This window comes from Bifidobacterium thermophilum (assembly GCF_037482445.1).
Taxonomy (GTDB): Bacteria; Actinomycetota; Actinomycetes; order Actinomycetales; family Bifidobacteriaceae; genus Bifidobacterium; species Bifidobacterium thermophilum_B.
Genome location: NZ_JBBHLY010000004.1, coordinates 1 through 115,343, shown reverse-complemented (window position 1 = coordinate 115,343; position 115,343 = coordinate 1). Strand labels below are relative to the sequence as shown.

83 protein-coding genes and 3 tRNA genes (1 of these 86 running past the window's edge) are annotated in these 115,343 nt (G+C 63.2%); 23 read left to right on the top strand and 63 right to left on the bottom strand.

Annotated elements, in window-relative coordinates:
• Nucleotides 1-778: the beginning of an acetyl/propionyl/methylcrotonyl-CoA carboxylase subunit alpha gene (locus WD012_RS05105; protein WP_339562693.1), read on the bottom strand. 1,103 nt of this gene lie to the left of the window's left edge; 778 of the gene's 1,881 nt are visible here — the first part of the coding sequence; the start codon lies at nt 776-778; its stop codon lies off the left edge, out of view.
• Nucleotides 779-1,025: 247 nt separating this feature from the next.
• Here WD012_RS05105 and WD012_RS05100 point away from each other — a divergent pair, with 247 nt between their 5' ends.
• Entirely contained in the window at nt 1,026-1,640 is a 615-nt protein-coding gene (locus WD012_RS05100) for a biotin transporter BioY (protein WP_422614364.1), read from the top strand.
• 167 nt (nt 1,641-1,807) lie between these two features.
• On the opposite strand, the gene WD012_RS05095 is transcribed toward WD012_RS05100, so the two are convergent.
• Nucleotides 1,808-2,677, bottom strand: coding sequence for a biotin--[acetyl-CoA-carboxylase] ligase (locus WD012_RS05095; protein WP_339562692.1), 870 nt, complete (start codon nt 2,675-2,677; stop codon nt 1,808-1,810).
• 92 nt (nt 2,678-2,769) lie between these two features.
• On the opposite strand from WD012_RS05095, the gene WD012_RS05090 reads away from it, so the two are divergent.
• Together WD012_RS05090 and WD012_RS05085 are read left to right on the top strand one after the other, a co-directional pair.
• The gene (locus WD012_RS05090; protein ID WP_339562691.1) at nt 2,770-4,965 is read left to right on the top strand and encodes a DUF6020 family protein; all 2,196 of its coding nucleotides are present in this window, start codon (nt 2,770-2,772) and stop codon (nt 4,963-4,965) included.
• A gap of 10 nt (nt 4,966-4,975) precedes the next feature.
• Nucleotides 4,976-5,965: a PucR family transcriptional regulator gene (locus tag WD012_RS05085; RefSeq protein ID WP_339562690.1), complete on the top strand. Its 990-nt coding sequence runs from the start codon at nt 4,976-4,978 to the stop codon at nt 5,963-5,965.
• A gap of 152 nt (nt 5,966-6,117) precedes the next feature.
• Here the strand turns inward: WD012_RS05085 and rplA are convergent, their stop codons facing one another.
• From rplA to dapE, 12 genes are all read right to left on the bottom strand, one after another.
• Complete coding sequence (rplA, locus tag WD012_RS05080) at nt 6,118-6,813, bottom strand: 50S ribosomal protein L1 (RefSeq protein WP_026503161.1); 696 nt, start codon at nt 6,811-6,813, stop codon at nt 6,118-6,120.
• 14 nt (nt 6,814-6,827) lie between these two features.
• Nucleotides 6,828-7,259, bottom strand: a complete 432-nt coding sequence (gene rplK / locus WD012_RS05075) for a 50S ribosomal protein L11 (protein WP_026503162.1) — start codon at nt 7,257-7,259, stop codon at nt 6,828-6,830.
• A gap of 282 nt (nt 7,260-7,541) precedes the next feature.
• Complete coding sequence (gene nusG, locus WD012_RS05070) at nt 7,542-8,393, bottom strand: transcription termination/antitermination protein NusG (RefSeq protein ID WP_339562689.1); 852 nt, start codon at nt 8,391-8,393, stop codon at nt 7,542-7,544.
• 26 nt (nt 8,394-8,419) lie between these two features.
• The gene (secE, locus tag WD012_RS05065) at nt 8,420-8,644 is read right to left on the bottom strand and encodes a preprotein translocase subunit SecE (RefSeq protein WP_339562688.1); all 225 of its coding nucleotides are present in this window, start codon (nt 8,642-8,644) and stop codon (nt 8,420-8,422) included.
• Nucleotides 8,645-8,680: 36 nt separating this feature from the next.
• A tRNA-Trp gene (locus WD012_RS05060) sits at nt 8,681-8,756 on the bottom strand.
• 246 nt (nt 8,757-9,002) lie between these two features.
• Nucleotides 9,003-10,208 carry a pyridoxal phosphate-dependent aminotransferase gene (locus WD012_RS05055; RefSeq protein WP_339562723.1) on the bottom strand — a complete coding sequence of 402 codons (1,206 nt, stop codon included), beginning with the start codon at nt 10,206-10,208 and terminating at the stop codon, nt 9,003-9,005.
• Between the two features lie 88 nt (nt 10,209-10,296).
• Nucleotides 10,297-11,430, bottom strand: coding sequence for a glutamate 5-kinase (proB, locus tag WD012_RS05050; protein ID WP_339562722.1), 1,134 nt, complete (start codon nt 11,428-11,430; stop codon nt 10,297-10,299).
• Nucleotides 11,430-13,133: a GTPase ObgE gene (gene obgE / locus WD012_RS05045; RefSeq protein ID WP_339562687.1), complete on the bottom strand. Its 1,704-nt coding sequence runs from the start codon at nt 13,131-13,133 to the stop codon at nt 11,430-11,432. Before obgE ends, proB begins: the two co-directional genes overlap by 1 nt.
• Nucleotides 13,134-13,314: 181 nt before the next feature.
• On the bottom strand, nt 13,315-13,566 hold the full coding sequence (rpmA, locus tag WD012_RS05040) for a 50S ribosomal protein L27 (protein ID WP_339562686.1): 252 nt from the start codon (nt 13,564-13,566) through the stop codon (nt 13,315-13,317).
• Nucleotides 13,567-13,596: 30 nt separating this feature from the next.
• A complete protein-coding gene (gene rplU, locus WD012_RS05035) occupies nt 13,597-13,905 on the bottom strand; it encodes a 50S ribosomal protein L21 (RefSeq protein WP_015451052.1) in 309 nt (102 codons plus the stop codon).
• A gap of 162 nt (nt 13,906-14,067) precedes the next feature.
• Nucleotides 14,068-17,064 (bottom strand): Rne/Rng family ribonuclease, encoded by a 2,997-nt coding sequence (locus WD012_RS05030; protein WP_339562721.1) that lies wholly within the window; start codon nt 17,062-17,064, stop codon nt 14,068-14,070.
• 292 nt (nt 17,065-17,356) lie between these two features.
• Nucleotides 17,357-18,514, bottom strand: a complete 1,158-nt coding sequence (gene dapE / locus WD012_RS05025; RefSeq protein ID WP_339562720.1) for a succinyl-diaminopimelate desuccinylase — start codon at nt 18,512-18,514, stop codon at nt 17,357-17,359.
• Nucleotides 18,515-18,891: 377 nt separating this feature from the next.
• On the opposite strand from dapE, the gene WD012_RS05020 reads away from it, so the two are divergent.
• Nucleotides 18,892-19,836 (top strand): AEC family transporter, encoded by a 945-nt coding sequence (locus WD012_RS05020; RefSeq protein ID WP_339562685.1) that lies wholly within the window; start codon nt 18,892-18,894, stop codon nt 19,834-19,836.
• Between the two features lie 157 nt (nt 19,837-19,993).
• Here the strand turns inward: WD012_RS05020 and WD012_RS05015 are convergent, their stop codons facing one another.
• The 12 genes from WD012_RS05015 to WD012_RS04960 all read right to left on the bottom strand — a co-directional run bounded on the left by WD012_RS05015 (nt 19,994) and on the right by WD012_RS04960 (nt 38,390).
• On the bottom strand, nt 19,994-21,469 hold the full coding sequence (locus WD012_RS05015; RefSeq protein ID WP_339562684.1) for a Maf family protein: 1,476 nt from the start codon (nt 21,467-21,469) through the stop codon (nt 19,994-19,996).
• Nucleotides 21,470-21,619: 150 nt separating this feature from the next.
• Nucleotides 21,620-22,618, bottom strand: coding sequence for a homoserine kinase (gene thrB, locus WD012_RS05010; RefSeq protein WP_339562683.1), 999 nt, complete (start codon nt 22,616-22,618; stop codon nt 21,620-21,622).
• A gap of 145 nt (nt 22,619-22,763) precedes the next feature.
• Nucleotides 22,764-24,071, bottom strand: a complete 1,308-nt coding sequence (locus WD012_RS05005; RefSeq protein ID WP_339562682.1) for a homoserine dehydrogenase — start codon at nt 24,069-24,071, stop codon at nt 22,764-22,766.
• Nucleotides 24,072-24,311: 240 nt separating this feature from the next.
• Complete coding sequence (locus WD012_RS05000) at nt 24,312-25,925, bottom strand: diaminopimelate decarboxylase family protein (protein WP_339562719.1); 1,614 nt, start codon at nt 25,923-25,925, stop codon at nt 24,312-24,314.
• 16 nt (nt 25,926-25,941) lie between these two features.
• Nucleotides 25,942-27,738 (bottom strand): arginine--tRNA ligase, encoded by a 1,797-nt coding sequence (gene argS, locus WD012_RS04995; RefSeq protein WP_339562681.1) that lies wholly within the window; start codon nt 27,736-27,738, stop codon nt 25,942-25,944.
• Nucleotides 27,739-27,828: 90 nt separating this feature from the next.
• The gene (locus WD012_RS04990) at nt 27,829-29,205 is read right to left on the bottom strand and encodes an amino acid permease (protein WP_339562718.1); all 1,377 of its coding nucleotides are present in this window, start codon (nt 29,203-29,205) and stop codon (nt 27,829-27,831) included.
• Between the two features lie 284 nt (nt 29,206-29,489).
• Nucleotides 29,490-29,876 (bottom strand): RidA family protein, encoded by a 387-nt coding sequence (locus WD012_RS04985; protein WP_339562680.1) that lies wholly within the window; start codon nt 29,874-29,876, stop codon nt 29,490-29,492.
• Nucleotides 29,877-30,157: 281 nt separating this feature from the next.
• Nucleotides 30,158-34,291: an LPXTG cell wall anchor domain-containing protein gene (locus WD012_RS04980; RefSeq protein WP_339562679.1), complete on the bottom strand. Its 4,134-nt coding sequence runs from the start codon at nt 34,289-34,291 to the stop codon at nt 30,158-30,160.
• A 381-nt stretch (nt 34,292-34,672) separates the two neighbouring features.
• Nucleotides 34,673-34,748, bottom strand: a tRNA-Arg gene (locus WD012_RS04975).
• 116 nt (nt 34,749-34,864) lie between these two features.
• Nucleotides 34,865-35,821, bottom strand: coding sequence for a tetratricopeptide repeat protein (locus tag WD012_RS04970; RefSeq protein WP_339562678.1), 957 nt, complete (start codon nt 35,819-35,821; stop codon nt 34,865-34,867).
• 123 nt (nt 35,822-35,944) lie between these two features.
• Entirely contained in the window at nt 35,945-36,946 is a 1,002-nt protein-coding gene (locus WD012_RS04965) for a DUF8094 domain-containing protein (protein ID WP_422614363.1), read from the bottom strand.
• Nucleotide 36,947: 1 nt separating this feature from the next.
• Nucleotides 36,948-38,390, bottom strand: a complete 1,443-nt coding sequence (locus tag WD012_RS04960; protein WP_339562677.1) for a hypothetical protein — start codon at nt 38,388-38,390, stop codon at nt 36,948-36,950.
• Nucleotides 38,391-38,660: 270 nt separating this feature from the next.
• Between WD012_RS04960 and WD012_RS04955 the strand changes: the two genes are divergently transcribed.
• Nucleotides 38,661-39,632, top strand: a complete 972-nt coding sequence (locus tag WD012_RS04955) for an FKBP-type peptidyl-prolyl cis-trans isomerase (RefSeq protein ID WP_339562676.1) — start codon at nt 38,661-38,663, stop codon at nt 39,630-39,632.
• A gap of 106 nt (nt 39,633-39,738) precedes the next feature.
• Here the strand turns inward: WD012_RS04955 and nucS are convergent, their stop codons facing one another.
• From nucS to WD012_RS04905, 10 genes are all read right to left on the bottom strand, one after another.
• Nucleotides 39,739-40,443 carry an endonuclease NucS gene (gene nucS / locus WD012_RS04950; RefSeq protein WP_339562675.1) on the bottom strand — a complete coding sequence of 235 codons (705 nt, stop codon included), beginning with the start codon at nt 40,441-40,443 and terminating at the stop codon, nt 39,739-39,741.
• A gap of 151 nt (nt 40,444-40,594) precedes the next feature.
• On the bottom strand, nt 40,595-40,909 hold the full coding sequence (locus WD012_RS04945) for a F0F1 ATP synthase subunit epsilon (RefSeq protein WP_339562674.1): 315 nt from the start codon (nt 40,907-40,909) through the stop codon (nt 40,595-40,597).
• Nucleotides 40,909-42,393 (bottom strand): F0F1 ATP synthase subunit beta, encoded by a 1,485-nt coding sequence (gene atpD, locus WD012_RS04940; RefSeq protein ID WP_339562673.1) that lies wholly within the window; start codon nt 42,391-42,393, stop codon nt 40,909-40,911. The genes WD012_RS04945 and atpD overlap by 1 nt, the downstream gene beginning before the upstream one ends.
• A gap of 8 nt (nt 42,394-42,401) precedes the next feature.
• A complete protein-coding gene (locus tag WD012_RS04935) occupies nt 42,402-43,322 on the bottom strand; it encodes a F0F1 ATP synthase subunit gamma (RefSeq protein ID WP_339562672.1) in 921 nt (306 codons plus the stop codon).
• A 3-nt stretch (nt 43,323-43,325) separates the two neighbouring features.
• Nucleotides 43,326-44,954 carry a F0F1 ATP synthase subunit alpha gene (atpA, locus tag WD012_RS04930; protein ID WP_339562671.1) on the bottom strand — a complete coding sequence of 543 codons (1,629 nt, stop codon included), beginning with the start codon at nt 44,952-44,954 and terminating at the stop codon, nt 43,326-43,328.
• 78 nt (nt 44,955-45,032) lie between these two features.
• Nucleotides 45,033-45,860, bottom strand: a complete 828-nt coding sequence (locus WD012_RS04925; protein WP_339562670.1) for a F0F1 ATP synthase subunit delta — start codon at nt 45,858-45,860, stop codon at nt 45,033-45,035.
• Nucleotides 45,861-45,879: 19 nt separating this feature from the next.
• A complete protein-coding gene (locus WD012_RS04920) occupies nt 45,880-46,407 on the bottom strand; it encodes a F0F1 ATP synthase subunit B (protein ID WP_015451079.1) in 528 nt (175 codons plus the stop codon).
• 64 nt (nt 46,408-46,471) lie between these two features.
• Nucleotides 46,472-46,702, bottom strand: coding sequence for an ATP synthase F0 subunit C (atpE, locus tag WD012_RS04915; RefSeq protein ID WP_015451080.1), 231 nt, complete (start codon nt 46,700-46,702; stop codon nt 46,472-46,474).
• 221 nt (nt 46,703-46,923) lie between these two features.
• Nucleotides 46,924-47,736, bottom strand: a complete 813-nt coding sequence (gene atpB, locus WD012_RS04910) for a F0F1 ATP synthase subunit A (protein ID WP_304326532.1) — start codon at nt 47,734-47,736, stop codon at nt 46,924-46,926.
• 301 nt (nt 47,737-48,037) lie between these two features.
• Nucleotides 48,038-49,150 carry a homoserine O-succinyltransferase gene (locus tag WD012_RS04905; RefSeq protein ID WP_339562669.1) on the bottom strand — a complete coding sequence of 371 codons (1,113 nt, stop codon included), beginning with the start codon at nt 49,148-49,150 and terminating at the stop codon, nt 48,038-48,040.
• Nucleotides 49,151-50,066: 916 nt separating this feature from the next.
• Here WD012_RS04905 and WD012_RS04900 point away from each other — a divergent pair.
• From WD012_RS04900 to WD012_RS04880, 5 genes are all read left to right on the top strand, one after another.
• Nucleotides 50,067-50,140, top strand: a tRNA-Met gene (locus WD012_RS04900).
• Nucleotides 50,141-50,324: 184 nt separating this feature from the next.
• Nucleotides 50,325-50,600, top strand: a complete 276-nt coding sequence (locus WD012_RS04895; RefSeq protein ID WP_339562668.1) for a hypothetical protein — start codon at nt 50,325-50,327, stop codon at nt 50,598-50,600.
• A 685-nt stretch (nt 50,601-51,285) separates the two neighbouring features.
• Entirely contained in the window at nt 51,286-52,821 is a 1,536-nt protein-coding gene (locus tag WD012_RS04890) for an amino acid permease (protein WP_339562667.1), read from the top strand.
• Between the two features lie 87 nt (nt 52,822-52,908).
• Nucleotides 52,909-53,916 carry an asparaginase gene (locus tag WD012_RS04885; RefSeq protein ID WP_339562666.1) on the top strand — a complete coding sequence of 336 codons (1,008 nt, stop codon included), beginning with the start codon at nt 52,909-52,911 and terminating at the stop codon, nt 53,914-53,916.
• A gap of 184 nt (nt 53,917-54,100) precedes the next feature.
• Nucleotides 54,101-56,305: a maltotransferase domain-containing protein gene (locus tag WD012_RS04880; protein ID WP_339562665.1), complete on the top strand. Its 2,205-nt coding sequence runs from the start codon at nt 54,101-54,103 to the stop codon at nt 56,303-56,305.
• 90 nt (nt 56,306-56,395) lie between these two features.
• Here the strand turns inward: WD012_RS04880 and WD012_RS04875 are convergent, their stop codons facing one another.
• The 5 genes from WD012_RS04875 to WD012_RS04855 form a co-directional block, all read right to left on the bottom strand.
• Entirely contained in the window at nt 56,396-57,043 is a 648-nt protein-coding gene (locus WD012_RS04875) for an ABC transporter ATP-binding protein (protein WP_339562664.1), read from the bottom strand.
• A gap of 41 nt (nt 57,044-57,084) precedes the next feature.
• The gene (locus tag WD012_RS04870) at nt 57,085-57,750 is read right to left on the bottom strand and encodes a hypothetical protein (protein ID WP_339562663.1); all 666 of its coding nucleotides are present in this window, start codon (nt 57,748-57,750) and stop codon (nt 57,085-57,087) included.
• A 2-nt stretch (nt 57,751-57,752) separates the two neighbouring features.
• Nucleotides 57,753-58,451, bottom strand: coding sequence for a hypothetical protein (locus tag WD012_RS04865; protein WP_339562662.1), 699 nt, complete (start codon nt 58,449-58,451; stop codon nt 57,753-57,755).
• Nucleotides 58,441-59,292: a hypothetical protein gene (locus WD012_RS04860; RefSeq protein ID WP_339562661.1), complete on the bottom strand. Its 852-nt coding sequence runs from the start codon at nt 59,290-59,292 to the stop codon at nt 58,441-58,443. Before WD012_RS04860 ends, WD012_RS04865 begins: the two co-directional genes overlap by 11 nt.
• 76 nt (nt 59,293-59,368) lie before the next feature.
• The gene (locus tag WD012_RS04855; RefSeq protein WP_339562660.1) at nt 59,369-59,746 is read right to left on the bottom strand and encodes a hypothetical protein; all 378 of its coding nucleotides are present in this window, start codon (nt 59,744-59,746) and stop codon (nt 59,369-59,371) included.
• A gap of 417 nt (nt 59,747-60,163) precedes the next feature.
• Here WD012_RS04855 and WD012_RS04850 point away from each other — a divergent pair, with 417 nt between their 5' ends.
• From WD012_RS04850 to WD012_RS04835, 4 genes are all read left to right on the top strand, one after another.
• Nucleotides 60,164-60,811, top strand: coding sequence for a LuxR C-terminal-related transcriptional regulator (locus WD012_RS04850; RefSeq protein WP_339562659.1), 648 nt, complete (start codon nt 60,164-60,166; stop codon nt 60,809-60,811).
• 92 nt (nt 60,812-60,903) lie between these two features.
• A complete protein-coding gene (locus WD012_RS04845; protein ID WP_339562658.1) occupies nt 60,904-62,040 on the top strand; it encodes a sensor histidine kinase in 1,137 nt (378 codons plus the stop codon).
• A 54-nt stretch (nt 62,041-62,094) separates the two neighbouring features.
• Nucleotides 62,095-62,592, top strand: coding sequence for an inorganic diphosphatase (locus WD012_RS04840; RefSeq protein ID WP_015451087.1), 498 nt, complete (start codon nt 62,095-62,097; stop codon nt 62,590-62,592).
• Between the two features lie 444 nt (nt 62,593-63,036).
• Complete coding sequence (locus tag WD012_RS04835) at nt 63,037-63,621, top strand: manganese efflux pump MntP (RefSeq protein ID WP_339562657.1); 585 nt, start codon at nt 63,037-63,039, stop codon at nt 63,619-63,621.
• A 196-nt stretch (nt 63,622-63,817) separates the two neighbouring features.
• Here WD012_RS04835 and WD012_RS04830 read toward each other — a convergent pair whose 3' ends face one another.
• A complete protein-coding gene (locus tag WD012_RS04830; RefSeq protein ID WP_339562656.1) occupies nt 63,818-64,555 on the bottom strand; it encodes a hypothetical protein in 738 nt (245 codons plus the stop codon).
• A gap of 242 nt (nt 64,556-64,797) precedes the next feature.
• Here WD012_RS04830 and WD012_RS04825 point away from each other — a divergent pair, with 242 nt between their 5' ends.
• From WD012_RS04825 to valS, 4 genes are all read left to right on the top strand, one after another.
• Nucleotides 64,798-65,538: a winged helix-turn-helix transcriptional regulator gene (locus WD012_RS04825; protein WP_339562655.1), complete on the top strand. Its 741-nt coding sequence runs from the start codon at nt 64,798-64,800 to the stop codon at nt 65,536-65,538.
• Between the two features lie 918 nt (nt 65,539-66,456).
• A complete protein-coding gene (gene nth / locus WD012_RS04820; RefSeq protein ID WP_339562716.1) occupies nt 66,457-67,125 on the top strand; it encodes an endonuclease III in 669 nt (222 codons plus the stop codon).
• 76 nt (nt 67,126-67,201) lie between these two features.
• The gene (locus WD012_RS04815) at nt 67,202-68,752 is read left to right on the top strand and encodes an ABC transporter substrate-binding protein (RefSeq protein ID WP_339562654.1); all 1,551 of its coding nucleotides are present in this window, start codon (nt 67,202-67,204) and stop codon (nt 68,750-68,752) included.
• Nucleotides 68,753-68,890: 138 nt separating this feature from the next.
• Nucleotides 68,891-71,674: a valine--tRNA ligase gene (valS, locus tag WD012_RS04810; protein WP_339562653.1), complete on the top strand. Its 2,784-nt coding sequence runs from the start codon at nt 68,891-68,893 to the stop codon at nt 71,672-71,674.
• Nucleotides 71,675-71,812: 138 nt separating this feature from the next.
• Here valS and WD012_RS04805 read toward each other — a convergent pair whose 3' ends face one another.
• The 17 genes from WD012_RS04805 to WD012_RS04725 form a co-directional block, all read right to left on the bottom strand.
• A complete protein-coding gene (locus WD012_RS04805) occupies nt 71,813-73,831 on the bottom strand; it encodes a hypothetical protein (RefSeq protein ID WP_339562652.1) in 2,019 nt (672 codons plus the stop codon).
• Nucleotides 73,832-73,998: 167 nt separating this feature from the next.
• The gene (locus WD012_RS04800) at nt 73,999-74,391 is read right to left on the bottom strand and encodes a chorismate mutase (RefSeq protein ID WP_339562651.1); all 393 of its coding nucleotides are present in this window, start codon (nt 74,389-74,391) and stop codon (nt 73,999-74,001) included.
• Nucleotides 74,392-74,529: 138 nt separating this feature from the next.
• A complete protein-coding gene (gene rho, locus WD012_RS04795) occupies nt 74,530-76,497 on the bottom strand; it encodes a transcription termination factor Rho (protein WP_339562650.1) in 1,968 nt (655 codons plus the stop codon).
• 278 nt (nt 76,498-76,775) lie between these two features.
• On the bottom strand, nt 76,776-78,365 hold the full coding sequence (locus WD012_RS04790) for an NAD(P)/FAD-dependent oxidoreductase (RefSeq protein ID WP_339562649.1): 1,590 nt from the start codon (nt 78,363-78,365) through the stop codon (nt 76,776-76,778).
• Between the two features lie 149 nt (nt 78,366-78,514).
• Nucleotides 78,515-78,829, bottom strand: a complete 315-nt coding sequence (locus tag WD012_RS04785; RefSeq protein WP_026503203.1) for a DUF2469 domain-containing protein — start codon at nt 78,827-78,829, stop codon at nt 78,515-78,517.
• A complete protein-coding gene (locus WD012_RS04780) occupies nt 78,826-79,986 on the bottom strand; it encodes a GNAT family N-acetyltransferase (RefSeq protein WP_339562648.1) in 1,161 nt (386 codons plus the stop codon). Before WD012_RS04780 ends, WD012_RS04785 begins: the two co-directional genes overlap by 4 nt.
• A gap of 392 nt (nt 79,987-80,378) precedes the next feature.
• Nucleotides 80,379-81,875 (bottom strand): Asp-tRNA(Asn)/Glu-tRNA(Gln) amidotransferase subunit GatB, encoded by a 1,497-nt coding sequence (gatB, locus tag WD012_RS04775; protein ID WP_339562647.1) that lies wholly within the window; start codon nt 81,873-81,875, stop codon nt 80,379-80,381.
• A gap of 19 nt (nt 81,876-81,894) precedes the next feature.
• Nucleotides 81,895-83,427, bottom strand: a complete 1,533-nt coding sequence (gatA, locus tag WD012_RS04770) for an Asp-tRNA(Asn)/Glu-tRNA(Gln) amidotransferase subunit GatA (RefSeq protein WP_339562646.1) — start codon at nt 83,425-83,427, stop codon at nt 81,895-81,897.
• 3 nt (nt 83,428-83,430) lie between these two features.
• Nucleotides 83,431-83,724, bottom strand: a complete 294-nt coding sequence (gatC, locus tag WD012_RS04765) for an Asp-tRNA(Asn)/Glu-tRNA(Gln) amidotransferase subunit GatC (RefSeq protein WP_339562645.1) — start codon at nt 83,722-83,724, stop codon at nt 83,431-83,433.
• A gap of 496 nt (nt 83,725-84,220) precedes the next feature.
• On the bottom strand, nt 84,221-91,345 hold the full coding sequence (locus tag WD012_RS04760) for an Ig-like domain-containing protein (RefSeq protein WP_339562644.1): 7,125 nt from the start codon (nt 91,343-91,345) through the stop codon (nt 84,221-84,223).
• A gap of 309 nt (nt 91,346-91,654) precedes the next feature.
• Nucleotides 91,655-93,418 (bottom strand): SpaA isopeptide-forming pilin-related protein, encoded by a 1,764-nt coding sequence (locus tag WD012_RS04755; protein ID WP_339562643.1) that lies wholly within the window; start codon nt 93,416-93,418, stop codon nt 91,655-91,657.
• A gap of 14 nt (nt 93,419-93,432) precedes the next feature.
• A complete protein-coding gene (locus tag WD012_RS04750; protein ID WP_339562642.1) occupies nt 93,433-96,360 on the bottom strand; it encodes a Spy0128 family protein in 2,928 nt (975 codons plus the stop codon).
• Nucleotides 96,361-96,603: 243 nt separating this feature from the next.
• On the bottom strand, nt 96,604-97,656 hold the full coding sequence (locus WD012_RS04745) for a class C sortase (protein WP_339562641.1): 1,053 nt from the start codon (nt 97,654-97,656) through the stop codon (nt 96,604-96,606).
• 15 nt (nt 97,657-97,671) lie between these two features.
• Nucleotides 97,672-98,517, bottom strand: coding sequence for a TrmH family RNA methyltransferase (locus WD012_RS04740; protein WP_422614366.1), 846 nt, complete (start codon nt 98,515-98,517; stop codon nt 97,672-97,674).
• A 97-nt stretch (nt 98,518-98,614) separates the two neighbouring features.
• Entirely contained in the window at nt 98,615-99,205 is a 591-nt protein-coding gene (locus tag WD012_RS04735; RefSeq protein WP_422614365.1) for a type I phosphoribosyltransferase, read from the bottom strand.
• 150 nt (nt 99,206-99,355) lie between these two features.
• Nucleotides 99,356-100,702: a DNA recombination protein RmuC gene (locus WD012_RS04730; protein ID WP_339562638.1), complete on the bottom strand. Its 1,347-nt coding sequence runs from the start codon at nt 100,700-100,702 to the stop codon at nt 99,356-99,358.
• A 44-nt stretch (nt 100,703-100,746) separates the two neighbouring features.
• Nucleotides 100,747-101,025 (bottom strand): metal-sensitive transcriptional regulator, encoded by a 279-nt coding sequence (locus tag WD012_RS04725; RefSeq protein ID WP_339562637.1) that lies wholly within the window; start codon nt 101,023-101,025, stop codon nt 100,747-100,749.
• A gap of 179 nt (nt 101,026-101,204) precedes the next feature.
• On the opposite strand from WD012_RS04725, the gene WD012_RS04720 reads away from it, so the two are divergent.
• Nucleotides 101,205-103,790, top strand: a complete 2,586-nt coding sequence (locus WD012_RS04720; protein WP_339562636.1) for an HAD-IC family P-type ATPase — start codon at nt 101,205-101,207, stop codon at nt 103,788-103,790.
• A 160-nt stretch (nt 103,791-103,950) separates the two neighbouring features.
• Here the strand turns inward: WD012_RS04720 and clpB are convergent, their stop codons facing one another.
• Entirely contained in the window at nt 103,951-106,638 is a 2,688-nt protein-coding gene (gene clpB, locus WD012_RS04715; RefSeq protein WP_339562635.1) for an ATP-dependent chaperone ClpB, read from the bottom strand.
• 377 nt (nt 106,639-107,015) lie between these two features.
• Here clpB and WD012_RS04710 point away from each other — a divergent pair, with 377 nt between their 5' ends.
• From WD012_RS04710 to WD012_RS04695, 4 genes are all read left to right on the top strand, one after another.
• Nucleotides 107,016-107,831, top strand: coding sequence for an ABC transporter ATP-binding protein (locus WD012_RS04710; protein WP_339562634.1), 816 nt, complete (start codon nt 107,016-107,018; stop codon nt 107,829-107,831).
• Between the two features lie 2 nt (nt 107,832-107,833).
• Nucleotides 107,834-110,500, top strand: coding sequence for an ABC transporter permease (locus tag WD012_RS04705; protein WP_339562633.1), 2,667 nt, complete (start codon nt 107,834-107,836; stop codon nt 110,498-110,500).
• Between the two features lie 173 nt (nt 110,501-110,673).
• A complete protein-coding gene (gene rlmH, locus WD012_RS04700; protein ID WP_033492700.1) occupies nt 110,674-111,153 on the top strand; it encodes a 23S rRNA (pseudouridine(1915)-N(3))-methyltransferase RlmH in 480 nt (159 codons plus the stop codon).
• Between the two features lie 64 nt (nt 111,154-111,217).
• Nucleotides 111,218-111,616, top strand: coding sequence for a VOC family protein (locus WD012_RS04695; protein WP_339562632.1), 399 nt, complete (start codon nt 111,218-111,220; stop codon nt 111,614-111,616).
• Between the two features lie 171 nt (nt 111,617-111,787).
• Here the strand turns inward: WD012_RS04695 and WD012_RS04690 are convergent, their stop codons facing one another.
• From WD012_RS04690 to WD012_RS04680, 3 genes are all read right to left on the bottom strand, one after another.
• Nucleotides 111,788-112,606, bottom strand: a complete 819-nt coding sequence (locus WD012_RS04690) for a fumarylacetoacetate hydrolase family protein (protein WP_339562631.1) — start codon at nt 112,604-112,606, stop codon at nt 111,788-111,790.
• Nucleotides 112,607-112,682: 76 nt separating this feature from the next.
• Nucleotides 112,683-114,005 carry an MATE family efflux transporter gene (locus WD012_RS04685; RefSeq protein WP_339562715.1) on the bottom strand — a complete coding sequence of 441 codons (1,323 nt, stop codon included), beginning with the start codon at nt 114,003-114,005 and terminating at the stop codon, nt 112,683-112,685.
• A gap of 202 nt (nt 114,006-114,207) precedes the next feature.
• Entirely contained in the window at nt 114,208-114,855 is a 648-nt protein-coding gene (locus WD012_RS04680) for a 5' nucleotidase, NT5C type (protein ID WP_339562630.1), read from the bottom strand.
• Nucleotides 114,856-115,343: the final 488 nt, after the last annotated feature.

The window sequence follows — 115,343 nt, the reverse complement described above, 5'->3', positions numbered from 1 at the left end:
AGTAGCGTTCCAGCGCTTCGAGCGCTTTCGGTGGCATGAAGGGGGCCGGGGCCTCCTCGATGAGTTTCTGGTTGCGCCGCTGCACCGAGCAGTCGCGCGTCGAATACACGACGAAATCGCCGTGGCTGTCGCGCCCGCACTGGGTTTCCACATGCCGAGCCTTGTCGATGAACCGCTCGACGAAATATTCGTCCAGATCCCCGCCCTGCAGCGCGTCATGGCTCAAATAGAAGCCGCGCAGCTCGTCATCGTTGTGCACGATGGTGATGCCGCGGCCGCCACCGCCGTCCGTGCGCTTCATCATGATCGGATAGCCGTGCGTCTGTGCGAAATCAAGCAGCTCGCGCATATCCTTGACCGGCTCGGAAATACCGGGGACGGGCGGGACCTTCGCGCGGGCGGCGACCCTACGGGCGGTGATCTTGTCGCCCAGATCGACCAAGGCCTTGGGATCGGGCCCCACCCAGACGGCACCGGCCTCACGGACCTTGGTCGCGAACGACGGCACCTCGGAAAGGAACCCGTAGCCGGGGTGCACCGCGTCGGCACCGCTCCTGTGCAGGATGCCGATCAGCAGGTCCTCGTTGAGATACGTGTCGCGGTAGGTGTCGCCGGGCAGCAGATAGGCCTCGTCCGCCATCTGCACGTATTGTTCGTCACGATCCTGTTCGGCGTATACGGCGACCGTGCGGATGCCCATCTCACGTGCGGTGCGTACGACACGCAGCGCGATCTCGCCGCGATTCGCCACCAGAAGTTTGCTGACAGTATTGACCATACGTTCCAAGCTAGGCCGCATGGCTTGCGCCCGATGGGGGCATGGACGACAAAGAATCCGCGATCTTTTTGTACCCCTCCACAAACGTCACCGTAAGTTGGCTCCCGATTTTCGGCGGTATTGCGCCATTCGGCGTTTTTCCCGCAACCGGCCGGACACATCGGCGACACGAGCGGCCACAATCGGGTCCATAGAATGATGGCCAGCACGCCCCTGACGGGGTATTGCACGAAAGGAAGGGATTCCCATGTCACATCAGACACCATCCGCCGCGCTCACGTCCGCGGCCCCGACCATGGCCCGCCGCCTGCTGCGTTCGGCGGGCATGTCACTGCTGTTCGCGCTGCTGCTGTGGGCAGCTGCCGCCGCCGGGCGCATCCCGATTCCCGGCACGCCGGTCGCCATCACCTTGCAGACCTTCGTCCTGATGCTCGCCGCCCTGAGCCTTGATTGGCGCGAGGCGGGCGGCGCGGTCGTGCTGTATCTGCTCGCCGGTGCCGCCGGGCTGCCCGTGTTCTCGGGCGGCATGTCCACGCTGGCGCTGGTCGGCCCGAGCGCCGGCTTCCTGTTCGGTTTCCTGCCGGGCGTGATCGTCACGTCCCTGCTCAAGGGCAAGGCGCGCGGCACGGGTGCGCGCTCCTACTGGCTGACCGCCGCGAGGTATTTCGGCGCCTCGCTGGTCGGCTGTGTGGTGGTCGTATACGCCTTCGGTGTGAGTGTCCAGGCGATGCTCACGCATGTTCCGCTGAGCGCTGTGGCGCTCGCCTCGCTCGGGTTCGCCGGCGGCGACCTGCTCAAGGCGGTTGTCGCCTCGGCGGCCGTCAGCGGGCTGTCCTCGCGTATTGCCCGTGACGCCAAGTGACGTCAAAGAACGGCAAGTAACTGCAGGATGCGCAGTTGCACCAGTCGATAACGAAAGGCCGCCGTCCCGATTGCATGGGGCGGCGGCCTTTCGCGTATGTGTATGTTGTTGTCACCGTTACGGACAGCGGACCCTCGGCTGGCGGTCAGTGAGCCATCAGTCGCCCATCAGTCAAGAACGCCGACATCACCGGTCGTCACCGTATGCTCGACCCCCTCGTCGTCCACAATGGCCAGCGAGGCGTCCGGATTGATGCGGATAGCGCGCCCGACAATCGTCTCACCCCCGACGAGCCTGGCTTCCACCCTCCGTCCGAGCGTCCAGCTCACCTGCCGGGTTTCCTCAAGCAACCGGGCTGCGTAGGCCTTGCGGTCATGCACGAACCGGGCGATACGCTCACGCAGGCCAGCTGTGATCCCCGCCGCGATGAGGTCGCGCAGCACTTGCGCGTCCGGCAACGGGTCGACGTGCAACTGCAAGGATGTGGATTGTGGGGTCGGCAGGCTTTCCGCGCGCAGGGCGAGATTGATGCCGATACCGATGATCACGCCGGTGCGATGCTCGTCCAAGGGCACAAGCTGCACCAGAATCCCGCCGAGTTTCAGGCCATGGCAGAAGATGTCATTCGGCCATTTGATGGCCAGCGTGCAATCCTGCTGACGCGGACGGGCACCGCTGCCGAGCACAGCCGACCGGATCGCGTCGCGTGAGGCGAGACCGGCGAGCGTCGACAGCCACCCGTTGACCGTGTCGTCGGCCACGACATCGGCGGGCATCACCGTGACGAACGACACCGTGAACGACTCCCCCGGCCGGTTCACCCACGCGCGTCCAAGACGACCGTGACCGCCGGTCTGGTAGTCCGCGGCAATCACCGTGATCTTCCCGTCATCCGCCGGGTCGCCCCCGATCCGCCCATCGGCGAGCATCTCGCCGGCGAGCGTGTTCGTCGAATCCACCTCGGCCAGCGCAATCAGCCGGTCAGCCTCCCGTTCTGTCCGCGGCATGCGCGGAACCGTCCCCTGTTTCGTCATCATGGCACCAGCCTACCGCCAGGGCAGGCAAACCCTCGGATTTACGCGCCGGACCGCTCCAGGCGGTTCCTTGCGTCAGACTACAATGCTCAAGCATGACTGAAGCCACGCGAACCACGACAGACCAGACCACGGCGCACACGCAGCCCGACCGGTCGGTGTCGCCCGCCCTCGCGCAAGACCACAGCCACGACCATGCCATCGGCTCACCATCCCGCGTGCAGCGCCGACACCTTGAGCACGCCGGACGTGTCGTCCGATGGACGCTCGCCGCACTCGCCGTACTGTGGCTGAGTTTCTGCACGGCGATCGGCCCATGCTATTGGTTCGGCAACGGCATCGCCGACTGGAACGGTACCAACACCGTGTTTTTCCTTGTCGCCGCGATCATCTACACGCTGATCCTGCTGGCATTGGTGCGTGTGGGAGGCGGCTTGCCGCCGCTGCCGTCGGCCTTGGATGCCGTGCTGCACCGCGTCGCGGCCCGGTTCCACGCGCTCGGCTCACGCCACTGGTTCCAACGCCTGAACGCCCCGTTGCGGGCAATGGCGCGCGGCTGGCATCGTTTCGCATCCACCCGCTTCGCCAGGACCGTCACGCGAGGATGGCGCACCATGCGTACGGCCTGCCCACGCATCGTCATGCGATGCACCGGCAGCTGGCTTGGCCTCGCGCTCATCCTGTTCGTCGGATGGCTGTGGGTGCCGGTCACCCTGCTGTCCGCGTTCGGTGCGGATATCCGCTCGCAAACCCGCGAATTCAGTTGGGCGTGGAACCAGTGGACCGGCCTGCAACAGCCGTACACCGGGTTCTTCGCCTTCGTGCCGATGGATATCTACCCGACCGCGCATTACCTGTGGCCGCAGGACCCGACCTATCTGACGGACCAGCACAATATCGTGCTCACCGTGGTCTACGGGGCGGTCGCCGCGGCGTCACGCTATTTCACCGGGTCGAATGACGCCGGGTATGTGCTGCTGTCCGCACTGCAGTTCCTGTTCGCCGTGTTCTGCTGCGCGGCGACCATGCACCGTTTCTTCAACCTGCCGTGGATCGCGGCGAGTGATACGGCCGGCATCCCGCCAAGCGAGCCGGGCGGCACTGCGGAAGACTATCCGCATGCGGCAGCGCGCGCCGGCGTCTGGCCGCGCGTACTGACCATCCTGTTCTTCCTGGTGTGCCCGATCCCCGTCTTCGCCACCATCAGCCTGACCAAATCGCCGCTGTTCGCCTTCGCGTTCGTCTGGTGGTTCGGCATCGCCTACCAGCTGCATATGACGCGCGGCGGGCACGGCGGGCAGGCACGGCGGCTGCCACGCAACACGTTCATCGCAGGCATCGCCAGCGCGTGCGTCATGCTGGTCAGCGCGAAATACGCGTGGTACGTACTATTCGCGCAGGCCATCATCATGCTCATCGCGGACCGCAGACGCTGGAAGACCTATCTCGCCATCCTGCTGCTGCCGGCGGTCATCCTGCACGGCGGGCTGATGATGCTGGTCGCTTCCGGCAAGGTCATCAACGGCGACCCGATCGAAAGCCGGGGCATCCAGTTGCAGCAGATCGCGCGCGTCGCCCAACTCAACCCGTCGGGCATCCCCAAGGACGCCGCCGACAAGCTCGCCCCGATCTTCAATCTCGACCAGATGGGCGAATCCTACTTCCAGCAGGATGCCGACCCGGTGAAATCCTCCGGCATCCAATCCAAGAAGGTCAGCTACAAGTGGCGTTCGGTCACCAAGGAGGACATGGCCGATTTCAACAGCGCATGGTGGCAGATCGTCCGCGCGAACCCCGTCATCGCGTTGGACGCGTTCCTCGCGGAATGTTTCGGGTATTTCGATGTCGCCGACCTGCCCTACGTGTCCATGGACTATTACGTGACCAGCGACTACGTGGACAACACCGCGTGGATCGGGCAGTGGCAGCCGCAATGGCGGCATGATATCGCTCGATTCGCACGCGACTGGGGCAAGATCCCCGTACTCGGATGGGTCACGCACGGCAACTTCTATGTGATCCTCACCCTGCTTATCGGGGCGGCGGAAGTGGTTCGCAGACGGTGGCGCACGCTCGCCTGGCATATGCCGCTGCTGCTGCTCATGGGCGTGATGATCACGTCGCCGGCGAACAACTTCGAACGGCATATGCTGCCGGTCACCTTCGTGTTCTGCTTCCTGCTGCTGACCTATTGGCGCGAGTCGAGGCGACGCGTCACGACGGCGGACGACGGGCGGGAGCACGACGCCCATGGCGGCCGCGACCGTGACGTGGCGGACCCGCAGGACTAGGCTGGCTGGTATGGCCTCATCTTCCGGACATGCCGCAGCGGGCGGCGAACGCAGGGATCTGCTCGACCTGCTCATGGCACGGCTCGCCGCCATGCTCGGCGACGACGCGCTCGACCGCGACCGTGCCGCGGCAACCGGCAGACCTGCCGCATCCGATACGTCCGGCACGTCCGGCATTCCCGATTCCGAAGGGCATACGCTGCCGGCCGGCCCTACCGACGCGCGGACCCTGCTCGAATCCATCGTGTTCGCCTGCCTGGCCGAAGGCATTGACGACGAGCGGATCGTCTCCCTCATGCACATGCTCGGCTGGCCGGGCAGCTTCGTCTGCTGCACCATCGCCGGCACGCCCGGCCACCATGACATGTGGGCTTGCGCGGCATCGATCCGAGGGGCTCTTCCGCCCCACAAGGACGGCACACCACAGGACTGCCTGATCGGCGAACATGACGGGCACGTCGTGGCCCTGGTGCGCGTGGACGACGGGGCGAGCCCCGACCAGGTCGCCGCTATCGCAAAGGAATGCTTCGATCCTGCCGAGGCGATCTGCTTGGGGCCGACACGCCAGAACGCCCCCGGGGCCGCACGCGCCATCCGCGCCGTGGTGAACGCGCTGTTCGCGTTGCAGGCGTGCACGCGGGAGGTCCCGCAGCCGATGCGGACCGAGGATCTGCTGCCCGAACGGGCGCTCATGGGTGACGAGGATGCGCGCGAGGAGTTGATCGGCTCGATCTACGAGTCCCTCAAGGGCGATAATCCCAACGATCCCACTCTGCTCACCGTGAGCGTCTTCCTTGATTCGGGCGCTTCGCTGGACGCGACGGCGAGGGTCCTGAGCGTGCATCCCAATACCGTGCGGTACCGGCTCAAGCGGGCCACGGAGATCTGCGGCTGGGATGCGACCGATACGCGCGAGGCGTATGTGCTGTCGACCGCGATCACGCTCGGACGGCTGCGCGATGCCGGCATGTGGCGCGACAACGGCGACCGGCAGGCCTGACGTCTCACCTATGCCCGGCTGAGATTTCACGCGGATTGTCCGACCGTCCGCAGCGGTCACGTATGGAAAAGCCCCATGCACCGTACGCCGGTGCATGGGGCTTGTGCGTTCTTGTTCCGTCCTAGGCTCGAATTAACGGGCGGAACCAGAAATCAGGCGAGAGCGGCGGTATCCAGCGGGATGCCGGGGCCCATCGTGGAGGTGATGGTCGCCTTGGTGATGTAGCGGCCCTTCACGGTGGACGGCTTGAGACGCTTGATCTCGTCGGCCACTGCCTTGAAGTTCTCGTCAAGGGCCTTCTCGTCGAAGGACATCTTGCCGATGAGGAAGGACAGGTTGCCGTGCTTGTCCACACGGAACTCGATCTTGCCGCCCTTGATATCCTTGACGGCCTTGGTGACGTCCATGGTCACGGTGCCGGTCTTCGGGTTCGGCATGAGGCCACGCGGGCCGAGGATGCGGCCCAGACGGCCGACCTTGCCCATCATGTCCGGGGTGGCCACAACGGCGTCGAAATCGAGGAAGCCGTCCTGGACCTTCTGCACGAGATCGTCATCACCGACAATGTCGGCGCCGGCCTCGGTGGCCTCGGTGGCCTTCGGGCCGCGGGCGAACACGAGCACCTTGGCGGTCTTACCGGTGCCGTTCGGCAGGTTGACGACGCCACGCACCAGCTGGTCGGCCTTGCGCGGATCCACGTTCAGACGGTACACGGCTTCGATGGTCTCATCGAAACCACGCTTCGGCATGCTCTTGAGCAGAGCGATCGCCTCGGGAGCGGTGTACAGGTTGTTGCGATCGACCTTCTCGGCCGCCTCGCGGTACTTCTTGGAGTGCTTCTTAGCCATCTGTCCTTCTCCTCTCAGTCGGTGACCGTGATGCCCATGGAACGGGCGGTACCTGCGATGATCTTCATGCCGGCCTCGACGTCGCGAGCGGACAGATCAGGCATCTTGATCTCGGCGATTTCGCGGACCTGTGCCTTGGTGACGGAACCGACCTTGTGGGTCAGCGGGTTATCGGTGCCCTTGTCGATCCCGGCAGCCTTCTTCAGCAGGGCTGCGGCCGGCGGGGTCTTGAGGATGAAGGTGAAGGAACGATCTTCGTAAACGGTGATCTCGACAGGGACGACCTGGCCCATCTTGTCCTGCGTGGCCGCATTGTAGGCCTTGCAGAAGTCCATGATGTTGACGCCATGCGAGCCCAGGGCCGGACCCAGCGGCGGGGCGGGGTTCGCCTTGCCAGCCTGGATCTGAAGCTTGATCAGCGCTGTGACTTTCTTCTTAGGAGCCATTGTCTGGTTCTTCTTTCTGTGAAGCGGTATGCACGGTCGCCGCACACGAGGCGCGGTCTCCTCCCGCAACTTGCATTGCTGTGCTGTGCTAGCGGGTCTCCCCTCCAGACACAAACAGCACTATTATGCTCGTTCACCTCGACATCGTCAACGACGCCACGCCCATACGGCACACAGCCCGGTAGCGTCCACCGGGCAGGAGGCGTCAGCGGGCAGGCGCGCAGATACGACGATGGCGGCGACACCCGAAGGTATCGCCGCCATCGTGGACGAGATATGCGGTCAGTTGATCTTCTCGACCTGGCCGAACCCGAGTTCGACAGGCGTGTCGCGACCGAAGATGGACACGAGCACCGTGAGCTTCTGCGTGGTCGGCTCGATGTCGGAAACCACGGCCGGCATGGTCGCGAACGGGCCGTCGGTCACGGTGACCTGGTCGCCGATCGCGTAGGAGACCTCGAGCTTGCGCTTCTTGGCAGCAGCAGGCTTGTCGCCGGCGGCCTTGAGCGCCTCGGAGGCGATCATCGGGGCCATCATCTGCACGACTTCCTGGCGGGACAGCGGGGCCGGGTCCTTGGTCGGCCCGACGAAGCCGGTGACACCCTCGGTCTCGCGCACAATACGGCGGGCGTCCTCGTCCGGCCACATGCGGATGAGCACATAACCCGGCACACGCACGCGCGTAATGACCTTCTTGCCCTTTTCGGTGTGCTTCTCGACCTCTTCCATCGGCACTTCCACCTGGAAGATCTGGTCTTCGAGACCGAAGCTCTGCACGCGGGACTCGATATTCGTCTTGACGCGCTTCTCGTAGCCGGAGTACGTATGCAAGACGTACCACTTGCCGTCCAACGTGCGCAGGCTCTTGGAGAATTCCTCGACAGCCTTGGTACCGGCATCTTCGGCAGGTGCCTCATTGCCGGCTTCGGCGGCCCCATCCGCCTCGGCCTGACCGTCCGCCTGCTGCGCTTCGTCCGCAGGGGTCGCGGCGGACTCGTCAACCTCGTCCGCCTGATCCTCGGCCGCCGGCACGGGAGCCTGCTGTGCGGCAGGAATGTCACCGTTCGCGGCATCCTCGTCGGACACCACGTCGGGCAACGAATCCAGATTCTCGAGATTTACTTCATCATCCATGCTTACTTAACCTTCGTGTGTACGGATCAGCCGAAAACGAGCAACACGAGCTTGCCCAAGCCGAAGTCCATCGCGGTGACCAGCGCCATCAGAATCAGCACGAACACGAACACCGCGAACGACCAGGAAAGCAGTTCCTTGCCCGTCGGGGTTACGACCTTGCGAAGCTCATTGAACGTCTGCTTGATGTACAAGCCAATCCGCATGAAAATATTGGGCTTGCGCGGCTTGTCTTTACGTGCCTTGGCCATTTCCATCCTTCGCTCGGCTGTCGAACATCCAAAAACTGGCAGGGACGGCGGGACTCGAACCCACAACCTACGGTTTTGGAGACCGTTGCGCTACCAATTGCGCCACATCCCTAGGTGAACTCTGCTCATTCTATCGAAACGACGGGACTGAGCAAAACCGCCAAGAGGCCATCTTAGCGGGTATCCGCGATTTCGTCCAATCGGGTGGCGCCACACGCGTCATATCGCGGCAAATCAGAGTGTCGCATTGGCGTGCGGGACCCCGACCAACGGCAGGTGCCCGGCCGCAGCATCAGCCGCGACCGGGCACCATAACCCATTGCCAATCAGCACGCCAACCGATCAGCGTGTCAGCGCGTCAGCCGATCCACTCCTTGAAGTAGCGCATGCCCTTGGCAAGATCATCGTCGGACAGCGCGTAGGAGAAGCGCAGGTAGCCGGGAGCACCGAAGGCCTCGCCCGGCACTGCCGCGACATGGCCCTCATCGAGCAGCAGCGCGGCGAATTCCTGCGAAGTGTTGGCGATGGAGCCGTTCGCGCCCAGCGGCTTGCCGAGCAGCTCCTCGATGTTCGCAAACGCGTAGAACGCGCCGGTCGGCATCGGGCAGTGCACGCCCGGAATCTCGTTCAGCGCCGCGACAATGGCCTGGCGGCGCTTGTCGAACGCCTCGCGCATGGCTGCCACGGCGGACAGGTCGCCGCCCACGGCGGCGATGGCCGCACGCTGGGAGACGTTCGAGACATTGGAGGTCATATGGCTTTGCAGCTTGGTCTGCGCCTTGGCCACCTCGAGCGGGGCGACCGTCCAGCCGACACGCCAGCCGGTCATCGCATACGTCTTGGCGACACCGTTGAGCACGAGCAGCTGGTTGCGTACTTCGGGCACTTCGGCGCCGACGTACGCGGTCTTCACGCCGTCATAGTTGAGATGTTCGTAGATTTCGTCGGAAACCACCCACACGTGGTGTTCCACGGCCCATTCGCCGATCGCCCTGATGGTCTCGCGGCTCCACACGGCGCCGGTCGGGTTGGACGGCGAAGTGAGGATGATGGCCTTGGTGCGCTCGGTGCGGGCCGCCTCGATCTTGTCGATATCCGGCTCGAAGCCCTGTTCAGCGCCGGAGAACACCGGGACCGGCTTGCCGCCGGCGAGCTTGACAACCTCGGGGTAGCTGGTCCAGTACGGTGCGGGGATGATGACCTCGTCGCCCGGATTGAGCAGCAGCTGGAATACTTCGTATACGGACTGCTTGCCGCCGTTGGTGACGACCACCTGGTCGGGCGAGATCTCATACCCGGAATCGCGCAGCGTCTTGCGGGCGATTGCCTCGCGCAGCTCGGGCAGGCCGGCCGTCGGGGTGTAGCGGTGGTTCCTCGGGTCACGGCACGCGGCGGCCGCGGCGTCGACGATGTAATCAGGGGTGGGGAAATTCGGCTCGCCCGCGCCATAGGCCACGATGTCGATGCCCTGCGCCTTCATCGCCTTCGCCTTCGAATCGACAGCGAGGGTCGCGCTGGGGGCGACATTGTTGACACGGTCGCTCAGGTTCTGCCAGTCAGCCATAGTCATGGCCCCTACTGTAATCACCACGGGCGAAAACCACCCCGCGAGGCGACACGCAGTCGCGGCATGCCGCAGCCGCGGCACGGGGTCACACGAGGACGAGATTGTCGCGATGCACCAGCGGATGCGCGTACTCGTCGCCGAAGAACCGGCGCAGCTGCGCGCTGTTGCGCCCGAGCATACGCGGGATCTCCTCGGAATCGTAGCCGGACAGCCCCTTGGCGATATGCCTGCCGGATTCATCGTCCACCCACACGGGGTCGCCGGCGGAGAATTCGCCGCGCACCTCGACCACGCCGGCGCTGAGCAGGCTGGCCTGGCCAGCACGAATCGCCTTGGCCGCCCCCGCATCCGCGACCAGCACGCCACGCGGGTGGGATGCAAACTTGATCCACAGGCGGCGTGACGAGCCGCGCCGCTTGACCGGGGCGAAGGCGGTACCCACCGGGTCGCCCATCAAGGCGGGGCCGGCGTTCGACGCGCAGGTCAGCACCGAGGGGATACCTGAAACCGCCGCCATGTGCGCCGCCTCAAGCTTGGTGACCATGCCGCCGGTGCCGACGCCCGACGTGCTATCGGCGACCTTCACCTCGTCCAGGGCGCGTTCGACATCGGGCACGAAATCGATCTTCCGGGAACCGGGCTGGCTTGGTGGCGCCGTATACAGGGCGTCCACATCGGTGAGCAGGACGAGGGCGTCCGCGCGCACGATATTCGCCACGAGCGCAGACAGGCGGTCGTTGTCTCCGAAGCGGATCTCGTTGTTCGCCAAGGCGTCGTTCTCGTTGACGACCGGCACGACACCCAAATCAAGCAAGCGGTCCAACGTGCGCTGCGCGTTGTGGTATTGCGTCGCGCGGATCGTGTCCTCAGCGGTGATGAGGATCTGGCCCACCCGGATGCCGAACCGGCTGAACGACACCTCATAGCGGGCCATGAGCAGCCCCTGGCCGACCGAGGCGCACGCCTGCTGCGTGGGGATATCCGACGGGCGCCGCTCGAAGCCGAGCGGCCCGAATCCGGCGGCGATGGCGCCCGACGACACGAGGACGATGCGCGCACCCTGCAGGCGGGCGCACGCCAAGGCGGCGACAAGCGCGTCAAGCTTGGCCGGGTCAAGATGCCCTGACGGCATGGTCAATGAGCTTGACCCGACCTTGACCACCACGGTCTGCGCCTGCGCGATAGCCCGCCTGACCTTCTCGTGCGTGGGCTGCGCCATCATTCGCCCGCTTCCTGCTCGCCCTGGCCGTCATCCCCGGCCGGCGTGTCCTCGCCGCGACCGAACAGGCTCGTACGGTCATGACGGTCGTCGTCCACGCTCGGGTCGGCCCAGTGGCCGGCCTTGCGTTCCGCCATCATGGCGTCACGGACCGCGGCACGCGCATCCATCATCTCGTGGTATGCACGGCGACGCTCGGCGTTCGTGCGACGCTGCGCACGCGGATCGTTCGCCTCAAGACGCAGATCCTTGCCACGCGAGCCCAGCTGCGAACCGTCAAGCATCTCGGCGCCCGCCGCGATGGTCGGATCCCAGTCGAAGGCGACCGCGCGCTCGCCGCGGCCGATACGCACCTCGTCGCCCGCATGCGCGCCCTGGCGCCGCAGCTCGTCCTCGACGCCCAGCTTGGCCAGACGGTCCGCCAGATAGCCGACGGCCTCATCATTGTCGAAATTCGTCTGCATGACCCAGCGTTCCGGCTTGGTGCCGGTCACCGTGAACCACACGTCGCCGTTGCGGTTCGTCTCACGCTCGACCTTGAACCCGGGTTCCGCCACAGCCGGGGTGCGGCGGCGGCCCTTACGCTCCAGCGGCTTGATGACGACGCGCTCCTCCTGCTGCTCCTGCTCGCGGCGCGCCACCTCCTGGCGCATCCGGGCGACTTCCTCGCCGAGCGCATACCCGAGCTCCTTGAGCCCGGCATGCGAGGCGGTGGACACCTCGAAGACGCGAAGCCCCATCTTCTCGAACTCCGGGCGGACGAAATCCGCGAGCTCCTTGGCTTCCGGCACATCGACCTTGTTGAGCACAATGATGCGCGGGCGTTCGGGAATCGGGATCGCGCCGACCGGGAGCTCCAGCTTGTCCGCATACTGCGCGAGCTCGTGCTCGAGCGCATGGTAGTCGGAAACAGGGTCGCGGTCCGGTTCGAGGGTCGCGCAGTCGATGACATGCACGATGATCTCCGTACGCTCGACATGGCGCAGGAACTCGAGGCCGAGGCCCTTGCCCTCCGAAGCCCCCGGGATCAGGCCCGGCACGTCGGCGATCGTATACCGGTAGTCGCCGGCCATGACCACACCGAGGTTCGGTACGAGCGTGGTGAACGGATAGTCCGCGATCTTCGGCTTGGCGGCGCTCATCGCCGCGACCAGACTGGATTTGCCCGCCGAGGGGAAGCCCACCAGGGCGACGTCGGCGATGGATTTGAGTTCGAGCACGACATCGCGTTCCTCCCCCGGTTCGCCGAGCAGCGCGAAGCCTGGGGCGCGACGTGTACGGTTCGCCAGCGCGGCATTGCCAAGGCCGCCCGCACCGCCCGAAGCGGCGACATACCGGTCGCCGGCGTGCCGCAGATCGGCCAGCAGCTCGCCGGGGCGCTTCGTTTCGCCCTTGGAGCCTTTGGCGGTGAAGATCATCGTGCCGACCGGCACGGGCAAGATCAGGTCCTGCCCCTTGGACCCGTCCTTGGTGTCCCCCAAGCCCATGGTGCCGTTGCCCGCCGTGCGATGCGGGATGAACCGGTAGTCCAGCAGGCTGTTCGCATTGACGTCGGCCACGAACACCACCGAGCCGCCGTCCCCGCCGTTGCCGCCGTTCGGGCCGGCAAGCGGCTTGTATTTCTCGCGCCGGATGCCGGCGGAACCGTTGCCTCCGTCGCCGCCCTTGACGTGGACGGTCACCCGATCAACAAAATCTGTCATAATCTCACCTTACGTCGTCCGACCGCCGATGAACGCATAAGACGGACGGGAAATTCATGGGATAGTCAACGATACCGCCACAGGGCGATAACCACGGGCGCACGCCGGGCGATACGCCACGGGCTGATGCGGGCAACAAAAAAGCCGCGTCCTTCACGGGCGCGGCTTGATGGTGATGTCGTCAGGCGGTGACGATATCGACAACCTTGCGGTCACGACGGACACCGAACTTCACGTTGCCGTCCTTGAGCGCGAACAGGGTGTGATCCTTGCCCATGCCGACGTTCTCGCCGGGATGGAACTTGGTGCCGCGCTGGCGGACCAGGATGTTGCCGGCGAGCACGGACTCGCCGCCGAACTTCTTCACACCGAGGTATTGGGGCTGCGAATCGCGCCCGTTGCGTGAGCTGGAAGCACCCTTCTTATGTGCCATGATCTAATTCCTTTCGGTCCTCAAGAACGCTCAGGCGATCTCAGTGATCTTGACGAGGCTGAGCTTCTGGCGATGGCCCTTGCGACGGGTCACGCCGGTCTTGTTCTTGTACTTCATGATGTTGATCTTCGGGCCCTTGGCTTCGTCGTTGACGACTTCGCCCTTCACGGAGACCTTGGCAAGATCCTTGGCGGCAAGGGTGACCTTGGAGCCGTCGACTACGAGCGCGACCGGGAACTCCACGGTATCGCCCTGCTTCGCATCGAGACGGTTGACCAGGATGACGTCACCGACCTCGACCTTTTCCTGATGGCCACCGGCCTTCACAATCGCGTACATATTCCGTTCCTTATGTTGTGGAAAGCTTACTGCCCAGCACGTTCGAGCCTCCGGCCAGACACCAACTATCGAAATTACACCGACCCGCGTACATCCGTCAAGTCGGCGGACCCGCGCGTGTCCGCTCCGGACACCGGTATTCGCGGTGTCCGGAGCCGGGGTTCAGCGCTCCGTTCCGGCGTTGTCGGACTGGCCGGCGGCACCGGAGGCGGGCCGGTCATCCGCGCCGTCATGCTCGGCGTATTCGGCACTCTCGGTATTCTCGGCGTTCTCGGCGTTGTTCGCGGCGACCGCCGCCGCGGCGATCTGCGCGAGCTTGGCCTTGACCGCCGGGCTCGAGCCCTTGGGCGCCTGCACCTCGGGGGTGCCGTGGCCGTGCTTGTTGGTCTTGACGAACGGGTCGCCGCCCTTCATCGCGTAAGGATCGTCATAGTCCGCGGACACCGTCGGCTCGTCATGGATGATGAAGCCGCGGCCCTTGCAGGTGGGGCATTCCTCGGAGAACGCCTCAACCAGGCCCTGGCCGATACGCTTGCGCGTCATCTGCACCAGGCCGAGCGAAGTGACCTCGGCCACCTGGTGCTTCGTGCGGTCGCGCGCCAGGCATTCGACCAAGCGACGCAGCACGAGGTCACGGTTCGCGGGCATCACCATATCGACGTAGTCGATCATGATCATGCCGCCGATATCACGCAGACGCAGCTGGCGGGCGATCTCCTCGGACGCCTCGAGATTGCACCGGGTGACAGTCTCCTCCAGGCTCTTGCCTTTGCCGATGAACCGGCCCGTGTTCACGTCGATCGTGGTCATCGCCTCGGTGCGGTCGATGACGATCGAACCGCCGGACGGCAGGTACACCTGGCGTTCCATGCCCTTGCGCAGCTGGGAATCGATCTGCCACTTGTCGAATACGTCCTTGCCGCCGTGCTCCTCGGGATCCCACTTGACCAGCTTGTCGCGCAGGTCCGGGGCCATGGTGTCGAGATACTCCTCGATCCGCTCGTACACGCGGTCGCCCTCGACGATCATCTGGGAGAAATCGTCGTTGAAGATGTCACGCACCACGCGGATGGCGACATCCGGCTCGCCTTGCAGCAGCTTCGGCCGCTTGCCGTGCAGATACAGGTCGCGCTTCTCGCAGATCTTGTCCCACTGCCGGCGCAACGCCTCGAGATCCTTCTCGATGGCCTCCTCGGAAGCGCCTTCGGCCGCGGTGCGGATGATCACGCCCATATCCTTCGGGGCGATCTTCGAGACGATGGACTTCAGCCGCGCGCGCTCGCGATCAGGCAGCTTGCGGCTGACGCCGGTCATGCCGCCGGACGGCACGAGCACCAGGAAACGGCCGGCGAGCGTGACCTGCGAGGTCAGGCGCGCGCCCTTGTGCCCGATCGGGTCCTTGGTAACCTGCACGAGCACCGGGTCGCCGGACTTGAAGGCGAGTTCGATGCGGCGCGGCTGGCCTTCGAGACGCGTGGTGTCCCAGTTGACCTCGCCGGCGTACAGGACGCCGTTGCGCGGCTGGCCGATGTTCACGAACGCCGCCTCCATGCTCGGCAGCACGTTCTGCACGCGGCCGAGATAGATGTTGCCGACGGTGGCGACCTCCTGGATGTCGGAGACGTAATGCTCGACCAGCACATTGTCCTCGATCACCGAGATCTGCGTATGGTGGCCGCGCTCACGCACCACCATGAGCCGGTCGACATGCTCGCGGCGGGCGAGGAAGTCCTGCTCCATGATCTGGTTCTGGCGGCTGCGTTCACGACGGTTGTCGCGGCGGCGCTGCTTCTTGGCCTCGAGCCGCGTGGAGCCTTCGACATCGGTGATCTCGTCGATGTACTGCTGCTTGCGGGAGCGGCGGACCGGCTCCTCGGTCTCCTCCACGCCCTTGCCGGAACGGCGGCGACGGCGACGACGGGTGACCGTCGTATCCTCGTCCTCGTCACGATGGCGGCGACGCACTTCAAGGATCTGCTCGTTGTCGTCCTCGGACTCCTCGCGGGAGGCCCTGCGGCGACGGCGACGCGACCTAGTGCCTTCACCGGCGTCGTCTTCGTCGTCGGCATGGTCGCCGGCGCGCGAACCATCGGCGTTGCGGTTGCCGGACATCACCTCGGCGATCGGCGTGTAGGCGATGTCATCGTATTCGAGGTCCTCCTCGATCTGCTCGACCTCGGCGGCGGCGCGACGCTCCTGCGCGTTCAGACGGCGGGACCGGCGGCCACGGCGCGGCTCATCCTGCCCGCTGTCGTCAGTGTGCTCGTCGTCTTCCTCCTGCACGCCGTTGGCGCGGGCGGACCCGCGATCGTGACGCTCGTGGTACTGCTCGTCGTCTTCCTCGTCGCGTGCACGGCCACGGCGGGAGCGGGAGCGGCGGGGACGGCGCGATTCACGCTCGTCCGCACGGTCGTCACGGCGCCCGGCCGGCTCGTCAGCCGCCTCGTCGGCCGCCTCGTCATCGGCTTGCGTATCGTCGCCCGTGCGGGCCGGCAGCACCGGCTCCTGGAACAGCAGGGAGGTCATCGGCTTGGCGCGATGGTGCGTATGGCCGTGCTGCGCGGGGGCATCACCATGCTCGCGCGACAGCAGGTCAAGCGCATCCTGCACGCGTTCCTCGGGCGTTTCCGCGTCGGTGGTGGGTCGGCCATGCTGGCGCCCGTCACCTGCCGGCGCAGCGGCGACCGGGGTGGATGCTGTCGGCTCATCCGAATCCACGGTACGCGCGCGGCGGCGCGTCCGTGTCGTGCCGCCACGGGATACCGTGGTGCGCGACGCACGACGCCGGGTGCGCTGGGGCACGGCCGGCTCCTCGCCGTCATCGGTATCCGCGGGCATATCCGCGGCACCGTGCCGGCCAACCGGTTCAAGCGCGGGTGCCGGTTCCAAGGCCGGCGCCTCGAACAACGGCTTGGGATGCTCCTCGACTTTCAGCGCGAGGTCCGCCCCCGCGGCACCGGCGCCACGGACCACCCTTCGACCGCCGCGACGACGGCGGGCAGGGGCCGGTGACGTTTCCGACGCCGGCGCCGAAGCCTCCACGGGTGCCGGATTGATGCTGGTCTGCTGCTGGGATTCGCGCGATGCTTCGGAATCGCTGGCGGAACCCTGTTCTTCTGTTCTGGGCACAATGCTCCTTGCGATACGCTGCAGCCGCATCGCCTTTTCCCGGCCCCGTACGGTGGTCACACCACGCTCTCACCGCGGCCGCGCACCATTCGCGCCCATACGGGGACAATGCATACAAAAGTCTAGCTGCGCGACTGCGGACACCAGCGCTCGCATCGGCCACCATAGCCGAACATGCGAGGGGATCGACGCCGTCGAACGCCTGGCGGTTGCTGCAGAACCACCACCCCCAAGTATGACACAAAAAACCGGCACATGCACACGCCGCCCGAGAATGGCTGAATTCCGGGCGGCACCGGCGATTATGCCAGCGGGTCCACGATCATGCCAGCCAGTCCAGCAGAATGGACGCCATGCGGGTCAGTTCGCTCGCCGCGACCTGCTCGTCATGCTTATGGGCGAGCAGCGGGCTGCCGGCGCCGAGATTGACGGCGGGAATACCGAGCTCGGCGAACCGCGCGACATCCGTCCAGCCGAGTTTCGCCTGCGGGTCGCGGCCCGTACGATTCTTGACCAGCGCGGCAAGCGATGCGGCCAGCGGGTCGTCCATGCCCGGGCGTGCGCTCGGCGACTCGTCCTTCATCTCGATGCCGAAGCCGGCGAACATGCCGCCGGTCGCCTCATGCTCGCCGTTGCCGAGCTCGGCGCCCGCATCCTTGCCCATCATGAGGGCCTTCGCCTGGGCGATGGTCTTGTCGGGGGCGAACCGGTAGTTGACATGGACGCGGCACTCGTCGGGGATAACGTTCGTGCCTTTGCCTCCGGAAATCAGCGTGGCGTTGACGCCTTCGCGGTACACCAGCCCGTCCACGGTCACGTCCTGCGGCTCGTAGGCGTTGAGCACGTTGAGGATCGGTGCCGCCTTGTGGATGGCGTTCGACCCCATCCACGCGCGGGCCGAATGCGCCGCCACACCGTGGGTGATCACGTCGAAACGGATCGTCCCGTTGCAGCCGCCCTCGATCCCGCAATCCGTCGGCTCGCCGATTACTGCAAAATCGCCGCGGATCCAATCCGGATGGCTTTCGACGACCTTGCGCAGGCCGTTCTTGTCCGCCGACACCTCCTCATGATCGTAGAACACGAAGGTGAGGTCGTATTTCGGGTCCGTCAGGTTCGTCGCAAGATACAGCAGCACCGCGTCCGAAGCTTTCATATCGGTGGCGCCACGGCCCCACATCACCCGTTCGCCGGGGAAAGCGGCGGCGATGTCCCCGCGGATCAGCGGATCGCCCGGTTCAAGCCAGCGTGGCGGAAAGTTGTCGATCACGGGGACCGTATCCAGATGCCCGGCGAGAATCACCCGGCGCTCCCGGCCCAGAACGGTGGAAGCGACCACGGTATCGCCGTGCCGGCGCACACTCAGATGGGGCAGGCGGTCCAGGTATGCCTCCACCTGGTCGGCCAGCGGGCCCTCGTCATCGCTGACGGAATACTGGTTCATGATGTCGGTGAAGATCCGCTCGATTTCGGTGCGCATCCGTTCATCGTCGCCGCCCTGCAGGCGCTCTGCCGTCACTGCCATATCGTCCTCCATGTCACTAACGATGCCGACGGGTACGGCGCATGCCGCGCATGCGAGGCCGGCGACGCCACCCACCTGTCTGTCCCATCATCGCAGATGCCGTGGATGCCGGTGCGGAACGTCTCAGGTCCCGGGTTCCCGGGCAACCCGCATACGGTACCGGCGCGAGACTGCCCGTGATGCGAGACCATGGACGCGCCCCGCGCGGCATGGCCCGATACTGGGAAGGTACGCGGGCCGGCGGATATCGTCGCCGACAGCGCATACCATGCAAACCGCGTAGACATGATTGCGGCCGACATCCGACGCAAGGCAAGACGGGAGAGGTGGGAATGCCAGGTTTACTGAGCGCCATGGAAGGATTCTGCGTGATCGGCATCGTGATCGCGGTCGGGTATGTGGCCGCCCGCATGCAGATCGGCGGGTCGAGCGCGCAGATGGTGCTCAACAGGTTCAGCTTCTTCATCTCCAGCCCCTGCCTCATGTTCGCGATCCTGTCCAAGGAGAAGATCTTCGCGATCTTCCACTCCTCGATCATCGTGGCGTTCTTCTCGGCCATGCTGGTCGGACTGGTGTTCCTGATCCTCAACCGGCTGTTCTTCCACATGAAGGCCGCGGACGCGACCATCGGCGCGCTCAACTCGCTCTACCTCAACTCGAACAATATCGGTCTGCCGATCGCCACGTACATTCTCGGCAATCCGGCGCTCGTCGCGCCGATCCTGGTCATGCAGCAGGCGATTTTCACCCCGGTGGCCCTGACCGTGCTCGACGTGACCACCAAGGGCGAGGTGTCCGTGAAACGCATCCTGTCGCAGCCGCTGCACCAGCCGCTGCTCATCGGGTCGCTCGGCGGCATCATCGTCTCGGCGATCACTGCACGGACCGGGCATTTCATCATCCCCGACTTCATCTACGACCCGATCAACATGATCGGGCAATCCGCGGTGCCGATGATCCTCATGGCATTCGGCATGTCGTTGCACGGCACCAAGCCGATGCAGAACAAGAGCGACGTGCCCGCGACCGTCACCGTCGCCGTGCTGAAGAACATCGTCATGCCGGTGATCGCGTTCCTGCTGTCGTACTACGTGATGGGCTTCCGCGGCGCGACCCTGTACGCGTGCGTGGTACTCGCGGCCCTGCCGACCGGCCAGAACGTGTACAACTATGCGGCACGCTACAACGTTGGGCTCACCTTCGCGCGTGACGGCATCCTGCTGAGCACGCTGACCAGCCCGGTGTTCATCGCGATCGTGGCCGCACTGCTGTCCTGAGCACGCCGCCGGCACCCAGCAGAGCCACAACTTCTGCCGACGTTCAGACACGGCCCAGCGTCGGCAGAAGCGGTACCATCACCCTCCACCGACACTCACAACCACGTCGGCGTCGGCAGAAGCGGAAGGTGACTTGGTGGTTCTTGCGGGAGGGGTGTCAGCGGCCCTGGTTGGCGACAGACAGGATGTGCAGGCGGTCGGCGAACCGTTGCCAGTCGGTGCGCATCGCGGTCAGGAGTTTGCGGTTCGGCACCTCGTCGACCGGAATCCAGGCGATTTCCATGCTTTCATCGTCGTTCGCCCGCAGATGCACCTCATGTCCAGGCTTTTCGAAGGCGAACACCGTGGTGTATGCCCACGGGCCATGGTCCTCGCGGTACGAGCCGACCACCTCGATATCCTGCGGGGTGATATTCGCTTCCTCGAAGCTTTCGCGCAGCGCCCCCTCGATCGGTGTCTCGTTGTCCGCAATCGCCCCGCCGGGGATTCCCCACGTGCCGCCTTCAGCGCTCCACTGGGCACGGTGCTGCATGGCCACATGGGTGACCTCGCCTGCGGCGTTGCGACGGGCCAGCAGGATTCCCGCAGCCCCGTGCGTACCCCAATGCCGGCGTCCGCACGCGCAGGAAACCCAGCCATCACCGGGCTGGTGCACATTCTCCACCGGAGGTGGGGTGCTGTCGGGGTGCTGATCTAGTTCTTCCGGATTCGGAGCATGCGGCTTGACATTCCACAGATCCGTCCAGCTGATATCAAGTTTGCTGACGAGACGACGCAACAACGGCAGGCTGATGCCGATGACACCATGCGGGTCGCCATCGATCCGGTCGATGAACGCGCCGCCGAAGCCCTCCAACGTGAACGACCCGGCGACCTCAAGCGGCTCGCCGGTGGCGATGTAGCGTTCGATGTCCTCGTCGGTGTAATCGCCGAAATACACGACTGCACGGCTCGCATCCTGCACCGCCCGGCCAGTGGCGAAATCGATAATGCAATGGCCGGTCCACAGCTCCCCGCTGCGCCCGCGCATACGGCGGAGGCGTTCCCGTGCCGTAGCTTCGTCATGCGGCTTGCCGTAGCATTCACCGTCGAACAGGAACATCGAATCACAACCGACAATCAACGGGCCGGGGCCGGAACCGTTCAGCCCCTCACTGCCATTGACCGGCGTGTCAATCGGCTCGACGCGAGTAGGCGGGGTGATACCGGAAAAATCGCGGGTGATGGCGCTTGAGACCACCGAAGCCGGTTGGCCCGCGCCCGCGTCAGATGAGCCGGATGCGGCAGGGGTTGCTGCAGCGCTAGCGGAGAGTTCTTCATCTGCACGACGTTGCGCACGCACCTCTTCGGCTTCAAGCGGGTAGGCGATCACACGCTCGCCCCTCGCCGCCTTCGACGCGTCAGCGACCGCACGGTACGCTTCATAGACCGCATTCGCCTTTGCACGGGCGAGGATGGCGACACGATGGCCGACATCAAGCCGCTCGACGGGCATGCTGAGCTTGCTGGCAGCCTGTTCCAACGCGGCGGGCTCGTCAACATGCGAGACCTTGATGGTCGGGCAAATCCCGGCGGCGTACAGCACGTCACGTCGAGGCTTGGATTGGGAAGCCAGAATGATCGATATCGTCATTGTTCATACCTCCGATTCGATTGGTGCCGAAGCCGCCTCTAGGTGTGCACGTATTCTCCCACGCATATCTGCCATATTCTGCCGTCGTGGCTGGCACGAATCCGAACCGCCAACAGGGGCGGGACATGGCATTGGGCGGGCGATGCCGGATCAGCCGCGCCGGACGGTCACGCCGGTGGTGTTGACCGTCAGATGCAGCACACGCCAATGCCCGGAAGCCAGCTGGTCTCCGGCGATCCGTTCGATGTCAGCGCGGGCGTCGCCGTAATGCAGCACCAGCACGCACGGACCTGCTCCGGACACCGCCGCGGCATAGCCGTGGTCACGCAACGATTCAATCAGTTCCCATGAGGGAGACATGAGGTCTTTGCGGTATGGCTGATGAAGGCGATCCTGGGTGGCGCTGAACAGAATGGCGTTCGCGTCAAGACTGCCATGCAGAACTCCGGGATTCATGGCCCCCGGCAGCAGGCCGACGCGGGACACATTGAACACCGCGTCATGGTAAGGCACGGATGCAGGCAAGGCCTGACGTGCCTTTTCAGTGGACAATTCGTAGTCCGGCACGAACACGGAAGCGTGGATGTTCTCGCTGACCGGATAGTTCACGGTGTGGAATCCGCTGGAGAGCGGCTCACCTCCCGGCACGCGGGTGGAGCCGACGCCTTCCGGCGTCTGGTAATCCCAGGACACCGTCAAACCGCCATACACAGCCGGCGCGACGTTGTCGGGGTGGCCTTCGATGGTGGCGGCCAGTTCGAACACCGCGTCACGGTTGAGTTCGCCCTCTTGGGCGAATGCCGCGGCGGCGGAAATGCCGGCCACAATCGCCTCGGCGGATGACCCCATGCCCCGAGCCTGCGGGATGCGGTTATGCGCTTCAAGCGTGAAACCGAGCCTTTCCAATCCAAGCGTGTTGCACGCTTTACGGAATGTGGAGACCACGAGATTCGTCTCGTCACGCGGCAGCGTGTCTTCCCCCTCGCCGTCGATGAGCACGGTGACGCTGTGGTCGTCGGCGTCGTCCTTCAATGTGAAGGTCAGCTCATCGTAATAGTTGAGCGCCAGGCCGATGGTGTCGAATCCGGAACCCAGATTCGCGCTGGTCGCCGGTACCTGAACATGAACTTGCTTGGCTACGGGGATCATGGTCATCCTTCCGCGGGCGGTGGGCATGTGTGCCGCCTGTTCCGCCGATTGTCGGTTGTGCGTTGGTTGTGGAAAATCTCGGATGCCGGCCGACGTGGCGTGCACGATCAGCCGGCATCGACGCCGCAGGTTGCGCGGCTCCGGTTCAGTCGAGCACGCGCAGGATGGACGGCTCGCCGGAGACGCACTCCAGCTTGCACACGGCGTCGACGGTCTTGCGCAGCGTGACCTCGTCGCACAGGTGGGTGACGACACGCAGCTGCTGAAGCTCGCCCGAGTAGCCCGGGTCATGCTGGGTGGGCTGGAGATCCTGGTTCACACCGTTGATGGAGATGCCGTGGTTCGCGAATTCCTCGGCGATCGAGGCGAGCACGCCCGGCTTGTCGTGGATGAGGAAGCGCACGGCGAACGCCGCCTTGGACGCGTCCGCAGGGGCGAGCGGCAAGGTGTTGTAGGTCTGGATACCAGTCGCGGTGGTACCGGACACGATGTTGCGCGCGGCCATCACCACGTCGCCGACCACGGCGGACGCAGTCGGGGCGCCGCCTGCGCCACGACCGTACAGCATGATGTCGTCGGCTTCCTTCGCCTTGATGAACACGGCGTTGAAGCTGCCGTGCACGGAGGCGAGCGGGTGGTTCTCGTCGATGAGGGCCGGGTAGACGCGTGCGGATACGCCGGCCTCGTTGTGCTCGACGACGGCGAGCAGCTTGATGACCTTGTGCTCGGCGGTCGCGGCGGCGATATCGGCCGCAGTGATCTTGGTGATGCCCTCAACGGACACGTCGTCGATGCCGACCTGGGTGTGGAAGGCGAGCGTCGCCATGATGGCGGCCTTGTTCGCGGCGTCATAGCCTTCGATGTCACCGGTCGGGTCCGCCTCGGCGTAGCCCTTCTCCTGCGCCTGGTGCAGTGCCACGTCGAAATCGAGGCCCTTGGTGGTCATCTCGTCGAGGATGTAGTTCGTGGTGCCGTTGACGATGCCCAGCATGCTATTGATCTTGTCGCCGGCGAAGGATTCGCGCAGCGGGCGCACAATCGGGATTGCCCCGCCGACCGCGGCTTCGAAGAAGATGTCGACGCCGTGCTCCTGCGCCGCCTTGTAGATTTCCGGGCCGTGCTTGGCGAGCAGCGCCTTGTTGGCGGTGACGACCGAGGCGCCGGATTCGATGGCCTTGAGCACGAAGGTGCGTGCCGGCTCGATGCCGCCGATCAGCTCGATGACGATATCGGCGCGGGTGCACAACTCCGCGGTGTCGCGGGTGAGCAGGGACTGGTCGATCCACGGGTCGCTGACCGGGTCAAGCGTGGCGATGCCGACGATCTTATAGTCGCGGCCAATGCGGTGGACCAGCTCGTCATGCTGCTCAACCAGCAGACGCGCGGTCTGCGAGCCGACGGTTCCCGCACCAAGCAACGCAATGCGAATGGGGGCTTGATTGTCTTGTACCACAGTGGATCCTTCCCGTGAGCTCGCAGCCACTGCACCAGATGCCGGCGGGGCCGCGATGCGTCGTCATCATCCTTGCCCATGGTACCGGGACAAGCTGACGTTTCGCCGAATATGTGTGCCATGCGACCCGTCTCTCGCACCGCAGCCGGATACCGTTCACGAACCGCAATTGCGACGAGGGCCGCACCGACTTCCACGGTCGATGCGGCCCTCATACACTCCCGATGACGATCCGGGCGATCAGCCCAGATCGTAGCCGAGCAGGTCGTCGATGGTCTGGCGGCGAAGCATCACATGCGCCCCGGACGAGCTGACCGCCACCACTGCAGGGAACAACGCCTGGTTGTAGTTGCTTGCCATCGCTCGGCCATACGCGCCGGTCACGGGGACGGCGAGGATGTCACCACGCTTGAGGTCCGCCGGCAGCTGGCATTCATGCACGAGGATGTCACCGGACTCGCAGTGGATGCCGACCACGCGCGACAGCATGGTGTCGGCGCTCCCTCGCCGGTTGGCCACGCGAGCCGTGTAATCCGCGTCATACAACGCCGGGCGGATGTTGTCGCTCATGCCGCCGTCCACCGACACGTAAGCGCGTTCGCTGATCGGCGAGCCGTCCTTCGCTGTGGTGCCTTCGGGCAAACCGACGTGCTTGATGGTGCCGACGCGGTACAGGGTCACGCAGGTCGGGGCGACAATCCAGCGTCCCGGTTCGAAGGAGATGACCGGCATCGGCATGCCGAGCGCACGGTTGATGGCCGTGACCGCCGAAGCGAGACGCCCCAGCTCCAGGTCGATGTCCATCGAGTCCTCGCCTTCGGTGTACGCCACCGAATACCCGCCGCCCAGATCGACTTCCGGCAGCGTGTAGGCATCAGTCGCATAGAAGGTCTTGCGCAGCAGCATCATGCGCTTGGCCGCCTCGATGAACGCGTTCGCGTCATGGATCTGCGAGCCGATATGCGAATGGATGCCGACGAGTTCCAGATCTCCGGGATACCGGTACAGGTCTTTCAGTACGGCGAGCGCCGGGCCGCGGGCGACCAGGTCCATGGCTTCAGCGAGCGCGGCGTCCTGCTTGCTGATGCCGGATGCGTCGAGGTCGTAGGGCGAGCGCATATCGTATTGCAGGTCGCGCTGCCCGCTGTGGCCCACCGTATGGGTGTCCTGACCGGTGTGCGCTGTGGCGTCTGCGCTGCTTGGCGTGTGTTCGTCCTCCTGCGCGATCAAGTCGTCGAGCACATTGAGCGCGGACGGATCGGTGCCGGCAGGCAGCAGGGACATACCGAATTTCTGGTCCTCGTGCGCGGTGGAGATGTATTCGTGGCCGCCGGCGTGGATGCCGGTGGTGACGCGCAGCATGACGCGTGCGGTTTTGCCCAAGCGATGGGCGATGCGCGCGATGCGTGCGGGTTCGTCCGGGGCGTCGACCACAATCCTCGCGAAGCCCTCGCGGATGGCGAGTTCGATTTCCTCGTCCGACTTGTTGTTGCCGTGAAGCACGAGACGACGCCCGGGAACACCCGCAGCGAGCGCGATGCGCATCTCGCCCATCGTGCAAGTGTCGACCAGCATGCCGGCGTTCGTCACCAGTCGCAGCACTTCCTTGGACATGAACGCCTTGGCGGCGAAGCTCACGTGGGTTGTGGCGTTGGAGAACGCGGTGGCGGCCGCATGAACGAAGTGATGCGCGCGGGCATCGATGTCATCGGTGTCCATCACGTACAGCGGCGAACCGAACTCGTCGAGCAGGGATTGCGCGCTGCGGCCATGGAAAGTCAGGGCGCCGTCACTGTCGATTGAGCAGCCTGCCGGCCATACCTGACCCAGTCCTGCAGTTGGCGTGGTTGGCATGTTGGATTCAGTCATATCACATCTTCTCCGGTGCGCTGACACCCAGCAGATCAAGGCCTGCGGCGATGACGGTACGGACGGCGTCGTTGAGCTTCAGACGCGCGGCGGCGCGTGCCGGTTCGGGGTTCTTGGCAATACGCAGCGCTTCACGTTCAGCTTCGGGTTTGCGCTCTTCGAGGTCGGTCAGCGGCATCGGCACGACGCGTTCGACGTTGTACCACTTGTGGTATGCGGCGGCGAGTTCCTCGAGATAGTGGGCGATGCGGTGCGGGGCACGCAAATCGCCGGCTTGGGCGAGCGTGGCAGGCCACTGGGCGAGCGCGGCGAGCACTTCGCCGTCGGTTTCGGTGTCCAGCAGAGCGAGGTCGGCGACGGTCGGGTCGATCTGCGCCTCGGCCGCGTTACGGTCCACATTGCAACTGCGGGCGTGTGCGTACTGCACGTAGTACACCGGGTTGTCGTTGCTGTGGGATGCCAGGAGGTTGAGGTCGATGTCCACGCTCGTGTTGTAATCGGTGCGGGCGAGCGAGTAACGGGAGGCGTCCACGCCGATCGCATCGACCAGATCGTCGATGGTGACGACGTTGCCGGCGCGCTTGGACATGCGCACGGCCTTGCCATCCTTCATCACGTTGACCAGCTGGCCGATGAGGATCTGCATGTTGACGCCCGGCTTGTCGCCGAAGGCAGCGCACATGGCCATCATGCGGCCGATATAGCCGTGATGGTCGGCGCCCAGCATGTAGATGGCCACGTCAGCCGGGTCGGTCTTGCGGTGACGCTTGTTGTAGTAGTAGGCGATGTCTGCGGCGAAATACGCGTAGTTGCCGTCGGATTTGATGATGACGCGGTCCTTGTCGTCGCCGTGCTTGGTGGAGGCGAACCAAGTGGCGCCGTCCTTTTCGAAGATGTCGCCCTGCTCACGCAGCTTGGCGATCGCACGCTCGACCTCGCCGTCCTGGTACAGGCTGTTCTCATGGAACCACACATCGAAATGCACACGGAAGTCCTTCATGGATTCCTGGATTTCGGCGAACATCATCGGGACCGCGCGCTTGCGGAACTCCTCGCGCTGCTCGGAATCGCCCTCGCCGAGCGGCTCGCCGTCAGCGTTCTTGCCGCCGTCGACACGCGGCAGGGCGAGGATATCAATGCCGTCGGCCTTCGCCTCGTCGATCACACGCTGGGCGATCTCGTCGATGTAGGCGCCCTTGTAACCGTCGGCGGGGGTTTGTTCGCCGTGGGCGGCGGCGACCAGGGACTTGGCGAAGCGGTTGATCTGCTCGCCGTGGTCGTTGAAGTAGTATTCGCGTACGACTTTGGCGCCGTTGGCTTCGAGCACGCGGGCCATGGAGTCGCCGACCGCCGCCCAGCGGGTGCCGCCGATATGGATGGGGCCGGTGGGGTTGGCGGAGACGAATTCGAGGTTGAGCGTCTGGCCGGACAGGTGGTCGTTGCGGCCGAACTGGGCGCCCTGCGTGAGGACGGCGTCCACGATAGCGGCGGCGGAGGCGGAATCGAGCGTGATATTGATGAAACCGGGGCCGGCGACTTCGACGGCGGCGATGCCGTCGGCGGATTGCAGGCGCGCGGCGAACAGTTCCGCAAGGTCGCGCGGCTTCATGCCGGCCTTCTTGGCCAGTTGCATGGCCGCGTTCGACGCCCAGTCGCCGTGGCTGCGGTCCTTGGGACGCATGACGGCGAATTTCTCGACCGGCGGGATGAGATCGTCGGTCAGGGTGCCGGCCTCACCTGCGGCGACCAGATCATGGGCAATATGGGAAATGAGTTCACTGAGCGCTTCTGGATTCATTCTTCAAAGTCTAGCGAGGGCGTTGGCCAAGTGCCGGCGGTGTCGCCCACGGAACGCGGGGAGGGTGCGCGACATGGCCACAAGGCACGCTCAGATGGCGACAGGCTCGTCCCCGTCATGGTTGTCTTTGCCGCGCCCCAATCGTTCGCGCAGATAATACACGCCATAGCACAGGGCGACAAAGGGGATCATGTACAGCAAGGTGGAGCGTTGCGACGGGTCGGCGACCACCAGGACCAACGCGAACAGGCACATGACGATCGCGATGATCGGCACCGCCGGGTATCCGGGGGCATGGTAGGCGAGCGAATCCACGGTCTTGCCACAACGCTTGAGCTCGCGCCGGAACAGGATATGGCATACCGCCACCGACATCCACACGACCAGCGTCGACAATCCGGAGATCGCCACGAGCGCAAGATAGACCGTCGAAGCGGCGACCACACTGGACAGGAGGGCGAGCAGGCCGCCCGCGAGGCTGACCAGCACGGCGAATACGGGGACGCCATGGAAATTCGTCTTCGCGAGGACCGGTGGAATCATACGTTCCCTCGCAAGCGACCACACCATGCGCGAACACACGTACAGCCCGGAATTCGCCGCGGACAGGACGGCGGTGAGCACCACGAAGTTCATCACGTCGCCGGCGAACGGCATGCCGATGCTCTGGAACACCAGGACGAACGGGCTGGTATCCACGCCTGACTGTCTCCACGGGATGAGCGCGGCCATCACGGCGATCGAGCCGATGAAGAAGATGGCCAGGCGCAGTACCGTGGTGTGCACTGCCTTGGGAATCGCCTTGTCCGGGTCTTTGGTCTCCCCTGCGGCAACACCGACGACTTCGGTGCCGGAGAAGGCGAATACGACGGTCAGCAGCGTGGAGAATACCGGCAGAATCCCGTTGGGGAACCAACCGGAACGGTAGTAATTCGAGAACAGGGGCGCGTGACTGTACCCCTTGATCGGAATGATGCCGAATATCGCAAGCAGGCCGATCGCGATGAACGCGATGATGGCGATCACCTTGATGCTGGCGAACCAGAACTCGGATTCGCCGTAGAGCCTGACGGACAGGATATTCAACGTGAACACGACGAGGATGAACAGGGCGCTCCACACCCACGCGGGCGAATGCGGGAACCAGCGTTGCATGAGCAGACCGGCCGCCGTGAACTCGGAGGCGAGCGCCACCGCCCAGTTGAGCCAGTACAGGATGGCGATGGTGAACGCGGTGCCAGGCCCGATGAACCGGCGCGCATAGAGGTGGAAGCTGCCGGCGTACGGCATGGCGACCGACAGTTCGCCCAGTGAGAGCATCACGCAGTACACGAGCACCGAGCCGATGAGGTAGGCGAGGATCGCGCCGAGCGGCCCCGCCTGGTGGATGGTGTACCCGGAGCTGAGGAACAGGCCGGTGCCGATGACCCCGCCGAGCGAGATCATGGTCAGGTGGCGTGATTCCATATTCCGTTCAAGCTGGGTGTCAGGGTTCGCGAGCCCATCCGTGTCCGGGTTCACCGTCGGGCCGGCTGCGCTCTCGCTGGCGGCGGCGTGCGGTGAGTGTTCAAAATCAGTGGCCACGATGCTGTCCGATGCTCCTATATTCCGGTGTTCTGGCGTACGCGGCTGGCAACGGCAGCCGACTTGCTTCCGCTGCGTGTCATGCCGCATGAGCGTACGGCACCACCGTAGCGTCCAGACGGGAAATGCGCGGGACGACTACCGTGATGCCGTACGGTGTCGGTGTGTCAGAGCGCTGCGATGGCGTCGATCTCCACCAGCGCGCCGGCTGGCAGGTCGTTGCCGCCGAAGGCGACGCGGGCCGGCTTGATGTCGCCGTTGAAGACCGCCGCGTAGGCGGCGTCGATCTCATGGAAATCCTCGACGTGCTTCATGTAGATGGTGGCGCGCACGACGTGGGCGGTATCGGTTCCCGCGGCCTCGAGCACGTGGGCGATGTTCTTCAGCGCCTGCGCAGCCTGCTCACCGGCCGTATCGCCAGCCAGCTTGCCGGTGGACGGGTCGAGGCCCAGCTGCCCGGAGGCGAAGACGAAGCCGTTGGCCTTGACGGCCTGGCTGTATGCGCCCAATGCCGCAGGCGCGTGCTCGGATGTGACTTTGACCAGTTCGCTCATTGGAGTGCCTTCCCTTGACGTGATGAACGGCCGGATGTGCGACCCCGACGTTTGGGATCCGTCCGGCCCGGCCTCGGGCAGCCGCCTAACCGGCAGCCCGTACAACAGCCGTTGGCGACCAGTGTACCGTCGGGTTCCCGGCAGGGCATCATGCATCCCACACCATGACATGACGCGCACAGTACGGCCTCGCATGACACGGCATGATGCGCCATGCCGTGCCATGGACTGCCGCAGCCTGCACGTCATGCCCCGTCATGCCGGGGCGTGCGAGGCATGGGTCATTGTCTGCGGCGTCGGTGGGCGACCTGCGCCAGCATGCCCGCGGCCACGACTGCCAGTACCACCGCTGCCGCCAATGATCCGGCCATGGGGATGCCTGTCTGTGCCAGCTTGGGCCGGTATCCGTGCCACGTGTCGGCGGCGTTGACTGTTTCGCCGCGGCATACGCCCTCCTGCCTGACCGCGGGCCGGTCGTCGAAGGGATCGTCATCCACGAGCGGGCAGGTCACCACGGTTGACGCGGTGACCGTGGCCCGGTCGGCATGACGGCCTTCGACCCCTGACAAGACACCGGTGACATCGACGGACCGGCCCGGTTCAAGCACCAGATCGTCCCAATTCCCGGGATACCGCCATGCGCCTACTGTCGCATCACCGACAGTGACGGTGTCCTGCAGACGCAGCCCGGTCACTGCCCGATCGCCTACGTTGCGGATGCGGAACACCATCACGGTCTCGTCACGGGTGATGGCGAGCGCCTGCCGGGGGCTGTCCCGGTCGCCATCCTGTTCGCCCGATGCCTCGTCGAATTTCACCAATTCGATCGCCCCGCGTTCGTGGAGGGTGCGGGTCCACACCTCGTTGGATTCGCGTTCGACCCCGTTGATGGTTTCGGTGAACGCGTTGGCGATGCGGTCGCCGGGCAGTATGCGCTGCATCTGGATGAACAGCGTCCAGGCGGCGGCCTGGTCGCTCCCGCCGAGTATCCGCCTGCCTCGCCCGGTCAGTTCGATGTGCAGACGGCCGCCGGTTTCCTCGACGCTGAACAGCGACGAATCGTCGCCGCCGCCTTCGCTGCCTTGGATGCCTCCGGCCAGTTCGGTGTTGGCATGGCGTTCGATGAGTTCGCCCGCCCGCACGTGCACGCCGTCGATATCCATGTCGTGCCGTGCGACGGCCGCCCACTGGCCGAGATACACGTCGTGCAGCTCGTCATAGTCGTCGTCAAGGGTCCACGAGTCGACATCGTAGGCGCGATCACCAGGCAGCTGCGAGGAGTCGAGCCGGTAGAGGAAGGTCGTGTGCAACGGCAGGTCGATACCGTTGGCGCTGTCGCCGCGCATGGAGACGGCCACGTCCTTCGCCGGGTTCACCTGCTGCAGCGGGTTGGTCACGGTCCTGGTGTCCGTGCGCGTGGTTCCGGTGACCTGGGTGACGGTGTTGCGTACCTGGACGCCTTCACCGACCGCCGTGACCGTCATCGGCAGTACGAGTTCGTAGCGCTGCCCGAGCACCCGCTGGTCGATTGACGGGTCGGCATGCGGGTCAAGCGACGCGGACGCATAGGCTTTCAGGTCGTCCGGCTGGCGTGCCGCGATTACGCGCCTGGTCGCCGGGTCCGTGGTGTCCACGGTGGCGAAGAACGCGTAGAGCACGCCGTCCTTGTCCTGGATGTTGAAGCCTGCGGTACGGTCGTTGCCTCGTTCATCCGTCACGGTGACCCGATCGCGGTCAAGCGCCAGGTAGCGTTCGTCATAGTCGTCGATGATTCCCAGCCGTTGGACACTATAGGCGCTGGACGCCAATCCGGACGCGTCGAGCGTGACATGGTAGTAGATGGTGTCGCCCAGCAATGCGGTACGCCCGTCGATATCGACGCCCGGGTCGGCCTGGGTGACGGTCTTCTCCGGGACGATATCGGGCGGTTCGATGACGACCCGGTTGGACGGGGTCATGCTGTTGTTCAGCCCGAGCGTCCACTGGTTGCCGATCAGACGGCCGGCCGGGGCGTCGCCCGCCACCGTGCCGGTGAATTCCACCACAAGATGCGGCATGGTCTGCGCATTGTTCCACGCCTGGTCAATGGCCGAGCGGTTGAACACGATCCGGAACCGGTGCTGGTCACGATTCCACTGCACGGTATAGTGCTGGCGCCCGAACACCATACCCGACCTGCGGTCGCTGACCCTGACACTGTACTCGTCCGGCTCAAGATGCCGGTCGTACTCGTCCGTGACCGTCACACTCCCGAGCCGGTACCCCAGGCCGGCAGACGGCGTGATATCCGATACCAGCTCGTAGGAGACACGCTGGCCCGGCATCACCTTGGCATGGTCGATCGGAGTGCGGCCGCCACCCTGGGACGGGTGCGCAAGCACCTGTTTGGCGGCCGGCGGCACATACCCGCACAGGGGCGGACGGTTCGCCTCCACACTATGCCCGTTGACCGTATGCGTGCCCTGGGCGGTGAATGCCACGCCCTGGACGCTGGCGCACAGTTCAACGGCCTGCCCGTCCTTGGCCCGATGATCCTTGCGTGCCTGGACGGCTCCCCCGCCGTTGGCCAGGTTGATCCGCCCGGGCACGAGCAGGGTGAGCTGACGATGGGTGCCCACCCCCTTCACCGACTGCCGGTAGGCTTGCGATGCGACCGCGCTTGCCGTGCCGCCCTCGACGCGTATCGTGAATTCCCCGGTCACGTCCTTGCCCCGACGGGCGATGTCGAACACCCCGGAGGTCCGTTCGTGCGGCGTGTCGATGGCATACACGCGGATCTCGGAGACCGGGGACGGGTCGAACAGGTAATCCGCCTGCGCCCAGCCCGTGGTCAGTTCCAGACGCTGCGGAGCCTCGACAAGATGGGCGGGAAGCACCGCGTTGGTCGCCACGGCGACCGCGTCACCGTCCAGCAGCGAGTGCCCCGCGGCGCCGACGTCGTTGCTGTGATCGGGATCGATGACGGCATCCCATTGGCCATCATCGCCGCGGAGCATCCACACGGTGTCAGGCTGCGGCTTCCATGTGGGGAATCGCTGCGGCTGCGTAGTCTGCGCCGGCTCCTCGTTCCATTGGACGGTGGCGACATCATCGACGATGTTGTGCCCCGGCGTATCGACCGTGACGGCGAAGGACAGCTGGAAGGCATGGTCCGGCGGGAGCATGCCCAAACCGTCCATGCGGCGTGCGCTCACCGTATGCGCCTCCTGGTCCCAGCCGATGGTGAACTCGCCGGTATGGTCCGTCCCGTCGGTCAGGTCGGTCACCTGGTAGTCGTCGACACGGTAGCGCACCCCGTTCGGCGTGATGGTGTCGGTGATGTGCAGCCGCCAGCCGCCCCGCCCGGTGCCGGTGACGATCCGTGTGCGGTTGGTCATGCCGTCGGCGCTCACCCCTTCGTCCACGCTTTTCGTCGGGGATCCCGGCGCGCGGGAGCTGACGCGGAAGCTTTCGGACGCCTGCCGGTCCTCGGTATTCACCTCGGCTGCCATGCCCCCTTGCCGGGGAACGACGATATCGAACCAGTAGCTGCCCTCCTGCCAGCCGTCCCAGCCGAAATCCGAGGGCGTGAACCGCGGCGATTCGACCGACCCCGCGTTGGGCAGCCGCACCGGTTTGCTGATGGCCCGCGCTTCGTACAGCCGGGCGGGATGCCCGTCATAGTTGAGCCACACCTGGGCGTCAAGCTGCTCGTCAATCGGCGAGCGCGCATCGTCCGTGGCAATGGTGTCGAATACCGCGGCGGTGTCGCCGACGCTCAATTCGGCGGGCGCCTGCTGCCGGGTGGTGACGCTCAGCGGATACCGTGTCGCGGGCTGGAGTTCGTTGACGGCGACGCAGATCACCTGTACGCCCGCCGGGTATGCGCGTCCGGTCGACTCGATCTGCTCGTTGAACTGGTAGCGCAGCCTGCCGACCCAGTTGGCGTCCCAGCCGATGAGGTCGTTGCCCAGACCGTCGGCGGCCAGCTTGTTCCAGTTGCCGTCGAACCGTGCGCGGAAATCCCGCGGGTTGGTGCCGTACAGGCTGCGGTTTCGCAGCGAGAGCGCGACGCCGACGACACGCGCCTGCTTCGCCTCGCCGTCGCTGCGATCGGCGATGGCGCGCGTGATGGCGTCACGGCATGACCCGTAGAATTTCGGCTTGTTGCCGCTCCACGTGGACAGCACTCCCCCGCGTACGAGCGACTGGTACGCGTGGTCGATGGATGCTTCGCCCCATCCTTGTGCAGGCGTTGCGCCGTACTGCTTGTTGTCGAACAGGTACAAGGCGTCGCTGTCCGGCATCGGTCCTCCGGAGCCGTGTATTCCGGCGCCTTGCGACCCGATGCCCGCCATGGCGGCGCCTGACGGTATCAGCATGGCCATGACCAGCATCATGGCCATGGCGGTGACGAATCGGATTCGGTTCATCATTCCCCCAAAATCAATGAAAGCCGTGGCTTTCGGTTGTTCCCCATAGGGCTTGCCCCGACCTCGGCATGCTCCCCCGCACGTCGGTGTGAACGGTCCTAGCTCTGACGGCGATGTGTGCGGCGTCTTGCGACAGGTTATACGGCACCCATCAGGTGCACCGTATCGTTGCACCGTATCGTTGCACGGTATCGCTGCAAGTATCGCTGTACGGTATCGCGTCATTCGCGCCGATCTTCCCCGGTGCCCCCTCCGGATAGACCGGCGATGATGGCAATCCCCATTGCCGTCATCCGACCCTTCAGTGCCAGCGTACCATACGCGCCCCGCGCCGACACGGCGGATACGACAAATGCCGCCACGCGTATGTGCGTGACGGCATTCTGGTGGGCTTGATGGGATTCGAACCCACGACCTTCTGTTCCGGAGACAGACGCTCTATCCACTGAGCTACAAACCCGTGCGGCAATCCACTGTACAGACATGTCCAGACACATGTCCAGACACGCCCGTGCACACGCCCGCACATGCCGGCCATGTGCACGGACGGCGGACAGCCCGGCAGCCGCAGTACGCTCAGTACATGAGCGTCGCCAGCCGGCGGCGGGCTCGCTTCAGCCGCTCGTCCCCCGGCGCGGGGATGGCGAAGTATTCCAGCAGCCGCTTGCGCACCGGTTCGATCTGATCGCGATGCCCCGCGGCAAGATAATCGAGCAGACGGCCGAACGCGTCCTCGATCTGCCCGCCGATCATATCGACATCAGCGACGGCCAGCTGCGCGTCAACATCGTCAGGCCGTGCTGCGGCGGCCGCACGCACGGCGCGGACGTCGGCGCTTCCTGAACGGGCCAGCAGCAGCGCCTTGGCGCGTTCACGCGCGGCGAGCGCATCATTCGGATCGGATTCCAGCACCCGTTCATACGCCGCGGCTGCCCCGGCGTAGTCGCCTTCCTGGGCGAGCCGGTGCGCTTCGGCATGTTCAGGCGGCACCGCATCGGCGGCGGGCGCTTCGGCGGCGGCCTGATTGTCCGGATCGCCGGAATACGGCGCGGTACCGCTAACCCCGGCCTTGTGCGCCACCTCGATGATCTTGGGGATCACCTGGTCGACGATCTGCTGCTGCTCCTCGGCGCTCGGCAACCCTTCAAGCAGCGGCATCGGCCGCCCGCCGATCAGGCCGAACAGCGCGGGGACGCCGCGCACCTGGAGCGCCTGCGCGATACTCGGCGACGTGCCGGCATCGATACGCGCCAACTGGATCTGGCCGTTGAGTTTGTTCACCGCATCGGCGAGCGCACGGGCCATCGGGAACAGCCGGTCATCGGTCGGCGTCCACAGCAGCAGCAGGATCGGGAAAGTCGCCGAGGTCTGCACCATCGCCTCGAAGGTGTTCTCGGTCACGTCGATCACGTAGGCGCCCGCGGCCGGAGCGCCGCCGGCCTGGCCGGGTTCGGCCTTCACCTGATGCTGCATCGACTCAAGGTCAACGGCCCCGGCGAGTGAGATGCCGGGATTGAACTTCTGGTCTGCCATGTCGCCTCCATAATCCTTCGACTAGCAATCCTGCGACTATCTTCAACTTAGCGTCATGCCCTGCCGCGCGCCGGCGCTTCACCGCGAAGCTAAAGCGCGTGCCTGCAGCGCGACCGGCGGCGGTCAGATCGCTTCGACCTTGATCGGCTGGCGTTCCGCCCCGACGGCGGTGATTTTCTGGTGTGATCCGGCGGGAGGCACGTACAGGGCGATGACGTTGACGTACGTGACCTTCATGGTGCTGGTGGCCGTGCCGTTGCCGAACAGCGCCTTCTCGGCGTCGGAGGCCGGCTGCGATTCGCGCCCCTCACCCGCCTGGCGCGTCCATTCCGAGTTGATCTGCGCAACCACGAGGTCGCCGCCGTCGCTGGAACGCATGACCTTGATCTGGCCGTCGGCCGCTTCGAAAGTCTGTTTCTGGGTTCCGGCGTTGCGTTCCATGCCTTCCTGGACGGTCTGGGAAAGTTTGGCCAGTTCCTGGCGGAAGTAGTCGTCGGCGAATTTCGAGGCGTATTTGCTTGCCGAACCGTTCTGCAGCACATCCGCGTATTGGGCGACCGCTTTCTCCGGGGTGGTCACCAGCCCGGTGTCCTTGGCGGTGCCCATCTGCGCCCCGATCGAGGCGACCGGGAATTTCGGCAGCTTGGCCCCTTGGAACAGGCGGGCGACGCCCCACAGCTTGTAATTGCTGTGCGCATTGTCCTGGACCATCACTAGCAGGCGCTGGGACTGCTGGTCGGACGTCGTCGTGGTGATGGTGAATATCGAACGCGGCCAGCCGGCATCCGTGGGGATGACGGCCTGCGTCATCTTCGAGGGGATGTTCGTCTTGGCATCGAGCGTGCCGGTCGACTGGGCGATGGTGATCTCGCTGGTGCGGATCGCCAGTTCCGGACCGGACATGCGTTCATCGAGCCCATCGACGCTTTTCGCGTCGTTCGCCGCGTTGATGACTTTGAGGACCTTCGCGCGGATCCGCTTCTCCTGGGCCGCGGTCACGTCGGGTTTGTCGGTGTGTTCGGCACTGGCGGCGGGACTCGGCACCTGGCCTTCACACCCCGCGAACGCCATCATGCTTACCGCGGCGAGCGCGGCGGCCGCGATCCTGGTGATACGTGACGTCATGCTACTCCTTGGTCTCATCATGCTTGTCGCCGTCGTCAGCCCCGCTTTCCTCCTGCTGTGCCGCCCAGCGCGCGAAATACGCCTGAAGCTCCTTCGGGTCAATCACCGAGGTCGCCTCGACATTGACCTGCGCCGGGGCATGGGTGCGGGCGCTGCGCAATCCGGTTGCGGAGGCTTGCGCGGTATCGCTCGCGCCGGCGGTATCGGACGGCTGCACGGCATCGTTCCCGGATGCTTCCGCGTTCTCGGCCGGCCCGGTCCCAGCCTGTGCGTTCGTCTGGACGCTTTCGGCGCTTCCCGGGTACCATGTCTCGTTGATACGCAGGGAGGCATAGGAATGCGCGGTATCGGACGGCGCCTGCCCATGGTCGGCCTCGCCCGACCCCTCATGCCGGGCGTGGCGAAGGTGGTGGCGCGGTTTGAACGCGACAGGTGCATCCTCATGATGTCCGCCGGCGGGTGTCTCACCGTGCCGACCGGCCGGCGCCTGTGGCATGGCGCCTTCAGGCGCCGTATCTTCGGGGGCTGCACCTTCGGGCCCGGTCGGCGTGGCCGGCCGGGACTGCTGGATATCGGCGACCAGGTTGCGCGACAACGGGTCGATGACGACCGGCGCGCCGGTATCCGTGTGCTCGCCGGCCGCCCCGGTGGCGGCAGGAGCATCTGCATCATCTGCGGTGGCACCGGCGGCATGACGCCTGCGCGGCTTGCTGCTTCGGCGTGGCGCCAGCATGTGCTTGAGATGGCGCCAGCTTCCGGCGAAGGCTTCGGCGATGGTGATCTCTTCAGGTTCAACCGGTCTGGGCTCGGTTTCGCCCTTGCGCCGCTTGGCGACGGGCATCGCGAACACCGAGGCGGACAGGACGGTCAGAAGGGCGAGCAGGCCGCCGATAAAGTACAGCGGGGTCGCGAAATCGGGCAGCTGTTCACGCACCCAGTGGATGGTCACCGTTGATTTCGCCTTCGCGGACCCGGTGTCGATCAAAGCGATGACGTCGGAAGACGTCGCCGTCGCAGGCAGGGTCACGCTCCCCGAATCGCCGCATGTGACCGACCGCCACATGTCCGAGGAATCGAACGCCACCGACTGGTCCTGTGGTATCGCGGTCCCCGACGCCTTTTGCCGGTCGGTTGTCAGGGTCTGCCAGTCCGACATGCCGGTGATACGCGTGTAGGTGTTGCCGGCAAGCCACCCGGCGGCATCCTTGCGGGTCGACAGGGCGACGCAGGTGCGGGTCTTCGCCGAACCACCGGCGCGCACGACCAGAGTGGAGCGGCTGCTCACCATGGACAGCACTCCCGGGTCGGTCATCGCATATCTGCCTGAGATATCCGCCGATGCCGCGATCTCGCTGGATGGACGCCATACCGTGGCATTGAGCGCGCCGAATGCGATGCACGCGACGGCGAGCAAACCGAACACCGGTGCGACGATACCACGCATGATTCTGGCATGACGAGACGGCCGTTCGAATACGGCATGATCTTCGTGTGCTTCACGTGTTTTCGTCATAACCACTGTATTCTACAGGCACCTCCACACTTCGCCTGCGCTACGGGCTTACCGTCACCCACCCGCCGCACCATGCCCGCAAGGCGATACGCCGGCAAGCCGGCAGGCCTGCCATGGCCGTTACCACGGCCGTTATCATGGTCGACGGCTACTGTGGTACCCATGCATATCTCACCAAGACTCCGTCATGCAACGACGCACATGCTGTCCATCGTATGCGTCGCCGGCCTGTGCCTCGGCGTATCGGCATGCGGGTCCGGCAACTCGTCGGCATCCGCCTCATCCTCTTCTTCAGCCTCGTCCTCGGCAAGCTCCAGCTCCTCGAGCTCCACCATGGACCAGATCGCGGGCGTCACCGCGACCGGCGATCCCGGCAAGAAGCCGACAGTGAAATTCCATACCCCGATGACCGTGCAGAACAACACCTACGCCGTCTTGCAGAAAGGCAACGGCGCAACCGTGAAGGAAGGCGACCGCCTGTGCGCGCAAGGCATCGTGTATAACGCGAAGGACGGCTCCCAGACCATGAGCACCTGGGAGAAGAACACGCCGGATTGCTCCATCATCGTCAGCAAGAGCTCGACGAACGAATCCTATTACAAGGTGTTCAAGGGGCAGAAGGTCAACGCGACCATCGCCTTCGGCGTCAACGACCAGAACTCGTCGGGCACGTCATACCTCATGGTGATGACCATCGTCTCGCGTGCGAAGGCCCTCACCCGCGCCACGGGCACGGCGGTCACGGACATCCCGTCCAACCTGCCGAAGGTGACGCTCGCCAGCAACGGCAAGCCGTCCCTTGACCTCAACGGCTACAAGCCCGACGGCAAGCTCGTCGTCCAGCCGCTGATCAAAGGCAACGGCGCCGCCGTGAAATCCACGCAGACCGTCGACGCGCATTACACCGGCTGGTATGCCGACAGCAGCGGCACCCTGCACCAGTTCGACTCCTCGTGGGACCGCGGCACGTCCGCGCAGTTCTCGCTGTCCCAGGTCATCACCGGATGGAAGAACGGCCTGACCGGGCAGACCATCGGCTCGCAGGTGCTGCTCGTCATCCCGCCCGACCAGGGCTATGGCTCCACCGACCAGACGGACAGCTCGACCGGCAAGGTGACCATCCCGGCGAATTCCACCCTGTACTTCGTGGTCGATATCCTCTACGCCTACTGATCGGCGGCATCGCGGCGCCGTCACCGCGCTACGATGCCCCTGCATACACGGACTGGTTACGCCGAACACATGCCCGGCGTAACCAGTCCGTGTATGCAGGGCCGGTTCAGAACAGGCGCAAGGCCCCGTCCTCCTGGCCTTTCATCTCGTCATAGTCGAGGATCAGACATTCGAAACCACGCTCATGGGCGAGCGTCCTGGCCTGCGGGGTGATGGTCTGCGCGGCGAAGATGCCACGGACCGGGGCGATCAGCGGGTCACGGTTGAGCAGCTTGCAGTAGCGCGTCAGCTGTTCGACCCCGTCGATGCCGCCATGACGCTTGATTTCGATCGCCACATGCGTGCCCTCGCCGTCGACCGCCATGATATCGACCGGCCCGATGGCGGTCGGGTATTCGCGGCGGACCAGCTTGGCCCCCTCCCCGATCCGCTCGATCTGTTCGGCCAGATACCGTTGAAGATGGTCTTCGACACCATCCTTGACCAAGCCGGGGTCCTCGCCCAGATCATAGGTGTCATCGGCATACACATGCTGCAGCGTAATCTCCAGCACGTCATCGCTTTTCTCCGAGCATACGCGCAGCATACGCTCGGGAACGGGCGTATCCGGGTCGTCGTCGGCATCAGGCGGGTCGATCTGCCTGATGGTGCATGGGGCCGCCATCCAGTTCAACGGCTTGTATGACCCGAGTTCCGAAAAAATCAGGACGCTGTTGTCCGCTTTCACCAGCAGCACACGTTTGGCCAGGGGAAGCGACGCGTTGAGCCGCCCCGAATACTGTGCACTGCAATCCGCCACGATAATTCTCACAACCGACAGCCTAACAGGCATGCCCCGATGACATGTCCTGTCGGCGAAACGGGAGCCGCCACGGACGGCAGCACAAGACAATGGACGGGGCCGCGGCGCCACCCGTGAAGGTGACGGCCGCGGCCCCGTCCATGGAGAATCCCGACGCCGGTCAGTTTCCGGTTTCCGGCGCGTCTGCCGCGCCAGGCCCGGAAGTCTTGACCACGTCATGCCCGCGCTCAACCGCAACGGTGAGTTTGTTCGAGTCGAAGGAGATGAATCCGTCGGTGACATCGAAGGAATGCCGTACGCCATCAGGGTCCACCACCGCGACCGTGCCGTCCTTGATGACGGTCAGCACCGGCTCGTGGTTAGGCAGGATACCCATCCCGCCCTCGGAGGCGGGGATGGTGACGGATTTCGCCGTGCCGGACCACAGGGGGCGGTCCGCCGCGACGATGTTCACCTGCATGGTCAAGCCCGCCATCAGTCGCCGTATTCCTTCTGCATGTCGTGCCACTTCTTCTCGAGGTCGTCGATGCCACCGATGCCGGAGAACGCCTGCTCCGGGACATCGTCATACACGCCGTCGCAGATGCGGGTGAAGGCCTCGATGGTCTCGTCGGCCGGCACGTAGGAGCCCGGGCGACCGGTGAACTTCTCGGCCACGTAGAAGTTCTGGCCGAGGAACTGCTCGATCTTGCGGGCACGGTTGACGATGGTCTTGTCCTCTTCGCCGAGCTCGTCGATACCGATCAGGGCGATGATGTCCTGCAGTTCCTTGTTACGCTGCAGGATCGCCTTGACGCGGTTGGCGCACTCGTAGTGTGCCTGGCCCACATAGCGCGGGTCGAGGATTCGCGACGTGGAGGCCAGCGGATCGACAGCCGGGTAAATGCCCTTGGCCGCGATATCACGCGAAAGCTCGGTCGTTGCGTCCAAATGAGCGAAGGTCGTCGCCGGGGCCGGGTCGGTGTAATCATCCGCAGGCACGTAAATGGCCTGCAGCGAAGTGATCGAGTGACCGCGGGTCGAGGTGATGCGCTCCTGGAGCGCACCCATCTCGTCGGCGAGGTTCGGCTGGTAACCCACTGCGGAAGGCATACGGCCCAGCAGCGTGGAAACCTCGGAACCGGCCTGCGTGAAGCGGAAGATGTTGTCGATGAACAGCAACACGTCCTGGTTCTGCACGTCGCGGAAGTACTCTGCCATGGTCAGTGCGGTCAGCGGGACGCGCAGACGGGTCCCCGGGGGCTCATCCATCTGGCCGAAGACCAGCGCGGTCTTGCTGAGCACGCCTGCCTCCGCCATTTCACCGATCAAATCGTTGCCCTCACGGGTACGCTCGCCGACGCCGGCGAACACGGACACACCGCCGTGGTTCTGGGCAACGCGCTGGATCATTTCCTGAATCAGGACCGTCTTGCCGACGCCTGCGCCGCCGAACAGGCCGATCTTGCCGCCCTGCACGTACGGAGTTAGCAAATCGATGACCTTGATGCCGGTTTCGAACATCTGGGTCTTGGACTCCAGCTGGTCGAATGCCGGCGGATTGCGGTGGATGGGCCAGCGTTCCTTGACTTCGATATGCTCGTCAGGCTTCTTGTTGAGGATGTTGCCCGAGACATCGAACACGTGCCCCTTGGTGACATCACCGACAGGAACCTCGATTGGGCCGCCGGTATCGGTCACCTCGGCGCCACGCACCAAGCCGTCGGTAGGCTTGAGCGCGACCGCACGCACGGTGGAATCACCGAGGTGCTGTTCCACCTCCATGGTGATTTGGTGAAGCGTCTCACCCTCCGTGCTGCCCACACTGTTGAGCTTTACGGTCAGGGCGTTGTAGATGTCGGGCAGGTGGCCTACCGGGAACTCGACATCGATGACGGAACCCTGGACGCGTGTGACACGTCCGACGTTCGTCGCCTCGACATCGGTTTCGGAAGCCGCTGTGGTCTGGTTCTCAGCCATATGCGTTCCTACTCTTCCTCTTTGTTCAGCGCGTCGGCGCTGCCGATGATTTCGGTAAGTTCTTGGGTGATCGATGCCTGGCGCGAGGCGTTGAGCTTGCGCGTCAGCTCGTCGACAAGGTTGCGTGCGTTGTCCGTTGCCGTGTGCATGGCGTTCTGTCGAGATGCCGTCTCCGATGCGGCCGAAGTCAGCAGGCACTCATGGATGCGTGACTGGATGTATTTCGGCATGATCGCGTTGAGCACCTTTTCCAGACTCGGCTCGAAGGTGTACAGCGGGGTCGCCTGAGCCGCGGTGGACTCGGGGATTGGGCCGGAGTCCTGGCGTTCCTCGGGAACGACTTCGACCGGCAGCATGCGCAGGACGCGAACCTTCTGCACAACCATGTTCACGAATTCTGTGAACACGATATACAGTTCGGAGACGCCGCCCTTGTCCGCAGGCAGCATGTACGCGTCCAGCAGGGTCTTGGAAATCGACTCGGCGACCTCCACACCCGGCTTGTCGCTGTCGCCCTCCCACGAGGCCGCCACCTTGCGGTTGCGGTACTTGTAGTAGGTGACGCCGCGACGGCCGTACACATACAGCTGCGGCTCCTTGCCCTTGTCCGTAAGGCGGGCGAGCAGGGATTCCGTTTCCTTGATGATCGACGAGGTGTACGCACCGGCCATACCGCGGTCCGACGTCAGAGCCAGCACGGCGACGCGCGGGTTCTTTTCGTCGGACTTCACGATCGGATGGTCGATATGGGTGTGCTCCGCCAACGCTTGCACGGCATCGAAAATCGCATCGCTGTAAGGCTTGGCGTTGAGCGCCACCTCACGCGCCCTCGCGATGTGCGAGGACGCGATCATCTCCTGGGCGTTGAAGATCTTCTCCAACGACTGGGTTGAGGCGATTCTTGATTTCAATGCGAGTTGCGAGCCCATGGGTCACTTCTCCCCTGCGACGATCTTTTCCTGCTCGACCGGGGTGTCGGTCTTGGCGACGGGCTTCTTCTCGATGAGCGGCTTGCCGGCCTTGGTCACATACGTGGCACGGAAATCATCGATGGCCTTTTCGAGGGCCTTCTCCGTGTCGGCGGTGAAATCGCCGGTGTCACGAATCGTCGTAAGAATGTCCGTGTTATGCGCCACGTAGTCCAGCATGCCCTTCTCGAACGGCAGCACGTCCGCGAGCTCGAGATCGTCGAGCTTGCCATGCGTGCCGGCCCAAATCGAGACGACTTCCTGCTCCATCGAGTACGGGGACATCTGCGGCTGCTTGAGCAGCTCGGTCAGACGAGCACCACGGGTCAGCTGCGCCTTGGATGCGGCATCCAGATCGGAGGCGAACATCGCGAAGGACTCAAGCGACTTGTACTGCGCGAGCGAAATCTTCAGCGTGCCGGAAACCTTCTTCAACGCCTTGGTCTGTGCCGCACCACCGACGCGGGACACCGAGATGCCGACGTCGACAGCCGGGCGCTGGCCTGCGTTGAACAGGTCGGACTGCAGGAAGATCTGGCCATCCGTAATGGAAATCACGTTGGTCGGAATGTACGCAGACACGTCGTTCGCCTTGGTTTCGACGATCGGCAGACCGGTCATCGAGCCGCCGCCCAGATCGTCGGACAGCTTGGCGCAACGTTCCAGCAGACGGGAGTGCAGGTAGAACACATCGCCCGGGTAGGCCTCGCGCCCCGGCGGGCGGCGAAGCAGCAGCGAAATCGCTCGGTAGGCTTCAGCCTGCTTGGACAGATCATCAAACACGATGAGCACGTGCTTGCCGTGATACATCCAGTGCTGGCCGATCGCCGAACCGGTGTACGGGGCGATGTACTTGAAGCCTGCGGAATCCGATGCCGGCGAAGCCACAATCGTCGTGTACTCCATAGCGCCGGCCTCTTCGAGGCTCTGACGCACGGAGGCGATGGTGGAACCCTTCTGGCCGACAGCCACGTAGATGCAGCGCACCTGCTTCTTCGGGTCTCCGGACTTCCAGTTGTCCTTCTGGTTGATGATGGTATCGATCGCGATGGCGGTCTTGCCGGTCTGGCGGTCGCCAATGATGAGCTGACGCTGGCCGCGGCCAATCGGGGTCATCGCATCGATGGCCTTGAGGCCGGTGGACAGCGGCTCGTCGACCGGATGACGGTGCATCACGTCCGGGGCCTGCGCCTCGAGAATACGACGGCCTTCGCTCTTGATCTCGCCGAGGCCGTCGATGGGCTGGCCCAGCGGGTTGACTACACGGCCGAGGTATCCGTCACCGACCGGCACGGACAGCACTTCGCCGGTTCGGCGGACTTCCTGGCCCTCCTCGATGCCGGCGAAGTCACCGAGGATGACCACACCGATCTCGCGGGCGTCAAGGTTGAACGCCAGACCAAGCGTGCCGTCCTCGAAGGTCAGCAGCTCATTGGCCATGCAACCAGGCAGTCCCGTCACATGCGCAATGCCGTCACCGCAAGTCGCGACATAGCCGACCTCCTGGGTCGGATTGTCAGACGGCTTGTAGGACTCGACGAAATCGTCGAGGGCCTTGCGTACCGCGGCGGGATCAATGGTAAGTTCTGCCATGATCACTCCTTATTGTTCTTGTTCATGAAAGTCTTTCGCGTTTGCACGCGTACTGACTCGTCTGTGTCACACGCCTGTTCAGGCGGTGACCTGCACGCTGCGCTTAAGCTTGTTCAGCTGGGCGATCACCGTATTGTCGTTGACCTCGTGGCCGATCTGCACGCGCATGCCGCCCAACACCGTCGGATCCACGACCGAGTTGATGTGCACGGCATGGCCGGTGCGCTTGGTGTAGATCTTGGTCAGCCGGTCAATCTGCTCGTCGGACAGCGGGGCTGCGGTGGTCACGGTGACCATCGATTCGCCCATATGCCTCGACAGCTTGTTGATCAGCCACTGGATGGTGGCAAGGTAACGACGGTGCCGCTGGTTGGCCGTGGCATGCTCGGCAAGGCGCATGGTGACTTTGCTGATCTCATTGCCGGACAACACGTTGTGCAGCAACGCGACGCGCGCCTCAGCCGAGGAATGCTCGTCGTACAGGCGGGTGCGGACCACCGGCATGTTGAGCAGGGCCGAATGAAGTTCGGCCAGCTCGACGGACACCTTCATGGTGGTTCCAGTCGCATCCGCGTAGTACATCATCGCGTCCACGCCGAAATCCTCGACCGCGTTCGCGATATCATGCGGCTTGCTCCAACGGCGCTGCACCAGATCGTCAAGAATCTCAACGGTCATCGGATGCGCTTTGCCCTCAAGCAGCGTGTGCACCATGGTGGTCTTGTCGGCAGCGGGACGTGCGGGGTCGGTCAACGCCCGTTCGACCTGGACATTGTGGTCGAGCAGGTCGGTGACGGCGAACAGCTCGTTGCCTACGCGCCAGGCATCCTCACCGGTCGCCTTGAGTTTCGGCGCCAGCGAGTCACGCGAGACGCGGTCTGCGATGCGTGATGCCTCTCCTCGCATGTGATCTCACTTCCTTCGCTTACTTGTTGCTGTCTGCATCCATCTCGTCGATCATCTTGTCGAGCATCTGCGTCTGGGTGGCGCTCGAGCTCAACTCGGATCCGAGAATCTTGCCTGCCAGAGCCGTGGCCAACGTGCCGACCTCGCCCTTCAGGCTCACCAGAGCCTGCTTCTGCTGGGATTCGATCGAACGCTGGGCGTTCTCGGTGATCTGGGCCGCATCGGATTCAGCGCGCGAACGCGCATCGGCGATGATATGGGACGCTTCGGCACGGGCGTCGTCGCGGATCTTCGATGCCTCGACACGAGCCTGGCTGAGCTGGTCCTCATACTTCTTCTTGGCCTCGTCAGCGTCTTTCTGCGCTTTCTCGGCCTGAGCCATACGGCCTTCGATCTTGGCCGCACGGGCGTCGAAGACAGCCTGGAACTTCGGCATGACGTACTTGTAGAAGCAGACCGCGATGACAACGAGAATGACCAATGACCACACGATGTCATACGTTTCAGGCAAAAACAGCGAAATACCGCTTTTCTCTGCCAGTGGCATGGGTGTTCTCCTTTCCTGCTCGGGTTTCTACTTGACTATTGGTGAAGCTTGCGTTCGCAGATGCTCACTTGGCCATGACGAAGGCGACGAAGCCGAGCAGGCCGAGCAGCTCGATCATTGCCAGACCGATGAACATGAGGGTCTGGATGCGGCCGGAGACCTCAGGCTGGCGAGCGGTGCTCTCCAGGGCCTTGCCGACCAGGATGCCCATGCCGATGCCAGGGCCGATGGCGGCGACGCCGTAGCCCAGAACGCTGATGTTGCCTGCAACCTCGGCGAGAGTGATGATATCCATGTGTTGTCCTTTCTTACCGAAATCTGACATGGTACACGGCCCCGCGGCACGGGACCGAAGTGTGTTCTGCCCGGCGCCCCAGGACACCGGTGCATTCGCTTGATTCAATTATTGCGCATCGCTGTCACGATGCCGGGCAGGACACGGCCGCTATGGGCGACTGCGCCTGGCACCGTTGCGATCCTTCGCACGACGCGTATGGCACGCCGTGCGCGGCCGAATTACTCGACCTCCGGATAGCTCTGGTTGATGTACACCGTCGAGAGGATCGCGAACACGTACGCCTGAAGCGCCGCGACGAACATCTCGAAGCATACGAACGCGAAACCGCCCAGCAGCCACAGTGCGCCGACGGGCTTGATGCCCCAATTCGGCGACTCGATGAGATAGAACTGGGTGAACGCCAGGCAAGTCGCGACCAGAAGGTGGCCTGCGATCATGTTGGCGAAGAGTCGGACGGTCAGCGAGAACGGACGAATGATCAGCACCTCGAGCAGGTTGATCGGGCCGAGGATGATATCGATCGGCAGCGGGACCCCGGGAGGCATGAGCTCACCGCGCAGGTACTTGAAGAATCCCTTCTCCCTGCAAGCGGCGATCCAATACTGCACGAAGGTCCACAGTGCGAACACGAGCGGCATCGTCACCGTTGCGGTGGCGGCCATGTTCATGCCCGGGATGACACCGCACAGGTTGAACGCGAAAATCGTGAAGAACAGTGTGGTGATCATCGGCACATATCGGCGTCCGCGCTCCTCGCCCATCACCTGATAGACGATGTTGTCGCGGACGAACTCGAGCAGCGTCTCGATCAGTCCCTGCCAACGGCCTGGAACCAGCTTGGCACGTTTCGCCGTGATGCACATCACCAGCAGCAGCACGATAGTGGCAACGATTCGAATAAGAATGATGCGGTTAATGGCGAACGGCGTGCCCTGGAACAGGATCGGATCGGGAAGAAAATCGTCGATCGAGGGCAGTTCAGGACCCGTCTTGGCCGCGAGCACGAACTGCGCGCTGACTTGTGACACCATCTACGCCTCCTACTTCTCGTAACAGCTGTCAGTTTAGCCCAACGCCCTGAGCGAATGTGACCAGAAGATTTCGGCGCAAACTCACATGGCGTGGCGAGTAGGTCGGGTACCGACGGGGCCGGCACCTGCCTTCGACTCCGAACGGCTACGTGGAGATTGTACGACGTTTTCGCGCGACGTGGTGACAATTCTTTCACAATCTCGAACCGTTTTTAGATAAAATGCTTCGGATTGCCGAACGCTACGCAAGACGTTGCTGTCCGACATGCGGACAGCATACGGATGTCACGGGCGAACGCAGTCAGGCGTCAGCACCATGGGCCACAGGACCGGCGGGAGCAGGCGCCGCTGCGGTACGCACACGTTCGTCCTGAGCATAATCGTCCGTAATCAGGCCATAGCCGTCCTTGAACAGCGGGGCGTACCCGTCGCGGCGCGGCGCGCCTGGCGCATGACGAATCGAACGGTCCGTGCCCAAACGCTTCTCCGCACGCAATTGCGGGACTTCACGCAGGTCGTACGGCGTGGTCTGATACACCCAGTTCAGCCAGTTGCGCCACAGCAGGTTCGCATGCGCACGCCAGCTGAACAGGGGTTCAAGCGTGGAATCATCATGCGGGAAATAGTTCTCCGGGAACGGCACGTTGGTCAGACCCTTGGCCATATCACGCTCGTATTCTTCGGCGAGCGTCATCTTGCCGTACTCCCAGTGCCCGAGCGCGAACACCTCGGAGAAATCGCGTGTCGCGATCAGGCCGGGGCCGGACTCCGGCCCCCACGTGAGCACCTGCAGATCATGGTTCGCCGCGATATCGCCCTCGTCCACGCCGGCAAGCCGGGAATGCGGCTGCAAGGCGATCTCGTCGAAGCCGTTGGTCAGGAAGCAATACTCGTCCTGCAGATACTGCGGGTAGACGCCGAACAGCTTCTGCGGCAACAGATGCTTGCGTACGCCGTATCGGTAGTTCAAGGCGCCCATCGCGCCCCAGCACAGGTACATGGTCGAGAACACGTGCGAGCCAGCCCAGTCAAGAATCTCCTTGAACTCGTCCCAGTAGTCGACCTGCTCGAACTCCAGGTGCTCCACCGGCGCGCCCGTCACCACGAAGCCGTCATAGTAGTTGTCGCGGAACGCGTCGAGGTTCTCGTAGAACTTGACCAGATGGTCGGCGCTGACATGCTTGGACTCATGGGTCGAGGTCTTCATGAAATCGACCTCGACCTGCAACGGGGACTTCGAGATCAGCCGTAGCAGCTGGGTCTCGGTCTCGATCTTCTTCGGCATGAGATTCAAGATCACCAGGCGCAGCGGGCGCACACGCTGGCGCTCAGCTTCGGGTTTCTCCAACGCGAAAATGCGCTCGGAGTCGAGGATGGCACGTGCGGGCAGGCCGCCTGGAATCTTGATAGGCATGATTCCATTATCGCCATTGGGCTGATATGTGTTTGATGTCGGCTGAAATGTGACCTGATGCCGGCGGGCTGGGCGGAGGTATGCGGGGGTGTGCGGGCGAGCGCGGGGCGGCAGTGGTGCGAGGTTGATCACGGTGCGAGCCGATCGTCACACAACGGACATCAGAACAGGCGCACCGGCCGAATCCATCCACCCAACCGGTCACCATGTGAGCCAATCCTCACACAGCGACCACCGGCACCGCACAATCGACCGATTTCAATCACTCAACCCGTCACCATGTGAGCCAATCCTCACACAATGCCCCCTGGGGTTGCCCGGATAGCTGGCTTCGGCCGCTGAATGGGGCGTCTTGTGAGCCGCCGCTCACACATCGCACCGTTGCATATCGTGTATATCGGCAGATGACAGACCCGACCCCCGCAAGCCGTATCAGTCATATGGTGCGTATCCCACGACACACGCAACTCATCAGACATGGTCGGCAGCGACGCGAGACCGCCGTCATGCGGCCGATTCCGCATGCCACGCCATACGCAACGCAATATCTTCCGCATCATGTCCCAAAACCCGCCAGTATCCGCGGCAACACGTATGCCGGCGCATACGCAACGTGCTGGATATCGACAGGCGCCGTCTGGAATCCCCCGGATGCGGCCACCCGCGTATGACGCGACATGCGATTCCTACGCCATACCTGCGTCAGGACAACGATGCCGCTCGCATCCGGCTGGGTACGTATGCCTTTACATACGCCAACACGCAACGCGCACCCACGCGACCGCGCGACCACACAATCATGCGACCGCGCGACCGGCAGCGGCTCCCCCGCGATCCGCTGTGGGCTGAATGGCACGCCGATTTGACAATTCCCCATTGTCCTATAAAGTAGATGTCTGCTGCTTGAAGCAGCCGACGCGGGGTGGAGCAGCTCGGTAGCTCGCTGGGCTCATAACCCAGAGGTCCATGGTTCAAATCCATGCCCCGCTACGAAATCCCTCGAAAACCGTGATTCGACATTCGTCGGTCACGGTTTTTGCGTATCCGGGCGATCCAGCGTCTCAATACACATCCGCCGATGACGCCGGAGCACGGATCCATCGCGGACGACAACCGAATCGAAAGAGAGAACGGGAATATGCCCTCGTACCAACCACTCCAGCCTATGGCGCCATTGATCATACTCACGCTTGGGTCGCTGTCCGTCGTCTCCCTTGCGCAAGGTGCGGTCATCGTGGCTTCGCATAGCGGCGCATCGGGAATCGCGGAAATCATCGCCGGCGTTATCGGCCTCGCCCTGACCGTATGGGTTGCCGTCGCCATGCGCGGCACCTCCGATGACGACGATGACGGCGACAACAACGATGACGACGACCATGCCGGGTTCGCCGCACACGCCGATGCGGCTTCCGACACCGATACCGGCGACACTGCCGGAATCCGGCGGTAGCCGCCAGGATCACCGACACCACAGGGATCACCGACACCGCGCAGGACATGGGGGTTTCGCGCAATCCAAGGCTTCTGTCCAGGACTGCTGTACAAGAACTCCCAAAGGGATCGGCGTATAGGAAAAACGTGGTGCTTGAGGATCCGTTCTTTGGAGCGTATAGGCCAACACGCGTTCCGGCATCGGGGCTCCTGTAGCCCGCAAGCCGTGTGTCGTTTCTGCCGACGCTTAGGGGCATCTCAGTGTCGGTAGAGACAGAACAATGACCTTCTACCGACGATGAGCGCGTCGTGAGCGTCGGCGGACGCAGGGCGGCAACCGTCTGCCGACACTGACGGAGCCATCGGCGCCGGTAGCCCGACATCCCCGATTGATAGGGATGAACGAGCAAACGATGAATCATCCTCACGACACGTATACTCCTGCAAGGGCCCGGGCGCATCATTGGCACCACGTTTTCCCTATACGCCGATATCGCCGGTCCGCTCCGGATACTCGCGGTACCGCATGTCATATTCGAGATACCGCGACCGTCTGGCATGCCACAGCGCTATCATTGCCTTCAAACGTTTGACGTAATCGGGGGCGAACGCTTCCGATAACATCGCGCCCGTCGCAGTGGCACGCCGTGCCGCACCGAGACGGGATGCACCCGTCCGAACAGAAACCAGGAACGCAACACACGATGGCAACACAGCACGCCGGGCAATCGCCGATATCGGCCGACCCCACACCCGCAACCCCAACAACACTGGACGCCCCGGCCTCGCAAGCGGTCGACAAAAGCGACGCCGGCTACGCGAAAGACCTCAAGCCGCGCCACATCCAGATGATCGCCATCGGCGGCTCGATCGGCACCGGCCTGTTCCTCGGCGCGGGCGGCCGCCTCGCGCAAGGCGGCGCCGGCCTGACCATCGCGTACGCGGTGTGCGGCATCTTCGCGTTCCTCATGGTCCGCGCGCTCGGCGAACTGGCGATCCGCCGCCCGTCCTCCGGTGCGTTCGTGTCCTACGCGCGCGAATTCCTCGGCGAAAAAGGCGCATACATCACCGGCTGGCTGTTCTTCCTCGACTGGTCCACCACCGTGATGGCCGATATCACTGCGGTCGCGCTCTACTTCCACTACTGGCAGGCGTTCAAGGCCGTCCCGCAATGGGTGCTCGCCCTGTGCGCGCTCGCCGCGGTGTTCGCGCTGAACATGCTGAGCGTCAAGGCGTTCGGCGAGGCCGAATTCTGGTTCGCCGCCATCAAGGTGTTCACAATCCTCGCGTTCATGGCCATCGCGATCTGGGCGATCATCACCGGAGCCCCGGTCGGGCAATACCACGCTGGCATGCACAACATCACCGACCACGGCGGCTTCTTCCCCGAAGGCATCGCCCCGGTGTTCGCGCTGACCCTCGGCGTGGTCTTCGCGTTCGGCGGCACCGAGATGGTGGGCGTCGCGGCCGGCGAGGCGAAAGAGGCGCAGCAGGTGCTTCCGAAGGCCATCAATTCGATGATTGTGCGCATTTTCGGCTTCTACGTCGGCTCGGTTATTCTCATGGCCCTCGTGCTGCCGTACACCGCGTATTCGTCGAACGAATCGCCGTTCGTCACCTTCTTCTCAGGCATCGGCATCCCCCACGCCGGCGACGTGATCCAGGTCGTGGTGCTGACCGCCGCGCTGTCGTCGCTCAACGCCGGCCTGTACGCTACCGGCCGCACGCTACGTTCGTTGGCGATCGCGGGTTCCGGCCCGAAATTCGCCGCCCGCATGAACAAGAACCATATCCCGTACGGCGGCATCATCATCACGTCGGCGCTCGGCCTGATCGGCGTGGTCCTCAACGCGGTGCTGCCGTCCGACGCCTTCGACATCATCATGAATCTCGCCGGCATCGGCATCGCCGGTACGTGGTCGTCGATTCTGGTGACCCATCTCGCGTTCCTCAAGCGCGTCAAGGCCGGCAAGGAGCAGCGCCCCGCCTACCGGATGCCAGGAGCGCCGTTCACGGATTATCTGGCGCTGGCGTTCTTCGCCATCGTGGTCATCTCGAATCTCACGAGCGCGTCCGGCAGGTGGACACTTGCGCTGTTCGCGGTGGTCGTGGTCGCGATGATTATCGGCTGGTACGCGGTGCGCGGGCGGATTGACGGCAGCCTGATGGACGAGATTCTCGACAATGACGAGGATGAGGATTCCATCGAGGAGCTCAGCGACGATTTCGCCGCCGCCTGACACAGCGAATCCGCGATATTCACGATATTCACGGCACTCGCGATACTGGAATCGGCAACGGCCAAGCAACAAGCACAAGGAGACAGGATGCGCATTCATATCACGTACACTGGCGGCACCATCGGCATGATTGAATCCGACCATGGGCTCGTCCCCGGCGCCGACATGCGCGGATGGCTGCACCGCGTGCTCGGGGAAAGCGACGAGTTGCGCAACGGGGACGTCACCCTCACCGAGCTTGACCCGCTGATCGACTCATCGAACGCGACCCCCGACAACTGGCAGACGATGATCGACGACCTGTGGGCCCACCATGACGAGGCCGACGCGTTCGTCGTGCTGCACGGCACCGACACGATGAGTTACTCCGCCGCGGCGCTGTCCTACGCGCTCACCGATTTCGGCAAGCCGGTGATTTTCACCGGATCCCAGCATCCGCTCGGCAAGATCGAATCCGACGCGACCGCGAACGTGACCGGTGCGCTCAACGCGGCGTTGAGCGGCCACGCGAAAGGCGTCTCGCTGTTCTTCGGGCATCACCTGTTCGCCGGCAACCGCGTGACGAAAGCCTCGAGCTGGGCGTTCGAAGGCTTCTGCTCGCCGTCTACCGGCACGCTCGCCTGCACGGGCACGCCCTGGCAATGGGAGTCTTTCGACAATCCAGGCGAGGGTTGGACGAACCCGAAACCGTATGCACGGCATGATGTGGCGGTTATCGACACCGTCCCCGGCATGAGCGCCAAGCGGCTCGCCACCATGCTCGACCCCCTGCCTGAAGCCGTATTGCTGCGCGCGTACGGCGTCGGGAACATCCCCAGTCTCGAGCCCGGGTTCGCGGACGTCATCGCGGGTACGCTCGACGCCGGCGTTCCGGTGATCGTCGCCTCGCAATGCGAACAGGCGAATGTGCTGCTCGGCCGGTATGAAACCGGTGACGCCATCGCGAAAGCCGGCGCGGTCGGCACCGGCGATATGACGCTCGAAGCCGCGTACGCGAAGATTGTCTTCCTGCTGTCGCAAGGGCTGACCGGAGCCGAACTGTCCGCATGGATGGGCCGTTCCATCGCCGGTGAAATCACCCTGGAAAACGACTGAGCGAACACCCCTCTGTTTCTGCCGACGCTCAGCCCCGCCTCAGCGTCGGCAGAAACAGGGACGCGGAACGGGCTCAACGGAAAGCAGCAAGGCGGACGGAACGACGGCTGAACTTCAGGGAAATTCCGATATTTCCCGCTTGTCAATCATGCACTGGTAACGATTTCGCTCATACAATAGCGGTATGAGCGAAGATACAAAGACAAGACAGACCGCTGCAACGACGACAGCGACGACAGCATCAACCAAGACAGCATCGAGCACCCGCACCGCCGCGACGCGCAAGCGCACGACACGACGCAAAACCGCAGCCGCCACCGCCAAGACCTCCGCGGCGACCTCGGCACGCACCGCCGCAGCCGGATTCGGCCGCATCGCGATCTACGACACCACACCGCACGGCGAAACGTCCGCACGCGTCGAGCTCGGCGAGCAATTCCACGTCAGCGCGCAGCTCGCCGCCGAACAGGGGCTGACGCTCGCCGCCGCGGCGGTCGTGCGCAATCCGCGCGGCAAGGAAACCCAGCGCCGCACCATGACCTGCACCAACCCCGGCCTGAGCCGCTGGGAAGCCGACGTACAGGCCGGCGAGCCGAGCGACGCCCGCCCGTGGCAGTCCGGCTGGTCGGCGGTCAAACGCCAGCTGGGCGATTGGACGGTCAGCATTGAGGCGTGGCTTGACCCGTATGCCGCATGGCTCGAGCAGGCACGCAAGGCCGTCGACGCACGAGAAGACGTCGAGAACGCGCTCGACGAAGGCGCCACCCTGCTGCGCCGCTGGGCTTCGACCCGTGACGCGCACCTGGCCGCCGGCGAGCGCAGCACGCTGAAGAAAGCCGCCGATACGCTGGATGACCGCAAACTGTCGGTTGCCGACCGCTTCACCGCCGCCACAAATGACGACGTCACCGCCCTGCATGAGGCCAAGCCGCTGCGCGATGGCGTATCCGAAGGTGAGCCTCGTATGTTTCACGTGGAACGTCCGGGGTCCAGTTTCACCGCTTGGTATGATTTCTTCCCCCGTTCCGAAGGTGCCGTGGATGATGATGCGGCCGGTTTCACACGCCCCGGCACACTCGCCACTGCCGTGTCCGGTCTTGAACGCGCCGCTGCCGAAGGGTTCGACACGGTGTGTCTGCCGCCGATCAGCCCGATCGGCATGACCGGCCGTCGTGGCCGCAACGGCGTCGCCCATGCCGGCGTCCACGACCCGGGTTCCCCGTACGCTGTCGGCTCGGCTGACGGCGCCGCCGACAGTGTGGATCCGTCGCTCGGCACGATGGATGATGTCCGCGCGTTCACTGCGAAAGCCCATGACCTGGGTCTTGAAGTAGCACTTGACGTGTCGTTGTTCGTGTCACCTGATAATCCGTGGATCGCCGAACACCCGCAGTGGGTGCGCCGCAAGGCTGACGGCACGCCGGCCGATCCGCTCGACCCGCAATCGGAGCGCGAGGATATGATCCCGCTTGACTTCGATGCCGATCCGGACGGCATCGTCAAGGCGATCGTCCACACCTTGGACGTGTGGGTGAAAGCCGGCGTGACGGCGTTCCGCGCGGTCGAACCGTACCGTTGGCCGGCGCAGGCGTGGCAGCGGATCATCGAACAGACCCGGCACGCGCACCCGGAAGTGCTGTTCCTTGCGGAATCCTTCACCGCGCCCGCGATGATGGGCGCGCTGAGCCGCGCCGGCTTCACCCAGTCGGACTGCTACTTCCCGTGGCGCAACACCAAGCGCGAGCTGGAAGAGTACCTGTTCGAGGCGAACAGCGACGCCGCATACACGCAGCATGACACGTTCTGGCCGGCCACGCACCGCATTCTCACCGATTATCTGCGCGACAACGGCATCGCCGGCTACGCGATCCGCGCAGTGCTCGCCGCGATGGGCGTGCCGAGCTGGGGTATCGCCAGCGGCTACGAGCTGGTGGAAAACAAGCAGCAGCCAGGCACACAGGCCCCTGAGAATCCCGAGGAATACGAAATCCGCGTGCGCGACTGGAGCGAGGCCGACAAGTACGGCACCGCCAAGCTGCTCACCTCACTCAACGCGATCCGCAGGCGCCACCCGGCGGCCCGCAGCTACCACAATCTGACGATTCTGGACAGCTCGGACGCGAACATCCTCGCCTTCGCCCGCCACACGCCCGCCGAGCTGACCGCAGACGGCAAGCCGGACACGCTGATCGTGGTCGTGAACCTCGACGGCCATGAGGCCCACCAGTCCATGATCCGCCTCGACCCGGCCGCGTTCGGTCTGCCCGCCGGCGAGCCGTTCACCGTGGCCGACGAGCTGACCGGCCGCACCTTCACCTGGACGAACGACAACTATGTTTCGCTCGCCCCATGGGCCGATGTCGCGCACGTGCTGAGCGTCAAGCGGTAACGAGTAACGACAACCGACACACCACACATCACGGTGGCCGGGGATCAATCGCCATCGACGATCCCCGGCCACCGGCGTAATCAGCGCTGTTCAGACCTCCTTTGTCTGCCTTGTCGAAAGCACACCGTCCGCCATCGTATACAGACAATCGGCGATTTGATGCAATTCATCGCTATGGTGGCTGGCAATAATCACCGTGTGCCCCAGGCTGCGCTGATGCCGCATTTCTTCAAGGAACATCGCCACGGAATGCTCGTCGAGCCCGTTGGTCGGCTCATCCAGCGCAATCAGCGGCTGGTGTTCCATCAGCGCCTGCACAATCGCCAGTTTCTGCCTCATGCCAAGCGAGTAGGATTTCACCTTCTCGTTCGCATGATTCTGTAACCCGAACACGGTGAGCAGTCGCATGGTCTCCTGCTCGTCGAACGCATGGTTGATATCCGCCAAATACCGCAGATTATCCATCGCGCTTTGCGCCAGAATGAACCCGGGATTCTCAATGATGACGCCCACGGATTCAGGCAGTTTCCTGTTGAACTCGACAGGCTTGCCGCCAATGCTCACTGTCCCGGTATCCGGCCGGATGAAACCGCAGATTGCGCGTAGCAGCATCGTCTTGCCCGAGCCGTTGGGGCCGACAATCCCGTAGATGGTGCCGCGTTCGAATCCTGCGGTGACGTCACGCAGCACCGGCTTGCCTTTGATGGTTTTCGTCAGGTTCGTTATCTCAACGTACATTGCTGTATCCTCCTTGATCATTGCTGCGATATTCAGCCCAATCAGTAGATTTCCACACGCTCAAACACCATGAGATTCGCCACGAACAACGCAACGGACGCGAGCAGCAGCGCGGGAACCCAATGCGGCACGGCGAACACCCACGGCGACAACAGCCACCGTCCCAATCCGTTCAATGACAGCAGCGCCAAATACAATCCCGCGGCGACGAAATACCCTATCGCACGATATCCCAGCATGTATCCGAGATTGACGACGAGCATGAGCACCACCAGCGTCCAGGCCGCGCACACCGCCGTCAATGCAATCTGTCCAGCGCAACCCGCAGGAGCCAAGATCTCGGCGACAACAAGCTGCACCCCGGTGAACAACACACTGTAGACCAGCACAATCAGGCAGTACCGGCAAAAATGCGAGACGCCCCGCCGCCGCCTGACATAGACCATGAAATCGGGAATCAGCAGGTATTCCGAGCATTGCTCCAGCGATATCGCGATTCCACCGGCCATGAACAGCAACGGGTACATATTCAGCGCGATATCCGCATGTGCTCCCGGAGGAAGCACACGGAACATGCCCATGAATACGCTCATATCCTGGCCGCTGTAATAGAAGCGCGCCGCAAGAATCGCATATATCACGACCATCAGCAATCGCAGACCGTGGCGGCCTGCTGAAAGCTGGGCTAGACGACGTATGGCACGCATGATCAATCCTCCAACCGGTCCTTGGTATTGAACAAGGCGACAGCGGCAACACCGAGCAGGGTGCAGCAGACGAGACAAGGCACAATCTGGAAAAGCGCAACATCCCGCCACCGTGGACTGATCGGGTACCAGAAGTAGCACACCACGCGTGCCGCATCGCCTTCAAACGCCAGGAGAAGCCAACTGGCAACGGCGAAGAATGCAATCAGCACCGCGGTGACGTATTCGATGGCAAATCCCGCGCAAGCCAACACAAGCTGCATCAGCCCGACCACGCAGTTCATCATCAGGCATTGCACCACCACCATGGCCGCCAATGACCAATCCGAGGCGGCAACCAGCCGATGTTTGACAAGACATTCCACGCCGGTGAATACCAGTCCGCCGAACAAGGCACACAAGCCCGATGTCACAGCCAGCCAGACGACATTGTCCTTGAATTCATCCACAGGATTTCTGCGCACCAGCTCGAATGTCCCGAACCGGACGTGTCCCAGGCACGTGAGCATCAGGCAGATCGGCAGCACCGACGCACAAACATCCTGTTTCATGAACCCCATGTAGCCCTCCACCAAGGTGTTGTCATGGGCGCTCAACAGCATCGACACGCTGTATATCAGTCCGGCGATGGTGAGAGCTACAGAAAAGACCTTCAGCCCGACACTGGAATATCGAATCGAGGAGACGATGTCACGAAGCATCACGTCTCCTTTCCACGCACAACAGGACTACGGATATCCCCAGCAGCAGGACAATCGAAAGCACGACGCCGACGACGTTCTGGATAAGCACCGGGCGCGAGGGAGGCGCAAAATCAAGGAAAATCACATGGCTCCACTCATCGGGCACCAAGCCGCCGGTGCAAGTCGGAAGCATCCACCACACCAGGCTCAGCACGAAGGGGACCAGCAACTCCACATATTTGCGGTGCACGAAGAATGATGCCCCGACAGCGACCGTGGCATACAGCCCGGCAATAACGAACACCAGTAACAGCCCACAGACGATGAACAGCACCTGATTAAACTTGTACAGCGGGTATACCCATGAATCCGAGGAGATCAGCACGTAGATATCGCTGGATATGTTTCCCTGCGCATCCGTCGCATCGCCGTCGATGAAAGTCAGGTGAGGACAGCGCACGCCGGCTATCACAAGATTCAGCAAAACCGGCATCGCCCCGCCCAACCCGCCGAGGATGAAGCCTGAGACCATCGAGGTCGACAGGAATCGGCCTCGCCCTTCACGGACTTCAATCGCAGGGAGACGCCCGGCATGCCGTTCCGATGCCATCACGCCGCCACCGAGCAGAGCAGCCAGGAAGGGCAGCAGCAGGAGATACATGCCGCTGCCCGATCCATATTGGCTGAAGAGCATAACGTCACGAAGCATCGTCGGTTTGCTTGGAGGAACCACATAGCTGGCACCATACGTAGTCGCATATTCGATGCCGACCAGCACGCAGGACATGGCAAACACGCCGACCATGTACACGCTGCGCAACTGCCCGGCCAATTGCATCCGCACCAAGTGCCAGTCCATCTCGAACCTCCTCGTTCCGCCGATAATCTCATCTTACCTTTATTGCAATGATGGTGATACTTCGTGACGCGACAACTCAGCTATCAGGGCTCCAGTCTCCTGATGCCTCAGTTTGGTTGGAATAATACTTCGTCGTTTGCACACGCATGTGGACCTGTTTCCTCCCATACTTCTGGAAAGTTTGATTGGTCACATAACCATGTTGTCCAGACGAAAGCGTGACAGTCCCAGATTCGACATCTTCATTTGCGAATCCAAGCATCCATGCTTTAATCGCTCGACCACCGGAGATACTACCGGCGCTGATATAGCCGGCCGATCTGTCCTGCTTTTGCCGATTCGGCGTATCCCCGGTACTCCAACCGATGAGATACGCGCTCCAAGGGCTTTTCGCGTGATTCGCAGCGGATGCCGGTACTGCGAAAGACACGGAAGCGGCTGCAATTGCTATCATTGCAGCCCCTTTCCGAATTATTTGCGATTTCATCTTTGAAACCTTTCTCTATTGAATGGATAGGTCATTAACTATGGTGAACTCATTTCGCTTGAAATGGAAGGATTTGTAATGACAGCCTTTACACCTCCCAAATGACATAGCCATCGCGGAGTTCCAGGAGGGCAGTACACCATATCAACTTGCAGCATTTCAATCTGTTGTATTCCTGTAGATGCAAGGGTGAAGGTCGACTTGCCGCCTCCAGCCGATAAAACTACAGCCAGCACCATCGATATAACCGCTTGCATTATGTCTCCCAGCCGTCCGGCTCTCTAGTGTTCATGGAAATCACGTTCCAGTAAATACTCAATCTGGTGTAAAGAATATCTTTACAAGCGCTCAGCTCAGGCGATATTGCGGCTACACTGTTGACGTATGGAGAAGAATGGGATATCCATCGCGGTTGTGGACAATGACCCTTGGGCCTTGCAGTCCATTGCCCGCTGGATTGACGGCAGTTCGCCTTCGCACCACGTGATTTGGAAAACCACTTCCGCGTCCGAGACACTCCACCGTTGCCTATTCGGCTCCGGGCAACCTGACGTGCTGATCCTCGACATCGCGCTCAACGATGCCTCCGGCGTATCCGTATGCGCAAAGATACGGCAGCATACCGCCGATATCGGCATCATTGGCATCACCGCGTATGACCCCGGCAGGTATGCGTCAGATTTCGCACGGGCTGGCGCGCAGGCGATCATCGCCAAAGAGCGCCTCACCCGCGAATGTCTTGCGGCTCTGCCCATTGTTGCTGAGGGCAATCCAACAGATCCCGGCATGTTCATGCCCGCGCAGCAGGCCCACGCCATGATTGCTGCGCACCATTCATCCGCGCAATTTAGCCCGAGGGAACGCCAGATATTGCACATGGTGGTACGCGGCATGAGCACCTCGGATATCGCGGCCGAGCTCGGCATCTCCCCCAACACCGTATTCACCCATATCCATCGGGTATCCATCAAACTCGGAACATCCAACAGATCACAAATCATTCAGCGATGCAAACAATACGACATTCTCTAACCTCAATATGGCGCAATTGCCGCAACTTGAACCACGCAATACCACGGAAACTCACCGGGTTCATATCAGCCCTGATACTGCTGATCTATGTCTTGGAGCTGGCAACCGGCACCTTTCATGATTACACCGCATTTTCCATCGCATGCATCTGTATCGACATCATCGCGCTGGGCATCTTTATCTATGCCCCGTACTTCGGATCGGTCCTCGTCATCGCGCTATGGATTTTCGCCATTTGCATCCCGCAATCTCTGCCGTATTCCTTCGTCGTTGCAGGCATGTTCGCCACGGTGATGCTCGGATATATCAGTTTGTCTTCGGCCTTGGGAGTCGCCCTCATCACTTTTTGCTGTCTCATCGGCAACTCTTACATCGGTAAACAATGGCTCGCGTTATACATCGCCACATTCGTGGGGCTGGCCGGCATCGGTTACGTCCTACGTTTGATTTACGACCGCAATCGTACAGCCTCCCGTCTGGCTGCCCGCCAGCGCCAAGAGGCGATCGCCGAAGAGCTGCACGACATCGTATGCAACGACCTGACGTATGCTCTCCACCAAATCGACCTGCTCGCCGATACCGCTGACACTCCGCGAGAACAAGCGGACACACGCAATGACATCCTAGATATTCTGCCCGGCATCAAAGACAGTGTCGCGGAGGCTCTGCAATACGCCCGAGCCTCGATTACCACCCTACAATCAGACGGCGGGAATGACGCGCCAGGCCGCAGCCCCATCAACGTCAATATCAATTCGATACTCCATCGGCAGCAAGAGAAACTCGCCGCTGCCGGGTTCAACGATGTCGTCTTGGCCGACAACATCGGAACGCTTCCTATGCTTCCGGAACAAGCCGCCATCATGGACAAGCTCATCATGGAGTTGTTCGGCAATATCCTCAAGCATGCAGATCCTGCCGGCGGGTATGTCGTGACTGCGCATGCCGGCGCATCCGCGTTGCATATCAGTGTCAGTGATACTCCCGCCGAATCTTCTGCGTCTGCCAAGCCTTCTGCATCCGGCACAACAGGGAAAACTTCCGTTGACAACCATCATGGCGATGCCGTCTCACCAGGTGGTCGCGGATTGCGGTATTACCGTAACAGGCTGTCCGAGGCGGGAGGATCGCTGTCCGTATCGACGGCAGACGACCAATGGACCATCGATATCACCGTCCCGCTGTACACGCCGGACGACAAACCGCACGGGGACGGCACCGACGACTGAAAAAGCGGGTATCCTGAATAACGGAAATCCTGTTGTCTATCAAGGAGATTCGAAATGGCAGAAACCTTCAATGTCGTCGTGGAGATTCCGCGCGGTTCCAAGAACAAGTATGAAGTGGACCATGAGACCGGCCGCGTCTTCCTGGATCGTACGCTGTTCACCGCCATGGGCTACCCGGATGACTACGGCTACATCGACGGCACGCTGGGCGAAGACGGCGATCCGCTCGACGCGCTCGTGATGATCCCGAATTCCGTGTTCCCGGGCTGCGTGGTCGAGTGCCGCGCTGTCGGCCTGTACCACATGGTTGACGAGGCCGGCGGCGACGACAAGGTGCTGTGCGTGCCTGCCGACGTGCGTTTCGACGACATCAAGGACATCGACGACGTCAACGAGTACCACAAGGCCGAAATCAAGCACTTCTTCGAGCAGTACAAGGCTCTGGAGCCGGGCAAGGAAGTCAAGCCGGGCGATTTCTGGGCCGGCGTGGACAAGGCTGAGGCCGAGATCAAGGCCGCGCGCGAACGTCTCGCCGCTTCCGAAGCCAAGTGACGCATACGCGCACGGTTACGGGTTCGGCTTTCGGCTTGAAGCCCAAGGATTGATAGCGATCGCCTAGGCATCCGCCGAAACGAGCTGTGCACATATACGACGTGAAAGGACCGTCCTGATTGGGGCGGTCCTTTTCGTTTGCGAGGGCTGTGTAGTCGCGTGGTCACGTAGTCGGCGTAATCGCACGGTCGGAGTGGTCAGCGTGCGTCGCGTGGCCGACGTAGCTCGTGTATATGGCATGTTGACGTGCCAGGCGTAGTCCGCATAATCCGCGGCTTGTCTTTCAGTGACGAGCGACTATACTTGGGCGGGTAATTTCGACATGCGAACAGATTCACGGGAATTCAAAGCCGCACCTACGCCGGCAGTCGCCGTGTCGGACCGTAAGGCGTAGGCGGCAATCCGTCGAGGCCCATCCGCGCTGCGGATGAACCATGATTGGCTATGACATCAAGCACCTCTTTGGTTGGTATTCTTCTCATCGCGCTTTCCGTTTCGATGGACGCGTTCGCTGTGTCCATCGGCAAGGGCCTGACCGTGCGCCGGGTACGCCCGTTGGATGCGTTGAAAACCGCCCTGTGGTTCGGCGGGTTCCAGGCGCTGTTCCCGCTGCTCGGCTATCTGGTGGCGGGCACGTTCAGCGGATATGTGACGGCGGTGGATCACTGGATCATCTTCGGATTGCTCGCGCTGATTGGCGGCAATATGATCCGCGAGGCGTTCGAGGAGGACGACGAGAACGCACGCGAAACACCGCAGTTCGATTGGCGGCACATGCTGCCGCTCGCCGTGGCGTGCAGCATCGACGCGTTCGCGATCGGGGTGAGTTTCGCGTTCATGAAAGTGAACATCCTGTGGTCGGTACTGATCATCGGCGTGGTGACCGGCGCGTTCTCCGCCGCCGGCCTGCATATCGGACACGCGTTCGGCGCCAGATGGCAGAAACCCGCGCAGATTGCGGGCGGCGTGATCCTGATCCTCATTGGCATCAAGGTGTTGCTCGAGCATCTCGGCGTCATCGCCTGGTAGGGCGGGTCAGCGAAGGCAACATGAACGCGTCGTAGGGCACTGGTATAGCGCTGTATCCCAAGGTTCCCGGGTTCCTAGGCATCCGACTGATACCTCCTGACCTATACCGCGCGCAGGAAGCGCGAAATCACGCTGTATCACCGCCTTCCTGCGACTTCAGGGCGCGGAAAGGCAAACAACATGTGTACCGGAAAAGTCAGCCTACAAATATCGGACCGTACTGGCACAGCAGCAATGCCAGCGTCGCGGCGAACGCCACCAGCCCAAGCAGCATCACCGGTAGCAGGGCAATCCCGACCCACGGGGCCGGTACGGCCGGATCCGGATCGAAATCCTTGAGCCAGAACCGCGAGGCGATCACCATCAGCACCATAAGCGCCAACGCAATCACACTCACCACAATGGCAGCCCAGGTTCCCGGCCCTGTGAACGACACGCAGGACGCCGAGACCACCACAAACAGCCAGCCGGGCATACTCGCCATCGCCACCACACCGGTCAGGCTCTGGGACAACGACCGCACCAGGTCGGTGCGCTGCTCCCGGGCCATCTGGCGGGCGAACCCAATCACCGTGAACGCCGCAAGCAGAAACACATACACGCAAGCCCAACGGATAAGCGGGCCCGCGGCGACAGCCAGCTTGCCGGTCGTATGCAGCGGGGGGTACAGCGCCCCGCTGCCCAACGCGTTGAATGCGAACACGAGTGACACCACCCCGGCAAGCGCGCCGATAAGGCGATCAACCCACGTGCCCCGGAACGGCCAGCACACGGTGAACGCGACCATCGCCGCAACACACAGCAACGCCACGATGACCGGCCCGCCGAACACCCCGGCACAGACCAGCAGTATGAGCGCGACAACCTGCACGGCGAGCACAGGACCATACGGTCGATAGGGAAGGGTGATACCGGGTTCGGTCTGCTGTGTCATTCTGTTCCTTCCGCCGACGGACGGCCGTCTTGCCGATGCACATAGTTGCGCACCGGGATAGCCACCCATGTTATGGGAATGTTACCGGCGTGTGACATCACACCATGTGCAAACCATTATTGTAGCCGCAAGCTTGCCCATTCTCCGCTATATGAAAGCACGGTGAGGAATCGGGACGGTTGCCATAACATTACAGCTGTAAACTGTGTGAAAACCACAATTCGACCGGAGGGATGCAACACATGACTGATTTGACGTTGATGACCTCTGCCAGTGACCCGGCGTCCGTCCTGCCTTCCCTCGCGCTGCTGTCCCACAGGGTACGCGTACTGCCGATGGATGCGGCAAGCCTGGTGAAAATGCCCGAAAGCACCGTCCTGTTCCTGGACGCGCGAGACGATCTGGCCACGGCAAAGACCTTGTGCCGTCTGATCCACGCCTCCGGGCTGTCCACACCGATCGTGCTGATTCTCACCGAAGGCGGGTTCACCGTCGTCAACTCGCAATGGGGTATCGCCGACGTCGTCGTCGCCAACGCCTCTCCCGCCGAAGTCGAAGGCCGTCTGCGGCTCGTCACCGAACGCGGCAGCATGCCGGCCGGCGCCCAGACCAGCGACACCGGCACGCAGGACACCGACGGGCTGATCCGTTGCGGCGACCTGGTCGTCGACACCAATGGCTACACCGCCAGCCTGCACGGCCATCCCATCGATCTTGCATACAAGGAATTCGAACTGCTCAAATACCTGGTCCAGCATCCCGGACGCGTGTTCACGCGCGCCCAGCTGTTGCAGGAAGTGTGGGGCTATGACTATTACGGCGGCACACGAACCGTGGACGTGCACGTGCGTCGCCTGCGCGCCAAGCTCGGCGGCGAATACGAGCATGTCATCGGCACGGTACGCAACGTCGGCTACCGTTTCGACCCGCCGGAGGACGACAAGGACGACAGCGCCGCCCGCGCGAACGCTTCCCAGGGCTGATTCAGGCTGATTCAAGCGATTCAGGCTGATTTCGACTCTTCGGGCTGATTCAAGTGCCCGTTGTGTGAGCCAATCCTCACACAACGGCTTGCGTGGGCCACCCAACCAGCCAGTTCCGGACACCCGACCTGCCACAATGCGAGCTCATCCTCACACGACAACCTTCCTGGCTGCCGAACCGACCGGGAAAAGCCGCCCAATCGGTCCTTTTGCGAGCCAATCCTCACATACCGGGCGTCAGTACAGGGCAATCAGCCAAATCCGACCGCCCCAACCGGCCACCATGCGAGCCAATCCTCACACCGCGACCACTAGCACCATATAGTCCACCGGATCCAGCCACCCAATCAGTCGCCGTGTGAGCCAATCCTCACACCATGGCGCCTCGGCATATCCAAGCCAACTATTCAATCCATCCAGCCTGCCACAATGCGAGCCCATCCTCACACGATGACGCCCATCATTCCCCAGCCGACAATATCTATCCGTTCGACCCCTGACCGTGTGAATCAATCCTCACACATCGCACCCCACACCCTCCTCGCAGAACCAATCAGGCCACTACACGTCCCACCGTGCGAATGAGCCCTCACACAGAGACCCCCACCGCTATTTAACCAGCCGCATCCAGCCATCCAACCTGCCAGAGTGTGAGTAGATTCTCACACAGCCGCTTCTCCGACCACCCAACCAGCCAAATCCGACTACCCAACCGGCCACCGTGTGAGCCAATCCTCACACAACGGCTTGCGTGGGCCACTCATCCGGGCACATCCAACCACCTGAACCGCCATCATGTGAGCCAATCCTCACACAACGCCGCCACCGCCACCCCACCAACGTCCGCCGCATCAGCAATTCGCCATTGGCATACGACCCGCGGTTGGACGGATGCCCACTGTGCCTTATCATGCGGGTATGGCCAGCGAAAGCAAACGACACCGCCTCGAGCGCATGCACGACGAATACCGGATCCTGTGCGAGGAGTTCCCCACCCCGGCGTGCGCATTGCATTTCACCAACCCTTTCGAACTGCTGACCGCGACGATCCTGAGCGCCCAGACCACCGACAAGCGGGTGAATACGGTCACGCCCGCACTGTTCTCGCACTACCCCGGACCGGCCCAGCTGGCCGCCGCACGGGTGGAGGATGTCGAGGATATCATCCGGCCGCTGGGCTTCTACCACGCGAAATCACGCAATATCGTCGCGATGGCGCATGACGTGCATGAACGGTTCGGCGACAGCGTCCCGCACACCATGGACGAGCTGACGTCGCTGCCCGGCGTCGGGCGGAAAACCGCGAATGTGGTGCTCGGCAACGCGTTCGGCGTGCCGGGCTTCCCCGTCGACACGCATGTGATCCGCGTGACCGGGCGCCTGCGCTGGCGCACCGATTGGCGCAGCGCACACCCCGACCCGGTGCATATCGAACGCGAGATCACCGCATGCTTCCCGCCCGAGGAGTGGACCGACCTGTCGCACCGGCTGATCCTGCACGGCCGGGCGACATGCCACGCGCGCAAACCCGACTGCGCCGCCTGCCCGCTCAACGGCACCTGCCCCAGCGCCGGCATCATCGCGTGAGCGCATCAGCGTGAGCCTGTCACCGGCCCGGAGCGGGTGACCGGCGCATCGGCAGGGCGCACGGTAGACTCGAGGTATGACGAAGAAGAAGCATGGCGAGCTGAAACGTTGGGCGGCATTCCTTGCAATCGTGGTCGCATTGTTCTCGCTCGTCATGCTCGGCAAATCCGTCGCCCAGCGCAGCGGCGTGCTCGAAGCCACCGGGCTGATCGGCTCGGGCCCCTCGATCGACGTCGGCCTGATCGGCGCCCCGGCATCACTGGATATTCGCACCGAACAAGGCACGGCCGTCGAACAGGCGCTCATCGGCAACGTCTACGAGACGCTCATCGGACGCGACCAGAACAACCAACTCATCCCCGCGCTGGCCGACAGCTGGACCACCTCGAAGAACGGCCTGACCATCACCCTGCATCTGCGTGGCAACGCGACCTTCTCCAACGGAGACACGCTCGACGCCGAGGATGTCGTCTGGTCGCTCAAACAGATCATCAGCGGCAAATACGTGGGGCATGAGCAGCTTTCGACCGTCGCCGCCGTCGATAGCGACAGCGCGAACCGCGTCACCCTGACGTTGCGGCAGCCGGACGCGACCCTTCTGCGGGCGCTTTCCGGCCGTGCAGGCATCGTCTACGACCGTGGGGCGAACACCGACTATGCGACCCAGGCGCTTGGCTCCGGCCCCTTCACCGTGAGCGCATACCGCGCGGGCTCGGATATCACGCTCAGGCGCAACCCGCACTATTGGGGCGCCAGCAAGGCCGCCAGCAGCCAGATCGTCCTGCATTACTACGCCGACGAAGCCGCGCTCATCGACGCCGCCGCCAAGGGCGACGTGGTCATGGCGCTGCCGCTCGAGCACACCAGCCTGACGGATATCACCAAGAAAACGGGATTGAAGGCGGTCCAGGGTTCCAGCACGTCGAAAGTGATGCTCGTCTTCAATTGCAGCACGGAATCCCCGATGTCCGACCTGCGTACCCGGCAGTCGTTCCGCTATCTGATCGATGTCGCGGCGATCGCATCCTCGGCCACGGACGCTAAGCAGGCGCTCGGCGGGCCGATCGGCCCGCTGGAACCCGGGTACGAGGACCTGACCGGGGTCTACCCGCACAACCCGCAGCAGGCCGTGACCATGCTCCTGTACTATTCGACCCGGTATTTCGGCGATCTGACCTTCCTGGTGCCGCAGGAATACCAGGCGCTCGGCGAGCAGATCAGCGGATACCTCAGGCAGGGCACGTCGGCGCATACCGCCATCAATCCGGATATGCAGGTGGTCGATGACGCGACGCTCAGCCAGCGGCTGGCCAATGGCGATTTCAAGCTCGCACTCATGACCGTCAGCGGCACAGACAACGTGGACCTGTTCAACGGCGTAGACAATACGCTGCAATACCAGAACGGCAACGCGCAGGAAGCGTACCGCAACGCGGTCGCCGCAACCACGGGCGACGCCTACGCCGACGGCATGAAGCAGTTCGCGTCCATGGTCAGCCAGGATGCCGCGGCCGCATGGCTGTACGAGCGCGGGGTCAACATGGCGGTCAACGGCAGACTGCACGGCTACCCGGTCAACATGACCGACGAGCTGCTGCCGCTCAAGGACCTCTCGATCGAACAGTAGCCTGAGGCCCGTCCGACCGGCGCGGCCGCACGGCATCGCCGCACGCAGGACGCCCGCGTCCCCGGCCCGGGAACAGCACCCCGGAACAGCGCAAAGCCCGCTCCCCCGTTGTCATAAACGCTCCCTAAACTAGCGGTTATGACTGATCAGGACAATACCATCACCGCGAACCTGACCCCGCTGCCTGACAAGGTCGGCGTCGACGGGCTCGAAGACAAGTGGCGCAAGACGTGGGACGAATCCGGCGTCTACAAATTCCGCAACACCCGCGACCGCAAGGCCGTCTATTCGATCGACACCCCGCCGCCCACCGTGTCCGGACATCTGCATGTCGGCCACGTGTTCTCCTACACGCACACCGATATCATCGCCCGCTTCAAGCGCATGCAGGGCTTCGACGTCTTCTACCCGATGGGCTGGGACGACAACGGCCTGCCGACTGAGCGCCGCGTGCAGAACTATTACGGCGTGCGCGTGGACACGTCCCTGAAGTATGATCCTGATTTCAAGCCGCCATTCGAAGGCACCGACGGCAAGAAGATCGACGCGAAGGACCAGGTGCCGGTCAGCCGCAAGAACTTCATCGAACTGTGCGAGCGACTCACCAAGGAGGACGAGAAGCAGTTCGAGGAGCTGTGGCGCTCGCTCGGCCTGTCAATCGACTGGTCGCAGACCTACCACACCATCGGCGAGCATCCGCAGCGCGTGGCCCAGAAGGCGTTCCTGCGCAATCTCGCCCGCGGCGAGGCCTACCAGAAGGACGCGCCGGGCCTGTGGGACGTGACCTTCCAGACCGCGGTCGCCCAGGCCGAGCTGGAAAGCCGCGAATACCCCGGCTTCTACCACAAGATCGCGTTCCGCTTCGAAGACGGCACCCCGATTTACATCGAAACCACCCGTCCGGAACTGCTCGCCGCGTGCGGCGCGCTCATCGCCAACCCGGAAGACGAGCGCTACAAGCAGTATTTCGGCCAGTACGTCTACTCCCCGCTGTTCAAGGTCAAGGTGCCGATTCTCGCGCATCCGGCGGCCGAAATGGACAAGGGCGCGGGCATCGCGATGTGCTGCACCTTCGGCGACGTGACCGACGTCGAATGGTGGCGTGACCTGAAACTGCCGACCCGCCCGATCATCCAGCGCAACGGCCGCATCATTATGAGCGTGCCGGATTGGATCGAGGACCCGCAGGGCCGCGCAATCTTCGAGGAGACCGAAGGCAAGACCACGTTCTCCGCACGCAAGATCATCGTCGACCACCTGCGCGAATCCGGCGAGATGGACGGTGAGCCGAAGCCCACCACCCGTATGACGAACTTCTACGAGAAGGGCGACAAGCCGCTCGAAATCGTCACCTCCCGCCAGTGGTACCTGAAGAACGGCGGCACCGACAAGAAGCTCAACGCCGAACTCATCGAGCGCGGCAACGAGCTGAACTTCCACCCGGACTTCATGCATGTGCGTTATGACAACTGGGTCAACGGGCTCAACGGCGACTGGCTGATTTCCCGCCAGCGCTTCTTCGGCGTGCCGTTCCCGCTGTGGTATCCGCTCGACGCCAACGGCGAGCCGGATTACGAGCATCCGCTCACCCCGCGCGAGGACCAGCTGCCGATTGACCCGACCAACGACGTGCCGGAAGGCTACGACGAGTCCCAGCGTGACCAGCCGAACGGCTTCACCGCCGAGAAGGACATCATGGACACGTGGGCGACCTCGTCCCTGACCCCGCAAATCGTGACCCATTGGGCTGAGCCGGGCGAGGAGAATGAGGCGCTGTTCAAGGCCACGTTCCCGATGGATTTGCGTCCGCAGGGCCAGGACATCATCCGCACCTGGTTGTTCAGCTCCATTGATCGCGCGCATCTTGAGAACCATTGCCTGCCGTGGGCGAACGCCACGCTGTCCGGCTGGATTCTCGACCCGGATCACAAGAAGATGTCGAAGTCCAAGGGTAACGTCGTCGTGCCGAACAAGCCGATCAAGCAGTTCGGCGCGGACGCCGTGCGCTATTGGGCCGCTTCCGCGCGCCTCGGCCTGGACGCCACGTATGACGAGGGGCAGATGAAGATCGGCCGCCGTCTGGCCATCAAGCTGCTCAACGCCACCAAGTTCGCGCTGGCCATCGGCCGCGAGGACGAGAACCATCATGTCGGCTCCCCTGCCGTCGCGCATTGGAATCCGGCCGACGTGACCGAACCGCTGGACCGCGCGGTCATGGCGAAAATGGCGCTCGTGATCCGCCAGGCGACGAACGCGCTGAACTCCTACGAGCATTCGAAGGCGCTCGAAGTCATCGAAAGCTTCTTCTGGCAGTTCTGCGACGATTACATCGAACTCGTGAAGAACCGCGCATACGGCACGGCCGATTCGACGGGCAAGACCCCGAGCGAGGCGGCGGTCAAGTCCGCACGCACCACGCTGGGGCTGGGTTTGGATACCTTCGCCCGTCTGCTGGCCCCGTACCTGCCGTACGCGACCGAAGAGGTGTGGTCCTGGATGCACGCGGGCGAGGGCTCGGTGCACCGCGCTGCATGGCCGAAGCCGGAACCGTATGAGCAGGCCGCGTTCAAGGTCTCCCCGGACGTCCTCACCTATGCCGGCGAGGCGCTTGCCGCGCTGCGCAAGATCAAGTCCGAGGCGAAGGTCTCGATGAAGACGCCGATCCTGTCCGTCACGCTTGACGCGGTGGATGATGCGGCCGACTCCATCAAGTCCACGCTGGGCGACATCGCCGAGGCTGGACGTGTGGTCGGCAACATCACGCTGGTGCGTGCCGGCGCCGCCATCAAGGCCGTCAAGCAGGCTGCCGCAGCCGCCAAGAGCGCCGCGCAGGATGCGAAGAACGAGGCCGATGCGGCGGTCGCCGTCATCGTCAAGGACAGTGAGCTCGGCGAGCCGCCGGCCAAGAAGCCGCGCAAGTAATCGCTGACGCTTCCCGCGTCCTCCCCTGTACACCGGCGACGTCGGGCAACCGCCCGGCGCCGCCGGTTTGTGTATCCGCACCAGCCAATAATGCGAACTGGGGACGGATTAGAACGAGATGGGTTAGAACGGGGCAGATCAGAGTTCGTCGGCGACCATGAGGAACCGGGCGCCGGTGGTATTCGTGTTCACCGGAGTGACGACATCCCGCGAAGCCCCGTCACGGCCGATGCGCGCAGCCTCGAGGGCCCCCACTGAAGACTGCGCGTCAACAGGATCCCCGACCGTCGCTCTGGCGGCGCGCGCCTCGGCCATCGCCTGAGTCAATGCGGCCGACGCGGACACCCCGTTAGGCGCCAGCGTATCCACGGCATCCTTGATGATATCGGCTGCGGTCTCCACGGCCACCACATCATGCACCGTTCCCGACATATCAGTCTCAAGGCCACGCGCCCGCCCTGACAGGCCGTACAACGAACGCGTAGCGGCCGCCGGCATGGCAAGTGTGTCGGCGGCGGAACCGGCGGAACCGGCGCCGACACCGGCCCCGGCATGCCGCTGCGAGACATAGGCCGCCAAACCCGTCGCCGACACCGTTTTCCAATCCGTCGTGACGGTCTTGGGGGCACCGGATGCGCCGGATACACCGCCGGTACTGGACTTCGCGACGAGTGCGGCCAAGGTGAGCAGCATCTTGCCCTGCCCTTCACGGGCCTTCGCCGCCGCCATCGCATCCAGCGCAGCCTGGACCTTCTGGTTGTCGGTTCTGAGGTTCTTGTTCGAGGTGAGTTCGTCGTTCGTCTGATCAATCGCCCGCTGCGCATACGCGGACGCACCCGACGCCGTCCCTCCGGTCATCTTGCCCAGATGGCGCGTATACGCGTCGGTATAGGCCATCGAGAACGGGATCATCGCGTCGTGCATCATCTTCTGGCCGGTCTTGAAATCCTTGGCCGCGCGCGAAATCTGCGCAGTCGCCTGCCGTTTGAGGTCCGCCGCCAAGCCGGTGGTCCCGCGCAGCTCGATCTGCCGGATTGTGTCATCGATCGCGTCCGCGGCGCCCTGATGGGATCGGGCGACACTGCGATCATTGGTCGCGTCGGAAATGTCCGCGACAGCCCGCGCCACCGGCGTGTCGCCGTTCAGCTCGCCAGCCGTGCCCAGGAGCGCGCTCATCTGTGTGCTGTCGCCGATGGAACCGCTCAGATGCCCGGTGTACGAGGTCACGTACGTGGCCATGTACTCGTGGAAGGCCTGCTGGTATGCCGGGTCCGCTGCCGCGATAGCACGTTTCGCCTTGTCGCGTTCCTCGTCGCGCATGGCCTTGAGCCGGCTGAGCAGCTTCGTGTCATGTTTGCCGCCGCCGATGGCGATATCAGACAAATTACCCGCCCGCGTGGCGAGCGCGGTCATGGAACGGCTGAATTCCGCGGTATCTGAGGCTTCTACCGCAGCCACGGCCAACGGGCTCATCGAACAGTGCTTCGCGGTGAAGAAGAAGTCGAAGGATGTGGTACGGGCCGGCCTGCCGACGGCGACGACCAGCATGCCCGTGCCGTTCTGGGTGACGAGTGTGCCGCTGCTGCCCGTGATCGCACTGGTGACTTTGGTCGGCACCGTGAACGCGATCACCGGGATGGTGGTCCTGGCGTAATCCGTGTCGGCAAGCGGATTCGGGGACACGGTCACGTGCAGGCCGACCAGGCCGTTCGCCCCGCTGACCGCCGACGAATCCACATTCGGCCCGTTGAGGCTGTAGCGCACGCGTACCGTCCACGGCATGGCTTTGAGACCGCTGCTGACCCTGGTCAGGGTATTGGCCGACGTGCCCGCCGCATGTTCCCCACCGCCCACGGTGTCGGCGACAGGCTTGCCGGCGCCGGTCACCCCGTAATCGATGACCGTGCCGGACTGGTCAATCTGGAAATCGTTGGCGATATACAGCTCGCCGGAAATCGTCCCCGCGTGCAGCGTACCGAACACATCCTGCGTTTTCGTGGCCGTAGCGGTGCCGAAGGCATACGCTGCCTGATGGGCGGGGGCGGCACCTCCTGCCACCGCGGCGAGCGTCATCGCGCATGATGCCGTGATGCCGCATACCCTGGCGGCGATCTGTGCCGTACGCCTTCCACGTCTTGTACCGTGGGTCACCATCATCAGTGCCGTATGCTCCTTGATTCCGTGGTCTTCGCCTCCGGCCGGTACCCCGATCCGCAACCGGGCACGGCGGTTTGACGCGATGGCCGCGCCTCCACAGTATTCAGACGAAAATGTGTTCAGACGAAAATGTGTTCAGACGAAAATGTGTTCAGATGGAAAAATATTCAGGCGAAAATATCGAGCACGCCGGGGTCCCCGCCGGCGTCGGCGATACGCTGATGGCGTTTCTTGGCTTCCGTGACCACGAACTCCCGGTACATTTCCGCGATTTCAGGGTCGAGCCCGGCTTCCTGCGCCACCCGGTGAAGCCGCTTGATCTGGGCGTCCTCGCGCTTCCAGTCGGCTGGCGCGAACCCTGCCTGCGCCTTAAGCACGCCCACTTCGGACGTGAATTTGAACCGTTCCGCGAGCAACGAGACGATAGCCGTGTCCACGTTGTCAATCGACTGGCGTAGCGCCTTGATCTTCCTCACCGCCTGCGCGACTTCCGGGTGCTCCTGCGCCTGCGCGGTATCAATGGTCGTATCCTGCCAATCACCATGTTCGGAATCGTTCATACATTCCAGATTATCAGCCTTGCCTTACCAACAAGCCAAGCCATATACGCGGATGGCGGACCACCGTCGGGCGATCCGCCATCGCATATGTCGGCCATGCCGTGATTTGCCGTCACCAGTGCAAGGCATCGGAACGCGTCAGTTCGAGGATGATGCCCCCGCACCCGACTGCTGGACCAGCGCCTTGAGGAAGTCGCGGTTGCTGGGCGTCTTCTTGAGACGCGGCACCAGCGCCTGGTATGCCTGTTCGGGTTCGAGCCCGCCGAACAGCCGGCGCAGACGGTAGATGATCGGCAGTTCCTGCGGCGAGGTGATGAGCTCCTCGCGGCGGGTGCCGGACGCATTGATGTCCACGGCCGGGAACATGCGCTTGTCAGCCAACTCGCGGCTGAGGCGCAGCTCCATGTTGCCGGTGCCCTTGAACTCCTCGAAGATCACCTCATCCATCTTCGAACCGGTCTCCACCAGCGCGGTCGAGATGATGGTCAGCGAGCCGCCGTTCTCGATGTTTCGTGCGGCGCCGAAGAACTTCTTCGGCGGGTACAGCGCCTGCGCGTCCACGCCGCCGGACAGGATGCGCCCCGACGCGGGTGCCGCGATGTTATACGCACGCGCCAGGCGGGTCATGGAATCGAGCAGCACAACGACATCCTGGCCGAGCTCGACCAGACGCTTCGCACGCTCGATCGCCAGCTCCGCCACCATGGTGTGGTCGGATGCCGGACGGTCGAAGGTCGAGGAGATGACCTCGCCCTGCACGGTGCGTTCCATATCCGTGACCTCTTCCGGGCGCTCGTCCACCAGCACGACCATGAGATGGACTTCCGGATTGTTCACCGTGATCGCGTTCGCGATGGCCTGCAGGGTGATGGTCTTGCCGGCCTTCGGCGGGGAAACGATCAGGCCACGCTGGCCCTTGCCGATCGGGGCGACCAGGTCGATGATCCGCCCGATCAGCTTGTTCGGCGTGGTTTCCTGACGAAGCCGCTCCTGCGGGTACAACGGGGTGAGCTTGGCGAACTGCGGGCGGTTCGCCGCCTCGTCGACACCCATGCCGTTGATGCTGTTGATCGCCTGCAAGGGCACGAACTTCTGGCGCTGGGTACGGCGTTCGCCTTCACGCGGCGTGCGGATGGTGCCTTGCACGGCATCGCCCTTGCGCAGACCGTACTTCTTGACCTGGCCCATGGAAACATAGACGTCGTTGGGGCCGGGCAGATAGCCGGAAGTGCGGATGAACGCGTACGAGTCCAGAACATCGACGATGCCGGCGACCGGGACCAGGTCGTTCGGCTGGTCCTGCTCGTCACGACGGCCGTCGTAGTCGCGTCCGGCGCGCCCACGGCGATTGTTGCGCCGGTCATCACGCTCGTTACGGTCGTTGCGCTCGTTACGGTCACGATCGTTACGATCACGGTCACGGTCGTTGCGCTCATTGCGGTCACGATCGTTACGCTCGTTGCGCCCGGAGCCGCGACGGTGGCCGAAGGCACGTTCGTCGCCGGCATGTTCCTCGTTCTTCTGCGCCGGCAGGCTGGCCAGGATATCGTCAAGGTCGCGCACCGCCTCTTCCTCGCGTTCCTCGATGCTGGCTTCCACATGGCCGCCACGGCGATGCTGCATCCCGCCGCGATCGGCGCCACGGCGGCGCAGACGCGTGCCTTCAGCGCCATCAAGCTCAAGCTGGGCGAGTACCGCATCCGCCGATTCCTCGGCGGCGCGACGACGCGCACGACGCTCATGCACGCGCGGCATCTGCAATTCGCCTTCCATCGGCGAAATCGCCTCGGTGTGGGCGACCGGCACACGGACCGGCCTGGTCTGCTGATGCTCCTCGGACCCGTCGGACGACGCGGCCTGGGCCGCGGCATGGTCCTGATTCGCCGCGGGTGCCGGCTTCTGCGCTTCCACGGCCGATGCCTGCGGCTTCTTCACTGGTTTCGGTACGCGTACGGTCACGCCGGCAGGTGCCTCCCCTCCGCTGCGAGCCGCCTGCAACGTTGCGAGCAGCTGGGGCTTACGCATGGTGGATGTGCCGCGAAGACCCATCTGCTTGGCAAGCTCCCTGAGCTCAGGCAGCTTCATATCCTCAAGATTTTGGCTCATTGCCTAATGTTGCCTTTCCTTGGCTTCTACCGACACCACGCCGGTGAGCTGTATGACAAGATGCGGAAAAACCCGCGATGAACGTCCGATTATCACGGTCCTGAAAACCTCATCGGACGTTGTTCACTGTACAACGGACGCCTGACCGATGCAACACGCCGCCCACGATACGGCAGTTCCGGGTTGTCGTGCGACAGGCAGGCACGGCCCACAGGCGATACGGCAAGGCCCGCCGTCCCTCAATGGGGCGACGGGCCTTGGAACTGACCGGCAAGCCGCTACTTCTTCTCGTGGTAGGACTTGTCGGTGTTCACCGACCACACGTTGCGCTTCGACGTCTTGCCGGATTTGATATTGCCGACCGCCTCGATGGCCGTGGCCATGGAATGGTCCATGTTGTTGTACCGGTGCTGGCCGTTGCGGCCCACGCAGTACAGGTTGCCGAAGGAGTCAAGGTATTCGACGAGCTCCGGCATCTGGGCGTACGTGTCGAAATACGCCGGATACGCCTTCTTGACGCGTTCGCGATGCGAATCCAGCACGTCCTGGGGGCCGTTGATCACGCGCATGCGGGTCATTTCCTCGATGGCGAACTTCGTGGCCTCCTCATCGGTCATATTCCAAAAATCGTCGCCTTCCTTGCAGAAGTATTCAAGACCGATCCACACGGTGTCGTCGACGTCCTTGACCAGGTACGGGCTCCAGTTGTTGAACACCTGGATGCGGCCGACCTTGTAACCCGGATCCTGCACGTAGATCCAGCAATCCGGGACGATCGGCGGGTTGCCGAGCGTGGGGATGTCGGTGGTGTTCTTCAGGCGAAGATGCTTGACCAAGAGACCCACGGTCACGAAATCACGGTACGGCAGGCCCTCCGCCACAACGGTCATGTCCTTGGGCGCCGGGGTCTCGGAAGCGTCGATCGCCTCGACCAGGTCCTTGACCGGCATGGATGAGATGAACACGTCCGCCGCAAGCTCGGTGCGTTCACCGGCGGCGTTCTCATACACCACGGAGGAGATACGGCCCTCATGCTGGCGGACCTCCACGACCTTCGCATCCGTGATCACCTTCGCGCCGGCGTTCTCGCAACGCCGTTCCACGGTCTCCCACAGCTGGCCCGGACCGTACTTCGGATACCAGAACTCCTCGATGAGGGAGGTCTCGACCTCCTGGTTGCTGCGCTTCTTCGGCAGCAGCTTCCGGAACGCGTTCTTCAGCACCTCGATGATGCTCAGGCCCTTGACACGCTGCGAACCCCAGTCGGCGGAGATCTGGCTGGGGTGACGGCCCCACAGCTTCTCCGTGTAGCCTTCGAAGAACATCGAATAGAGTTTGCGGCCGAAACGGTTGATGTAGAAGTTCTCCAGATTCGTTTCCGGCAGCTTGTGGAACACGGACTTCAAATAGCTGAAGCCTGCCACCATGGTGAGCTTGAAGCCCATGGCCTTGAGCGTATTGACCGACAGGGAGATCGGGTAGTCGAAGAAATGATGGTTCCAGAAGATACGGGAGACGCGGTGGCGCTTGAGCATCACCTCGTCGGTCGTTTCGGGGTCCGGCCCGCCGGGCTCCAGATCATGGTGGCGGCCGAGCTTCTTGTCATCGTAGGAGGGGGCGCCCTGCAGCGGCAGCACGTCCTTCCACCAGTCCATGATGCGGTCATCCTTGGAGAAGAACCGATGCCCGCCGATATCCATGCGGTTGCCATTGTGCTTCACGGTGCGCGAGATGCCGCCGAATTCGCCGGTCTCCTCAAGCACGGTCACGTCGTACTGCCCGGCGCCGCCTTCCTTCACCAGTTCCCACGCGGCAGTAAGACCCGCGGGGCCACCGCCGATAATCACGACGGACTGTTTCTGTGCCACAATGACCTCCTGAACAATACAACAAATCGGTGAAACTCTACACGCTTCGGCGCATCATGGACGCCAAGGCGGACAAACATACACGAATAAACCGCATGCCATGTTACCACCCAGCCCGCCCACCGCATCGGCGGACGGTGAAAAGCGCGTCATGTCAACGAATCGGGAATATCGATATCGGTCTTCTGGACCTCTTCGACATTCACATCCTTGAACGTGACGATCCGCACGCTCTTGACGAACCGGGACGAACGGTACACGTCCCACACCCACGCGTCGGTCAGCTGCACGTCGAAATACACGTCCTGGCCGGCGGAACGCACGTTGAAATCAACCTTGTTCGCCAGATAGAACCGTCGTTCCGTCTCCACCACGTACGTGAACAGCTTGATGACATCGCGGTACTCCTTATACAGGGCCAGCTCGGCGTCGGTCTCGTAGTTGTCCAGGTCTTCAGCGCTCATACGTCGTTCTCCGTCCTACGTTCGCGTTTGCGGCCGATGGTACGCCACCACGCCTGTTTCGAAGGCTGGCGGTCATGCGAGCTGTGCGGCCAGTTCTCCTCGCCGTCAAGCGTATGTCGGCTGCGTTTGCCGCCGTCCGCCGGCTTGTCCGCCTCCCGGTCGGCATCGTCACGCATGATCTGTTCCGCCAGCGCGGAGACGGGGGAAGCCGGCTGCGATGCGGCAGCGGGCTCGCCGGCATGCGCATCCTGCGGTTGCGCGGTCCGCGCTGCCACGACGGCATCCTGGACGCCATCCTGCGCCTCGCCGCCCGTCGGGGCCGACGCCGCCCCGTCTTCTGCGGGATGCTCCCGTTTGCGGATCGCCAGCGAATGCTCGCGCGCGCTCAGCGCCTCCTTGACACCCGGATTGTCCTCGAACACGTGCATACCGAAGACCTCGAGCGAACGAATCGGATCATACTCGTCGGTCAGCATATCCATGACGATCAGATCCTGGTACTTGTTGTTCTCGGCATCCCACAACGCGTCACGCGACGTGCCGGACGGGATGAACCCGAGCGACTGGTATACGGACAGCGAGCGCGTGTTCTTCTCCGGGACCGCGACCCAGATGCGATGCATACCCAGGCCCGCCGGGCGTGGGGCGAAGCCGAAGGTCATGACGCGCGGCATGGCGTCACGGGAGTAGCCGCGGCCGCGGTAATCCTTGCCGAGCACCACCTGGATGCGGGCGGAACGCGACCAGCCGTCGATATCGATCAGGAAGATCATGCCGATGACGTTATCAGTCGCTCCGGCGTCGATGACGCCGTCACCGTCACGGTCGGCATCGGTGAGAATCGCCCACGCGATGGTCGGGCGCGATTCAGGATCGCCGACACCGGATTCGGCGGACGCGCGGCCTTCGGACCATGCGACCGAACGGCGTACCCACGCGTTGACGGCGGCGCGTTCGGACTCGCGGTCCTTGCCGGTGATACCAGACGCGTTATAGAACGCCTCCAGCTGGTCGAGACGCTCCAGATCCCCAAGAACCGCCGGACGCAGATGCACCATTTCGCCGCGGATCTGCGGGATGGTGATCCGGGACGGCAAGATGCGGCGCTCGTCGCCGGCGACTGCGCTGCCCACCACAGACTCAGTTTGTTCAGACATTCGCTTTCATCCTCATAAGCGTTACCAATACGGTCCTATTCTACCGGGCCGCGCAACAAGTTGCAGGATTTCGGGCGAACCTGTACGGAACGTGCGAATACGTGCCCCCGGCGCACCCCCGATATACCCTCGACCGCACCCAGGCTACCCCGTCACGCCTCTCAACAGTGCCATCCCCATATTCCACCGACGCTCACCCACCTGCCAACGTCGGTAAAAACAGGAACTCAACCTTCTGCCGACGCTTACGTATCTGCCTGCGTCGGCAGACGCGGTTCGGGGTGGTGGTACAGGACAGCCCCACAGGGCGTCGGCTCTGTGGGGCTGTCTTGGTGATGTCGGGCGGCTGCACTCATTCAGTGCAACCAGTGCAGCTGCCCAACCCGATTCGCTCAGTGCAGCTTCTTCATGACCAATCCGCTGACCGCCTTGGCGTCAGCCTGGCCCTTGGTCGCGCGCATCACGGCACCGATGATCGCTCCCATCGGCTTCATGTTGCCGCTCTTGAGCTTCTCGACGATGTCGGGGTTGTCGGCAAGCGCCTTGTCCACCGCGGCTTCGAGCGCGCCCGTGTCCTGGACGACCTCATAGCCGTGCTTCTTGACGACCTCGTCCGGGGTGCCCTCGCCGGCAAGCACGCCGGAGACGGTCTTCTTCGCGAGCTTGTCGTTGAGCTTGCCGGAAGCGATGAGCTTCTCGACTTCGGCGACATCGGCCGGGGTGATCGGCAGTTCCTCGAGTGAGACGCCCTTGGCGTTCGCTTCACGCGACAGCTCGCCGAGCCACCACTTCTTCGCGCCGGATGCGCTGGCACCGGCCTTGACGGTGTCCTCGATCAGGTCGAGCGCGTCGGCGTTGATGACGTCACGCATCTCGAGATCGGAGAACTTCCACTCACCCTGCAAACGGTTGCGGCGTTCACGCGGCATCTCCGGCATGTCCTTGGCGATGCGCTCGATATGCTCCTTGGTGATGTGCAGCATCACCAGGTCAGGATCCGGGAAGTAGCGGTAATCGTCGGCGTCGGTCTTGACACGGCCGCCGGCGGTGGTTTGCGAGGCCTCATCCCAGTGGCGGGTCTCCTGCAGCACCTCGCCGCCATCGCTCAGCAGCGCCGCCTGACGGCGGATCTCGTAGACGATGGTCTTCTCGATGCCGCGGAAGGAGTTCACGTTCTTCGTTTCCGAACGCGTACCCAGCGGGTCGGTGGGCTTGTTGCGCAGCGACACGTTGACGTCGGCACGCATATTGCCCTGCTCCATGCGGGCGTGGGAGATACCCAGCGCGCGCACGATATCGCGCAGCGTACGCATGTAGGCGCCTGCGATTTCCGCGGCGCGCTCGCCCGCGCCCTCGATCGGCTTGGTGACGATCTCGATAAGCGGGACGCCGGCGCGGTTGTAGTCGACGAGCGAATGGTCGGCGCCTTCGATACGGCCGTCGGCACCACCCACGTGGGTGTTCTTGCCGGCGTCGTCCTCGATGTGCGCGCGTTCGATCGGCACGCGGAAGATCGAGCCGTCGTCCAGTTCGACATCCAGGTAGCCGTTGCCGTTGGTCGGCTTGTCATACTGCGAGATCTGATAGTCACGCGGCATATCCGGGTAGAAGTAGTTCTTGCGGGCGAACTGGCTCCATTCGGCGATTTCGCAGTGCAGGGCGAGGCCCAGCTTGATGGCGAAATCGACGGCGGTCTCGTTGATCACCGGCAGGCTGCCCGGCAGGCCGAGGCTCACCGGGGTCAGCTGGGTGTTCGGTTCGCCGCCGAACTCGATGTGAGCCGGGCAGAACAGCTTGGTGTTCGTGCACAGTTCGACGTGGGTCTCCAGGCCGATCACCGGGTCGAACCGCTTGACGGCTTCAGAGAATTTCATCAGTTTTTCAGCCATTTGTCTTCGTCCTCCGGTTTCAGGCGTTCAGCCACGGCGTGGCCATCTTCGTGAGGATATTGCCGCCCCACTGCTCTTCCAAAGCCGCTTCGAGCGCGGCGGCGGGCTTGTACATGGCCTCGTCGTGACGCTGCGGCGCGAAGAACTGGAAGCCGACCGGCATGCCGTTGTCCGACAGGCCGCACGGGATGGACATGGCGGGCACACCAGCCATGTTCGCGGGGATGGTCGCCACGTCGCCCAGGTACATGGACAGCGGGTCGCTGGTCTTCTCGCCGAAGTGGAACGCGGTGCTCGGAGCGGTCGGGGACACGAGCACGTCAACCTGTTCGAAGGCCTTGTTGAAGTCGTCGATCACCAGGGTGCGCACCTTCTGCGCGGAACCGTACCAGGCGTCGTAATAGCCGGCGGACAGCGCATACGTGCCGAGGATGATACGGCGCTTGACCTCGTCGCCGAACCCGGCTTCACGCGTGTAGGCCATCATGTTGGCGGAGGTCTGCGGCACACCGGCGGGCGGCATGACGCGCAGGCCGTAGCGCATGCCATCGTAGCGGGCCAGGTTGGAGCTGACCTCGGACGGCATGATGATGTAGTACGCGCCCAGCGAATACGGCAGATGCGGGAGGCTGACCTCCTTGACTTCGGCGCCCATGGATTCCAGCAGCTTGACCGCTTCATTGAACCGGGCGGCGACACCGGCTTCGAAGCCTTCGCCGCCGATTTCCTTGATCAGACCGACGCGCACGCCCTTCAGGTCACGCTTCAGGCCTTCGCGGGCGGCCGCTGCGACCGGCGGGACCGGGGCGGGGATGGACGTGGAGTCACGGCGGTCATTGCCGCCGATGACCTCGTGCAGCAGCGCGGTGTCCAGCACGGTACGGCCGCACGGGCCGATCTGGTCGAGCGAGGACGCCATGGCGATGGCGCCGTACCGGCTCACACCGCCGTAGGTGGGCTTGACGCCCACGGTTCCGGTGAATGCGCCCGGCTGGCGGATGGAACCGCCGGTATCGGTGCCGAGGGCGAGCGGCGCCTCATAGGAACCGACCGCGGACGCGGAGCCGCCGCCGGAACCGCCCGGAACGCGGGTCGCATCCCACGGGTTGTGGGTGTTGCCGAACGCGGAATGCTCAGTCGAGGAGCCCTGCGCGAACTCATCAAGGTTGGTCTTGCCCAGAATCGGCATGCCAGCGGCTTTGATCTTCTCGATAACCGTGGCGTCATACGGCGGCACCCAGCCTTCGAGGATCTTGGAGGCGGCGGTCGTGGGGATGCCCTTGGTGACGATCATGTCCTTGATCGCGATCGGCACGCCGGCAAGCTCCGGCAGGCCTTCCGTGTCACCCGCGGCGAGCTTCTTGTCGAAGGCGTCGGCCTGGGCGAGCGCCTCCTTGTCGGAGATGTGCAGGAAGGCGTTGACCGTGGGCTCTGCGGCCTCGATGACGTCGAGGTGCGCCTGGGTCAGTTCGCGGCTGGAGACCTCTTTGGTACGGATTTTCTCCGCCATCTGCGCGGCGGACAGTTTCACGAGTTCAGTGGCGTTGCTCATGGATCACTCTCCCAGGATCTGCGGGGCGACGAACATGCCCTGATCGGTCGCGGGGGCGCCGGAGAGCGCCTCCTCCTGCGTCAGCGGGGTCACGGCGACGTCGGGGCGCAGGTACGCCTCGAGCGGAACCGGGTTGGCCGTCGGCGGGACATCGTCCGTGGCCACTTTCTGGACTTCGTCAATCGCGTCGGCGACGGCGTTGAGTTCGCTCTGCATACGGGTGATTTCCTCATCCGTCAGGGCGATTCTGGCCAAATCGGCCAGATGCTCGATTTCTTCACGTGTGAATGTTGCCATGCCTTCCACTATATGAGCCGAGTGTGACGTAGGGGTGTGGATACGGGACTTCTCGCCGTAAGGGGCCGTATGCAACTAAACTCCCGGATTTTGCGGGAGATAAGCGCAAATACGGCATCCGGCGCGTGTTCTCCCGGCAGCGGTTTCGGTGCGGATTTCAAAAACCGCGGTATTCCAACGTTCTCTATTGGGAGTATTCCTGCAGAAAGGCGGAATTCTTCAGAACTCCCGCATCCGCCCGGGAGTTTACCCGCGGTATTGCGTATTCCAGACAAACTCCCGTTGCATTCACGGAGACATCACCCAGCGCACAGATATGGACGACGCTTTCTCCTTTCGACAGCACGGCGACGCCCAGAACAACAATCGGGCGGGATCCGCCGGATTTCTCCGACGGGTCCCGCCCGATTGGCGGTCCGGCATATTGGTGCCGGACCGGAGGACAGTTCACACGGATTCGGAATCTACCGCCCTATGAACCGTCCCGGTTTCCTGCCTACTTGATGTGCCGCCCATGAGCACGCTTGCGTCCCTGGAGCGTCATACCCGCTGCCGCGAGCATGCTGGCCACCGCGAGCGGCAGGAGGATGGAGACACCGGTCTTGGCGAGCCGGCCGAAGGACGTTGCCTTCTTCGGGGCGCTAGAGGCAGCAGAAGGTGCGATGCCCTTGCCGTCCTGCCGCGCGCCCGCCGGGCCGCCCTGCGCCGGGGTGGTCTGCCCCGGAGCGGTCGGCTTCGCCGGGTTGACCGGGTTGGCCTTCCACTGTGCGTACAAGGTCACATCACCCTGCGTCAGCACGCTCGGATCATAGGGATGCAGGCCTTCCTTATCGGTGGTCCATCCGACGAAGGTGTAACCATCGCGGGTCGGCGCCGACGGCACAGTGACGGTGACGCCTTCAGGCACCTCAGTGGATGCATTGGTGTCGTTGCCGTTACCGTCGAAGTGAACGGTGCGATAGTCTGTCACCACAACCGTGCGCTTGACCTTGCTGACATTACCGTTGACGTCGGTAACCGTGTAGGTCAGGCTGTAGGTGCCGGGCTTGGACGTATCGACGGAGCCGTCCACCGTGATGGAGCCGGTGACATCGCCATCAGCGTCATCCTTGGCTTTCACGTCGGCGAGAGGATCGAAAGCGGTGCCGGTCTTGACATAGGCGGTCGTATCGTCCTTCTTGCCGTACGGATCACGCGGGATGGTGATGGCCGGCGCGGTGGAATCCGCTTCGACCTTGACATTCACGCTCACCGGGATGCTCACGCCGTCAACGGTCACGGTTCCCGTCAGGGGCACGATATCGCCACCCTTCGTGTTGGCCCAGTCGAAGGTGTTCCACTGGACGTCGACATCGCGTTCGGAACCGTCATCGAAGGTGACGGCAACCTGCTTGGGCAGTGTGCCCGCATGCTTGGCGATGACGGTGACGGCGGCCGGGGACTTGGCGGAAGTGGCCGTTGCAGGCACGTTCACTTTCACCTTGTCGCTCTTGACGACCTTGACTTGCTTGCCGCTGATCGGGTCAGTGTACTGCTGGGTGATTGTCAGCGAGATGGTGACTTCGCCGCCGCGCTTGGCGGCGACGGTCGCGGTTCCATCAGCGTTTGCCGTCACCGTCGCAGTCTTCTCGTCTGAAGACGACCAGGCAATACGCGTGTTGGTCGCATCGGCCGGATCAGCCTTCGCGGTCAGGGTGAGCGTATCGCCCTTCTTCACCGTGGCCTTGCCCTCCGTGGCACCGTCGATGGCGGCGCCGGTCAGCGGGATGGGCTTGTCGACGACGGTCACCGTGCGGGTGGCGCTCGTCTTGTTGCCTGCCGCATCGCTGACGGTGTACACCAGCGTGTACGTGCCGGATGTGTTCACATCCACCTTGCCGTCGACGGTGATGGACTTGGTCAGATCACCGTCGTGGTTGTCCGTCGCCTTGACACCGGTGGTCGGCTTGAACGTCGTACCGCGATAGACGGTGGCGTTCTCGACCCCTGTGATGGCTGGCGCCTGGGTGTCATGCCACTGGGCGTACAGCGTCAGATTACCGGTGACCGGAGTATCGAAGGCGTAGGGCTTGGCCCCGGCCTTGTCGCTGGTCCAGCCTGCGAAGGCGTAGCCGTCGCGGGTCGGGTCGGCGGGCTTGGCGGCAGGGGTGCCGTCATCCGCCACAGTGACCGGATCGGTCTTCGAACCGCCGTTGGCGTTGAAGGAGACCTTCCAGTAGCGTTGCGCCACGCTCACGGAGACAGTGGAGCTGATGGCGGAATCGGACTTGAGCGTCACGGTGACGTTCTTCGTGCCGACCGTATCGAGCACGGTCTTGTCCGCGGGGTCGACGGTGTATTGCGAGGGCTTGAGAACCTCGCTGGTACCGTCGTCCTTCTTCGCCGTCACCTTCAGCGTGCCGGCATCGAAGGCATCACCCTTGGTGTAGGTGTTCTTGCCGGATTCGATGGAGGCCGTAATGGAGGTGATCGACGCGGGAACCGTCACGGTGATGGTGTCGGTCTTCGCGGTGTCTTCCTTCACTATGGACAGCGGCTTCGTGGTCACGGTGATGGTGGCCTTGCCGCCACGCTTGGCGGTGATGGTCGCGGTGCCGTCGCCGTTGTCGACGACGCTCGCCACAGCCGTATCGGACGACTTCCAGCTGACCGTCTTGTCGGTCGCGTTGGTCGGGGTGATGGTCGCCGAGACGGTGGTGCTCTCGCCCTTGGTGACAGTCACCTTGCCGTCGGTTACACCGGTGCCGGTGACGGCAACGGTTTTCACCGGGTGCGGCGTCTTGGTCCACTGCGCGTACAGGGTCAGGTCGCCGGTCACAGGCTTGGCGAAGTCGTAGAGGCTGGTGCCCTTCTTGTCGGTGGACCAGCCTACGAAGCTGTATTCACCGTCATGGGTCGGCGTCTTCGGTTCAGCTGCGGGAGCATTCTTGCGGACGGTCTGGGTTGCCGCACCGGCGAGCGTGCCGCCGTTGGCGTCGAAGGTCACGGTGAACTTCGGCACCTTGTTCACGGTCACGGTCACCGTCACGTCGAGCGACCCGACCTGGGTCTGGCCGTTCACCTCGAAGGTGGTGCCGCCCTTGCCGTCGCCCCACTTGTCGGAGCCCACGTAATCCCAGGTCACCGTGGACTGCACGGTGGAGCCGTCGGACATGGTCACGGTCACCTTGGCCGGCAGATTCGGCTTGACGCCCTCATCGGTGGTGATCGGCTCGACGGATGCGGACTTGGCGACTGCCGTAGAGGAAGTCACAACGGTCACCTTGGCTGTGGCATCAGCGTTGAGACCGGTCGTGCCGGTGATGGTGATGGTCTTGCCTACCGTGTCGAGGTCATCCTGGCTTGCCGCGGACGGGTTCCAGTTCACCTCGACCAGCTGGGTGGTGTTGTCGGAGTACTTGGCAACGACCTTGTCCGGCAGCATGGCGGCCAGATCATTGACCGTGGACTTCGCCGGTACGGACACGGCGACCGGCTCGAAACCGGTGAAGGTCGCGCTCTGGTTTGCGCTCACGGTGATGTACAGGTAGGACGGCAGATCCGTTCCCTTGACCTTGCCCGTTACCAGGTACGTGCCGGGCTTGGTGTAATCCACCTTGCTGGTGTCCCAGGTAACGTCACGGTAATTCGCGTCATCGTCACCGTCTCCGTCGTTGTTGCCAGCGACATCGACATACACCTGCTTAGGCAGGGTGATCTTGTCTCCAACGGAGGTGTGGTACAAGTACCAGTCGACCCAGCTGACCTCGTCCTTGGCGACGGTGTCTTTCACCGTCACCTTGACCGAGACCTTCTTGCCGTTCTCGATTGTGCCGTTGACGGTGAAGGTGCCGGGCTTCTCGTATTTCGCCGGGGGGATGTTGTCCCACGTGACGTGCATCGGAATCACCGTGCCGTCATCGAGGGTGACCGGGTAGTTATACATCAGGGCAGGAGCCGTACCGGTCTTGGTGACGGCCGTCTGTTCCACCTTGGTGTTCACCGATGCCACGGACCCCACGCGCACCGTGGTGCTGATGGTGTCGATCGCGGTATCGCCGATCTTGAGCTTGCCGCCCACACGGAACACCGCGCCCGCATCCTGGTAGGACGAGGGGTCGATGGCAGCCCACTCCACGTCCACGTCACGGGTCTTGCCGTCCTTGGTCCTGACGGAGACCGTGGAGGGCATGTCGGGTGCCACCCCTGGGGTCGTCGGGATCTGGTAGGTGTCGATCTCGGTGATGGATGCGACATGGACAGTGGCTTGCGCCTGCTTCTTGCTGTCCTTGACCGTTCCCTTGACGGTGAAGGTGGTGCCGTCCTTGCCGGCCGCATATTGTGACGGGTCGATCTTCTCCCACGTCACGTCTGCCCAGGTGTCGTACGAGTCCTCATCCGAACCGCCAAGGGCGGAGGCGATCTTGTCCTTGAGACTGGTGGAGTACTTCGCCCCGACAGATGACGGCAGTTGCGGGGCAGTGCCCGGCACTGTCCACACATCGACCGGTGCGATGGCGGCGTAATCCTCGTATACCTTGAGTTTGCCGGTAACGGTGGTGTTGGTGCCGCTGATCGTGCCGGTCATGGTCTTGTCGCCGGCGGTGCTGTACAAATCCTTGGTGATCTTCCACTGCACGCTCTCGGTGCCCTTGGTGCCGTTAGAGTACACCACGTCGGCGCGGCCCCAGTCAGTCGGCTCTTCGCCGACCAAGGTTTCGACGGTGTTGGAGACCGAGGCGCTCTTGATGTCGACCACATGGATGGTGGCCGTGGTCTTCATGCCGTTCTCAAGCGTGCCAATGACCACGATATCGCCCAACGTGTTGAGCTTGTTGTGGTCGTATTTGTCCCATGTGACACTGAGCGAGACCGCCTTTCCTTCTTCGGTGAGCACCGTGAGGGAACTGGTCAGGTACGGGTCGTTTGAAGAGCCACGCACATAGGTGATGTCCTCGCTCTTGTCATAGGAGTGCACTTTGCCGACCGACACGTGTGCCACCGGCGTGACGCTGGCGCCTTGGATGGTGCCGGGAACGTCGAATGCACCGGCTTTGGCGTATTTCGTGGCATCGATATCATCCCAGACCAGGCCGGAACCACTCGCAAGATTATATGTCTCGCCGTCGGTCAGTTTCAGGGACATCGAGGTGGGCAGGTCCGGCTTGACGCCTTCCACCGTCTCGACGTTGATTTGCGCGCTGCCGGGCACTGCGTCATACACGTGCACCTTGCAGGTGATCGGGATGTTCGAATACTTGATATAGCCTTTGACGGTGAACGTGCCAGGATGCGCGTAATCCTCAGGCTTCACGGTCTCCCACTGGGTGTCGAGGTACTTGGTCTCGCCGTTCATCAGCACCGTCGTCACGGAGTACGGCAGGCCAGGGGCGACGCCGGTGAGCGTCGACACCGATACGGTGCGGGTTTTCTGGCTGTCCACCACCTTGATGTGGAGCGTGAATTTCTTCGTCGTGTCACGGTCGGTGTATTTGCCGGTGATATCGAACTGCCCGGCCTTGCTGACCTGGTCTTCGGTGATCGTGTCCCATGTCGGGTACACGGTTTCGTCGACGCCGTCCGTGCCATGTGCCGTCGCCCACGGGAGCGACGACGGCACGATGCCGGTCACGGTGGTCACCGTATCTTCGCTCAAGGTGAAGGACTTGATGTCATAGACCGTCACGTGACCGACCACGTCGATGGTGGTGTCGCCAAGGTTGATGGTGCCTTTGACATCGATTTTCCCGGTCTTGTCGAACACGTACCCGTCATCCAGCTTCCACGTGACGTCGAAGTAATGGGACGAACCGTCGTCGAGTTCGAATTCATAATTATGCCACTTAAAATCAACCGCGCTAGTGCCAACACGAATCCTGGTTGTGGTTTCGTTGGATTTCAGGCCTACAACCGTGATATGGCAGACGGCCTTGAGGTCCGTGCCCTGGACCGTACCTTCGACATCGAACGAACCAGCCGTGTCGAATTTCTTCGCATCGATCTGCGGCCAGGTCACGTTCACGGAATCCCGCCCGCCATCGGCAAAAGTCGCATATGCAGACACATCCAGCGACACTGTCTCGCCGATATGGGCAGTCAACGTTTGATCGTTGATGCTGACGATCTTGGAGACATAGACTGTCGCGACTATGTTGACGTCAGTGCCTTCGAGTGTGCCGTTGACCGTGAACTTGCCCGGCTGCGCATACTTGGAGGGGTCGATGGAATCCCATTTAACGCCGTAATACGTATCATCGCTTCCGTCGCTCAGATCCGGTCTAACGGATGAGATCAGCGAGGGGGCGACGCCCGGGGCGGTGTGATAGGTGGGATTCCAGACAGAACGGATGCCCAGCACATTGATGATGCCCTTCACGGCGTAGTCGGTGTCTTCCACATGCCCCGTGATGGTGACGGTGCCTTCCTTGGAAGTGTCCACAAGATAGGAGTCACTGTCCCAGTGTACGAATACGTCGTCCTTCGTCGACCCATCCTCGAATTTCACCGTAGTGTAGCTGCTCAGATAACTGCTCAGACCACTAAGGCAGCCGTCAACATGGTGAAAGTCCTGATCCCAGCCCTCGCAGACTTTTTTCCCGATCCCTACGTTCACACGCACCGGATCGACCGAGGCGACTTTCGAAACCGTTACCGTCGCTTTGACGGCGACGGCGGAATCACTGCCATCCTGCTGTCGCAGCTTGCCGTTGACCTTGAACGTGCCAGCCTTCTTCACCTGGTCGGCGGTCACCGTATCCCAATGGACATTGACCGAAATCTTGGAGCTATTGGACAGATGCACATCGACGCTCCCCGGCAATTGGGGGAGTACGCCTATCCACGTGGAGACATTGACCGGGTCGATCGACTTGACTTCCGCCACCGTGACCTTCGCCTCGATGGTGGATTCCTCATCGCCCGTGGAACCGTACCACGAAGCCTTGCCTTTGACGGTGAACGTGCCCGCCTTCTTCACCTGGTCGGCGGTCACGGCATCCCAATCAATGGACAGCCATTGGCTAGTACCATCAGACAGCTTGCCCTCATAGCTGGTAGGCAGTGTCGGCGTCACTCCCACGGGAGTGGAGACATTGATCACCTTCGGGGAGACAAGCGTAGGCGCGGCGGGGGAAGATTCACCGGTCGCCGCAGGCGCAGGCGCTGCTGCTGCAGCCGCCTCAGGCTCCGCGGCGGCCGTCTTCGGTGCCCCGGCAAGGACCAGCGTCGCGGACGCCTTCTTGTCGGTGCCCTGCACGGCGCCTTCGAACGTGTACGTTCCCGCTGCAAGGTTCTTCAGATCCTGGGCGTCATGGTATCCGTTGCCGGTCCATGTGACATCGACCTGCTTCGATGAGCCGTCTGCATACTGCGCGGTGATCTGCGGCGGCAGGGTGATACCATCCTGCCCGGCTGTCGCCGTAATCGTATCCGGGTTCACCAGTGCCGTAATCGTAGAGGCATCCGAGCCGGTGGATGAGGTATCCTTGCCTTCGGTCACCGTGCTCTGCTGCGCAGTGTCACCGTTGTCTTCCGCGTTCGCCACCAGCGGCAATGTCACACCGCCGAAGAGCGTTGCCGCGGCAGCAACAACAGCGACCGCACGGAACCATCTGGCTCTGCCCTTCTCGCCATCACTGTCCATAGGACTTCTCTTTCCCTTCAGGAGAGAACCCAATATCCCCTCCACTATGTCACAAAATACCCCCCCCCCGTATACAGAAAGCCGCATAGAATCGCTGAAAAATGTAAATTCTACCTGACCTGTATCTGCATTTCCGATGCACGGTTATCAAATAGTCCGATACGCAATCCGAGGACACCGTCATGCCCGGCAGCGGCATCGCAACACGCCAAGGGCCTTGCGCCGAGGCCATGGTATGGTCCCGGCGCAAGGCCCTTGAGAGGTTACTCCGCGGGTTGCGTAATCCGCGGGAACAGTTGGCGGTTTATTTCACACGGTCATGTTCCGGCGTGAACGCACGACCACGATGACGCCGGCAGCGCCGAGCAGCGCCGCGATGACGACCATGAAGGCGATGCCCGCGCCACCGGTGAGCGGCAGCTGCGTGATGCTGTGCACGTTCTCGACGGTCAGCGCGTTGCTGCCGTCCGTATCAACCGAGGTCGGCGTGACCAGACCGTACGGGTCCGAAGTCGTGGAGTCACCGAACACGACCTTCGCCCCCTGATTGCTGATGGTGGCCGTGAAGCCCAGCTTCAAGGTGATATACCCGCTCGGGGCGGACACCTCGGTGATCTTGTACGAGGTGTCCACGCCTTGGGCGAGACCATCGAAGGTCACCGTGCCGTCCGCCTTGGAAATCGCCTCGTCATTACCGCAGGACTTGTCGCAGTTGGCACTGCCATTGACGTAGCCGGAGGGCAGCACGAACTGCTCGGGAGCGGAGGATTCGATCTTGAACCGCGCCCCGGCGAGCGGCTTGCCGGCGGCATCGACCTTCTTGAAGGTCAGCGAGGCGAGCACCGTGTGCGCGTACTTCTTCTTGGCGGGCAGCGTGCTCATGTAGAACTCGTTGTCGACCTGGCCGGCGGCATCGGACGTGACGACGGCATTGTACGAGACGTGCATGGCGTAGCCGCTGCCGATGTAGTTCTGCCACTTGGCGAGCGTGCTCTTGGCGAACTGCACGGTGATGGTGTGGCCGGTCATGCCGGTGGAGGAATCGCCCGTACCGTCGGCGGTGAACCACTGCTTGGTGCCTTCGGTGGCCAGGTCCGAACCGTCGGAGGTCAGCACACGGTAATCGGATGCCGAGATCAGCGCGGAACCGTCTTCGGCGGTGACGGTCTTGCCGTCCTTGTCGACGATGACGACCTTGACGCTGGACAGGTCGACTTTCAGCCCTTTCTGCGGGGTGTTGACGTAATCGAGGTTGTCGCCGGTGACCTCATCGGTCTTGGGCACGTAGCCGTTCATCGTGTAGGTGAGCGTCTCACCACGTGAAGCGGTGCGGCCGGTGTTGTCGATCTTCGCATCGCCCGCGACGCTGAAGGACATCTCGGTAGAGTAGTTCTTCATGTCGACGAGCGCCTCGGACGTGGGGTTCGTCAGCTGGTCGGCTTCATTGATCGTGCCGGAGCTTACCAGCATCGGGACCGCGTTACTGGAATCCTCGACCACCGGGCTGGTCACGTCACGGAACAGGTAGATGCCTGCCGGCAGCTCGATATACGCGCCGTAGGAATCCGAGGCCCCCTGCGCTGTCGCGTTCTTCAGGGTTGCGGTTCCCGGTGCGGGCAGGTCGCTCATGTGATTGACCAGATACGTGGCGAATTTGCGCGTGACGCCGTCCCATGGGGCGGCACTGCTGCTGTCAAGCACGCCTTGCGACAGGGCCCAGGCGAGCGGATCATCCACGTCGGAGGGGACCTGTTGCGTGGTCGTGGAATCCTTGAGCGCGTCGTTCAACGCCGCGGTGATGAGATTCGGCGACTTGGCCGCGATGGCCGAGTTGACGCGCACGCCGTATGCGGTGCCATCCTGCGTGGTCCCATACTGGACATAGTCGCCGATCTTCACGTATTCGAGTTTGTGGCCGTTCAGGCGGTTCGCCGCGCTCGCGGTGAACATGAACTGCGCCTTGTCGGTGACGACCGTGCCCTGCGCGTTCGCGGGCGCGGCGCCGATGGCCAGGCCGGCCACGGCGATGGCTGCCGCCGCGGTGGCGGACAGCAGGCGTTTGATGCTGAACATGATGGTTCCTTTCCCTAGTTGTGTTCTCTCTTGGCTATGGATTCTGGTGCGCTGCCGGCCCACGGCGCACTGCCCGACGGACCGGGCGGCCTGGCGTGGCGGGTGCACCGCCGGCGTATCGCGGACACCGCGCACAGCATGGTCGCGCCGGCGGCAAGCGCCGCCGCCACACATACCGCGGTATTCACGGTTTGCGCCTGCCCACGCCCGCCGGCGGAAGGCAATATGGCGACACGCAGGAAGCGGTTGGAGAAGTCGGCGACCGTGCCTGACGCTTCTTGTCCGCTGCCCGTTGTCGGGTCGCCTTCGTCGTCGGCGGTGCGTGAAAGTTTCATGGTCGCCACCAGCGTGCTGTCCCCGTTGTCGCTGACCGTGACGGTCACGCGGAACGCGGCGGCCGACCGCAGCAGACCCGCGCGCATGCCCGGATCATTCTGGGTGAGCACGTACTGGTATGTTCCCGCGCCGGGGAACGCGATGTCCGGGAATGTTGTCTGGTGGTTCTTGGTGGCATTGTCCACGGTGAGGGTAGCGGATGCCGCGCCCTGCGGTGTTCCGGCCGGCAGGGGCGCGCCGTCCAACGCGGTGAGCGTGTAGGCGAAGGAGTCCGTGGACTGCCATGGCCGTCCAATGATCTTGGTGCTTACGCCGATCGCCTTGTCCCCGGAGAGGGTCGGCTGGTAGCAGTTGGTCCACACTATGCGGCCATCCGCGGATACCGCATCGCCGCTTGTCCCCGGCTTCACGGTGATGTTCGGCGCTGATACGGCCAGCGTACCCGCGCCGGTCTCGGTGACCGTGTAGGTCACGGTGTATACGGCCGGCGAGTAGGTGATGCCGTTCGCGCTGGTCACGCCGCTGTCCGGCACGGTCGTACCGTTCTCCCACGCCTGCGCAATGGTGTACGTGTAGGTACCGGGTGTGCTGAAGCCGATGCTGCCGAATGTGAAATCACAGTAGTTCTGCGTGCCATTCATCGCCGCGGTGCACGGCTCGATGCCGCCGGTGCCGCCGGTGCCGATCGAGAAGCGGCCGACACCGTTGGAGGCGCGGACCACGTTCGATGGCAGGGGCGCTTCGACCTGGTAGGTCTGCCCGTCGCTGGTCGTGGTGCCGGAAGCGTTGACGGAGAACAGGAACCGATCGCCTTGACGCCACTTGCGGTTGTCGAGAACCAGACGCCCCTGCAACGGCGCCGATGCGACGGTCGGGGAGGAACGGTTGACGATGTCGATGGAACCGGTCTGTTGGGCCAATGGTTTCCATGTCTTGTCGCACAGGACGATGTCAAGCATGAGGTCCTGCGAATCGTAGTCGCGGTATTCCACGCTCGCCGTGAAATACCGGGTATCCAGATCATAGGTGATGCCCTGGTATTGGAAGCCCGGTGTCGTGGCGTCATCGTCCTCGACGGTCTTGCCGTCGAACACCGGCAGCTCCTGGATGGCATACCGGTAGGTGCGGTGAAGGTCTGCCGCATCGAATTGCGCATCGCCGAACATCACCATGCCGTCGATGGTGTTCGTCTGGGTGGCGGTGCAGATACCGGCGGCGCTGTCGCAAGTGGAGGTGGTGGGGTTCGAGGCTTCGAAACCGGTGGTCGGCATCAGGGGTTCGGACGTGTCCTCGGTCGTGGCGCGCTCCGCATCCCATCTGCCGTACCAGCCGGTCAGGCGGAAGGCGAACTCGCCGGCGTGCAGCGGCTGGACGGCATCGGATGATCCGCGCTTCAGGGTCTTATGCGCCACGAACTGCCGGCTGGACGACATGATGTTCGACGAGAGTTTCAGGCTTGACTCCCTGCCGCCGCGGTTGAGATAGAACACATCCAGGGTGTGGCGGCTGCGGTCGGCGAACGTGTCGGTATGGTCGCTGTCCCACGCGCTGTCACGGTTCGTCATCAGGCCGTTGCTGTCATAGTTGGGCGCTTGAAGGCCGGCCAGCGAGCTGATGGTCGACGTCGTGGTCTTCGCGTTCGACGCGCCAAGGCCTGAGGTGACCGACACCTTGCCCGCCGAGAAGTCTATGGTCAGGCCCGCCGCAGCATGGATGCCGCCCAGGTCGCCGACCAGATGGCCGTCGAGGAACACCCATACGTCATCGTTGCCGGAGAACTCGAATGTCATCGGACGGTAGACGCCGTCCGCGGACAGTACCGTGCCGTTGTCCGGCTGGGTGAAATTGACCTTGAGGTGCATGCCGAACCAGTGGCGGATCTTCTGCGCGGTGTTCGCGCCCTTGGTATGGATGTCCACCGAGCATCCGCCGGCCGCCGAGGAGGACAGACCGGCCGCGGAGTTGAACGGGAGGAACTGGCCGCCATACACGGCATCCGTACAGGGAGCGGAGTACAAGACCACCTGGTTGCCGCCGTCGGCGTCCTTGTTCGGATCGAACGTACTGTCATTGGCGATGAGGGATGCGTAATTCTTGCCGCTGTCGTACGAATACCGTCCGGTCGCATCCATCTGGAACAGTCCGCTGACACTGGGGTATGCGTACTTGTTGAGTCCACCGGAATAGTTGGTGTTGAACAGATATTTCAGCGATTCGCCGCTGCCGGTCACTGTGGTTGACAGCGCCGGCCAGCCATCGCCGTCCAGTCGCGACTGCACAATGCCCTGGGTCAGCGAACCGTCGGACGCACGGCGATTAAAGGGCTGCATCGCACTTTGCTCGCCGTCGGTGAACTTCAGCGCGTGCCCACGGTTGATGCCGCTGTTGGCATACATTGGCTGATAATCGAAACCCGTATCCAAGGAACTGGTGAGCCGGTAGTTGAACAAGTCGAGCTGGCTGCCGGCGGGCTCTATGGTCTTCGACGGGTCGATGGCAGCCAGGGCGGCCGCCTGCGCGGAACCGTCGGCATTGAGCAACCCTGCGGTGAACACGATAGCGACAGCTAAGGCCCATGCGACGATGGCGGCGGTGATTTTGCGCATGCCAGAACGCGCGGCCTGCAATCCCCGAGCCGCACCTGAATCGTGTCCTCTGCGTCTGCAATCGCCACACATCATCCGTCCGCTCCTTCTCGGACCAATCCCCGCGTTCACCCTTCCTTGGGGAAACGCTCTGCATTCTCTTAGTAGCTAGGATAGTCGTTTGATATGTCGAACGGGGGAATTCCGCGTGAATATCATTGTTCGCGTGTCGGTTCTCGCAAGACGAGACGAACGCCCCGATGTTCAAACCGTGCAACCGTGCGACGGCAATACATCCCTGCGATGGCGCACCGGGAGCATCCGGGGACGAAAACGCAGGCCGAGCAGTCCATACACGAGCGTCACCACCGCCACGGCTAGCGCGACGGACTTCGCCTGCCTGGCATCCGGTGTCGCATCATCGGGTTCCGGGATGCTCTTGGGAATGTTCGCCCGCCGGCCGGTGACCAGCAGGCGATGCGTGTTGACGCCGTAAGGCGTGCAGGTCATGAGCGTCACCAGGTCCTCGCCCTTGCGGATGGTGAGGCCGCTGATCTGCGTCGGTTTGATGGTCGTGATGCTTTCGACACGATAGCCGAGCGTCTCGTTCATGATCCTGATATAGAAAGGGTCCCCCACGCGCAGCTCGTCGAGTCGCGTGAACAGGGTCTTGTTGGACAGGCCACGATGCGCGGTCAGCACACTGTGCGAACTGGCGCCGCCGACCGGCAGGCTGGTGCCGTACAGGTGGCCGGCACCGTCATCGAGCACCGCATCCGAGGTGCCATGGTATATCGGCAGGTTCACCGAGATCTTGGGGATGCGGATCGAACCCATCAACCCGTGGCCGACATTGAGCAGCCCGAGATATTCCTGGTCGTTCAGCCAGGCTTCGGAGGGTTTCGACGAGGACCGCGATGCCGCCGACGCAGCGTTCGCGAACGGGTCCGCGGCTTCGCCGATGACGGGCTGCCCGCTTGAGGCAAGACGCCGGTTGTAGGCGCGCGCCTGGGCGAACATGCGTTCCGCTTTGCCGGACGGCCAGCCCATGACGTGGGAGGCGGCATCATCGGCGACCTTGGATTCCTGCATGGCGGCCCGCTGCTGCAGGATGAACGGGGTGAACAGTACGGCGAACGCCATGGAGAACAGGATGAACGCGACGATGGTCGCGCGGGTGTATCGGCGCTCGCTGCGGCGGCGGGCACTCAGCCGGTCCGCTGCGGCTTGGAGGTCGAGCGCCTGGTTCCAGGGCACTGCGGTCGGCACTGTTGCCGGTGCCGCTGTCGGTACTGTCGCGTCATCATGTTTCGTCATGGCATGCCGGTGGTGTCAGGCCTTGATCACCGCGGACGACCCGCTGTCAGCGGCCGCACCGGGACCGTCGATGACCGCATGCTGGGCGACCCAGCTGTGCATGGCGACCGCCGCCGCGGCCCCCGCGTTGATGGAGCGTACGGAGCCGAACTGGGAGATGTACACCACGTCGTCGGCTTCGTCGAGCGCCGCCTGGGACAGGCCGGGGCCTTCCGCGCCGAACAGCAGCAGGCAGCGTTCCGGGAACCGGTATCGTTCAATCGGCACAGCCCCCGGAATGATGTCCAGCGCGATGATTTTCGCGTTGCGCAGTATCTCCAGCCGGTGTGCCGACTGTGCTTGTTCGCGCCGTTCGACGGATGTCAACGTTCTATGCGCGATGGAGGCGCGGATATCGCGGGCATTGGCGCGAGCCTGTTCGGCGGCGAGTTCGCCTGCAATGCGGAAACGCCATGATGCCGCCAGTTCCTTGATGGACGGATGGTAGTCGACGTGCTGGTACAGCTCGGTCATCAACGCGCCTTTGCGGTTCCACTTATGCGGGCCGACAATGTGGACGCGGGAGGCGCCGAACGCGTTGGCACTGCGAACGGCCGAACCGATGTTGAAATCGTGGGTCCAGTTCTCCACTGCGATTTCGAAGGGGTAACGGCTGCGGGCGTCAAGATCGGCCTTGATGGCGTCCACGGTCCAGTACCGGTAGCGGTCGAGCACGTTGCGGCGGTCGCCGTGGTCGAGCAGATCGGTGTCGTAGCGGGGGTCAAAGGCCGGTGTGCCGGGTGTGTCCGGTCGTGGTTCGCCGGGATGCTCCTGCCCCCACGGGCCGACGCCGATCTCACGGAACACCGGTTCCCCTGACATCTGCACCTGCTTGGTGTATTCGCTCGGTTCGTGCACCTGCTACCTGCCTTGCTGCTCTCGTTGCCGTGCCATCCGATTGCCGGCGCGGCCGACGGTATTATTCGCCCCTCAATTCCCGCTCGTCGAATACCTGGATCAGCGGCAGGGTGGTGTGGTGCCCGGTGACGGGGTTGATGACCTCGATATGCTGACGCTCGCCCGCCACATGATCGGCGTCGCCGACCCCGCCGATCAGCGAGGCGACGGCAAGGACCTCGGCGCCCTCATGCTCGACGATGCTGAAATCGAGGCTCAGCTCATTGCCGTTGCGCAAGGTGACCAGCGAGGAGGTCTGCACGTAGGATTTCTCGGACAGCCAGGCGTCGAGCAGGATTACGCGCTTGCCGGCGATGGACGGGCCTTTGACGGACGGGTAGACGAAATCCATGACGAAGCCGTCGAGGTCCTCGCCGCGCGAGGCAGCCGCGAGGATCACTGCGGATACCAACGGGACGGCTGCCGCGGTCAGGGCGCCTACCGCGTCGAAGTCGTCGACCCCGTACCCTTGTTCTTCAAGGGCATCTAGCAGCACGTGGCCGATGGTCGCGGCGGTGCGATGGTCGAACGCCACCGAATACAGTTCGCTGAACGGCTTGCCGCCGACCGCTTGGGTGAGGACCTGCCGCAGTTGTTCACGCGGTTCGAGCATGGCGAACGCCGCTGCACCCTGGTCGTCTCCGCTACCGGCGCTTGTCGCGGCCGCGCTGCCGGCGCCCGCGGCCCCGGTGCGCCTGAACGTCTGATTCTCGCTGTTCTCAGTCATACTGCTACTGTACCTACGCTGCCGTACGACCGCCGGTCAGTCCTCCCGACCGTCAGACTGGACCTCGGGGGCGGTCAGTTCACGGACGTCGGCTTTGTCCGGCTCGATGGGCGTCACGGCGGCGATGACTTTGTTGCCGTCGATTTTCTGCAGCTTGCGCGCGGTGACCAACACGCGCGATTCCAGCGAGGCGGCGAACTGGTTGTATGCCCCCACCGTCCTGGTGATGGCGGTGCCGAGCTTATTGGCCTTGTCACCAAGGGTGGAGAAACGCTCATAGAGCTCGCGAGACAGGTCGAACAGTTCCTTGGCGTCATCGGTCAGGCTCTGCTGCTGCCAGGCGAAGGCGACCGACTTGAGCACCGCCCACAGGGTGACCGGGGACGTCAGCGCGACTTTCTGCGCGAACGCATCGTCCAGTAGCGTCGGATCCGCTTGCAAGGCGGCTTGGAGCAGCGATTCGTTCGGGATGAAGGCGATGACGAAATCAGGTGTCGTGTCGAACGCATTCCAGTAGGCCTTGTTGCCGAGTGTCTTAACATGCTCGCGCAACGCCTTCGCATGGGCCTGCAACAGCTGGTCGCGCCGCGCGAGCTCCTCCGGGGACGCGGTATCGGGGATGGCGCAGGCACGCTGGTAGTCCGCGTACGGGACTTTCGCGTCGATCGGGATGCTCTTGTTCCCCGGCAGGTGAATCACCATATCCGGACGCTGGGTGGCGTCATTCTCGCCTTTCACCACGACCTGCGTATCGAAATCGACATGTTCGAGCAACCCTGCGGATTCCACGATATTGCGCAGCTGCGCCTCGCCCCAGGCGCCACGGATCTTGTTGTCGCGCAAGGCCGCCGACAGCGAGCTGGTCTCCTTGTCGAGCCGTGCCTGCTGGTCGCCCAGCCCTTTGAGTTGTTCGCCAAGCGCGCCCATCTCACGTTTGCGGCCTTCTTCGATATCCGCCACTTTCTGCTGGAGGGCATCGAGATTCTTCTGCACGGGAGCGAGGGCGGACAGCACCTTGCTCTGTTCGGTCAGGGACTTCGCCTGTTCCTGCCGTTTGCGTTCCTCTTCGGCCTGGGCTTTTTCACGCTCGCGCTGGATGCGGATCTGTTCGGCCTGCTGGGCTTGGGATAGCTGGGATTTCACGAATTGCAACTGCTCTTGCACGCCTTGTGTCTGCGCCCGGGATTGCGCCACTTGCGCCGTAAGCTCGCCAATCTGCACGCGAGCGGCCTCGACATCGCCCCGGGCGGCGTCAAGCTCCTGCCGGTTCGCCCCGCGCGCGTCCTGCTGCCCTTTGCCCCTGCCTATCAGGAATCCCGCCACGGCCCCCAATACCGCGACGACAATGACCAGCGCCAGTATCTCAAGCACATTATCGAACATATGTTCTAGTCAACAGCAAGGTGTGGACGCACGGGCGCATGCCGCTATTTCATGAGACGGGACACGGCTTCGGACACCTCGCGCAGCTTGGCGTCAGCCACCTCGCCGCCTTGCTCGACCGCCTCGCGCACGCAATGGTCGAGATGGTCGTCCAGCAGCAGCATCGATACCGACCTCAGGGCCGACTCCACCGCGGCGATCTGGGTGAGCACGTCAATGCAATACCGGTCGTCGTCCACCATGCGCCCGATCGCCTTGACCTGCCCCTCGATGCGATGCATCCGCATCTGGATGCTCTTCTTGTCGCCTGCATAACCGTTCATGGCACTCCTTCCACGCTATTTATCCCAGGAGCCGAATACTCTTGTCCACTATACCCCATATGGGTATATATCTGGAAATATATCACCGATGCCGGCCGACAGGCATACAGCCCGCACGCCGGACACGCCGCCGGTCACCACCGGCTGCAACGATGAAAGACAACACAAGGAGGAGACGCATGGGATTCGACCTATTCACCGCGGTCATCATGGTCGTGCTCGCCATCATACTGACCTGGCTGACGCTGCGGTTCTTCTTCGCCAAGCGGCAAGGCACCGCGGCCAAGCAGGAGCAGGGCATGCAGAGCGCCGACATCATCGTCAAAGGCGGGTATGAGCCCTCGCTGATCACCATGAAGCCCGGCGTGCCGATCACCTTGCATTTCGACCGTCAGGAAACCGGCGAATGCACTTCGCACGTCGTCTTCTCCGACCTCGGCCTTGACGCCATGCTCCCCGGCAACGCACATACCGATGTGCAGCTGCCGGCACTTGCACCGGGCGATTATCCCTTCGCATGTGGCATGAATATGGTCCACGGCATGCTTCGCGTCGAGGACGACGGCAGCGAGCACGACGACGCGCATGAGCACAGCCGACAAACCCATGGTGCACACGCCCCCACTGCCGTAAACGCCAAGGACGCCTTGGAAAACGAGCGCAAGGAGGCCGATGAGCGCCGCAAGGAAATCCAACAGCTCGGTCGTCTGGTCATTATCGGCACCGTGTTGACCCTGCCGGTGTTCATCGTGTCCATGCTCCACATGGCAGGCCACGTCCCCATGCCCGCGTGGCTGACCAATCCGTGGCTTCAGGCGGTGCTTATCACACCGGTCATGTTCTACTGCGGCGCTCCTATCCACAAGGTCGGCTGGCCGGCGCTTATCCACCGCTCCCCTGATATGAATTCGCTCGTGTCCCTCGGCTCGACGGCCGCGTATCTGTACAGCCTGGTCGCCTGCATCGCGGGTCCGCTGCTGCCGGCCGGCTCGCGCGAACCGTACTTCGAATCGGTGGGCGTGGTCATCACGCTGGTGCTGGTCGGGCGTCTGCTGGAAAGCAAGGCGCGCGAAGGCACCGGCAAAGCCGTGCAGTCACTGATCAAGCTGCGTCCCCGCAACGCGCAGACCGTCAGCCCGGCAGTCCTCGACGAGGGCGAACACGCCTGGCACGACCCCGACAACCAGACCACCGTCGGCATCGATGACTTGGAGGTCGGCGATTTGGTAGTCGTCAAGGCCGGCGAGCGCATCCCCGCCGACGGCGTAGTGGTCGCCGGTACACTGGATATCGACGAGTCGATGATCACCGGCGAGTCCGCGTCCGTGCACGGCAGCGCGGGCGATCCCGTCACCGGAGCGACCATCGCGCTCAAAGGCAGCGCGGTCATCCGGGTCAGCCGGGTCGGCGGCGACAGCATCCTCGCGCAGATCATCGCGATGGTCGCACGCGCGCAGGCCACCAAGGCCCCGGTGCAACAGCTGGCGGACCGCATCGCACGGGTGTTCGTGCCGGCGGTCATCATCATCGCCATCTGGACGTTCGCGATCTGGGCGGCTTTCGGCCCGCAGCCGCGACTCGCCCATGCGTTGGTCACCGCGGTCAGCGTGCTGATCATCGCCTGCCCGTGCGCCTTGGGACTCGCCACACCGCTGTCCGTGACCGCGGCGACCGGGCTTGGCGCCACCAACGGCGTGCTCGTCACGTCGGCGAAGGCGCTCGAGCAAGCGCGCAATATCAGAACCGTGGTCTTCGACAAAACCGGCACCATCACCCGCGGAACCGTCGACGCGGATGCCGACCCGGAGCATCCGTCCTACGCTTCGGATACCGTCAAACCCGGCTCACAGCAAACGATTGCAGCATTGCGCCAGGCTGGTGTGCGCACCATTATGTTGAGCGGCGACAAGGCCGAGGTCGCCGGTGCGATCGCCCGGCAGGTCGACATCGATACGGTCATCGCACAAGTGCGGCCGGACGGCAAAGCCTACTGGATCGAGCAGTTGCAGGCGCAGCGCGACGCCGACAAGCGTGACGGCGAGCTGATCGCGATGGTCGGCGACGGTATCAACGACGCCCCGGCCCTGGCGCAAGCCGATCTGGGTATCGCCATCGGTACCGGCACGGATGTGGCCATGCAGTCGGCTGACGTCACCCTGATGAGCGGCGACCTGCGCGGCGTGTTGAAACTCATCAACCTGTCGAACGCGACCATGCGCAACATCCGGGAGAATTACGCGTGGGCCTTCGGGTACAACGTCATCGGCATCCCGATCGCCGCAGGCGTGCTCTACCCGTTCACCGGTTGGCTGCTCAGCCCGATGATCGCAGGCCTCGCGATGGCGTTGTCCAGCGTATGCCTGGTGCTCAATGCGAACCGGTTGCGGCATGCGCGCATTACCGATGATCTGGCTGCCGGCTCCGCGGGTGCCAGTGTGCCGATCGCGGAACCAACCATCATCGTCGACGAGCACACCGCACTGAATCAGCCGTCGAACACCGATCACTATGCCAACACCGTCAATAACACCGACACCAAGAGCAAGGAGAACACCATGGACATGAGCCACATGCATCATATGGACCAGATGGCCGAAGCGACCCCCGGCGACGGCAACACCGCGACCGACCCGGTATGCGGCATGAGCGTCGCCGTGAACGACGAGGCGATCACCCGCACCCACAACGGCACGACCTACTACTTCTGCGGCGAGCATTGCGCCACAAACTTCAGCAAGGCGCCCGAGCTGTTCCTCGAAAAGTAACTGTCCCCAGTCTCTTCCGCTTCTGCCGACGCTGAGTGTGACGTCAGCGTCGGCAGAAGCGGAAGACGGCCCGACGCCGACTGCCCGCGATACGAAAAACGGCCGCCCGCCCAAGCCACATCACAGCTTGGGCGGGCGGCCGTCTGAGTTCAAGCAACCGTCACTTGTCTTCCTGCACGCCTTCGACGGTCACGCCGGACAGCGGATCCTCAGGCATGTCGGTGAGTTCAAGGTGTTCGCCACCGGTCTGGTCGACGAGCACGGTGTCACCGTCATGCACCTTGCCGGCAAGCAGCAGACGCGCCAGCTGATCGCCGACCTCGGTCTGCACGAGCCTGCGCAGCGGGCGGGCGCCGTACGCCGGATCGTACCCGGTGTTGGCGAGCCAGTCGCGGGCCGCATCCGTGACCTGCAGCGAAATCCGGCGTTCGGTAAGCCGCGCGGCCACCTGACGCACCTGCAAATCGACAATGCTGCCGAGCTCCTGGCGGGTCAACGGGTGGAAGATGACCAGCTCGTCGAGGCGGTTGATGAATTCCGGCTTGAAGTGCGCATGCACGGCATCCATCACGGCCTTCTGCTTGGCTTCCTCATCCAAGTCAGGCTGCACCAGGAACTGCGAACCGAGGTTCGAGGTCATGATCAGAATCGTGTTCTTGAAGTCCACGGTCCTGCCTTGGCCATCGGTCAGGCGACCATCGTCCAGCACCTGCAGCAACAGGTCGAAGACTTCCGGATTCGCCTTCTCGACCTCGTCGAACAGCACCACCGAGTAGGGGCGCCGACGCACAGCCTCAGTCAGCTGGCCGCCTTCCTCGTAGCCGACATAGCCCGGGGCGGCACCGATCAGGCGGGACACAGAGGCTTTCTCCATATACTCGCTCATATCGATACGCACCATGGCCTTCTCGTCGTCGAACAGGAAGTCGGCGAGCGCTTTGGCGAGCTCGGTCTTGCCCACGCCGGTGGGGCCCAGGAACAGGAACGATCCGGTCGGGCGGTTCGGGTCGGAGATGCCGGCACGCGAACGACGCACTGCGTCGGAAACAGCGCGGATGGCGTCCTTCTGGCCGATGACGCGCTTGCCGAGGTACTCCTCCATGTGCAGGAGCTTCTCGTTCTCGCCTTGCATCAGGCGGCCGACAGGAATGCCGGTCCATTCGGACACGATCTGCGCGATGGAATCCGCATCGACCTTGTCGGGGACCATCGGGGTCTCCTCGGCGCCGGTTTCCTTGGCATCGCGTTCCTCCTGCTCGGCGGCGGCGATTTCCTTCTGGATGTGCGGAATCTCGCCGTACCTGATTTCCGAGGCTTTCGCATAGTCGCCGTCGCGTTCGCAACGTTCGGCTTCGACTTGCAGTTCGTCGAGCTTCTTGCGCAGGTCGCCGACCTTGTTGTGTCCGCTTTTCTCCATATTCCAACGGGCGTTGAGGCCGTTGAGCTTCTCGGTCTTGTCGGCGAGCTCCTTGTCGAGGTCGGCGAGGCGTTCGCGTGACTTCTCGTCGAGCGCGTCCGCCTTCTTCTGCTCGGCTTTCTCGTTCTTCGGGTTGCCCAGCAGGTAGGCGCGTTCCATCTTGAGCCGGTCCACCTGGCGCTTGAGCTCATCGATTTCCTCAGGCGAGGAATCGAGCTCCATACGCAGGTGCGCGGCCGCCTCATCGACCAGATCGATGGCCTTGTCCGGCAGCTGACGCCCGCTGATGTACCTGTTGGACAGCTGGGCTGCGGCCACGAGCGCGTCATCGCCGATGGTCACCTTGTGGTGGGCCTCGTACTTGGGCGCGATACCACGCAGGATCGCGATGGTGTCCTCGACGCTCGGCTCACCGACGAACACCTGCTGGAATCGGCGTTCAAGCGCCGGGTCCTTCTCGATGTTCTCACGGTATTCGTCGAGCGTGGTGGCGCCGATCAGCCGCAGTTCGCCGCGCGCAAGCATCGGCTTGAGCATGTTGCCCGCGTCCATCGAGCCTTCTGCCGCGCCGGCTCCGACGATGGTGTGAATCTCGTCGATGAAGGTGATGATCTGCCCGTTCGCGTTCTTGATCTCATTGAGCACGGCCTTGAGGCGTTCCTCGAATTCGCCGCGGTATTTCGACCCGGCGACCATGGAACCCAGGTCAAGGCTGATGAGCTTCTTGTTGCGCAGCGTGCTCGGCACATCCCCGGCGACGATACGCTGGGCGAGGCCTTCGACGACGGCGGTTTTGCCGACGCCTGGCTCGCCGATCAGCACCGGGTTGTTCTTGGTGCGGCGGGACAGGATCTGGATGACACGGCGGATCTCCTGATCACGGCCGATCACCGGGTCAAGCTTGCCTTCCTTCGCGGCGGCGGTCAGGTCGGTCGAATACTTTTCGAGCGCCTTGTAATTGCCTTCCGCGTCCGCGCTGGTCACGTGCGCGCCGCCGCGGATCTGCGGCAACGCCTTGCGCAGCGATTCGGCGGTCACACCGTTGGCTTCGAGAATGTCAGCGGATTTGTTCGGCTTGCTCGCGGCAATGGCAATGAGCAGGTGTTCGGTGGAGATGAACTCGTCCCCGAGCTGTTTCATCTCTTGTTCGGCCTGCACGAGCACCGCTTCGAGCTGGCGGCTGGGCTGCGCCTGCGTGGTGCTTGACCCGCTGGCGCTCGGCAGGTTGACCAACCCATTGCGTACGGCGGTGCCGATGGCTTTGATATCTCCCCCTGCCTCCTTGATCAGGCTTGGTACGACGCCGTTCTGCTGGCGAAGCAGCGCGTCGAGCAGGTGCAGGGTCTCGACTTGCGCGTTGCCTGCGGCGGACGCGCTCTGCACGGCGTCGCTAATGACCTCTTGGGCCATATTCGTGAATTGCGCTTGCATAGTTCCTCCATTCGCGCCGTCCGGGCGGCTTCACCCGTGGGCGCTTCGTTGTCTGTGTCTGCTGTATACAACCGATTTCCCTGTCGATTATTCCAAACTTGAGCCTAGTTGACTCAAGTTTTTTCTTTCACCGCGTCGTGTATCACCCCGCGTTGCATATCGTTCCACGTCGCGGCCACGTGGCCGGTGCCGACAGCGCAGATTGGCGCGATACGATGCATATCTGGCATATTCCGTTGGGCGTAATCGTCCAATCATGCGGTGTAATAGAGAGAGGACAGACGCAGAGATGACAGGCTCGGCGAATCCCGATTTACGCCCCTGATTCCTCTGATCCCGCAGCGCACCCGCATCGTCCACTCGACGGAAGGACATCCATGGCACTTCACTCCAGCACCACGCCCGCAGCCGCACCCCGACCTTCCGGCGCCCACGGCGACAACACGGTCGCCTGGGCGGATGACCTGGTGAAAACCTACGGCGACGCCGGGTCAGGCACCCAGGTCACCGCACTCGACCATCTGAGCGTCGAATTCACACGCGGGCGCATGACCGCGATCATGGGACCGTCCGGCTCCGGCAAATCCACACTTATGCACTGCATGGCCGGCCTCGACCGCCCCACTTCGGGACGGGTGTTCGTCGAAGGTCTCGAGGTCAGCGCCATGAACCAACGCCAGCTGACGGAGCTGCGCCGCAACCAGATCGGCTTCATCTTCCAGTCCTTCAATCTCGTCCCCACCCTGTCCGCGGAAGAGAACATCCTCCTGCCTTTGCAGATCGCGGGCAAACCGATCGACCGCGACTGGTTCGACGAGATCGTCGACGTCGTCGGCCTGCGCCAACGCCTTGACCACCGTCCCAGCCAGCTGTCCGGCGGCCAGCAGCAGCGTGTCGCCTGCGCCCGCGCGCTCATGGCACGCCCGTCCGTGATCTTCGCGGACGAACCCACCGGCAACCTCGATTCGAAATCCAGCGCCCAAGTGCTGCAATTCCTGCAGGATTCCGCCCGGAACCGCGGGCAGAGCATCGTCATGGTCACCCATGACCCGCGGGCGGCCAGCTACGCCGACCGCGTGCTTGTCCTTGCGGACGGGCACATCACCCAGGACATGGACCACCCGTCCTACCGGCAGATCCTCGACGTCTTCGCCGACGACGACCAGACCGCGTCGCCCGACATGGAGGCCTGACGATGATCACCATCGGCCTGCGCGACGCCCGCGCCCACCTGCCCCGCTTCATCATGTCCATTATCGCCATCGCCCTCGGCGTGGCCTTTGTTCTCGGGTCCTTCGCTTTCCGAGGCATGCTCGACACCCAGGTCGACGCAATGCTCGCCACCAACGCCGACCATGACGTCTACGTGCGCGGCTCGCAGCGCGACAACACGAACTCGGGCACGGAAACCGCCACCTACAACACCGTCAACGCCGATCTCGCCGACACCATCAAGCATGTGGCCGGCGTATCCGGAGTATCCGTACCCGAAAGCCTGACCACCGGCGTGCTCGTCGGCTCGGACGGCACCGCCACGGCGTCCAGCGGCGGCACCTCCAGCATGGCGCTATCCTCAACCCACCCCTGGCGTTCCGCGCACTTCACGTCCGGCACCTATCCCAAGGGCCGCAACCAGGTCGCCATATCCTCGGACACCGCGAGCGCCGCCCATCTTCACCGTGGCAGCACCACCACCTACGTCTACCCGGCGGCGGGGCCCACCAAAGTCACGGTCAGCGGCATCTTCGACCTCGATTCCTCACAGGCCGGCACGCTCATCGTCGGCCTTGACCCGGCGGTCGTCGAGCAGGAACTCGCCGCGCAGGGCAGTGACACCTCCAAGGCCAGTGTCATCGGCGTCTACGGTACGGCAAACAACGGCTCGGCGCTCACCGCCGACCAGCAACAAGCGCTTGCGGACGCGATCAACGCGAAGCTCCCGTCCGGGTCGAAAGCCGTCGCCGTCACCGGCGACGATTACCGTGAAGCACAGTCGAAAGCCACGCGTGACAGCATCGGCTTCGTTCAGCCGCTTATCCTGATCTTCGCGCTCATCGCCCTGTTCGTCGGCACGTTCATCATCGCGAACACCTTCTCGATGATTGTGCGCGAGGCCATGCACGGGTATGCACTGCTGCGTTCGATCGGCGCTTCGCCACGCCAGGTGTTCACCACGGTGATCGTCCAGGCGCTCACGCTCGGCATCATCGGCTCAGGCGCCGGTATCCTGCTCGGTTGGGGTATGACGGCGCTGATTATGCGGGTTATCGCCATGACCGGCACCACCTTGGAAGGCTCCGCAGTGCCGACACCCGGCGCCATCGGCGTCGGCGTCGCGGTCGGCGTGATCGTTTCGCTCATCGGCGCGACACTGCCCGCGGCCCGTGCCGCGAACACCCCGCCGATCCAGGCGATGAACGAGACCGTGAACCCGGAAAAACCAACGTTGGCACGCGGCATCGGCGGCACTATCCTGGCGCTCGCCGGGCTCGGCATCTGGTGGCTCGCCGTCGCCATCGCCAACACCGGTAACGCTGCGGCCGGGCCGACGCCGTGGCGCGCGATCAATGAGCTGGACACCGGCTGGCCGCTCGGCATCGGCGCCGGGCTGGTGGTCATCGGCGTCATCATGCTTGCGCCCGCCATCGTGGCTCCCGCAGGCAAGATCCTCGGATGGCTGCCGTCGCAAGTGTTCCGTGTGACCGGGCGTCTCGCCACCCGCAATATCGGCCGATCCCGCCGGCGTACCGCCAACACGGCAGCGGCCCTGTTCATCGGCGTGGCACTGGTCAGCTGCCTCGGCGTGATCGCCTCATCGGTGAACACATCGATCAGCTCGGTGGTGGACGACAACCTGCATGCCGATTATGTGCTGCAGTCAGCGAACTACCGTATTCCTTCCGCCGCGCTCGACCAGGTGCGCGGGCTTGACGACGTGTCGTCGGTGACCACGCTCACCGCGACGCCAGCCGTCTCCTACGGCGACAACACGGCCATCACCCGGACCATGGTGGTAGATGATGATTTCGCGCACACCACCATGCCGCCCGTCACCGTGGAAGGCAATCTCGACAGTGCGCTTTCCGGCACGGATGACATCATCGTGGGCAAAAGCACCGCCAAGGACAACGGCTGGCATGTCGGGCAACGGGTGACCGCGACATTCTCGCCGAGCAGCACCACCCAAGCCACATATGGTGCCGAAGCCAAGACGCAGACGTTCACGGTCGCGGCGATCGCCAGCGGCGGCGCATGGGACCTGGGCGTGTTCATCAACGCCGACGAGGCGAAGGCACTCGGCGTCACGCAGATCCTCATGACCCCGCAGGCGTTCGTCACCTTCAAGCCGGGGACGAACCTGACACATGCACGGAACCAGCTGACGAAAGTCGTCAAACCGTATTATGTGATCGCCGTCATGGACCACGACGAATATCGTTCGGCATTGTCCGGTATGGTCAACCAAGTACTCATGATCGTCTATGCGCTGCTCGCGTTGTCGATTATCATCGCGGTTTTCGGCATCGTGAACACGCTGACGCTGTCCGTGTCCGAACGGACCCGCGAAATCGGCGTACTGCGCGCGATCGGCATGAGCAACGGACAGGTACGCGGCATGATTGCGATCGAATCGTCGATCATCGCCGTGCTTGGTACGGTGCTCGGGCTGGCGACCGGTGTCGCCGCGGGCGTGGTGATCCGCGCCTGCTTCGCTTCGATGGGCTTGTCGAACCTGTCGATTCCGTGGCCGCAACTGGGCGTGTTCCTGCTGGCGTCGATTGCGGTTGGCATTCTGGCCGCGCTGCCTCCGGCACGGCAGGCGCTGCGGGTCCCCGTGCTTGACGCGGTGGTCGTCGACTGAGCCACCGCCCGCGCGCCCATCGGCACACGGCTCCCCTTCTGTTTCTGCCGCCGCTGGCAGGTGTCTCAGCGTCGGCAGAAACAGAAGGGGATGGCGGCAGTGCCTTGCACCGCCATACGCTTGGAGCCCACCACCGCTACGATGGGTAGGTTGACGGAAGGAACGCACACCCCATGAACATCGACATCATCGCCCCCGGCCGCATCAAGGAACGGTATCTGCGCGACGCGATCGACGAATACTCGAAACGCCTGTCGCGCTTCTGCAAACTGAGCATCTACGAAGTGGCAGACGAGAAGACGCCCGAACACGCCACGCCCGGCACCGACGAGCTCATCAAGCGCAAGGAAGGCGAGCGCATCGCCAAACATATCAAGGACGGCGCGTATGTGATCGCCCTCGCCATCGACGGGCAGATGCTCGGCTCGGAGCGGTTCGCCGCGAAACTCGACGACCTCGCACTGCACGGCGCCAGCCACATCCAGTTCATCATCGGCGGCTCGCTCGGGCTGGCGCCTGAAATCCTCTCACGCGCCGACTGGAAGCTCAGCTTCTCCCCCATGACTTTCCCGCATCAGCTCATGCGCGTGATCCTGCTCGAGCAGGTCTACCGCGCCTTCAAGATCAACGCCCACGAGCCGTACCATAAGTAGCAGCGGCCGTACCCTACACGAACGGGCACCGGGCACAAACGCTCAAATCGAACGAGGAGGCCTTATGAGTGCAGACATCGCGAATATCAACCACGTGGCACTATATGTCAACGACCTCGAGGCTGCGAGGGACTTCTTCATCACCTATCTCGGTGCTACATCGAACGACGAATACCATAATCCAACCACGGATTTCCGCTCGTACTTCCTGAGTTTCGACGGGGATACGCGGCTTGAGATCATGACACGCCCCGGCATGGAGGACCGACCGAAGCCCTTCGCACGCACCGGCTACGCGCATGTCGCCTTCAGCCTTGGCAGCGCACAGGCCGTGGACGAGCTCACCGCGCGTCTCAAGGCCGATGGATACGAGGTGATGAGCGGCCCGCGCACCACTGGCGACGGCTACTACGAAAGCTGCGTCATCGCGCTCGAAGACAACCAGATCGAACTCACCGTGTGATTCCGCCATATTGCCGGCAAGTACCGGCGCAATGCGCCAGGAGACACCACGCATACCGGTTGCCAAACCGAACTTGCCACTTACTTGCCAGCAAGTGGCAAGTAAGTGGCAAGTTCAGACGAGGTTCAGTCCAATGTCAGGTGCCGATTGGGCAACCAGCCGACCGGACAGTCAGCCTTGCACCACAACATTACGCAGGCTGCCGATACCCTCCACGTGGACGATCGGCTCGTCGCCCGGTTTGAGGCTGCCGGATGCGTTCGGGGTGCCGGTCATGATCACGTCACCGGGCAGCAGCGTGGAGAAACTTGAAATCGCGGCGATCTGCTCGGGGATGCCGTGAATCAGTTTCGCGGTCGTACCGCTGGCTTCCGGTACATCCTTGCCGTTGAGCGTGAACGAGATCTTCGCGTCTTTCCAATCCAGATCGGTCTGGATCCACGGTCCGAGCGGGCACGCGGTGTCGAAGCCCTTCGCGCGCGTCCACATCGGGTCGGCGCCCTGCAGGTCGCGCAAGGTCACATCGTTGACGCATGTGAAACCGAGCACGTAATCCATGGCCTTCTCGACCGGCACGTTCTTGGCGATACGGCCGATAATCACCGCGACTTCCGGCTCGAAATTCATATCATGCGAGAACGGCGGGATGACAATCGGGTCGTCAGGGCCGATCACCGATGTGCTCGGTTTCGAGAAGATCACCATATCCTCAGGTGCGTGCGCGATATCGCTGTGCCCGGTCTCATGCATGAACTGGGCGTGAGCCTCATAGTTCTTCGCCAGGCCGTAGATCTTGGATGGGATGACCGGGGCGAGCAGACGCAATCCGTCCGCGTCAAGCGGGAACCGTTCGCCGGTCGGTTCCACTGGTTGTGCGCCGAACGGGTAGCCGCTGAGCACCACGAGGTAATCCTTGCCATCCTGCTCGTCCTTCTGCACGAAGGCATATTGCGGGGTCTTGTCGTCTTTGGTGAAACGTGCGATTCTCATATCCCACATGATACAAGCCGCCACTGCCACGACCGTTACGCCGTGCGCACACACATGGCAATCACGGTATCAGCAATCACACCGTCTTGCGGGACTCGCCAAGCGAGCGTAGGATTCGCGCTTGCAACGGTACGGTCACCACGAAGGAAAGGATGTCAGAGACCGATTGCGCAACCTGGACACCAGGCACTCCGAAAATACGCGCAAGAATCAACGCCGCCGGGGCGAGGAACAAACCAAGCCTGCAGACCGCCACGAAGGACGCGATAACCGTCCTGCCCATGGTCTGCTGCATCATATTGGACATCATCGCGAAGCCGTTGAGCGGCACCGTGCAGCATTGGATGCGCAACGCCACGGTACCGACGGCAATCACCTGTGGGTCTGATCGGAACAGGCCGATGATATCCGGGGCGAGCACTGCGACGGCGATTGCAATGACCACCAAAGCAAGCGTAGACAAGCGCACGCAGAACCAGTACCCTTCCTTGACACGCCCATACAGCCCGGCACCGTAATTGTACCCACACACCGGCTGAAAACCTTGTCCTAGGCCGACGATAATCGAATTGATGGCAAGCATGACACGCATGACGATCGCCATGGCGGCAATGACCGCATCGCCGAAGGGGTTGGCCGCAAGGTTCACGCATGTGGTCGCGAGCGAACCGGCACCTTGCCGCAACAGCGACGGCATACCGCCTCCAATGATTTCACGCACGAGCAGTATGTCAGGCCTGCCCTTGCGGATATCAAGCCTGACGACACCCCGGCGGACGGCGAACGTGACCAGAAGCATGAAACTGATGGTCTGGCATATCGCGGTGGCGATGCCGGCACCGGCGATACCAAGCCGCGCAACGAAAATCAGCAATGGCGCGACGATGAAGTTCAGCATCGCACCGGTGACCAGACCGATCATGCCGTATAGTGACAGTCCTTGGTAACGCAGCAAGCCGTTCAGCGCGAACGACCCGCACACCATGGGCGCGGCGATGAGGATCGGTGTGAGATAAGCGACGGCGTAGGGGGCGATGGTCGCGGTCGAGCCGAGCATAATCACCAGACGCGGCAAGGTGGCCAGCCCGAGGACCGCCAACATGAGTCCGCCGAGGACCGCTCCGCAGAAACCGACCGCCAACAGGCGAGAGGCACGCTCATTGTTGCGTTTCCCGAGCTCCCGGCTCATGGAGTTTCCGGAACCGTTACCGAAGAAGAACCCGAATGCCTGGAATACGGTCATCACCGAGTAGGCGATGCCGATTGCGCCGGACTGGGAAGTGCCCAGCCGCCCGATGAAATACGTGTCCGTGAGATTGTAGGCGGTGGTGACCAGGTTCGATATGACCGCGGGGAGGCACAGCGCAAGAATCAGGCCACTGACCGGCGCGCCCGTCATACGACGGTATTGCGCGTCGGCGGTCGCACGACGTGGCGTGGCAGCATCCGCATCACGCGCCGGCTTCGCCGCAATATCAGACGCTTGTCGCACGTCTTGATGCCGCTTGTTTCCCTCTGAGATCCCGTTCACCTGACTTATCCTAGCCGCGGGCTGCAACGATACATCTATGGAATCCACCAACTGACTGGAATGCTTCGTATTACATTGCCGTCGTCCGGTCGAGCGGCCACTGGTCAATCCACGTAAGAAGCTTGGTGACGCTCGTCTCATCCCAGGTATGCAGGCGAGGACCCTCTAAATCCCTGTTGTATGGCTGGTCGAACACGACGACATGCTCGCCGGCCTGCCGCAACGCGCGAATATTGTCCGGAGAGTCATCGATATGAATGGACGCGTGCATGGTGTCTTTCAACCCGGTGAAACACAGCGACATGTATGGAATATGGTTGTCGTCAAGCCATTTCGCCGTGTCCGACACCACAATCTGGTGTTGCCCGGATACGAACAGGCGATGTGTGACGACCCTGATGTACACGTGTGCATCGGCGAGGCGTTGCAGCGCCTGTGGGGCACCCTTGATGACCGGCATTGTCGCGTAGAGGTGGTCGGCTTCCGCCTCTTTGTGAGCCTGCTTGTAGGCTTGAACCGTTGGGAACGGCCAGCCGGTGGCGGTGGTCATACCGTACCGGGTCATATCGGGACGGGCATCAGCGCTCATACGCCCGTGCGTAACAAGCCACGCACGTATGGCTCCCGTATAGTCAGCGCACACGCCATCAAGATCGAGGTCCAATACCCGGTACACATCGTCGGCGGACGCATGGGATTCATACTTCGCTGGAACCATTCCCATCCTCCCAGTGTTGACAATGCTTTCGAGAATCTCTCTACAGGTTTCATAGTAACCACGTGACACGCCCTGCGGATAGTTGCAAGGCAGAAGATGGAAATTAACATGTGGACCGGGCATAGGCCTTTGCAGCACCGTGTTGTCTTGGAAGTGTGTCCCTGATTGTGTTGTTGTGGTGCTGTTCTTCCGATGGCGTCTTCGAGCCGGTTTTCGCACGCCGGGGTTTCGTGTTGTTGTGTGGACGTGTGGCGGTGCCGTTGGTCTCTGGTTTCCTGTCCCCGGGAACGATGACGGCGGCACCGTGGGGCGACCGTCCTGCGGTATCACCGGGGTCCCGTGGTCGTGGTGTGGTCGGGGGTGGGTATAAGGAGGGTGTGTGTGTTGGTGTGGGGGTATGGGAAAAAAGAACGGTCCCGGCAGGGTTTGTGCCTGTCGGGGCCGTGTGACGTGTGATGCGGCGGCGTGCTACTCTCCCACATCCTGTC

Bases quoted from the DNA above. Each gene is read 5' to 3' on its own strand.
- WD012_RS04955 (WP_339562676.1), top strand. From the start codon at position 38,661: ATGCTGTCCATCGTATGCGTCGCCGGCCTGTGCCTCGGCGTATCGGCA.
- clpB (WP_339562635.1), bottom strand. From the start codon at position 106,638: ATGCAAGCGCAATTCACGAATATGGCCCAAGAGGTCATTAGCGACGCC.
- WD012_RS04850 (WP_339562659.1), top strand. From the start codon at position 60,164: ATGGAGAAGAATGGGATATCCATCGCGGTTGTGGACAATGACCCTTGG.
- WD012_RS04935 (WP_339562672.1), bottom strand. From the start codon at position 43,322: ATGGGCTCGCAACTCGCATTGAAATCAAGAATCGCCTCAACCCAGTCG.
- WD012_RS04945 (WP_339562674.1), bottom strand. From the start codon at position 40,909: ATGGCGGGCTTGACCATGCAGGTGAACATCGTCGCGGCGGACCGCCCC.
- WD012_RS04730 (WP_339562638.1), bottom strand. From the start codon at position 100,702: ATGTTCGATAATGTGCTTGAGATACTGGCGCTGGTCATTGTCGTCGCG.
- WD012_RS04755 (WP_339562643.1), bottom strand. From the start codon at position 93,418: ATGTTCAGCATCAAACGCCTGCTGTCCGCCACCGCGGCGGCAGCCATC.
- WD012_RS04725 (WP_339562637.1), bottom strand. From the start codon at position 101,025: ATGAACGGTTATGCAGGCGACAAGAAGAGCATCCAGATGCGGATGCAT.
- WD012_RS04860 (WP_339562661.1), bottom strand. From the start codon at position 59,292: ATGGACTGGCACTTGGTGCGGATGCAATTGGCCGGGCAGTTGCGCAGC.
- WD012_RS04690 (WP_339562631.1), bottom strand. From the start codon at position 112,606: ATGAGAATCGCACGTTTCACCAAAGACGACAAGACCCCGCAATATGCC.
- WD012_RS04745 (WP_339562641.1), bottom strand. From the start codon at position 97,656: ATGACGAAACATGATGACGCGACAGTACCGACAGCGGCACCGGCAACA.
- WD012_RS05020 (WP_339562685.1), top strand. From the start codon at position 18,892: ATGCCAGGTTTACTGAGCGCCATGGAAGGATTCTGCGTGATCGGCATC.
- WD012_RS04805 (WP_339562652.1), bottom strand. From the start codon at position 73,831: ATGATGGTGACCCACGGTACAAGACGTGGAAGGCGTACGGCACAGATC.
- WD012_RS04840 (WP_015451087.1), top strand. From the start codon at position 62,095: ATGGCAGAAACCTTCAATGTCGTCGTGGAGATTCCGCGCGGTTCCAAG.
- WD012_RS04925 (WP_339562670.1), bottom strand. From the start codon at position 45,860: ATGCGAGGAGAGGCATCACGCATCGCAGACCGCGTCTCGCGTGACTCG.
- atpB (WP_304326532.1), bottom strand. From the start codon at position 47,736: ATGGTGTCACAAGTCAGCGCGCAGTTCGTGCTCGCGGCCAAGACGGGT.
- WD012_RS04785 (WP_026503203.1), bottom strand. From the start codon at position 78,829: ATGAGCGCTGAAGACCTGGACAACTACGAGACCGACGCCGAGCTGGCC.
- WD012_RS04920 (WP_015451079.1), bottom strand. From the start codon at position 46,407: ATGCCACTGGCAGAGAAAAGCGGTATTTCGCTGTTTTTGCCTGAAACG.
- WD012_RS04890 (WP_339562667.1), top strand. From the start codon at position 51,286: ATGGCAACACAGCACGCCGGGCAATCGCCGATATCGGCCGACCCCACA.
- WD012_RS04750 (WP_339562642.1), bottom strand. From the start codon at position 96,360: ATGCGCAAAATCACCGCCGCCATCGTCGCATGGGCCTTAGCTGTCGCT.
- WD012_RS05090 (WP_339562691.1), top strand. From the start codon at position 2,770: ATGACTGAAGCCACGCGAACCACGACAGACCAGACCACGGCGCACACG.
- secE (WP_339562688.1), bottom strand. From the start codon at position 8,644: ATGGCCAAGGCACGTAAAGACAAGCCGCGCAAGCCCAATATTTTCATG.
- atpD (WP_339562673.1), bottom strand. From the start codon at position 42,393: ATGGCTGAGAACCAGACCACAGCGGCTTCCGAAACCGATGTCGAGGCG.
- WD012_RS04695 (WP_339562632.1), top strand. From the start codon at position 111,218: ATGAGTGCAGACATCGCGAATATCAACCACGTGGCACTATATGTCAAC.
- WD012_RS04985 (WP_339562680.1), bottom strand. From the start codon at position 29,876: ATGAGCGAACTGGTCAAAGTCACATCCGAGCACGCGCCTGCGGCATTG.
- WD012_RS05085 (WP_339562690.1), top strand. From the start codon at position 4,976: ATGGCCTCATCTTCCGGACATGCCGCAGCGGGCGGCGAACGCAGGGAT.
- WD012_RS05055 (WP_339562723.1), bottom strand. From the start codon at position 10,208: ATGGCTGACTGGCAGAACCTGAGCGACCGTGTCAACAATGTCGCCCCC.
- WD012_RS05030 (WP_339562721.1), bottom strand. From the start codon at position 17,064: ATGCGGCTGCAGCGTATCGCAAGGAGCATTGTGCCCAGAACAGAAGAA.
- WD012_RS04680 (WP_339562630.1), bottom strand. From the start codon at position 114,855: ATGGTTCCAGCGAAGTATGAATCCCATGCGTCCGCCGACGATGTGTAC.
- gatC (WP_339562645.1), bottom strand. From the start codon at position 83,724: ATGGCAACATTCACACGTGAAGAAATCGAGCATCTGGCCGATTTGGCC.
- WD012_RS04865 (WP_339562662.1), bottom strand. From the start codon at position 58,451: ATGCTTCGTGACATCGTCTCCTCGATTCGATATTCCAGTGTCGGGCTG.
- WD012_RS04835 (WP_339562657.1), top strand. From the start codon at position 63,037: ATGACATCAAGCACCTCTTTGGTTGGTATTCTTCTCATCGCGCTTTCC.
- WD012_RS04710 (WP_339562634.1), top strand. From the start codon at position 107,016: ATGGCACTTCACTCCAGCACCACGCCCGCAGCCGCACCCCGACCTTCC.
- WD012_RS04780 (WP_339562648.1), bottom strand. From the start codon at position 79,986: ATGTCTGAACAAACTGAGTCTGTGGTGGGCAGCGCAGTCGCCGGCGAC.
- WD012_RS04870 (WP_339562663.1), bottom strand. From the start codon at position 57,750: ATGCGTGCCATACGTCGTCTAGCCCAGCTTTCAGCAGGCCGCCACGGT.
- WD012_RS04815 (WP_339562654.1), top strand. From the start codon at position 67,202: ATGACGAAGAAGAAGCATGGCGAGCTGAAACGTTGGGCGGCATTCCTT.
- WD012_RS05095 (WP_339562692.1), bottom strand. From the start codon at position 2,677: ATGATGACGAAACAGGGGACGGTTCCGCGCATGCCGCGGACAGAACGG.
- WD012_RS04800 (WP_339562651.1), bottom strand. From the start codon at position 74,391: ATGAACGATTCCGAACATGGTGATTGGCAGGATACGACCATTGATACC.
- WD012_RS04905 (WP_339562669.1), bottom strand. From the start codon at position 49,150: ATGCCTATCAAGATTCCAGGCGGCCTGCCCGCACGTGCCATCCTCGAC.
- gatA (WP_339562646.1), bottom strand. From the start codon at position 83,427: ATGAGCAACGCCACTGAACTCGTGAAACTGTCCGCCGCGCAGATGGCG.
- WD012_RS05015 (WP_339562684.1), bottom strand. From the start codon at position 21,469: ATGACGATATCGATCATTCTGGCTTCCCAATCCAAGCCTCGACGTGAC.
- atpA (WP_339562671.1), bottom strand. From the start codon at position 44,954: ATGGCAGAACTTACCATTGATCCCGCCGCGGTACGCAAGGCCCTCGAC.
- WD012_RS04830 (WP_339562656.1), bottom strand. From the start codon at position 64,555: ATGACACAGCAGACCGAACCCGGTATCACCCTTCCCTATCGACCGTAT.
- WD012_RS04855 (WP_339562660.1), bottom strand. From the start codon at position 59,746: ATGATAGCAATTGCAGCCGCTTCCGTGTCTTTCGCAGTACCGGCATCC.
- WD012_RS04880 (WP_339562665.1), top strand. From the start codon at position 54,101: ATGAGCGAAGATACAAAGACAAGACAGACCGCTGCAACGACGACAGCG.
- WD012_RS04720 (WP_339562636.1), top strand. From the start codon at position 101,205: ATGGGATTCGACCTATTCACCGCGGTCATCATGGTCGTGCTCGCCATC.
- rlmH (WP_033492700.1), top strand. From the start codon at position 110,674: ATGAACATCGACATCATCGCCCCCGGCCGCATCAAGGAACGGTATCTG.
- gatB (WP_339562647.1), bottom strand. From the start codon at position 81,875: ATGGCTGAAAAACTGATGAAATTCTCTGAAGCCGTCAAGCGGTTCGAC.
- WD012_RS04875 (WP_339562664.1), bottom strand. From the start codon at position 57,043: ATGTACGTTGAGATAACGAACCTGACGAAAACCATCAAAGGCAAGCCG.
- nth (WP_339562716.1), top strand. From the start codon at position 66,457: ATGGCCAGCGAAAGCAAACGACACCGCCTCGAGCGCATGCACGACGAA.
- valS (WP_339562653.1), top strand. From the start codon at position 68,891: ATGACTGATCAGGACAATACCATCACCGCGAACCTGACCCCGCTGCCT.
- WD012_RS04825 (WP_339562655.1), top strand. From the start codon at position 64,798: ATGACTGATTTGACGTTGATGACCTCTGCCAGTGACCCGGCGTCCGTC.
- obgE (WP_339562687.1), bottom strand. From the start codon at position 13,133: ATGACAGATTTTGTTGATCGGGTGACCGTCCACGTCAAGGGCGGCGAC.
- dapE (WP_339562720.1), bottom strand. From the start codon at position 18,514: ATGCGCACCGAAATCGAGCGGATCTTCACCGACATCATGAACCAGTAT.
- WD012_RS04960 (WP_339562677.1), bottom strand. From the start codon at position 38,390: ATGCGTGGTATCGTCGCACCGGTGTTCGGTTTGCTCGCCGTCGCGTGC.
- WD012_RS04735 (WP_422614365.1), bottom strand. From the start codon at position 99,205: ATGCTCGAACCGCGTGAACAACTGCGGCAGGTCCTCACCCAAGCGGTC.
- argS (WP_339562681.1), bottom strand. From the start codon at position 27,738: ATGAATCCAGAAGCGCTCAGTGAACTCATTTCCCATATTGCCCATGAT.
- rplA (WP_026503161.1), bottom strand. From the start codon at position 6,813: ATGGCTAAGAAGCACTCCAAGAAGTACCGCGAGGCGGCCGAGAAGGTC.
- WD012_RS04885 (WP_339562666.1), top strand. From the start codon at position 52,909: ATGCGCATTCATATCACGTACACTGGCGGCACCATCGGCATGATTGAA.
- atpE (WP_015451080.1), bottom strand. From the start codon at position 46,702: ATGGATATCATCACTCTCGCCGAGGTTGCAGGCAACATCAGCGTTCTG.
- WD012_RS04990 (WP_339562718.1), bottom strand. From the start codon at position 29,205: ATGGAATCACGCCACCTGACCATGATCTCGCTCGGCGGGGTCATCGGC.
- WD012_RS04970 (WP_339562678.1), bottom strand. From the start codon at position 35,821: ATGGCAGACCAGAAGTTCAATCCCGGCATCTCACTCGCCGGGGCCGTT.
- rho (WP_339562650.1), bottom strand. From the start codon at position 76,497: ATGAGCCAAAATCTTGAGGATATGAAGCTGCCTGAGCTCAGGGAGCTT.
- WD012_RS05000 (WP_339562719.1), bottom strand. From the start codon at position 25,925: ATGCCAACCACGCCAACTGCAGGACTGGGTCAGGTATGGCCGGCAGGC.
- rpmA (WP_339562686.1), bottom strand. From the start codon at position 13,566: ATGGCACATAAGAAGGGTGCTTCCAGCTCACGCAACGGGCGCGATTCG.
- WD012_RS05100 (WP_422614364.1), top strand. From the start codon at position 1,026: ATGTCACATCAGACACCATCCGCCGCGCTCACGTCCGCGGCCCCGACC.
- WD012_RS04980 (WP_339562679.1), bottom strand. From the start codon at position 34,291: ATGATGAACCGAATCCGATTCGTCACCGCCATGGCCATGATGCTGGTC.
- WD012_RS04705 (WP_339562633.1), top strand. From the start codon at position 107,834: ATGATCACCATCGGCCTGCGCGACGCCCGCGCCCACCTGCCCCGCTTC.
- thrB (WP_339562683.1), bottom strand. From the start codon at position 22,618: ATGATCCCCGTAGCCAAGCAAGTTCATGTTCAGGTACCGGCGACCAGC.
- WD012_RS04740 (WP_422614366.1), bottom strand. From the start codon at position 98,517: ATGTCAGGGGAACCGGTGTTCCGTGAGATCGGCGTCGGCCCGTGGGGG.
- rplU (WP_015451052.1), bottom strand. From the start codon at position 13,905: ATGTACGCGATTGTGAAGGCCGGTGGCCATCAGGAAAAGGTCGAGGTC.
- nusG (WP_339562689.1), bottom strand. From the start codon at position 8,393: ATGGATGATGAAGTAAATCTCGAGAATCTGGATTCGTTGCCCGACGTG.
- WD012_RS04965 (WP_422614363.1), bottom strand. From the start codon at position 36,946: ATGACGTCACGTATCACCAGGATCGCGGCCGCCGCGCTCGCCGCGGTA.
- WD012_RS04685 (WP_339562715.1), bottom strand. From the start codon at position 114,005: ATGACGGGCGCGCCGGTCAGTGGCCTGATTCTTGCGCTGTGCCTCCCC.
- rplK (WP_026503162.1), bottom strand. From the start codon at position 7,259: ATGGCTCCTAAGAAGAAAGTCACAGCGCTGATCAAGCTTCAGATCCAG.
- proB (WP_339562722.1), bottom strand. From the start codon at position 11,430: ATGGCGCAGCCCACGCACGAGAAGGTCAGGCGGGCTATCGCGCAGGCG.
- WD012_RS04760 (WP_339562644.1), bottom strand. From the start codon at position 91,345: ATGGACAGTGATGGCGAGAAGGGCAGAGCCAGATGGTTCCGTGCGGTC.